We start from the raw sequence: 109,768 nt of genomic DNA, 5'->3' as shown, positions 1-109,768 counted from the left end.
CTGGCTCGGCTTCACGCTGATGCGTACCAAGGCGACGGGCGACGGCAGCCTGCCCCTGACCGAGGCGAAATCGGCACGCCGCGCCTTCTTCGAGAGCATCACTGTCGAAGTACTGAACCCGAAGACCGCGATCTTCTTCGTCGCCTTCCTGCCGCAGTTCACCGATGCGTCTGCAGCCTTCCCGATCTGGGTGCAGTTCCTGCTGCTCGGCGCCCTCGCCAATCTGATGTTCTCCTCGGCCGATATCGTCTGCGTGTTCCTCGCCGGCGCCGTCGTCTCACGGATGCGCCGCTCCGGCAGGGCGCAGCGCCTGATGCAGCGCGCCGGCGGCACAGTGCTGATCGGGCTTGGCGCCCACCTCGCCTGGCAGCGGACCTGATGCCCGTCCGTTGAGCCGGCACAGCGCCAGCCGATTGGCGCTGGCCGACTGGTGCTGCGCCGGGTGGCTCGCCATGCCCCGGTTGCACCGGCGCAAGTTGCCGCTATCATGCCCTTGAGGGCCATCGAGGGATACGCGCATGGGAGAAGGCGGCCAGGGAATTCGCACCACCGGCGCGGATGTGCTTGTCGATACGCTGCTTGCAAACGGCGTCGACGTCTGCTTCGCCAATCCCGGCACCTCGGAAATGCACTTCGTCGCGGCACTCGACCGCAAGCCGGAACTGCGCTGCATCCTCGGCCTCAGCGAAGGCCTCGTGACCGGCGCCGCCGATGGCTATGCGCGCATGGCCGGGCGCCCGGCAGCGACCCTTCTGCACACCGGCCCTGGCCTTTCCAACGGCCTTGCCAACCTGCACAACGCCCGCCGCGCCCGGGCGGCTGTCGTCAACATCGTTGGCGACCACGCCTCCCATCACCTCCCGCTCGACGCACCGCTGACGACCGACATCGAGAGCTTGGCCGCGCCGATGTCGAACTGGGTCCGGCGCGTGAAGGATCCGGCTGACGTCGGCCCCACCGTTGCCGCCGCCGTTCAGGCCGCGCTGACGCCGCCGGGTGTCGCCACCATGATCCTGCCCGCCGACGCCGCCTGGGGAACGCTTGCCCTTGCCACCGCGCCACAAAAGGCGCCCATCGAAGCGCCGCGGCCGGCCAGCGCCGAGACGGTGCGCGAAGTGGCCCGCCTGATACGTTCGAATCCTCAAGGGGTCGCCATGGTCGTCAGCGGCGCTGCGGCGCAGGCCGATGGCCTTGCCGTTGCCGGGCGGATCGCGGCTGCGTGCGGCATCCAGCTTTTCAACGAGGTTCTGGTCGCCCACACCCAGCGCGGCCGCGGACGGGTCGCGCCGGCGCGCATCCCCTACCCGATCGACATGGCGCTCGCCACGCTCAAGGACGTCCGCGTTCTCATCCTTGTCGGCGCGCCCGAGCCGGTCGCCTTCTTCGCCTATCCCGGCATGCCGGGCCGGCTGGTGCCGGAGGGCTGCACGGTCGCAACCCTTGCCCGCCATGGCGAAGACCTGAAGGCGACACTGGAGGCGCTTGGTGACGAACTCGGCGTCAGCCCGACCGGGCCGCTGCCAACGGCAGGCACCCCCACCGACACCGGCGAGCCCTCGGGCCCGCTCACCGAAGACGCGATCGCCGTCATCGTCGCGCACAAGGTGCCGGAGGACGCAATCGTCTGCGACGAAGGGGTCACCTCGGCGCGGCGCTTCTTTGCCCTGTCCGCCTTCTCCGCACCGCACGACCTCATCATGCAAACCGGCGGCGCGATCGGCGACGGTATCCCGCTTGCGACCGGCGCGGCCATCGCCTGCCCCGATCGGAAAGTGATCTGCCTGCAGGCCGACGGCAGCGCAATGTACAACATTCAAGGCTTGTGGACCCAGGCGCGCGAAAACCTCGACATCGTCACCGTCATCTTCTCCAACCGCACCTATGCCATCCTGCATGCCGAGATGCGCAATGTCGGCGTCGGGGAGATCGGCACCAATGCGCGGCAGATGCTGAACCTCGACAACCCCGCGCTCGACTGGGTGTCGCTTGCCCGCGGCCTTGGCGTCGAAGCTGCCGTTGCCACTTCCTGCGAGGCCTTCGCCGCGCTCTTTTCCGCAGCGCTGTCGCGGCGCGGACCGTTCCTGATCGAGGCGCGCCTGGCGTGAGTTTCGGCGCCGTTTTCGCAGTCCTTGGGACGGCGATTGGCGAGCAGCCGCGGTACCCCGGATCGCCTGGAAAAGGACCGTCCAGCACCCAATAATCACAGGGTAAGATATTGATATAAATATGATTTTTACAAAGATTCGGGCGCAAACTTGCGCCTGCGGACTTCTCGCTTATATTAGCGACGCCCTAGGTTCGCACTCATCTGCCTTGAGTCGCATTTCAGTTTTGGGCCCCCTTCAACCGGCAGCGTTCTTTGCCGGTGGACCAACGAAGGAGACACTTCATGTCCTTTAAGAAAGACCTAACCAAGGCTCCAGGCGCATCTCTGTCCCGCGTCAAAATCGGAGCCGCCATCAAGCGTTCGCGTGAAACCGCCGGTTATTCGGTTGACGATCTGTCGGTCACGACAGGCCTGACGGAAATTGAAATATCCAAGATCGAGCTCGGCGCCGATACCGATCCCGCCAAGCTGCAGCGCATCGCCGCCGCACTGCAGGTCTCGCCGCAGACCTTCACCTGAAAAGCGGGGGCGGTGCGCGACAGATACGCGTACCGCCGCCTGACCTCCCCTGCCACCGCTGTCCGGCGTGTTTCCTTTACCCCGTAGCCGATTAAAGGACAAAAGCATGCAGGATTTCAGAGTTCTGCAGCGACCTTCGCCCGTCTGACAAGACGCCCGGCGCTGTCGGCCGCGATGCGGAAGGCCAAGCCAGACTTCTCCTGACAGCAATCACACAAATGCACCGCCTCCAAAGCGGTCGCGCTGTCGGCTGACCCATGCGCCATATTCAGTCTCCATCGGCAGGGACCGAGCGTTCAATAGAAAGAAAAATAGCGGCACGAAAACCCGCATTTTCAGGCCTTTGACAAGGCTTATACAAGGACGGGAAAATAGATAATTTAATATTTTCATTGAGTTTCAAAAAGTATCGTCTATATATCAACTCATCGAATATTGCTTGTGACCTTTGACACAGCGCTTATGCGCGGCCAGATCTCCTCTCAAATATCGATCACCGCCAGAGAAATATTTTCTGGCAAACTCCACGATTGAAAGGAAATCGTCATGGCTTCGGGCACTGTAAAGTGGTTCAACAGCACCAAGGGCTTCGGCTTTATTCAACCGGATGACGGCAGCACCGACGTGTTTGTCCATATCTCCGCAGTAGAACGCGCTGGTCTGCGCTCGCTCGCCGACGGTCAGAAGGTGACCTTCGACGTCGTCGCCGACCGCAAGTCGGGCAAGAGCTCGGCCGACAATCTGCGCGCCGAATAATTTGTCATTCGCCCTTCTCTGACCACGGATGTACTGGCAGGAAAGGCTTGAATGACGGGAAGAGGTCGGGGAACAACCCGGCCTTTTTGCATCTTTGGCCCCTTCACTTCCGATATGGAGCTCGTCATGAGCCGCACGGCCTGCGAGATCGGCGACAGGGTCAAACTGAGGGCATCCGCCACACAGTCGGCCTTGATCAGCCCCTTCGGCGTCATCGTCGGCCTTTTGCCCACGGAAGATCGCGGCGAGCCCCGCTTTCGCGTACGGGTCGACGGTGAGACATTTGAACGCTCGGTCCTTGCGACCGACATCGAACACGCCGAGACCGCCACACCGGACCCCGCTCAGGCGGAAGCTACCGGCCCCTGGCTCAAGAAACTGAGCGCCAAGCGCGGCAGATAGGCGCATGCGCCTCGCCCGCGCTGCAATCGACAACAGGAGAACATGTTTTGCAGGTACTCGTTAGAGACAACAACATCGACCAGGCTTTGCGCATTCTGAAGAAGAAGATGCAGCGCGAAGGGCTTTTCCGCGAGTTCAAGGCCCGCAGCAGCTATGAAAAGCCGTCGGAAAAGCGCGTGCGGGAAAAGGCGGAAGCCGTCCGACGCCAGCGCAAGCTGGCGCGCAAGAAGCTGCAGCGCGAAGGCCTGCTGCCCAGCCCCAAGAAGGCGGCGCGCACGCGCTGACCCCTCTGGGTCGGCAGCACCCGCCCGTTTCAGGAGACAGGTCATGACGCCCAACGCTAACGCAGCATTCAAGCCGGCCAAGACCTCCGCGAGCGACAAGGCGGCCGCAACCGATCATACGGCGAGAGCCATCGTTGCGGCTGAAAAGATCGCCCGCGACAAGAAGACCGAAAAGCTCAAGGCGCAACGCCTTGAGCGCGCCGCCGCCGAACCGGCCGCGGAGGTGTCCGCAAGCAAGCCGACCCGGAAATCGCGCCGGTCCTGACTGACACAGAAACCACACCCTCCTGGCCGCCGGCAACGGGCGTCACCCTGAGGTCACCCCAGCACGGTCCACCCGAGACGGAAAGACGCTCCGGGGGTAGAATTCCTGGAAGAGCGCCTTGCGCGCTCGCACGCATGCGCCACGCAAACGACAGTTCCCATCAACAGGAGGGGCCTATGTCATCCGCAGAGCAGCATCCACTGATTCCCTCGGACCTTGCCATGCTCGACGGCGTGCTGCGGCGCGCGGGCTTTCACCAACATGTCGACCTTGATGACCAGGAAAGCCTCCGTCTTGCCGCCGTCTTTCTGATCGGCAGGTTCCAGGCGGGCGTTATCACCGCCGATGCCCTGCTTTGCGAGCTTCAGGGCCGGAGCGGGCAGCGCACTCCGCGTCAGATTGAAACCGCAAATCTCGAACAGTGGGAGAACGATGGCGGCGCGCCGCAGAGGCGCAGCGCCGTTACCCGCTACACCGGCGCCCGACGCCTCCCCTGGCCGGAGGCCGTGCCGCCCCGGGACCTTGCCTCGTTTGCTTGCAAAGGCCCCAAATCGGGATGAGGCTTGTGTGCTGGAACGCAAAAGGGTGCCGCCAAGGGGATCTTCCTTGTGCCGGACACTTTTGAGGCGCATGGTTTGACGATCGACACGGGCCGACTTGGCTTATCGCGGTGTGAGGGGCTCTCGAGCCGCCATATCCTCCTTTATCGACAGCAGCGCATGCGCGCGTTCGCGCCAAGGCGAGCCGCCGTCTGGCCAATTTCGCGGGCTGGGTAGCCATTGTCGTCACTGCCGAATTGCGGGCACGGCATTTCGCTCGAACGAACGGCGACGAGCCACCGCTTACTCACGATTGGACGAACCCATGTTCCACACGCTGACACACAGACTTCGCCGATACGACTATACCCTGGCGGCAATCAAGGCGTCGCTCGTCCTGTCCCTGCTCTTCGTCGCGTTCGTGACGCTGAGCGGCCTCTTGTGGTGACGGCCGCCGCAAATCCATGATGTTCCGTGAGATGACACGCAGCCATCCGCGGCGGAGTGCTTCCCCATATTGCGCCGACGTGGCGATCGGGGGCAAATTGCCTCACGATTCTCCCTGAGCTCCGTCACACCGGGGCACCCATCGGCATCGCGCCCGCAACGGAACATCTCATGCCACTTCACCTCGAAACTCCGCTGATCGAATCCCTGCCGCTGGGGCTTGCCTCGGGCCGCTCAATCTTTCTGAAGATGGACGCGCTGCAGCCACCGGGTTCGTTCAAGATCCGCGGCGTCGGCGCTGCCTGCGAGCACCACGCGCGCGCCGGCAAGCGGCGCTTCGTCTCCTCCTCCGGCGGCAATGCCGGCATGGCGGTCGCCTATGCCGGGCGCATGCTTTCGATCCCTGTATCCGTCTTCGTTCCCGAAACGACGACCGAGCGCGCGAAGGGCCTGATCCGCCAGCAGGGCGCCGACGTCATCGTGCACGGCGCCGCCTGGGATGAGGCGAATGCCGCCGCCCTCGCCTCCCTCGATGCCGACACCGCCTTCATCCATCCCTTCGACGACCCGCTGCTGTGGACCGGTCACGCGACGATGATCGACGAGGTCGCGCGATCCGGCCTCGCCTTCGATGCCGTGGTGCTGTCGGTCGGCGGCGGCGGACTGTTTGCAGGCGTTGCCGAGGGGCTCGCGCGCAACGGGCTTGACCACGTGCCGATCCTTGCCGTCGAGACCGAAGGCACCGCTTCGCTGGCCGCCTCGATGGACGCGGGCACGCTGACGGAACTCCCCTCCGTCAGCGGCATCGCAACGTCGCTCGCCGCCCGCAAGGTCAGCGAGCGCGCCTTCGAGCTGAGCCAGACGCGCCCGGTCGAGAGCGTCGTCGTCAGCGACACGGACGCCGCGCAAGCCTGCATCCGCTTCCTCGACGACCACCGCGTGCTGGTCGAGCCCGCCTGCGGCGCCGCCCTCGCCGTCGCCTACGCCCACGCCGACCGGCTGGCGCGCTTCGAGCGCATCCTGATGATCGTCTGCGGCGGTGCGACGACGACGGTCGAAAGGCTGCAGGCCTGGCAGGAGTTTTGAACCAAGCGCCCGGCCTCCCGGCCATTGATATCAGGTTGATCTGGAAATCACCTCTGCGCGAACTTATGTCCGGTACGAAACCAAAGCGTGTTCCGGCTCGCGGCAGGGAAGGCAGATGCTTGATACGTTCATTCGCCATGCGACGACCACCCTCCGGGTTCTCTGGTGGATGACGATCGTCGGCACGGCGACCACTTTCGGCACCCTTTACGGCTGGCAGGGTTACGGCTTGGACGGTGGTTGGTTTCACCGCTGGCGCGGCCTTTGCCGCCCTGTTCCCCGAAATCTGTCTTGAGCTGTTCGGAAGGGTCTTTCTGGGCGTCTTTCGGCTTCTCTGGGATTAGTCTGACCCAATTCCAGGAAAAGCGTGAAGCTATCCGGGAGATGTATGCCAAACGAAAAAAGCCGGAGCATGCGCCCCGGCTTTCTCATTCAACCGTTCGATAAGGCTTAGTTCTTCGCCTTGTCGACCAGCTTGTTCTTGCCGATCCAGGGCATCATGCCGCGGAGCTTGGCGCCGACTTCTTCGATCTGGTGGCTGTCGTTGACGCGGCGGATGCCCTTGAAGCGAGCCGCACCCGACTTGTATTCCTGCATCCACTCGGAGGTGAACTTGCCGGTCTGGATGTCCTTGAGGACGCGCTTCATCTCGGCCTTGGTTTCTTCGGTGATGATGCGCGGACCCGTGACGTATTCGCCCCACTCGGCCGTGTTCGAGATCGAGTAGTTCATGTTGGCGATGCCGCCTTCATAGATCAGGTCGACGATCAGCTTCACTTCGTGCAGGCACTCGAAATAGGCCATTTCCGGGGCGTAGCCGCCTTCGACCAGCGTTTCGAAACCGGCGCGGATGAGCTCGACGAGACCGCCGCACAGAACGACCTGTTCGCCGAAGAGGTCGGTTTCGCACTCTTCCTTGAAGTTGGTCTCGATGATGCCCGAACGGCCGCCGCCGACGCCGCAGGCGTAGGAGAGAGCGAGGTCAAGGGCGTTGCCCGAAGCGTCCTGGTGAACGGCAACGAGGCAGGGAACGCCGCCGCCCTTCTGGTATTCGCCGCGAACCGTGTGGCCCGGGCCCTTCGGCGCGATCATGACGACGTCGAGCGAGGCCTTCGGCTCGATCAGGCCGAAGTGAACGTTGAGGCCGTGGGCGAAAGCGATCGCAGCGCCGTCACGGATGTTGCCGGCGATTTCGGCCTTGTAGATTTCGGCCTGGAGTTCGTCCGGGGTCGCCATCATGATGAGGTCGGCCCACTTGGCGGCTTCTGCTACCGAGAGAACCTGGAGACCGTCGGCCTCGACCTTGGCAGCCGTTGCCGAACCCGGCTTCAGAGCGATGCGGATTTCCTTGGCGCCGGAATCCTTGAGGTTCAGCGCATGGGCGCGGCCCTGGCTGCCGTAGCCGACGATGGCGACCTTCTTCGACTTGATCAGGTTGATATCGGCATCACGATCGTAATAGACGCGCATTGTTGTGGTCCTTCCCGTTGTTTGTCAGTTGCTTCCGCTGCATTACCCGGGAGCTCCGGGCCCTGCAGCAATTCCTGGTGTCGCAGCGACCTTTGCGCTTCTTTCAAAGCGCGGCGCTGTGACTTTTCTTTGCCGCAGCGACCTTTACGCTTCTTTCGAAGCGCGGCGCTGCGGGCCGTTACCTTTTCGTGCCGTAAAGCGAAAGGAAGGCGGATACCGCCTGCTCCGCCTTGCGGCCAAAACTTTGTCTCATCTCGCCGGCCTCTTCGCCGAGCAGCATCTTCAGATGCCAGTCGGAGACGATCAGCCCATAAAGCGCGCCATAGGCCTCGTCGGCATCGTCGAACGTCAAGAGGCCTGCCTTGCGGCCGGCTTCGAGCAGCGCTGCGGCCCGGCGGCCGATCTGCCGACGCCCGCGTTCCTGCAGCATGTGGCCGAGCTTGGAGCCGTCGCGGCTCGCCTGGCCGATCGCCAGACGGTTGAGCGCCAGCGACACGTCACCGGCGAGAACCTCAAGCAGATCCTTGGCAAAAACGATCAGATGCCGCTGCAGGCTCTCGGCATCGAGCGCGCGGGCGGCAACGTCCTGCGTGCGCACCTTGCTCGCCTGGAAGCCGATCATCGCCGAAATCAGCCCGTCGCGATCGCCGAACCACTTGTAGAGGCTTTCCTTGGAGCAATTGGCAGCACGCGCGATGCCGGCCGTCGTCAGCGCCTTTTCGCCGCCGTCGACGAGAAGTCGCAATGCCTGCTCGAGAACGGCGCCCTGACGTTCCGTCAGCCCCTCCCCGGCATTCGCCTCTCTCATCGCCACAGTCATCTGCACGCTGCCTCGCCCTCGATCAGTACCGTACGGTACGGTTCGCATTCTTCTAGTGAAGCCTCTCCAGAGCGTCAAGACGATTCTTGCAAAGGGGCGAAATTTCGACGGTGACGGCGCAGAAGCCGCGCCATAGGGTGCGAACCGACGGAATGGAGGTCGACCTGCCCTCGTCAGACGTAGGTGTTTGATCGTGGCGCGGTCGATCACGCGATCGATGGAATGGAGTCCAACGCATGCAGCAGCCGGCCCTCGGGATCCTGATTGGAGGAAGCTCGCATGTCGGGAAGTCGACACTCGCCAGGGCTCTCGCAAGTTCGCTCGGGCGGGAGCTGATCTCGACGGACGATTTGGGCCGCCATCCCGGCAGGCCCTGGCCGTCGGTCCGTCCTCAGGTCGCCGAGTATTATGCAAGCCTGACCGACGAGACCATCCATTGGTTCCTGAAGGTGCACCACGAAAACATGTGGCCGCGCATCCGCCAGATCATCGAAAGCCGCCTGGAACACGCTCAACCCTTCGTGCTTGAAGGTGCCGCGCTCCGGCCGGAATATATGGCTCAACTCGAACAAGAGGACATCCTCCCCTTGTTTCTCTACGCGGATGACACTTTCCTGCGCCGGCGCATGCTGGAAGAATCTCGGCGCGCAGATGCTGACGGGACGAAGGCCGCGATCATCGACAAGTTCATCGAGCGCTCGATCCGCGAAAACAGAGAGATGCTGGCGGCTGCCGGAGCCGCCGACATCCGGTGTATCGATGGCGCGGCGCCCGGGGCCCTCGACGCCTTGGTGAAAGAGTTTTCGGCGGCCTGATCACCGAGGTCGGCCAACCGAACGTTACATGCGCCGCACCGGCTCCATTCCAAGAAGCTCGAGGCATTTCCCGATGACCCGTGCGACCAGCCTGCATGTGGCAAGCCGACCCGACGGATCGTCTGCCTTCAGCACCGGGCAATCCGCGTAGAAGCGGCTGAACGCATCTGCCACCTGGTAGGCCCGGTCGGCGATCTCGAAGGATTCGAGCTGTTGCGCCGCCTGCGAAAGCGCATGCGGATACCAGAGACATTCCATCAGCACGGCCCGCTCGGACGGATGGCTGATCGAGACCATCTCGGCTGGAACCATGCCCGCCTCCTCGGCCTTGTCCAGGATCGATGAGATCCGGGCGTAGGCATATTGAAGATACGGACCCGTCCGCCCCTCGAAAGAGGTCATCCTGTCGATGTCAAAAACATAACCTGTGTTTCGCGGCGTGGAGAGGTCGGTAAACTTCAGGGCGCCGAGACCGACGGCCGTGGCCGCCTCGCCGTCAGTCACCTTTTCCGACGACTTGGCAAGCGCCAGATCGATCATGTCGCCGAGCGATGCGGCCGACCCGTCGCGGGTCTTGAAGGGCTTGCCGTCGCTGCCACGAACGGTGCCGAAGGTCGCGTGCCGCAGTTCGACGCCATCGGCATAACCTGCCGTCCGCGCCGCCGAAAACACGCTGGCAATATGCAGCGCCTGCCGGTCGTCGGTGCAATAGACGATCTGCTCTGCACCGAGATCGCGCACCCGCTGGCGCAGCGTCGCGAGATCCGTCGTGCCGTAAAGCGCAGCGCCGTCGCTCTTCTGAAGAAGCAGAGGTGGTGCATTGTTTGGAAGTCCGTCACCGGCGACATCGATGACAAGAGCACCGTCGCTCTCTCGAGCGAGCTTGCGGGCAACGAGGTCGGCAAGCATGGGCGCGACTTCTGCATGCGCATCGCTTTCCCCTTTGAACAGGTCGAAATGCGCCCCTAGCACTTGTGCTGTAGCCGAGATCGCGACCAGGGAAATGGCCCGCATGCGCCCCCAGGCCGCGGTCAGGAGTGGATCTCCGTCCTGCAGTCTCGTGGTCAGCATCCGCGCCTGCGCAAGCGACGTCTCGTCCTCGCAGGCCGCATTGCCCGACCTGTAGAGAATGCCAAGTTCATCGACGGTCATGGCATCGAATGCGCGGGGATCGATGAAGGGCGCGGGATCGCCGACTTTCCATCCGGCGGCCAGGGCCGCACCCAACAGAAGCTTGCCCATCTGCAGGCCCCAGTCGCCGAGATGGATATCGGACAGCACGTCGTGGCCGATCTCAAGCAGGATGCGCCGCAGGCTTTCGCCGATGACGAAGGAACGCAGGTGCCCGACATGCAACGCCTTGGCGACGTTGGGTCCGCCGAAATCGATGATGGTGCGCAGCGGCTGCACCTTCTCGGCGGCAAGCGACCCATCGGCCAGCATCGCCGTCGCCTCCGCGGCAACCGCCGCATCCGTCAGCCGGACGTTGATGAAACCCGGACCGGCGACGGACACTTCCGCGAATTCTTCGCCGCGCGCCGCCTCGGCAACGTCAGCGGCAAGTTCGCGCGGATTCCGGCCGGCGGATTTTGCCAGCCGCATCATGTCGTTGCATTGGAGATCGCCGAACTCGGGCCGTGTCGACCGGGCGATGGAGGGTTCGGCCTTAAGGCCGTTCAGTTCATAGGCGCGAGCAAGGGCTGCGAGTGCTGCCGATTTGACGGACATGGATCATTTCCTGAAATTGCATGAAAAGGAGCGCAAAAGCGTTGAGAGCTTCAGCGTCGTCGTTCTGCAATTTTCGGAACCATGTTCATGGCAAACCTCGAGATTGAAGCCCTTCAATAGTCCGTTCGGTGACCGCTGGCAATGTTATGATCGGCTGCGCCGTCACTACGTTGGTGTGGCTCAGAAGGCCCCCTCTTCCGCCTGGCGGCACCCACTCGCCCAACAAGGCCCGCCCGATTTCCCGCTAATCGCGGACCCCGTTCGCGGTGCCGGCAGCATGGCACGTCACCTATCCCCGCCTGCGGGGAGAGGGTTATTCCTCGGGTTAAACCCGATGAGCGGGGCAATGCCTCTGAACGCGCGAACACCACGCCTCAACCAACACCTACTTCCACCCCCGAACCGCCTCTTCGATGAAAGCCGCGACCGCCGCCACGCTCGGCACGCGCGCCCGTTCCGGGTGCATCATCAGATAGACTGGGCGCTCGGCGGCCGCCCCCGGTTCGTCCACCGCCTCGAAACGCGGATCGCGTGAGGCCGAAACCTCCGGCAGCATCAGTTCGGCGCCGAGCGAAAGGGCCGCCTCCATCAGGATCTCCAGCTTGTCGGCCGTCAGCGCCACGCGGGCATCCGGTCTGAGCCGGTCAAGCGCCTGCATCTCCGGCACATGGGCGAGTGCCGGGCCGTAGCGCACGACCGGGCATGGGCCTTCTCCCTGCCCCCTCGGCCGGAACAGGCGGAAACGCAGCGTGCCGAGGCTCTTCACCCGCACGCTGTCTTCGCCGGTGCGCGCCATGCGGATGGCGATGTCGGCCTCGCGCCGCTCGATGCTCAGCATCTGGTTGTCGGCAACGAGATCGAGGGTGAGGCCCGGATGGCGCTGTTCGAGGCGGGCAAGCGCCGGCGCCAGGATGGCGCTCAAGACGAAGCCGATGCTGGTCACCCGTACCTGGCCCTGCAGTTCCGCCGTGCGCCGCAGCAGCGTCGCCAGCGACAGCGACGCCTCCTCCGAGATCGTCCGGAGCCGCTCGACGACGGGGGAAAGCACCGGCGTCGGCGTCAGCCGGCCGTCGATGCGGTCGAACAGCGCCGCCCCCACCCGCCGCTCCAGCGCCGCAAGCCGGCGCGACACCGTGGTCTGGTCGACACCAAGCGAGCGCGCCGCCTGGCTGAGCGTCGCACCGCGCACCAGATGATCGAGCAGTTCGAGATCCGCCCATCCCCCTGCATTCATGCAGATAGTCCTCCGAAAAATTCGGATCACTCTGCGCCAACGCAGCCGCTAAGATCAAGCCCATAGACCGACCGGTTCGACGAACCAACGCCAGGGCTACGGCCCCGAAAACCACCGCCCGGCCAGGGCTGCCTTCCACCCAAACACCCTGCACCGTCCGCACAAACAAGGAGCCTTCCCATGTCCGATTCCGCGCCCGCAGCAACCCTTTTCACACTTGCCGGCGTCACGCTCGCCCCGCCGCCGCTTGGCGAAGCGACGCTGGTGCTGATCGACTACCAGAACGAATATCTGGCCGGCCCCGTGCGCCTGGTCGAGCCGGAAGCGGCGATCGAAAAGGCGCGGCAGTTGCTGGTCGCCGCTCGCGCCGCCGGCGCGAAGATCATCCACGTCGCTCATAAGGGGGCCGCCGGCGGCATGTTCGACCGGGGGGCGCGCCGCGGCGCGATCGTCGATGCGCTGACGCCAATCGCCGGCGAAGCGGTGGTCGAGAAGATCCGGCCCAACGGCTTTTCGGACACCAACCTTGCCGAAATCATTGGGCCGGCCGGCACGCCGGTGATCTTCGCCGGCTTCATGACCCACAATTGCGTGTCGTCGACGGCCCGCGCGGCCAAGGATCTCGGCTACGGCATCACCATCGCAGCCGATGCCTGCACCACACGCGACCTGCCATCGGCAAGCGGCACCATCTCCGCCCGTGCCCTGCATGAGGCCGAACTTGCCGGCCTTGCCGACCACCACGGCGCGGTCGTCAATGTCGCCGCGCTGATTGCGGCACGCAGCTGAGAGACCCGTCGTTCCCTTCGAAAACGGGCGTCCGCAGCTGCGGGCGCCTTTCTCTTGCCATGCAGATGGCGAAGATTACGAAAATATAATGATCTCAATGCTTTTCGCCGGGTCCATTCGCTTCTATTTTTGAACCTATCCATTTTGGCATCGGCGATGCCGGTTAGGCGCAAGCGATGAACAAGACAGCCAAGACGGCGCGAGCCGACACCACGCCCCGAGACGATGCGGCGCCCAACGTCACCTTCATTCCCGGTGCGGTGAAGACGGTGAAGCGCAGGCGCCGCTCGCGAGCCTGGCTGTGGCTGCCGGTCATCCTCGCCGTCGCCGGCGCCGGCTATTACGGCTGGACGCGCTATGGAGAGAACCCGGCCTCGACCGCAATGGTGACCGAGGTGGTGACCCGCGGCGACATCGAAAACAGCGTGACCGCCGTCGGTACGCTCGACGCGGTCAATTCCGTCGATGCCGGCGCCCAGGTCTCCGGCCAGTTGAAGGCGCTGCATGTGGCGATCGGCGACACGGTCACGCAAGACCAGCTCGTCGCCGAGATCGATCCGGCCACCATCGAGAACCGCATAGAGATCGACCAGGCGGAGCTTGCCAACCTTCAGGCCCAGCTCATTTCCAAGAGGGCGCAGCTCGTCCTCAAGCAGGCCAATATCGACCGCCAACGCAATCTCGTCGAAACCCGGAGCGTGGCGCAATCGACGCTCGACCAGGCGATTGCCGATCTCGCCGCCGCCGAGGCCGACGTCAACGCCATCGAGGCGCAGATCCGCAAGCAGCAGGCGACCCTTGCCGGCGACAAGGTCGATCTCGGCTACACCAAGATCTACGCGCCGATCTCGGGCACCATCGTCGCCAACCCGGCCAAGGCCGGCCAGACGCTGAACGCCAACCAGACGACGCCGACCATCGTCACCATCGCTGACCTCTCGACCATGACCGTCAAGGCGCAGGTGTCGGAAGCAGACGTCACCCGGCTGAAGGTCGGCATGGATGCCTATTTCACCCTGCTCGGCCAGCCCGGCAAACATTTTGCCGGCAAGCTTCGCCAGATCCAGCCGATGCCGGACACGGCCAACAACGTCGTGCTCTATTACGCACTCTTTGACGTGCCCAATCCCGAAGGCGAACTGATGATGTCGATGAGCGCCCAGGTGTTCTTCGTGCAAGCCGCCGCCAAGGACGTATTGATCGTGCCGAGCGGCGCCTTGAGCCATCCGGCCAAGGGTACGGGAGATGCAACGGGTGAGAGCAACGGCCGACGCGACGGCCAGAGAAACGGAACCGGAAGCGGGCCCCGCAAGGCGCAGGTGACCGTGGTTACGGCTTCCGGCGCGCTCGAAACCCGCGACGTCGAAATCGGCATTCGCAACCGCGTCAGCGCCGAGATCAGAAGCGGCCTCCAGGAGGGCGAGAAGGTGGTCGTCAGCACCGGATCGACAGGGAGCGGCAACGCCCGCGACAACCGAAACCAGCGTGGCATGCGCATGCCGCCGATGTTCTGATCCAAGCTCGATAGTGGCCATGACCCCGCTTCTCTCACTCAGGCACGTCAGCAAGACCTATTTCAACGGCGACCTCGCCGTCGAGGTTCTGCACGGCCTGTCGCTCGATATCGAGGCGGGCGAGTTCGTGGCGATCGTCGGCCAGTCGGGTTCCGGCAAGTCGACGCTGATGAACATACTCGGCTGCCTCGACCAGCCGACCGGCGGCGACTACCTGATCGATGGCGAGAGCGTCGCTACCCTCGACAGTGACGAGCTCGCGGCCCTTCGCCGCCGCACCTTCGGCTTCGTCTTCCAAAGCTACAACCTCATCCCGACAGCAAGCGCCAAGGAAAATGTCGAGGTACCGGCCGTCTACGCCGGCATGTCCGCCCGCGACCGGCACGACCGCGCCGAGGCGCTGCTTGAAGCGCTGAAGCTCGGCGAGCGCCTCGACCACCGGCCGGGCCAGCTGTCGGGCGGCCAGCAGCAACGCGTCTCCATCGCCCGCGCGCTGATGAACGGCGGCCGGGTGATCCTGGCCGACGAGCCGACCGGCGCGCTCGACAGCCAGAGCGGCTCCGACGTGATGGCGCTGTTGCGCGACATGAACGAGCAGGGCCACACGGTCATCGTCATCACCCACTCGCGCGAGGTCGCCGAACAGGCCGACCGGCTGATCGAGATCCATGACGGCCGCATCGTCGCCGACCGCGCCAAGAAAGCCCGCGTCAACGCCGAAGGGGCGGCCGCCCTCGCCCGCCATGTCAGCGAAGGCTCGGCCGCGATCGCCGACGTCACCGAAGCGGTGAAGATGGCGTTCCGGGCGCTGAAGGCCAATCTGTTCCGCACCATCCTGACCCTGCTCGGCATCGTCATCGGCGTCGGCTCGGTGGTCGCGATGCTCGCGATCGGTACCGGCGCGCAGGATTCCGTTTTGAGCCGCATCTCGTCGATGGGCTCGGATCTGCTGGTGGTGCGGCCGAGCATGGCGAATTTCCGCGGCAGCGCGGGCGGCAGCAACGTGACGCTGGTGCCCGCGGACGCGGACGCGATCCTGGAGGTGCCGAATGTCGCCTTCGCCGTGCCGGAGATGACGAGCTCCGTCACGCTTCGCCGCGGCAATGTCGACTATCAGACCACCGCCAACGGCACCGTACCGCAGTTTACGACCGCCAAATCCTGGAAGATGGCCAAGGGCGAGTTCATCAACCAGAACGACATGGACACCTACGCACCTGTGGCCGTACTCGGCCAGACGGTCGTGAAAACGCTCTTTCCAGACGGCGACAACCCGATCGGGCAGTATGTGCTGGTCAACAAGATCCCCTTCCAGGTGATCGGCGTGATGGCGGAAATGGGCGCCACCTCCTTCGGCAACGACCAGGACGACGTGGTGCTGGTGCCGCTTTCGACCGGCAGCATCCGCCTCTTCGGCCAGCGCAACATCCGCACCATCACCGTTCAAGTGAAGGACGGTTCGGCGATCGACATCACGCAGCAGACGGTCCAGGCGCTGCTCGACCAGCGCCACAAGCGCCAGGACACGCAGATCACCAACATGTCCTCCGTGCGCGAGGCCTTCACCGAGACCTCGAACACGCTGAAACTGTTCCTCGCCTCGGTCGCCGCGATCTCGCTGCTCGTTGGCGGCATCGGCGTCATGAACATCATGCTCGTCTCGGTCAGCGAGCGTACCCGCGAAATCGGCGTGCGCATGGCGACCGGCGCCCGCCAGCGCGATATCCTGTTGCAGTTCATCATCGAGGCGCTGGTCGTCTCGGCGATCGGCGGCACGCTCGGTGTGGCGCTCGGGCTTGGCACCGGCGCGCTTGCCGGCCAGTTCGGCATGCCCGTTTCCTTCACCCTCGGCCCGGTGGCGCTCGCCTTTGCCTGCGCCTTCCTGACCGGCCTCGTCTTCGGCTTCCTGCCCGCCCGCAACGCCTCGCGCCTGCAGCCGGCGGTGGCGCTGAGCGCGGATTAGGCAAAAGCCACGCTCCTGCCCGCCAGACGATAGACAAGTGTCGCGACACGACCCAAGATGGCAGGCATTGCATGCTTGGGGGATGATTCGCGATGTGGAAGGCGTTTGCTGTCTTTTACTGCCTGTTGGCGACGTTCGGCGTCCTGCTTGGCGGCTACATCATGGCGGGCCGGTCAGTGCCGATGTCGACTATCGGCCTTGGCCTGGCTTCCGTGGCCTTCGTGATGGCGTTCGCCACCATCACGGCCGGAAGCGACGTGGGCGTCACGAACCTCATCTGGCTGGTGCTCGGCCTGGCTCTCAACTATTTCAGCTGGCTCGGCGTCTGGCGCTATGGACGGCGCATGGCGCAGCAACCGGCGCAAGCGCGGTAGAGGCAAGCGTTGCAGGATCTATTCCAGGCTGGTGCGGATCCTGCGGCAAAACCCCGTTCCTTCTGAGGACGGACGAAGCATTCTGGTTGGGAGATAGGCGTCGCGATGTGGAAGGCGTTTGCAGTTCTCTATGGGCTGCTTTTCATTTTCATGCTGTCATCGGCTTTCGTCACGCTACCCCCTGAAATCGCGGTGCAGCTGTCGTCCGCCGACCGAGCCCTGTTCTATGCGGGCCTGGCCGTGGAATTTGCTGCCATGATAGGCGTCTTTGCCTATGCCTTCGGCCTGAGGGTCCCGCCCTTGCCATTTTGGCGGCCATTCAGCTGGGTTCTCGCCTGCTGGTGTCTCTACACGTTGATGGCCGATGCCTGGGATCTCGTCACGCTCATTTCCAGCCCCCAGCCCGGAGACGAAGGCCTGCTGTCGGCCTCCCTCGGTTTGCTGTTCCTGCTCCTTCTCAGCTATTTCGGCTGGCTCGGCGTCTGGCGCTATGGCCGCCGCATAGAGCAGCAGCCGGCCGCGATGGGCTGACAGCGAAACGTCAGCGCGCCAAGCACTCCGGTGAAAGAATGAGAGAGCGGGCGGCATGCAGGCCGTTTGAGGCGTAAGGCCTTGCGACAACCTCGCCCGCCGAACGATAGACAAGGCGCCCATCACCGCCGAAGCTGCCACCAACGCAGATACAGGATGATTCGCGATGTGGAAGGCATTTGCAATTTTCTACGTGCTCAGCCTTGCTTTCGGCCTGGTCATAGGCGCGACGCTGCTCCTGAGCTTTTGGGACGAGATGGCATACGGGATCAAGATCCTCGGCGGCGTCAGCCTGGTCATGGCGTTGGCAACGGCGATCGGTCTCGTCGCTTACGCCTTTAATCTGCAGGTCCCGCCGTTCGGGTTCTGGCGGCCCTACAGCTGGCTGCTCGGCATCCTTCTCGGCGGCCTGTCGCTGATCAGCGTCGTGCGATTTGCCGGTCAGTTCGAAGGCGGTGACGACCTCACTACTCTGCTCTGGCTTTGCCTGTCGCTTCTCGTCAACTATTTCAGCTGGCTCGGGATCTGGCGTTACGGCCGCCGGGTGAAGGCGATCGCGGGCTAGCCCGAGCGAACCGGCCTATAGCCCTTCGTCACGACAGGAAAGACATGCTCAACCTCGTCCTCTACAGCGACCAGATCGTCCCCGCCTGCTCGGCGATCGACCTCAGGCTTGTGGAGATGATGGCGGCACGCGGCGCTGGAAAACGCATCGCCTATGTCGCCTCCGGTCCGGAACCGGACCGCGGCTTCTTCCTTGCCGGGCAGGGCTATTACGGCAGGCTGGGTCTCGATCTCGCGCTGTTCTTCGATCTCGACGAACCGCATTCGGCAGACGACATTGCAGGGCTCTTCGCCTCAGACGCCATTCACCTTGCAGGCGGTCACACCGGCGGCTTTCTCGAACGGCTGAAGCGAAGCGGCATGCTCGGGCCGCTTCGCGACTGGGCACAGTCCGGCGGCATCCTCATCGGCGTCAGCGCCGGCGCCATTCTCATGGCGCCGACGATCGCGACCGATGCGCTCTTCATCGGTGAACGGCCCGAGGACATCGAGGACGGCGCTGCACTCGATCTCACGCCCTTCGAGTTCTTCCCGCACCTGAGCGACGACAAGAGCTACCTGCCCGCTCTCTTGCGCTACAGCCTGTCGACGCCGCGACCGATCCTTGCCTGCAACGACGGCGACGGCATCGTCGTTGCAGACGGGCGGATCGAGTGTCTTGGAGATCCTCTATGGATCTCGGCGGGAGCCGCGCGAGCACCGGCGGAAAGCATGCTTCAAGGCTTCATGCCGATGCAGATTTGATGACGGACCTGCAGACTATCATCCTGAAGAGCCCGCTCTTGGCTCCGATCCTCGATCGCTGGGACCGGATTGCCCTGCCCGATGGCTGGCTGGCGGCCGGCGCGATAGCGCAGACCGTCTGGAACCATGCCTTCGACCTGCCGCCGACGCACGGCATCAGCGATATCGACATCGTCTATTTCGACGGTGACGACCTCTCGCAAGAGGCGGAGGCCACGCATGCGAAGCGGATCGAAGGCCTGTTTGCGGATCTACCCGTGCGGATCGACGTCAAGAACGAGGCACGCGTTCACCTCTGGTACGAGGACAAGTTCGGCACGCCGATCAGGCCCTATCTATCGACGCGAGACGCGATCGCTACATTTCCGACGACTGCAACCGCCGTCGGACTTCGCCCGTCCCGGGGCGGACTGGAGACCTGCGCCCCTTTCGGCCTTGAGGACCTGCTCGCACCGATCGTGCGCGCCAACAAGAGCCAGATCACCCGCGCCATCTACGAGCGCAAAGTGGAACGGTGGCGCGCCCTTTGGCCGGGCCTTGCGATCGAAAGGTGGGACGTGAGGCCGGCTTGAGACGAGACGCTCCTGTCACTGGCGCCCCACCAGTTGTGGTCGGGAACAGTGCGCGGGCCGAAACCGCTACATCGCGCCCGCCCGTGCGGAGTCCGCATGCGGAACGACGACGGCCCCTTCGCGCGCCGGAACCGGCGCAACCTTGCGCCTTCCAAGCTGAGCTTCCGCCTCCGTCAGGCCGATATCGGCCAGATGCTCAGCATCCAGTTCGCGCAGTTGCTGCAATTGCCAGTACCGCGAGCGCGGCGAAGCAACGAGATAAAACCGAGTTCCCGAATCATGTCGAACATCCATGTTTCTTTTCCAACCATGGAAACAGTCTGCGCCTCGACATCTCCTAAAAGAAGCTTAGCATTCCTATTCCACGCATAAGAGAAACTTTGACAATAAGAGAAACCTGGGCATGAGTGCTCTCAACCTCGATTATCTCAAAACCTTCGCGCTGGTCGCCGAACTCGGCAGCTTCTCGGCCGCCGCCGAGCGCTTGGGCCTGACCCAGCCGGCGGTCAGCCTGCAGGTGCGGGTGCTGGAGAAGCAGCTCGGCGTGCGCCTGGTCGAGCGGGTCGGCCGCAGGGCGCGGCCGAGTGCGGCCGGCGAGGAGCTGCTGGCCCATGCCGGCAGCATCGAGGCTGCCACCAGCCGGGCGATCGAGGCCGTCGCCCGCCACGCCAAAGGCGTTCTCGGGCGCGTCCGGCTCGGCACCGGCGCCACCCCGTGCGCCTTCCTGCTGCCGCCGCTTCTGGCCGATCTCAAGCGCCGCTTTCCCGATCTCGACATCACCGTGACAACCGGCAACAGCGCCGACATCGTCCGCGCGGTCGACGAGAACCTCATCGACATCGGCCTCGTCAGCCTGCCCGTCTCCGGCCGCATCTTCGACATTACGCCGCTTTTCGACGAGCGCTTCGTGGCGATTGCGCCGCTCGGGACCGCCCTGCCCGATACCGTCACGCCCGCGATCCTGGCTGAACGGCCGCTGATCCTCTACGAGCCCGGCGCCAACACGCGAAGGATCACCGACGAATGGCTGGCCACCACAGGCACGACCGTCAAGCCGGTGATGGCGCTCGGCAGCGTCGACGCGATCAAGGAGATGGTCGCCGTCGGCCTCGGCTCAGCCCTCGTTCCGGAAATCGCCCTTCGCCCCGGCGACCGGGAACGGCTGGTGGTGCGGCCCGTCACCCCAACGCTCTTCCGCCGCTTCGCCCTGGTGCTTCGAAGCGACAAGCGGCTGGACCGGGCGCTGCGCGAAACGCTCGCCGCGCTGAAGACAACGGCAACTGGACTAGATACGCCCGAGGGCCGGACGCAGGGCCGCTAAAGACGCCGCAGCGACGACGGGCGGGCTGTCGAAGCATGCCAGAGCCTTTACGATGTAGGTCTTGACCTCATCGCTTAGTTTTGGTTTGGCCATTGATCTGTCAAAGTGCAGTCAAAGGAGCAAGCAGTGACGAAGTACGATCCCGACAGATTGAAACTCCGCATCCAGGGACGCGGCCTGAACACATGGAACTGGCAGCTACTGCTTGATGGCAAGCAGCTCATAAAATCCGGAACCATCTCGGGCTCAAGACGCAATGCCGAAGTCGCGGCTGAGGCAGTGTTGCGCGATATGTCAACTGCGCCGGATAAAGACTAAGCGAATAGAAGCTGGCAGGTGCCGCAGGCATGCGCGATCTGCACTCTGGCGATCTCGGGTTTCTGGTTGGCTGTATCGACCATGGCCCGGACGCCGGCAGCATCTGCACCATTATGTCTGACCACGCCGGCGAACGCCTCGGACGTCGTGTGCACGGACGATGAAGACTGGGCGGCCGGGTTGTGGCCGCGATAGTCGGTCAGTGCCGCCTCCCCGGCGATCAGCCGGAAGGCGTCAGGCTTCGCCACCATCGACCAGAGCCGCCTCTTCATGCAGGCCGTGCAGTTGCATTCTCCGTGCCGGCGCTGATGTCGAGGTCCGCCTCGATCCGCGCCGCGCCGCAATGGCGGCTGCCGCCATAGGTCCTCAGCATCCCTTCTTCCCTGCCCTCGTTGTCGGCCCGGACTATGCCACCGGGGCGATCGAGAATCTGCGCCGTCACAATCACCGATCGGAAATCGGGTGGGCGCTGATGCCCGCCGGCAGTAGTCAGGGCGCATCAATCAAGAGAAGGGAAAAGTCCATGACCATGCTGCAAGACAAGATCGTGATCGTCACCGGCGCCTCCTCCGGCATCGGCCGTGCGGTCGCCAGGCTCTTTGCCGCCGAGGGTGCGAAGATCGTCGCCAACGCCCGCGGCGAAGAGCAGCTTGACGCCGTCGTCGAAGCGATCCGCGAAGACGGCGGCGAAGCGATCGCGGTTGGCGGCGACGTCACCGCGGAAGAAACCCATATCCGGCTGGTGGAAGCGGCGCTCAAGCATTTCGGCGGCCTCGACATCGCCGTCAACAATGCCGGCGCGGTCAACGTCATGAAGCCGGTCGCCGAGATCACGTACAAGGAATGGCAGCAATCGCTTGCCACCAACCTCACCTCCGCCTTCCTCGGCGCCCGCCACCAGATCCCGGCAATGCTCGCGCGTGACGGCGGCTCGCTGGTCTTCACCTCCACCTTCGTCGGCACCAGCGTCGGTATTCCCGGCATGGCCGCCTATGGCGCGGCAAAGGCCGGCCTGATGGGCCTCGTCAAGGGCATCACTGCCGACTATGGCGCAAAGGGCATCCGCGCCAATGCGCTCCTGCCCGGCGGCGTCGACACGCCGGCGGCCGGCAGCAAGGAAAACAAGGAATGGGCGGCCGGCCTGCACGCCATGAAGCGCATCGCCCAGCCGGAAGAAATCGCCCAGGCCGCCCTCTTCCTCTCAGGCCCGATGGCAAGCTTCGTCTCCGGTGCGGCGCTCTTTGCCGATGGAGGGAACGCTGCGGTGAAGTAACGGCAGCTCAAGCGCCGGGGGCAGATTTCCAGTCATGCTCCCGGTCAACCGGCTTTTCCGGTCCAGATAAGACGACGCCTGTCAGAATGGTATAGCCGGAAAACGCCGGGTTGTGTCACACCAGAAACAATCATTGCGAGCGTTGCCAAATTGCAAGATCTTCGGCTTTGCAAAAAATCGGGATTCATCGAAGACGAGAGTTGAGCTTCGCTCAGCAAGCGCAGGGTTTCGCAAATGGCCTTCATCCCCTTCAAGGGCGCAAAAATCGCATTGCTCTTTCAGGGGCTTTTGATTGCCTACCAGCGTGATCAAAAGCCGGAAATCCCCTTCCCCGGCATGTGGGATCTTCCGGGGGGCGGACGGGAGGATGATGAGAGCCCGGTCGAGTGCGCAATCAGGGAGACCCGCGAGGAGTTCGATATTGCGGTCGATCCGGCGTGGATCGTGTGGACGCGGTATTATCCGGCACAGCATACGACCGCCCCCGGAAGTTACTTCCTTGTTGGCAAGCTCGAAGAGGGTTTCGGGCCTGTAAGGTTTGGCGACGAGGGCCAGCAGTGGGCAATGATGTCGATCGCTGACTTCCTGAACCACCCTGAAGTCGTCGACAGTTTGAAGAGCAGATTGCGCGATTATCTCGTCGAAAACACTTGATCGGGATCCCGTCGGGACCGCCGGCCCATCAGCGCCTGTCGTTTCGGGTCGTTCCCCACGGTTCGGCGTCTTCTCACACCGGTATCTCCGTCGTCTCCTTGCCGGTACGGATCACGAAGGCCGTGTAATAGCGCGCGACATTGGTTTCCTCGCGAAACAGCCGTTCGGTCAGCGCGTCGAGCTCGTCCATGTCTTTCAGCCGCAGCATCAAAATGGCGTCGGTCTCGCCGCTGACGCTGTAGGCCTGGATCACTGCCGGCTCCTTTTCCGCCATGTCGAGGAAGCGGCGGATATATTGTTCGCCATGGCGCTCGAGCTCGACTGTGATGATCGCCTTCATGGTGCGACCAGCCTTTGCCGGATTAAGCACCGCGACGATCCGGTCGATGACGCCGGTCTCGTGTAGCCGCCTGATGCGGCGCAGGCAGCTCGATGGCGAAAGGCCGACCTCTTCCGCAAGCTCGGCATTGGTGCGCGAGGCATCCACCTGCAAGAGCCTCAAGAGCTTTCTGTCGATCTTGTCCATCCCCGTCCGTCCCCCTGTTGCGGTCATTTGCAATTTTATTGCACAAAGGTGCATATTTTGACCACAACTGCGAACGGCCTGGCGTTAGTCCTTGGACAACATCCCAAGGAGAGACCGCCATGACCGTCCTGATCATCCTCTACCGCAAGACACTTGCCACCCTCGAAGTCTACTTCGATCTGGTGCGCATCATCGTGCCCGTCACCATCGTCACCCATGTGCTGCAGGAACTCGGCGTGATCCGCGCGGTCGCACCCGCCTTCGAGCCGGTCATGACGGTGATCGGCCTGCCGCCCGAGTTTGCCTTCGCGTGGCTCACCGGCCTGCTCGTCGGCATCTGGGGCGCCGTCGTCGTGGTCTTCGCGCTGGTGCCGGTCTCGGAGCTGACGACTGCCGACATGACGGTGTTTCCAGCGCTGATGCTGGTGGCCCATGCCATCCCGATCGAACAGCGCATCATCCAGAAGGCGGGCCCAAGCTTCCTCGTCACCGCCGCGATAAGGATCGGCGGCGGCCTCATCTTCGCAGCCCTCCTGCATCAGCTCTTCGCCGTCACCGGATGGCTTGCAACCCCGCTCGCCCCCACCTGGATCCCGGCCAACGAGGGCTCCGGCTGGGTCGCCTTCGCCTTCGGCACGCTGAAGACGCTTCTGACCATGCTCGTCGTGCTGCTCGTGCTCAGTTGGACGATCGAGATCCTCAAGCTCGTCGGCATCCTCGCATGGCTGAACCGGGGCATGGCGCCGCTCTTTCGCCTTGCGGGCGTCAAGACCGAGACCGTGCCCTTTGCCGCCGTCGGCGTGCTGCTTGGCATTTCCTATGGTGGCGCGCTTCTGATCCGCGAGGCGCGCGAGGCCAAGGTCGAGCCGCGCCAGGTGTTCCTCGCCTGCGTCTTCATGGGCTTCGGCCATAGCCTCATCGAGGACACGCTGGTGGTCGTGGCGCTGGGGGCGGATTTCACCAGCGTCTTCTTCGGCCGGCTGGTCTTTGCCATCGTCGCCACGGCCATCGTCGCCAGGGCGATCGCCGCAGCACCCGACGCCGTGTTCTTCGGGTCGTTCTTCCGCAAGGACGGCGGCGAGCCTGCCTTGTCGGAGGCGTAGCGGCCAGCGGCTAAGGTCGGCTTGGGGATGTCAGGCGCGAGGTGTCGATTTTCAACGCCTCCACCCATCGGTTCGGCCGCCCCGCCGCATGATCGCGTAGTCGGTCAACGACGTGCCCCGGTTCCCACACCGCGGCACGTTCGAGGCCCTCACATTCGGCAAGGGAGGCCGGGCGCTCAAAACTCTGGTCGGCGAAGGTGGAATGATAGAGAAACAGGCGGCCGTTGATGACGTCCTGCTTGAAGAAGAACGGCTCCCGCGCACTTTCTGGCGTCAACGGTCGCGAAGCGATCACTGGCCAGAGCCCACTGGTCACCGCATGCCTGGACACACCAAGTGTAAACGCGACGGGCAGAGCGGGAATTTCCTCGACTGAGAGGTCTGCTGTGAACACGCCTTCGAAGAAGACGATCAACGGCTCGCTCGCAACCTGCGCATAGGAGTGCCCACCAGAGCCCAGATCGACGCGCAGGATATCACCCACCTTGCGCTTCACTCGCTGTGACTTTGAAGTCGTTGTCACAATCGCCTCGTGCCTACCTATAACGTCCACTCGCCCGCATCACATACCGGATCAACGTTCCGCGAAGGTTACTCCGCAGCCACGTTTGTGGCCGGCCCCGCCATCCGTCCGAAGGCGGCACGGTAGGCGGCGGGTGTCGTCGAAAGCTGCTGGCGGAAGTGATGACGCAGTGTCTGGGTGGAGCCGAAGCCGGAGGCTTCCGCCACCTGCTCCATGCCGAGCGCGGTCTCCTCCAGCAATTGCCGGGCGCGCGACAGCCGCTCGGACAAAAGCCAGCGCGCCGGCGTCGTGCCGGTCGCCGCCTCGAAGCGGCGCAGGAAGGTGCGCTCGCTCATGCCCGCAGCCTTTGCCAGCGCCGCAATCGAAAAGTCCTCACCGAGCCGTTCGCGCATACGGTCAAGCAGCGGCCCGAGCCGGGCGCTCTCATGCACGTCGGGCACCGCCCGCTCGATGAACTGTGCCTGGCCGCCATCGCGATGCGGTGGCACGACGAGACGGCGGGCGACGCGGTTGGCCGCCTCGCTGCCGAAATCGCGGCGGATCAGGTGCAGGCAGAGATCGATGCCGGCCGCACTGCCAGCCGAGGTCAGAACCTCGCCGCCATCGACATAGAGCACATCCGGCACCACCTCGATGTCTGGATAAAGCGCTTTCAGCTTGTCGGTATAGCGCCAGTGGGTCGTCGCCCGCCGGCCCGATAGCAGCCCGGCAGCCGCCAGCACGAAGACGCCGGAGCAGATGGAAAGCACGCGCGCGCCCCGCGCGCAGGCGTCCCTCAGCGCCTGGCACACCGCCTCGGGCACGGGCTGATCGGCGCCGCGCCAGCCGGGCACGATGATCGTGCCGGCGTGGCCCAAAAGCTCGATGCCGCCGTCGGCGACAAAGCGAACGCCGCCGGTCGCCCTAAGCTCACCCGGATCGGCCGAGGCGACGGCAAAGCGGTACCAGCCCTCGCCCATTTCCGGCCGCGGCAGGCCGAACATCTCGACGGCGACGCCGAACTCGAAGGTACAGAGCCCGTCATAGGCGAGCGCCACGACGAGCGGGTTTGTGAGTGGTGCGGCAACGGAAAACGACTTTGGCATGATCTTGAGCATATATGGCAATGTTGCCAACTGCCAGCCCTGATCCAGCGCTGCTACACATATCCTCGTCAACGCGCACCGAGCCAAGGAGAACCCCGATGAGCACCGTCACCGAAATTCCCGCCGCATCGCCTGAGATCGCCATTGCCCATTTTGCCGGGCGGCTCAGCGTCGAGACCGATTGCTCCGACGTCGCCCAGGCGCTGAAGAGCGGCGAGCAGGACTTCGTGCTGCTGCACGTCGTCGGCTCGGATGCGGCCTATGCGCGCCGCCACGTGCCGGGCGCGATCCACCTGCCCCACCGGCAGATCACTGCGGAGCGTTTGGCCGAGTGGCCGGCCGATACCCTCTTCGTCGCCTATTGCGCCGGCCCCCATTGCAACGGCGCCGACCAGGCCGCACTCAAGCTCGCCAGGCTCGGCCGGCCGGTGAAGATCATGATCGGCGGCATCACCGGCTGGGAAGACGAAGGCCTCGCCTTTGCGACCGGCGCTACCCCCGGCGAAGCGCAGGCTCTGCTCGCTGCTTAAGCCGGCGCCAAACGCCCTTTGCAGCGCCGCACGCCTTGCCGGATGCGCGGCACTGCAGCATTTTGGATCGCGATCGATTTCAGCCTGAAATCGATCGCGATTGCGGCAAGTGATGCGGTAAGTTCGGCCTTCCACCGGCCCTCGGTAACCCGCCCCGGACAGCTAACCCCTTTGCACGAGATATCGCGATGCCCGCGTCACCCGTTATCGTCCGCCCATTTAAACGAGATGACGTCGCCTGCGTGCTGCGGCTGATGCGCGGCCTTGCAGTCTTCGAAGCTTATATTGACGCGTTCCGCGTGACCGAGAGCGATCTGATCGAGCATGGGCTTGGCGACAACCCACGCTTTGGCGTGCTGGTCGCGGAGTTTGGCAGCCGTGTCATCGGCATCGCTGTGCATTACGTCATCCCCTGGACCTACGATCTGAAGCCGACGCTGGTGCTGAAGGAACTTTTCGTCGATGAAACAGCACGTTCCCTGGGAGCCGGCGCGGCGCTGATCGACGCCTTGAAACGTCATGCCGCAGCGATCGGCGCACCGCGCATCGAATGGTCGGTGCTTGCGAGCAACGAAAATGCCAAGCGCTTCTACCTGCGCCAGGGCGCGATACACGATGCGATATGGGAGCCCTGGACGCTGCCGATCGGGACCGACGAGACCTAAAAGGGAGTGTGGGGGATTTGTCTTTGTCCATGCGGGCTACCGTCAGGAAAATCCTGACCCGATTGGGTGAAAAAGCTGGGGATTTTCCCGTAACCCAAATTGACTATTAAAATCCCCTTAAAATCCATTGCTTTCAGATCACGCTTTTGCCACACTGTACTTGCGATTGCGCCCCGGAAGTATGCAATCCCCGGAAGAGTATGCATGCTTGTGGTTATATTGCAGTGCAGTTGCTTTATTAATTTTATTGCGCGCTTGAGCCTCCGTCCCCACGGGGGCTCAATCATTTTTGGACACCCCTTTTCCCTCCGTGACGGCCCGGCGCTCTCGGGACCTTTCAGAGATGGAGGCAAGGCATAGACGCAACGGAAGATAGCGCCGCATAGATCGCTCCCGCAAACATTGCGGCCTTTCAGGTGGGAAGCTGTCCGTTGAATTCCACGCCCTTGAAACCATCGATCCCGGCAAGCTCGACGATGCAGCCGAGGCGATCTTGCCGGGCGAAGATGCGCTGTCTCGCATCGCAATTCGACGGCACACGCGACCGCTTCAACCGCGAGGACCCCGCGCGGGCTTTGGCGCTGGAAGATGGGACCCGCCTGCAAGGAGGGCGTTCAACGTTTGCAGGCCGATCGGACGAGGCTGAAGGAAGCGGTGGCCCGCCTGAAGGGGAATATCTGCAGGCGGCAGGCGCCGGCCGGGATCGGAAACCCCGGCCGCGTGTCTTCGTGCTTAATGCCCGCCGAGCACCAGCGTCTGCACCGGCAGCATCAGCGCCTGAATGCGCAGGATCGCCGCATGCACGAGGCCAACGGCATCGACACCGTGCAGATAGGCCCACTGCAGCGTGCTGATCCCCGGCTTGTCCAGTTCGTCGTGGTTGCTGGTGTAGGCATTGGCGATGCAACTGCTGCCGGGCGGAACGTCGTCGAGCACGCCGGGATAAAGCGGCTCCATGACCACGGTCAGCGTGCCGGGTTGCGAGATCTGCGTAACGTCGATCAGCTGGTCGCTGGCGCGCACCTGGCCGGAGGCAATCACGTCCTGCACCTCTGTGACGACGAGCGGAATGATGGTGAACGGCTTGCCGACGCAGGTCGCCTCGCCGATCATGCCGGGCTTCATCACCTGAGCCTCGATCTGCCCGAAGCCGGCCACCAGCCGGGCCCGGCCCGCGTCTTCCGGCACGAGCACGCCCGCTGGCCTCAGCAGCGGGTTGACGATTTCGCCGACCCGAAGCGTGAACTGCTGCAGCGTGCCGGACACGCCGGCGCGCACGGTGGTCTTGGTAATATCGACCTCCGCCTGCTTCAGCGCCGCTTCGGCGCTGGCCTTCTGCGACGGCAGCAGCGATTGCAGCTTCGTCTCCAGCGTCTGCTTGTTGGAAAGCACAGCGGTCAGCGCGCCCTTGCGCCCTTCGAGAAGCACCTGCTTGCGCTCGATTTCGCGGCGGGCAACGACGTTCGGGTTGAGCCGGTTAAGCTCCACCTGTGTGTTGTATTCGTCCTCGGCCTGCTTCACGTCGGCCTGTGCCTGGACGATCGCGCCATCAGCGGCAACAAGCTCGGTGCGACCGACAGCCAATTCGGCGTCAACCTCGGCGATCTGGCGGCGGGCGACTTCGGCGGCCGCTTCCTCCTCCGAACTGTCGAGCTTGAACAGCGGCTGGCCGGCCTTCACCTTCTCAAAGCGCGTGGCATAGATCTCCGTGACGCGCCCGTTGGTCTCCGGCAGCACGGCGACCGTACGGAACGCGGCCGTCACGTTCTTCGTCGACGGATGGAAGTAGAAAATCAGCGTGATCAGCGAGATCGTCAGCACGATGCAGGCGGTGATGCCCCAGCGCAGCTCGAACCAGACCGAATAGATGGTGATCTCGCGCCCGATGCGTTTTCCCTGGCCGTAACGGCGGAAGAGATAGTCGGGCAGGATGGTCAGCATCGAGCAAAGGATAAACTCGAACATGGCTTATGCCTTCCCTTCCGTCGATGGCTGAGCGGGCGATGCGTGGCCGTGGCCGGGCAACGCGTGCGGCTGTGGATGGCTTGCTGCAGGCTCGGCCTCCACGTCCCTCGCCTCCGGCACGGTCGGCTGGTCCACCTTACCGGCAATCCGCTCCAGCGAACCGGCGATCGATGAAAGCGGCGAGGAGAAATCGGGAAGGTCGATCAGGGCGAGAAGCAGAGCTGCGCCCCACAGGAGGTTGTTGTGGGTGAGCAGCGACAGGAGCGCCAGGACCGCCACCAGCTCCAGCTGGATCTTGTTGGTCTTGTGCGCCATGACCTCCGGCAGCGAATGCAGCCTGAGATAGAGTGTACCGAGCGCGAAAATCGCCACGATCAGAAAAACGGCAACCGCATTCAAAAGCCAGTCGGACTGGCCCGGGGCTGTAATAAAGCCCGGCAGGTGATGGATGGCTGCAGGATGGATGGCTTCGGACATTACGCCTCCGCAAATCGGACTGGACCACGAGAATCGAACATTAGCACCCCTCAAAAAAAACGAAATAGAAGCTTGCACTTCAGCCGCAACTTGACCTTGCGGCAACACGCGCCCTATCAATCGACGCGCCGGCACTTCGAAGCGCCGCCGGTTTCGAGCAGGATCGAAAGGCACATGCTGTTCCCGCGGTAACGGCACCGGATGCCCACTCGCCCTAACGCGCGCAGACGCCCGCGCCCCTTTCGCGGCGCGTGCCGGCACAAGTACAGCCAGAAGGAGAGACCGCCATGGCCCAGAACATCTATGATCGTCAGGAGTTTTTCGAGGGCTACAGCCAGCTCGGGCGCTCGGTGCATGGTCTTGCCGGGGCCGCGGAATGGCCGGCGATTCGCGCGCTCCTACCGGATCTTTCCGGAAGCCGCGTCGTCGATCTCGGCTGCGGCTATGGCTGGTTTTCGCGCCACGCCCGCGAGGCCGGTGCCGCCCATGTGCTCGGGCTCGATCTCTCCGAGAAGATGATCGCCCGCGCCAAGGCCGACACATCAGATCCAGTAATCGACTACAAGATTGCCGATCTCGACCAGCTCGACCTGCCCGAAACGAGCTTCGACTTCGCCTACAGCTCGCTGGCCTTCCACTATGTCGAGGATTTCGGCCGGCTGGTCGCGAGCATCCACAAGGCGCTGGTACCCGGCGCCCATTTCGTCTTCACCATCGAGCACCCGATCTACATGGCCTCGCACAATCCCGGCTGGCGCATCACCGATGGCGAGCGCACCTGGCCCGTTGATCACTACTCCGCCGAAGGCCCGCGCACGACGAACTGGCTGGCCAAGGGCGTGATCAAGCACCACCGCACCATCGGCACGACGCTGAACACACTGATTGGCGCAGGCTTCGCCATCCGCCACGTCGAGGAGTGGCGGCCGCCGCAAGAGCAGATCGCCGAGCTCCCGGCACTGGCCGAAGAGATGGACCGGCCGATGATCCTGATCGTGAAGGTGCAGAAGTAAGCGACGACGGCGGCCGTTACATTGGCCGCCTCTCGCCCTTACCCCTTCTCCTTCAGCGTCTCCTTCTGGGTGATCAGCCGGGCACTGTGCTGTCCGCTCAGATAGGTCCAGAACCAGCTCCAGGCGACGGCGAAGCGGCTGCGCGTGCCGATCAGGAAGTAGATGTGGGCGATGCCCCAGATCCACCAGGCAAGCGCGCCCTTGAGCTTGAAGCGGCCGAAATCGATGATCGCCGCGCGCCGACCGATGGTGGCAAGGCTGCCCTGGTGGCGATAGCGGAAGTCTCCGGGTGGCTTGTCGCCTGAAAGCCGCGCGCGGATGACGTCGGCCACATAGGCGCCCTGCTGCTTGGCGGCGGGCGCAATGCCCGGCACCGGCTTGCCGCCGTCATAGGTGACGGCAGCCGTGTCGCCGATGACGAAAACGTCGGGATGGCCGGGAGCCGTGAGGTCAGCGCCGACGATCGCCCGGCCGGCGCGGTCGGCCGGGATATCCAGCCAGCGGGCAGCGGGCGAGGCCTGCACACCGGCGGCCCAGACGAGCGTACGGCTGCCGACGAACTGGTCGCCGATGACAACGCCCTCTTCCGTGCAGGATGTCACGGGCGTACCGGTGCGAACCTCGACGCCGAGCCGCTCCAGTTCCTTGACCGCATAGGCCGAAAGATCCTCGCTGAAGGCGGCGAGAATGCGCGGCCCCGCTTCCACCAGGATCACACGGGCCTGCCGCGTGTCGATGCGGCGAAATTCGTCGGGAAGCGTGCGGTGCGCCATCTCGGCGATGATGCCGGCAAGCTCGACCCCGGTCGGGCCGGCACCGATGACGGTGAAGGTCAGGAGGGCGGCACGGAGATCAGGATCCTCTTCGAGCTCGGCGCGCTCGAAGGCGAGCAGCACCCGCCGCCGGATCGTCGTCGCGTCTTCCAGCGTCTTCAGGCCGGGGGCAAAGGGCTCCCATTCGTCATGGCCGAAATAGGCATGCGTCGCCCCGGTCGCCAGCACCAGCGTGTCGTAGCCGATCCGCTTTCCGTCCCTGAGCACCACGGCCTTTCCGGCCTCGTCGACATCGCTCGCCTCGCCAAGCAGCGTCGTCACCTCCGGCCGGTCGCGCCAGAGGCTGCGGATCGGCCAGGCGATTTCGGAGGTCGCGATCAGCGTTGTTGCCACCTGGTAGAGCAAGGGCTGGAAGAGATGATGGTTGCGCCGGTCGATGAGGGTGATCCTCACCGGCGCGCCGGCAAGCCCCTTGACGAGTTGCAATCCGCCAAACCCGCCGCCGACAACGACCACGTGATGCCTGTCCTGCATGTTCTTTCCAGTCGGCTTTGCGACCGGCCTTCCGTTGGACATGCCACAACATTGGGGTTGTGACCGCCAAGGACAAGCGCAACCACCTCATGTCACCCTTGCAAAAAATCAAGAACAGCCCGCAACCGTCAGCGCTCGTCCGGCGCGAGATGCCGGATCCGCGCCACATGCGCCGCAATATCCTCAGCCGTAAACGGTGAATGGCGACGTACGTCGCTGGCGGGATCAAAGCCGAGACCCAACCGCTTTTCCGGGCGAAAGGACCGCTGGGGCCGGATCGGCCTTGGCGCAAATCCGCCGCCGCAGGTCGGGCAGACATTGTGAAGCACCGTTTCCACGCAGCTTGCGCAATAGGTGCATTCGTAAGAGCAAATGCGCGCGTCCGCGGACGCCGGCGGCAGGTCGCGGTCGCACAGTTCGCAGTTCGGTCTGAGTTCCAGCATGGTCGGCTCCATCGGTTGCGGATGATGTCCCCGCTTGCTCCCATGAAAAGCCTTTGGCATAAATGACAATATGCCCTCGTTTTATGCCAAACCCGAAAAAGACGTGCGAACGGTCGCGATCGTGCTCTTCGACCGCACCAAGCTGATCGATGTGACCGGCCCGTTGCAGGTCTTCAACGACGCCCGCACCGCGTCGGGCTCCCGGGCCTATTCCATCGCGCTGGTCTCCGAGTTCGGCGGCCCGGTCGCAACGGACACAGGCGTTGCGCTCGATACCCGCCCCTTTTCCGATTGCGCCGCGCCCGACACGCTCATCGTCTCGGGCGGGCAAAGCGCGCTCGAAGCGGCGAATTCGGAAGGGCTGCAAGCATTCCTGGCGGCCATGGCCGGCCAATGTCGGCGCCTCGGCTCCATCTGCCTCGGCGCCTTCATTCTCGCGCGCGGCGGCCATCTTGATGGGCGGCGCGCAACGACCCATTGGGAAGATTGCGCCCAGTTGCAGCAGGATTTCCCAGATATCGACGTGCGCGAGGATTCGATCTACGAGCAGGATCGCGGCATCTGGACCTCCGCCGGTGTGACCGCCGGCATCGACATGGCGCTTGCGATGGTCGAAGAGGACCTCGGCCGCAGCGAGGCCCTGCGGCTCGCGCGCTCCCTGGTGCTCTACGTCAAGCGCACGGGCGGCCAGCGCCAGTTCAGCGCCGCCCTGCACCAGCAGATGACGAGCCGAGGCGACCGCTTCGATGCGCTGGTGGCCGAGATCCGCTCCGATCTTGCAGCCGACCTCTCCGTGCCGCGGCTTGCGGACATGGCGCGCATGAGCGAACGGAGTTTCTCCCGCCTGTTCACGCAGGAGGTGGGCGCAAGCCCGGCGCAATTCGTCGAGGAATTGCGGGTCGACGCGGCCTGCGAGGCGCTCCAGCGCGGGGACGTGCCCGTCTCGCAAGCGCCGTTTCTCTTCGGCTTCGGAAACGCCGAGCGCATGCGCCGCGCCTTTCAGCGCCGCAAGGGCATCGCGCCCTCGGACTATGCGGCCCGCTTCGGCCCGCCCTCACGGGCGAAACCCGGAGGGGAAGCTTAAGAGGACGGAGACGCGACGGCGAAGGCGATGTCTTCCACCGCATCCGTGAGCACGATCTCGTCACCGAGCGACCATTCGGCCGCGCGTGCGGCGAGACGCGCAGGCACCATCGGCGAGCGGCCAGGCCCGGGCGGCACGTCATAGGTGGCGTGTGCGTCATTGGCGAGGATCACGGTGAAGTCCTTAGCCATGGCCGTGCGGGCTGTCGCCGCCAGGCACATTTCCGAAAGCATGCCGCAGATCGCGATCGTCTCGACCTTGCGCGCCCGGAGCTGGTCTTCGAGATCGGTGCCGTCGAAGCCGTCGTCGTGCCGTTTGCGCACCACCACCTCGCCTGACTTGGCGGCAAAGAACAACTGCCAGCCATCGGTCTCCGGTTCGTCGACAGCGCCCTCAGGCCCATCGTTCTGCAGGAAGATCACCGGCACGCCGGCCGAACGCGCCTTCTGCAGAAGCAGGCCAACGGCCCGTTGCAGATCGACATGGCCGGGCACGGCTTCAGGCCCGGAAATGAAGGCCCGCTGCACATCGACAATCACCAGCGCATCGGCAACGTCGCCACCGACCGCCTTGCTCACAGCGTCATTCGTCATTTCGCCTCACACCGCATAATCGACCGGCACCGCCGTGCCGCTCTTCAGGATTTCCATCGAGATCGAGGCGGAGACGTCGAAGAGTTCGACCTTGCGCACAATCTGCTTGTAGACCACGTCGTAGTGCTCGACACGCGGCAGCACGACCTTGACGATATAGTCATGATTTCCCGTCAGACGATGGGCCTCGACGATTTCGGGGATATCGCTGATCGCCCGGCGGAAGGTTTCGATCCATTCGTCCGAGTGGTGCGCCGTCTTGATCAAGGCAAACACGGTCGTCGGCACGCCCATGCGCTCGCGGTCGAGCACGACGATGCGCCTGGCGATGTAACCCGCCTCCTCCAGCCGCTGGATGCGGCGCGAACAGGCCGAAAGCGACAGGTTCACCCGCTCCGCCAATTCGCCGACGGCCACACTCGCATCCTGCTGCAGCAGCGCCAGCAGCTTCCTGTCTCTATCGTCGAGCACGCCGATCCCTCCCATGATCAGAAATTCCTACGCTACATAATTGCACATTTACTCCAACATGCGCAAACCATTCGCGCGCATGGCCGCTTTTGCTCCCATCAAAGCGAACCATTGCCGCCGACCCTGCGGCATAGTTCAGCCCATCAAACGACGGTCGCCACGGACGGCGGCAGTAGCGGACAGAGAGGAATGGTTATGCGCAAGATCGGTCTTATCGGCGGCATGAGCTTCGAAAGCTCGGCGGTCTACTATCGCATGGTCAACGAGGCCGTTCGCGACCACCTGGGCGGGCTGCATTCGGCCGAGGTGCTTTTGCATTCCGTCGACTTCCAGTCGATCGTCGACCTGCAGAAGGCCGGCCGCTGGGAAGACGCTGCCAAGCGGCTTGCCGATGTCGCCCAGGGCCTCGAAGCGGCCGGTGCGGACTGCGTGCTGATCTGCACCAACACCATGCACCTGATCGCCGACCAGGTTCAGGCAGCAATCGACATCCCCCTCATCAACATCATCGACGAGACGGCAGCGCGCCTGAAGGCCGCAGGCAGCCGCCGGCCGCTGCTGCTTGCCACCCGCTACACCATGGAGCACGGCTTTTATGCCGAGCGCATGAGAAGCCACGGCATCGACATCCTGGTGCCGGATGCGGACGGCCGCACCCTCGTGCACAATGTCATCTTCGACGAACTTTGCGCCGGCAAGGTGCTGCGCTCGTCCCGCCGGGCGCTGATCGAATTGATCGACAAGGCCGAAGCGCAAGGCGCGGACGCCGTCATCCTCGGCTGCACCGAAATCTGTCTGACCCTCGACCCGAGAGCCTTGCCGCTGCCGGGCTTCGATTCCACCGCGATCCACGCGGAAGCTGCCGTCGAATTCGCACTGGATGGGGTTTGCCTCAAGCGGGCCGCGTAGTTAGCCGAGGGCTAGGCTAGGCTGCCCAATCGCGCCACATCGATCAGCCGCCACAAAGACGGCTATCGGCGGCGCGCAAGCGGCTGCAGGAAGACGCGCTCATAGCTCACGAACGGCGGATCGTCGGCGTAAAGCGCGTTCGCTGCCATCCCATCGGGATCCGCGGCCACATCGCTGCGATAGCGCAGATACGCCGCCTCGTCCGCAAAGGTGAAGAGCGCGACGACGATGTCGCCGGCTCCATCTTCGCCCACCCCCGGAAAACTGGCGCCAACGCCCTCAGGTTTTTCGCGCGGCACGAAATAGCCGTGATGCGTCCCGCCGTGCCGCCCGATCAGCGTCATCCAGGTTTGCGCATAGGCCTCGAATTCCGCCAAGCGGCCCGGTTTCAGCCGGTAGCGGATCTCGCAAGTGACTGTTGCTTGCACCATAGCGGACCGATCTCCTGTCATCCGGTCTTCGCGGTCGACGATCGCGTTGATGAAGCGCGTCTTCTCAGCGGTGTAGCGATCGCCGTCATATCGATAGGTCTCGGCGAGCCGCGCCTTCAGCGCTGCGTAGGCCAAGGCGCTGTCCGCATGGCTGCGCAGATGGTCGCGGAAGACCAGACGCCGTCGATGCGTCTCGTTGTCCGGAGGGCAGAGATAGATGCGCCGCTTCGGCTCGACCTCCTGCAGCATAAAGGCCCAGACATCGTCGTCGTACCGGTTGCCGCGCGCCTGGTAGCCGGTCGCAACGAGCAAGGCGCTGGCAGCCGCAATGTCGGGCAGCCCCCTCAAGGTGACATCGATGTCGATGACGGCCTTTGCGGCCAGGCCGGGAACGGCCGTGCTGCCGATATGATCGACGGCGATTGCCAGCGCACCGAGGATGCGCCTAAGGTCCCCTTCGATCTCCCGGTAGCACTGCGGCCAGCCTGGGTCATAGGCAACGATCTCCACCCGCGTCGCCATTCAGAACTCCGCCTCGTTGCCGATGCCGCCCTCTCCCGGACGCGGCCCGCGAAGGCCGATGCAATTGCCCCAGGGGTCGCGCACCTGGCACATCCACAGCCCCTCCTGGATCGCCATCGGCCCGCGATAGAGAACCGCGCCGAGCGCCTCGAAATGGGCGAGCGCCCGATCGAGGTTCGCGACCGCCCAGTAGACGACGGAACCGGCAGCACCGCTCGCCACCTTCTCGTCGGCCTGGACGATTTCGAGATCGATGGTGCCGATCCGCAGATAGGAAAAATCAAAGGCGGCAAGAAACGGATGTTCAGCGTCAGGAAATGCGCGCTGATACCAGACAAGACCCGCCTGCGTATCGGCCACATGCACCAGAATGGCCGCCACGCCGTCCGCCATCACCCCCTCCATCCGCCATCCGGATCGCCTTGATACAGGATTCGCGGCCGTCTCAGGTGGAAATCGCCGGAGCGGCCGCTTGGCCGCGCTCGTCCGCGCCGCCCCGCACCGCCTGCCAATCGCATTCGGCAAGCCCCACCGGCTTGAACGGGTCGATCAGCGTGCCCGAGACGATCGAGACGAGCAGCCCCTGCATCGGCGGGGTGCGCGCAACTGTGGCTACCAGCCTGTCGCGCAGCCAGGCGAGAGCCGTCGAGTCCGACTGGTAGAAGGGCGTGAAGAGAAGCGACAGCAGCTGGAACAGCGCGACGTGGTTGCGGCGTGCGGCGGCATAGGCGGCAAGTGCGGCATCGAGATCGCCAGCCGTCTCCAGCGCATGCGAAAGTGCTGCGACGTCGAGCAGCGCCATATTCGCCCCCTGCCCGAGCTGCGGGCTCGTCGAATGGGCGCTGTCGCCGACAAAGGCGATGCGGCCGGCGACCGGCCGGCGCATCGTGCGGTGCGCATAGCGCGCCAGCGTCAGTTGCTCCCAGTCACTGATCTGATCCAGCAACGGCGCACAATCCGGCCAGTAATCGAGAATGCGCGCCTTCCAGCGATCGAGCCCGGCCTGCCGTATCACGTCTGCGTCCGCTACCCGGAGGCTCCAGAAGAAGGCGACCCGGTCGCGCTCGCCCATCCGCGCGCGGCCCGCCGGCAGGATGCCGATCATCACCTTCGCCCGGTCGTAGCGCTGCACCAAAGCGTGCGCATCATGATTGAGGCCGTCGCTGTCGAGCGTCGCCCAGAAGGCGCCATAGGCAAGCTCGCGCACCTTGGGCGCGGCGGTCGAACCGGCTGCCAGCGCCGAGCGTGCGCCGCTTGCATCGATCACCAGATCATAGGCGCCCGCCTCATGCCCTTGCGCGTCCAGCATCACCGCCTTGCCGCCAGCCATTCGAACCTCGGTCAGGGTGACGCCGGTCTTGACCGGCAGCCCGGCCGCGGCCACGGCATCGTGAAGCGTATTGAAGAGGGCCGCGCGCTGCACCGCCAGCCCGAAGCGCCCACCGGCGAGCGCATCATAGCGCACGTCGAGCACGGTGCGCCCGGATTTGGCATCGGCGCCATAGAGCCGGTCGATCCGGCTGCCGAGGACCAGCATCGGCTGCAACAGGCCGAGTGTGTTCAGGACCGTCAGCCCCGTCGGCTGCAGCATCAGCCCGGAACCGACAGGTGAAGCTGCGTCGAACCGCTCGAGGATCTCCACCCGATGACCGCGCCGCGACAGCATCAGTGCCGCTGCCAGCCCCGCCGGGCCGGCGCCTGCTATGCCGATATGAAGTGTCTTCATGGTTCCCCAAGGTGACGCGGATGATCGGCGAAACTATAGGGAAAATCAAAGTGCTAGGGCAAGGTCACGCTACCGGGACACGACGTCGCGCGTGGCGCAACGTGGTCCAAGGAACGCGCGGGGACGACCTCCCCTCATCCGGCCTGCCGGCCACCTTCTCCCCGCAGGCGGGGCGAAGGAGACCCGTGGCACCCGCTCGTTTAACCGTTGCGCCCAATCGGTGGCGCCGTTGCATGTAGCGCGCGCACTCACTTCACCCACGCCCTCGGCAGTGGCCGTTACATCAACGTGGCACGCGCCCGTCATCAATATCGCGTGCGTCCACTCCCCTGACGGCTGCCCCAGTCGGCAGCGTTCCGAACGGGCGCGTCCCCTCTCCCCGCCTGCGGGGAGAGGGTTAGGGTGAGGGGCAAACTCCGTAACGATCGCGGGAAACAAAAGAGGAAGACCCGCCACGGCGCGCACGAACCAACCCGGCTCAAGGATGGCACGCTGCCACAATGGAAGCGGCTACCCCTCCGCGTCATACACCTCGCGCGCGGCCCGAATGGCGCCGTGGTTTTCCACAGACCAGTCGACGAAGTGCTTGAGCAGGCCGAGGAGCGAGCGCCCGAGATCGGTCAGCGCATATTCGACGCTCGGCGGCTGTGTGGGGTAGACGGTGCGGTGGATGTAGCCGTCGCGCTGCAGGTCCCGCAGCGTCTGGGTCAACATGCGCTGGGAGATGTCGGGGATCAGCCGGCGGAGCTGCGAGAAGCGCAAGGGGCCGTCGGCGAGCGACAGGATCATCAGCGAGTTCCACTTGCCGCCGATATTGTCCATGACGTCGCGGACCGGGCAGTTTTCCATATCCATCGGCACGCCGCAGACGATCGCCACGCGCTTGCCCTTCATGTCCCCGGTCGGCTTGTTCATCGGCGGTACCCTTTTTGTAACCACAGCAGAAAAAACTGCCTCCTTTACAGCCCTACTGCGATTACGCGATAAGAGCAAGTCTCAAAAAGAGACCATGTGCCGAAGCATCTCCCAGGCAACGGCAGGAAGAGCCGGCGAGGCCTGCGCCGCGGCGTTCTGCGCGCGTTTCCGTCTCGGCCAAAACAGAAAAGGTAAAGACCATGTCCGATACATTGCTCGTCACCGGCGCAACCGGCCAACTCGGCAAGCTCGTGCTCGACCAGTTGCTTGCGTCCGGCATCGCACCGGCCCGGATCATCGCCACCAGCCGCGATACGGCGAAGCTCGCCGATTATATCGCCAGGGGTGTTCAGGCCCGCGTCGCCGATTTCGACGATCCCGCTTCGCTCGACCAAGCCTTTGCCGGCGCCGACCGGATCCTGATCATCTCGACCGACGCGCTGGACCAGCCCGGCAAGCGGCTGAAGCAACATCTGGCCGCCGTTGCGGCTGCGAAGAAGGCCGGCGCCAAGCACATCGTCTACACCTCGATGCCGAGCCCGGAAACCTCGGTCATTCCCTTCGCACCCGATCATCTCGGCACTGAAAACGCCATCAAGGCGACCGGCATTCCCTATACGATCCTGCGCAACGGCTGGTACATGGAGAACCTGTTCATGGCGCTGCCGCATGCCCTTGAGACCGGGCAATGGTATTCTTCTTCGGGCGAAGGCCGCCTCGCCCACATCGCCCGCGGTGATGCCGCCAAGGCCGCAGCCGCAGCCCTTGCCGCCTCCACAAGCGAGAGCCACACCTATACGCTGACGGGCGGCGAGCTGCGCTCGACGGACGAGATCGCAGCCCTCGTCGCCAAGGCGACCGGCAAGTCCCTCAACGTCGTGCACATCTCCGACGAGGCGCTCGCAGGCGGCCTGAAGAGCGCCGGCCTGCCGGACTTCCTGATCCCGATCGTCGTTTCCTTCGACGCCAACACCCGCGGGGGCCACATCGACATGGTGACGGGCGATGTCACCGCGCTGACCGGCGCGACGCCGGTGACGCTCGCCGCCTTTCTCGAAGCGAGCAAGGCGCGACTTGCCAGCTAAGCGGTAAGCCAGGCAGCGGGAGCCCGGCCGTTTGCGTCGGGCTCTCGAAACGACCTTTGCCATGCTGTCGGCACCGGGAGGGCACGAGCTGCCCGCCCTGCCGGCCAGACAATCTTCGCCATGGTCGTCGCTACCATTTGTTCTTTCTTTGTTCACGTTTTCGCTCTATGAATTCTCCTGGCTTCACCGCTTAAAAAAGGGGAAATCATGAGCGTTTATCTGACCGTCGGTGCATTGGATTCCGCCAGGTCCAATGCCTTCTACGATGCCACCCTGGCGACGATCGGCTGGAAGGCGCACACGGACTTTCCGGACTGGCGCGCCTATTCCGAAGGCGGAACCGGCAATGGTCCCGTGCTGTGGGTCTGCAAGCCCTTCAACAATGAACCGGCAAGCGCTGGAAATGGTTCGATGGTCGGCTTCATGGTCCAGTCCCGTCAGGACGTCGATGCCTTCTACCAGGCAGGCATGGCCAATGGCGGAACGGATGAGGGCGCCCCCAATCCGCGGCCGCATTATGGGCCGCACTGGTACGCGGCCTACATGCGCGATCCCTCCGGAAACAAGATTTCCGTCGTCTATAACGGTTAGCCCATCGCTGCCTTGGCCGGGCACGGTAACCGGGCATCCGAAGCACCGGGCTCGCCGGCATGGGAAGGCTGATCCCTGGCACGAGGGCTTGGCAGCTTTTGCCGTCGCCTACCGGAAGGCCTCCACCGGCGAAGCATCGGCCCTCAGCGCAAGCTCGGCCAGAACGAGCGCGCCGACGCCAGCGAGAAAGAAGCCGGCCGAAAGGTTAAGTGTCGTGCCATCGTAGAAGGCGCCCACCGCGATCGAAAACACCGTCGCCACGAGGCTGGAGCCGGAGGCGATCAGCGATGCGCCGAGCCCGGCCACCTGCCCGAGCGAACGCATGGCCATGGCGTTGAGATTGCCGAACAGCACGCCGACCGCAAAGAAGGCGGCAAAGCCGAGCACCAGCAGCACCGCAAGCGGCGGCCGCCCGCCCCAATAGAGCGATGCCGCAAGCATCGCCAGCCCTGCCGCGGCAAGGCCCACAAAACCCCGGCGCGCCATCGCCTCCGCGCCAAAGCGCTGCACGAGCTTGGCATTAAGGAACGAGGCAAGCCCGATGCCCGTCGCCAGCATGGCAAAATAGAGCGGGAAGGTCTCACCGATCCCGTAGGCGTCGAAGAAGAGGTCGGCCGCCGTGCTCAGATAGAGAAGCTGCGCGCCGAAGACGAGCCCGGTCGCGACGATCAGCAACGTCACCCGCCGATGCGACAGGATGCGCCGCCCGTTCGATAAGAGCAGCCCCAGGCGAAAGGGAATGCGTTTGTCGGCCGGCAATGTTTCCGGCTGCCGCATCACCAGCCACAGGCCGAGAACGCCCGCCGCCGCGAGATAGACGGCAAAGATGCTGCGCCAGCCGGCTACAGTGATGATCCCCTGCGCCAGTGTCGGCGCGAGCATCGGCACCAGAATGAACAGCGTGAACATGAACGACATGACGCGGGCCATGGCGTCACCCTCGAACTGGTCGCGGATCATCGCCCTCGTCGCGATCTTCGGCCCGGAGACGCCGACACCCTGAAGAAACCGGCCGAGGATGACCATTTCGAGCGAGTTCGCCACCATGGCGATGACCGTTCCGAGCGCATAGACGCCAAGGCCCAGGACCAGCGCCCTCTTCCGCCCCATCGCATCGGAAAGCGGCCCGAGCAGCAGTTCGCCGAACGCCATGCCGAGAATGAACAGCGAAATCACATGCTGGGTGGAAAGCGGCGGCGCGACGCCGACGTCGGCGCCGATCTGGCGCAGACCCGGCAACAGCGCGTCGATGCTGATCGAGGTCAGCGATGTCAGAAGCGCATAGAGAACGATGCGCTCGCGAAAACTGGTCTGAATGATCATGGGCCGGAGATGGGCGAGAGGACGGGCTTACTCTATAGCAGCCCCCGTTGCAGATTGCATTGCGTTCGCGCCTGCGTTGCCCTGAGTATTTTCAGGATGTTACGGCGTCTCATTTGCCAGATGCGCGGCATCCGCCAGGCGGACGACGGCGCGATTCCTGAAAAAATCATCCTCGCGCAGATGAGTGATGCTTCCGGATTTCGCCGGGAAGCTCAAGAAACCGGCGGCCTCGATTGGAACCTTCATCCAGGCCGCCATCACCAGCGTCAGCGTGAAGCCGTGGGTGACGATGATCTGCGTCGGACATGGCCTGGCGACGATCGCCTCGACGCAAGGGTAGACCCGAAGCGCCACGTCGCGGCGGGTTTCCGCGCCGTCGATACCGCAATCATGATCCAGCCGATTGTCGTCCGGCGCCGCGGTATAGCGCGCGTCGAGCCAGGCCTGCGGCCTGCCGCCGGCCACGCCATAGCTGATTTCGCGAAGAGCGGCGGTTTCCGTCACGGGCGCGGCAAGGCGCGCGGCGATCGCCGCCGCCGTTTCAGCGGTGCGCAAAAGGTCGGAGCTGAAGATCTCGACCTGCCTCCCGCCGACAAGGGTCGCAAGACGCTCGGCCGTGGCCGCCGCATCCTTTCGGCCGCGCTCGGTCAGGCCGGTATCGTACCAGCCGCCCACCCTGCCCTCGACATGGTGGACGGACTGCGTGTGGGTGACGACGAAGAGTTCCTTCATGGCGAAGGCGCCTCAGACCTCCTGCCCGCAGGCGCGACGGAAGCGGCGCACGGTCTCGGCCATGCCGTATTCCAGCGCATCGGCGGTCAGGCCGTGGCCGATCGACACTTCGGCAAGGTTCGGAATGTGCCTGGCAAGCAGCGGCAGGTTGGCGACAGTCAGGTCGTGGCCGGCATTGACGTCGAGACCGAGCTCGGCCGCCATCGCCGCCGTGCGGCCAAGCTCGCCGGCGATCTTCTCGGCCTTTTCCGGATCGTCATAGCAGCCGCCATAGGGGCCGGTGTAGAGTTCGATGCGGTCCGCACCCGTTTCCTTGGCGATGCGCAGCGCCTCCATGTCCTCGCCGCCATCGGCAAACAGCGAAACGCGAAAACCCTTCTTCTTCAGCCGGCCGACCACATGGCCGAGCAGATTGTGGTTCTTGCGGAAATCCCAGCCGTGGTCGGAGGTCGCCTGCGCCGGATCGTCGGGCACCAGCGTCACCTGTTCCGGCCGGTGCGCTTCGACGAGACCGAGGAACTCCTCGTTCGGGTAGCCTTCCATGTTGAATTCCGTCTCCGGGAATGCGCCGTCGATCAGGTCGCGGATCGGCTGCAGGTCGGAAAAGCGGACATGGCGCTGATCCGGCCGGGGATGCACCGTCAGGCCGGCGGCGCCGGCTTCGAGCGCAATGCGCCCGAGTGCGGTGACGGAGGGCCAGGGTAGATCGCGCCGGTTGCGAAGCATTGCGACGGCATTCAGATTCACGGACAGTTTTGCAGGCATGTCTGAACTTTCCAGAGGCGGGGCCGCTCACGGCCCGATGCGGGCAATGTGGATGCAATGTTCTACTGCATATTTAACGAAAGCAGAAACGGTTTGAGGTCGGGATTATGCAGCAATTCCAAGGAGTACCAATGCAATATCCGCGTCAATGGCGCGCAGTGCGTTTGCCCGCCTTGTCTTGATCAAATCTTGACAATCGATCTCTCTAATATGCAGGAAAGCTCAATCACAGGAACGAGACCTTCGGGCCGCCGGCACGCCGGCACCGGGCGAGCGAGCACCGCTACGATCTGTCACAGGGATTGAGGACGCAATTTTTACGTTTATTTCAGAAAAAACTCAAATTTGGCGTCTATCACCCCTGACAACCACTTCTTTTGGCCTTAAATTTCCGAATCAGATCGAATGGCCCTGGCCTACGCCGCGATCGCCTTCATAGATTTTTAGATCACATGACCCTGGAGCAAGCACCGATGACGACGGTCGAAAGACCCTGCGATGAGACGATACGGCGGACGCTCCGTCGCATCCTCGAAAGCAAGGCTTTCGCGCGCTCCGAGCGCTTGCGGGCGTTCCTCGCCTATGTCGTCGAAAAGGAGATGATCGGCGAAGGCCATCAGCTCAAGGGGTACTCGATCGCCATCGACGTCTTCGACCGGCCACAGGCCTTCAACGCCGACAGCGACCCGCTGGTGCGCGTGCATGCCGGCAAGCTGCGCAAGCTGCTCAAGGCCTTCTACGAGGGCGACGGCGCCGACGAGGAATGGCGCATTGCCATTCCCAAGGGAACCTACGTTCCGGAATACCGCCACGCGCGGACGGAAGTGGCCGAAACTGCCGCCCCCGCGCCGCGTCAACCGAAGCCGGCCAAGCGGCGCTTTGCCGGGCATCGCCCCGCCTGGCCGCCGGCCCCGCTCTCCTCGCCGCTCTCCGTTCTGAGCGTCCTGCCGCTGTTGCTCTTTGCCCCGATGCCGTCGCAGGAAATGACGCTGGACCTCGACGCCCAGGCCAAGCTCTTCAACGCCCGCCACGCAACCGAGCGGGTGCTGCCCGCCGTTACCGTGAAGCTCAGCGGCGCCGAAAACAGCGATGCGAAGGCCTTCGCCACGGCGCTGCGGCTTGCCGCCCAGCGCCACAAGACGCTGGCGCGCGCCACCGATGGCGACACCGGCCGACCGGTCTCGCGCAACTCAGCACTTTCCTTCACAGTCCAGGTGACCTGGTACGACGCACCGGCCCAGGGCATTCGCGTCACCCTCTCCCATGACGGCGAGAACGTTCCGATGCGCCAGGACTTCATCACCTGGAAGCGGCTCGAGACCGAGCCTGACCTGCTTTTCGAGAGCATGTCGCTCGCCGCCGAACTGTTTTCGCTCGATGGCGAGATCTATAATCACGCCCGCGAAGAGCAGATCGAAAGCCCGCTGATGGGCTGCATGGCCGCCACCCAGCGCTATCGCAAGCACCTCACCCGCGACACCTTCGAGACCGCCTGGTCCTGCCAGCAGAAACTCTCGCCGCTGCGCGGCGACGAGCCGCTGTTCATCCTCAGCGCCAACAGCCCGCTCAAGGTCATCGGACACTGAGCCTGCCCGGCGGGGCGGGCAAAGGCCGGTCCGCATGAAGCGGCTGCGACCCCCGGCCCGCCACATTCGCCTGCCATACTGGGACTGGTCATATTAGCGATTCGCGTATACGGTACACGCATGCGTTGGGAATGGGTGCCTGGGTGCTCGTCAGGCAAGCATCGATGTCCTGAGTAAACCGTGCCTGGTGCGCGGAGGTGCCCCAACCGAGCAGCAGGTATTGTCGTTGACGATCAACGAGTGCCTCACCGCGCGGATCCGTCCGCACCTTTGAGACCCGGCGATCGCCACCGCTTCCGGACGCGGATTGCGCGCGCCCCTGGGTCGGTCTCGATTCAGGAAATTGCAGAAACAGCGCGTCGAAAGACGCGCAGGCTGTAGACCGGGGACCTTCGACATGCCGCGAGACCACTGGAAATTCGAGGGCGTGCTGGCCGCGCCCGATCGTGTCGGCTTTCTGCCCGACCTGCCGCTTCCCCACCACGACCCCACGACGCCGCTGGCGATCGCCGACATGGCCGACGCTTTCGGCGTCACCCATCGCACGCTGCACTTCTACGAGGAAAAGGGGCTCCTGACCGCCGCCCGCATGGGTCCGATGCGGGTCTACAACGAAGATCACATTCGCCGCATGGCCGTCATCAACGCCTGCCGCGAGATCGACATGCCGATCTCGACGATCCTGGAACTGCTGACCGGACTTGCGGGCACCGAGGAGCAGGCCGAAGCCGACAAGCTGTTTCGCGACGCCCTGCTTGCCCGACGGCGTGAGCTTGCCGCCCAGCAGGCAAACCTGCGCCGGCAGATGCAGCGCATCACCGAGCTGCTCGAAGCCACCGACGGAGGCGAAGCCACCGATGAGGACGGCCATGTCCATCTCTCGCCGATCGAAAGCGAGTGCCTGACCTTCATGGCCGACGGCTATCCGGCGGCGCGCATCGCCGGCCTGATGGACATGGACGTGGCCGCAGCGCTTACGCTTGAAGCCGGCATCATCCGCAAGTTCGGCGCCAACAACCGCTTCCAGGCGATCGCCAAGGCGGTGCTTTCAGGCATGATCTCGGCGGAATAGCGAGAACACGGCAGCCGCCCCCGATGCCTTGCCGTCCGCATCCTCGTGCGTGAAGAGGAAGAGGTCGCGTTGCGCCCCGCCTAGGTCACGACGCTCTGCTGCAGCCCCTGCCCGCAGGCCCGCCACAGTAAGGCGCGCCGAACAGTTTGAACGTCCGTGCGGCACAATTCTCTTGAACTGCAGACATTGCGGTGTCGCCATTATCCCGCGCGTGTTACGAGGGCGCCTGAACAAATACGGACGAGAGACCCCGATGCTTCCCTGGATAGAGCTGGACCGCGCAACCATTCCCGGTGACGGCGACGAGCTGCGCCTGAAGCAGCGCGGACAGGAATTCTCGATCATGCTCGGCTCGAACGAGCTGATGAACAGCCGGTTGAGCGGCTCGGAAGAAGCGCTGGCAACGCTCGCCCATGAACGCATCGCCGGCGGCAAGAACCTGAGCATGCTGATCGGCGGCCTGGGCATGGGCTTTACCTTGCGCGCGGCCCTTGCCGTGCTGCCAGGCGATGCCCGCGTGACCGTCGCCGAACTGGTTCCGGCCGTCGTCGACTGGGCGCGCGGCCCCATGGCCGATCTGCACAAAGGCACGCTCGACGATCCCCGCGTCGATATCCATGTCGGCGATGTCGGCGCACTGATCCGCTCGAAGAGGGCCGCCTACGACGCCATCCTGCTCGATGTCGACAATGGCCCGGATGGCCTGACGCGCCCCTCCAACGACAGCCTCTACAGCCACACCGGCCTTCGCGCCGCTCAAGCCGCCCTTCGGGCTGGCGGCGTGCTTTCCGTCTGGTCGTCAGCACCCGACAGCGCCTTCACCCGCCGCCTGCGCGAAGTCGGCTTTGCCACCGACGAGGTGAACGTGCGCGCCAACGGCAAACGCGGCGGCGCCCGCCATATGATCTGGATGGCAACGAAGCGGTAACAGCTCAAGACGGCTGCACCTCAGATCTTGCGGAAGGCGCGGCTCGATATCGAGATCGGATTGCCTGATGGATCCTTCGCATTGGCGAACTGATAGCCATCGGCCTGATGGATGGCCCCGAATACCAGCCCTTCCTGAGCGCACCCTCGGCTGAAGGCTTCGACATCCCTGACATCGAATACCAGCTTGATGAGGGATTGGCCTTTCCGCTGCCCCTTGGCCGTCGGATGGACCATCAGGCTGGCGCCACCGTCTTGCGGGATCAGCTCGACGATCCGGTCGCCCGCCTCGCGCGATGCCTGAAAGCCGAAGTGTTTTTCGTAGAAGCGAACGGTCGCTTCCACGTCATGGGCGTAGAGAATGATCCTGTTGATCGGCAACGACGTCCCTTCCCTCAGGTCGCGCCCGGCTCAATCACTCAACGAACGATGGTCAGCCGCTCCGCAGCGCGAGTAATCGCGGTATAGAGCCAGCGCTCGCGGGTATCGCGGAAGGCCCAGCTTTCGTCGAACAGCACGACATTGTTCCACTGCGAGCCCTGCGCCTTGTGCACCGTCAGCGCGTAGCCGTAGTCGAACTCGTCGTAGCGCTTGCGCGTCGTCCAGGGGATCTCGCCCTCGACATCCTCGAAGGCCGCCTTCAACAGCTTGATCTTGGCGGCACCCCGATCCATGTCGTCGTCTTCGGGCCGGATCATCAGGTTGATGCCCGGCTTCACCGTCTCCTTCGAAGAACTCATCACCTGCCACAGCGAGCCGTTGAGCAGGCCCTTGGCCGGGTCGTTCCGGAGGCACACGAGCTTGTCGCCCGATTGCGGATACTCGCTGGTAAAGCCTTTCAGTTCGCGCAGGCGCTGGTTGTAGCGCCGGCGGGTCTTGTTGGTGCCGACCAGCACCTGGTCGGCTTCGAGCACCAGTTCCTGGTTCACCTGAGAGCGACCGATCACATGCGTGGTGCCATAGTCGCCATGCATGATTTCCTTGCCTTCGCGCACCTGCATGGCGAGCTGGATGATCGGATTGTCGCGCGCCTGGCGGTGAATGTCCGTCAGCAGGTAGTCCGGCTCCTGATTGGTGAAATAGCCGCCGCCCGTAACCGGCGGCAACTGGCCGGGGTCGCCAAGCACCAGGATCGGCGTGCCGAAGCTCATCAGGTCCTTGCCGAGTGCCTCGTCCACCATCGAGCATTCGTCGACGATGATCAGCGCCGCCTTGGCGACCGGGCTCTGGCGGTTGATCGCAAACATCGGCGCGATCGAGGTCTTGCCGGTTTCCTCGTCGGAAACCTCCTCTTCGCCGCGCGGCCGGTAGATCAGCGAGTGAATGGTCTTGGCGTTGCTCGCGCCCTTGGAGCGCAGCACCTGCGCCGCCTTGCCGGTAAAGGCGGCAAACAGCACGTCGCCATCGACATGCTCGGCAAAATGCCGGGCCAGCGTCGTCTTGCCGGTACCGGCATAGCCGAACAGCCTAAAGAGCGGCGAGCGGCCCTCTTTCAGCCATTGCGAAACGGCCTTCAGGGCCTCGTCCTGTTGCGGTGCGAATTGCATGAGGCTGAGTGTCAGGATTCGGGCCGCACACGCAAGCCCGGAATTGCGGCCCCACCGGAGGACCAGGAGCCGCCAGCTTCGCGAGCGTCACCGCCGCGCACAAAATTACCCCGCAAAATCAAGGCCGCGCCTCGTCACGACTCCTTCCGGCGCGGCTTACGCCCGGTGGAATTTGTTCACGTTTTTTTCTCATTTCGCCTCCTGCACGCACGGTGCTCGCATTGCCCGCTGCCGATCCTGTGGCACTTTCTTGCTCTGCCCCTTGAACGCAACGCCGCATTGTTGCTAACGAGCGTGACGTGATGGCGCCCGCGCTTCTGCTGGCGAAGACCATCGCTCAAAGCCCGTCAAGGCCGGCCCCGGTGGCCGTTCCCGCCTTTCCGGGTCATGCCGGAGAGTGCCCGTGAAAACCGACAAGCCAGCTGCGCCGACCACCCCGGACAAGGTCGGCATCGGACGGTTCGCGCCCTGGCTGCAATGGAGCCTGCTGCTTGCGGTCTCCATCGTCCTTGCCTCGTTTTTCGAATTCATCGGCCTCCCGGCCGGGCTGCTCATGGGCCCGATGCTGGCCGCCGTGCTCGTCGGCATGAATGGTGGCACGATACGCCTGCCGCGCCAGCTGTTCTTCTGCGTGCAGTTCATCCTGGCAATGATGATTGCCGGTGCCATGACGCCGGGCATGCTCGCCACCTTCTCCGGCAACTGGCCGCTGTTTCTCGCCGTCATCCTCTCGGTCATCGCCGTCAGCACGCTCTGCGGCTGGGTCATCACCCGCATGCGCATCCTGCCGGGCACAACCGCGATCTGGGGATCGTCGGCAGGCGCCGCCTCGACCATGCTGCTGATGGCTGACGCCTATGGGGCCGATGCACGCCTCGTCGCCTTCATGCAGTATCTGCGCGTGATCTTCGTCGCCAGCACCGCGACCGTGGTTGCGCATATGTGGGTCACCGGCGCCGAAGCCGAGCAGACCACCCACTGGTTCGCACCGACCGACGGCCTGCTTTTCCTCGAGACAATCGCGGTCGGGCTTGGCGCAGCGCTCGCCGGCCGCTTCCTGCGCGTGCCCGCCGGTGCCTTCCTGCTGCCCTTCCTTCTCGGCGCCGTGCTAAACGTCTCAGGCGTCATGACCACCGCGCTGCCGCAATGGCTGCTGGCGATCTGTTTTGCCATGCTCGGCTGGAACATCGGCCTCGGCTTCACCCGCCAGATCCTCATCCATGCCCGCCGCGCGCTGGTGCCGACGATCATCTCGATCGTCGTGCTGATCTCGTTCTCCGGCCTGCTTGCCCTTCTTTTGATCAAGGTGGTCGGCATCGATCCGCTGACCGCCTATCTCGCCACCAGCCCCGGCGGCCTCGACTCGATCGCCGTCATTGCCGCCTCGAGCAATGTCGACCTCTCCTTCGTCATGGCCCTGCAGACCGCCCGCCTGCTGATCATCACCATGATCGGGCCGGCGCTCGCCCGCTTCGTCGCCGACCGGGCTTGACGATGTTGGCCCGGCACGTTTCCAATGCGCTGCCGGGAGAACACTCGTGAAGACGCTCAGAATCTATGGACCTCCGGAAGCCGCGCTTCCCTTCGACCTGCGCGACATCCTGCAGCGCCTCGCACCCCGCTCGCTGAGAGCGTCGTGGAGAGTTTCCGCCGTCGACGCAGGTTATCAATGGTTCGATGCCACCGGCCCCGGCGGCGACGTTCTGGAGAGTTGGGCCCAGTCCGGGAGCATGATCGAGGGCCGGCACCTGGCCGCCGCTGTGCAAGACGTTCTCCAGATCATCTGGGGAGAGTTTACCGGTTTCCTGCCCGGCACCCCGAACAGCCCCTGGATCGTCATTCGCGCCATCGACAGCACGTTTTACGAAATCACCACGGACGACGAGACGGTTCTGCAACGGGTGGAGACCGGTTTCCAGGGCGCTCGCCGTTCTGATGCCCCGTGGAAACCGGCCGACTAGCACCATCGGCCGCTCCCTCACGAAAGCGTCTGCAATCCTCAGGCGCTTTCCGCCGATCGCGCAGCGAAGCGCGCCATCACGGTGGAGACCGCCTCCTTGGTGAGCCGCACGCGCGGCAGTTCGGCCGATTGTTCATGGACCAGCAACCAGAGATCCGGGGCCAATGGCGGCGCCTCCGGCAGCAGCGGCGTGAAGCCTGCCGCCTCGGCCGCAAAGGCCGGAAGCACGGCAAAGCCGAGCCCGTTTTTCACCGCCGCCATCTGCGCGCCGAGCGAGGAGAAGCGCATCGCCGGCTGCAGGCCGGGGCATAGGGTTTCCAGCCAGGCGACCATAATCAGGTAGCTCAGCTCCTCGCTCCAGCCGACCAGCCGGTGGCGGTAGAGGTCGGCAGGTGCGCTCGGCATGCCGTGACGCGCGATGTAGCCAGGCATCGCATAAAGGCCGAAGGCGAGTTGGCCGAGCCTGCGCTGGCGATAGTTGCCCTGCTGCGGCCGCACCAGGCGCAGAACGATGTCGGCCTCTTCGCCGGCAAGCCGCACCGGGCGCACGCTCGAATGCATCTCCAGGCGGATTTCCGGATGCTCCAGCAGGAAACCGGCGAGGCCCGGCAACAGGACCTCCTGCCCCAACAGTTCAGGCACGTCGATGCGCACCGGGCCGGCAAGGTCGTTGTCCTTCTCCCGCGCCGTCCGCTCGAAGACCCGCATCTGCGCCTCGGCCCGCTCGGCCGGCGCCAAAAGCGCCTCGCCCGCCGGCGTCAGGTCGTAGCCGTCGCGGTGCGGCCGGAAAAGCCTGACCTGCAACGCCGCCTCCAGCACCTCGATCCGGCGTGACACGGTCGATGCGCTGACACCAAGCCTGACGGAGGCCGCAGTCAACGAGCGCGCATTGGCAACGGCCAGAAAGAATTTGAGATCGTTCCAGTCCATGTCGCTTTCCATTTTTGGAAATCAGAATTGCGAAATGGTTTCTCGACCGAAGCCAGGAAATCAAGCAGTTTCTTCTGAAATCCGGCGAGAAACCAGCATGACGTCCAACATCGATACCTTTCGATTTTCCGAATTTGGCGAGCCGTCGGTGCTCGCCTTCAAGGCCGAGACGCTGGGCGAGCCCGGGCGCGGCGAAATCCAGATCCGCCATCTCGCCATCGGCGTGAACTACATCGACATTTATCACCGCCGGGGTTCGGCACCCCTGCCCCTGCCGAGCGGGATCGGCGTCGAAGGCGTCGGCGTGATCACCGCGCTTGGCGAAGGCGTCGAAGGCTTTTCGATTGGCGCACGCGTCGCCTATGTGGGCGGCCCGCCCGGCGCTTATGCCACCCACCGCAACCTGCCCGCCGCCCGGGCGCTGGCGCTGCCGGAGGAACTGGACAGCCGAGAGGTCGCAGCCCTCGTCTTCAAGGGACTGACCGTCGAATACCTGATCCGTCGCTGCATCGAGGTGAAGCCCGGCGATACGGTGCTCTTCCATGCGGCGGCCGGCGGTGTCGGCTCGATTGCCTGCCAGTGGCTGAGCCACATCGGCGCGACTGTCATCGGCACCGTCAGCTCCACAGAGAAAGCCGAAATCGCCCGGGCCAATGGCTGCCATCATGTCATCCTCTACAGCCAGGAGGATTTCCGGGTCCGCGTCGGCGAAATCACCGGCGGCAAGGGTGTCGGCGTCGTCTATGATTCCGTTGGCGCCGACACCTTCGCCAGGTCGCTCGACTGCCTGCGCCCGCGCGGCACGCTGGTTTCCTTCGGCGCCTCCTCCGGTCCGGTTCCCCCGCTCGACGTCGCCTCGCTCTCGGCCAAGGGCTCGCTCTATGTCACTCGTCCCTCGATCGCCCACTACACTGCCGAGCGAGGCGAGTACGAAGCGGCGGCGCGAGAGTTGTTCGGCGCCATGCAGGCAGGTGTCGTTCGTGCCCCAGCCATCACCACCTATCCGCTTCACGACGCCCGCAGGGCTCACGAAGACCTGGAGGCCCGGCGGACGACCGGATCCGTGGTCCTGCTGCCCTGAACGGCGGTCGCCTCCAACTGGTCAGCGCCCTTATTCGCCCCTCTCGTCGGCCGCGCGATGAACGTCGCGTGGCCGGGTCGTCCTGTGGCCGACCTGCAAGAACCGAACCGAAACTTCCGCCAGTTCTCCGGGAATAAATCCTGTGCTTGCCGTGTCTTACGGTTGGATCTGCACCATGCGGCTCCCGCGGAAACGGGACGAGGAGGCTTTTCGCCCGTTTCCGGACAGGAAAACCATCTTGAGGAAGGACAACTGCCATGAGAACGTTTCCACTGACGATCGCCATGCTGCTTGCGGCCAGCGTAACGGCTTTCGCCGCGCCGCCGGTCAAGGAAGTCGAGACCGCCAAGGGCAAGGTGCTGGCCGGAGAAAACGGCATGACGCTCTACACCTACAAGGACGATCATGGCGGCGTGTCCATGTGCTACGATGATTGCGCCAAGAACTGGCCGCCCTTCTTCGCGGAAGCCAGCGCCAAGGCAGATGGTGCCTATACGGTCGTCGAGCGCAAGGACGGCAAGAAGCAATGGGCCAAGGACGGTATGCCGCTCTACTTCTTCATCAAGGACAAGAAGATGGGTGACATGACCGGCGACGGCATGAAGAAGGGCGAATGGAATGTCGCCAAGCCGTAACGGCGGCAACGAGGATGCGGGGGCACCCCCCGCCTCCGACCGGTTCGAAGAGGATGTGCTGGCCCTGGTGCCGGCACTGCGGCGCTATGCCCGCAGCCTGGTGCGCTCGGACCCGGATGGCGAGGACCTGTTGCAGGATTGCGTGGAGAAGGTGCTTTCACGCCGCGCGCAGTGGCGCGGCGTGAACCTGCGCGCCTGGGCCTTCACCATCATGACCAATCTCGGCCGCAACCGGCACCGCTATGTGGCGATGCACCCGCAGGTGGCGCTGGACGAGGACCTGGGCCTTGAGGCCGAGACCCACGAGAGCGACCCGCTGGAGCGCTCGCGGCTCGAACGGGCGCTGAACGGGCTCTCCACGGAGAACCGCTCGGTGCTGATGCTCGTGGTGATCGAAGGATATCGCTACCAGGACGTGGCCGAGATGATGGCCATACCGATCGGCACCGTGATGTCGCGCCTGTCGCGCGCGCGGCGCCAGCTTGCAGAAGCCATGAAGGACGACAATGTGATCAGCATGCGGAGACCGAAATGACGGAAGGCCACAACACCGTCTCCGAAGACGACCTGCACGCCTATGTCGACGGCGCCCTTGGCCCGCGCGAGCGGTTGCGGATCGAGCAATGGCTCGAGCAAAACCCCACGCAGGCCGAAGAGGTCCGGCAATGGCGGGCGCAGGCGGTCGAGTTGCGCGCGCTCTTTGCCGGCTATGCCCGCAGCGACGCCGATGACCGGGCTCTGCTTCTGAGCAACGGCAGCGAACGCCCGCAACCGGATCCCGGCAAGGACACCCGATCGTTTGCCAGCATCGCCCGCGCCGTCGCCGCCGGCCTGGTGCTCTTTGCGGCCGGCGGCCTCACCGGCCTTTACGCGCCCTCCTTGCTCTCACCCGAGCAAAGCCCCCGGCTGACGCAGACAGCCGACAGCCTGCCGCGCCAGGCGCAATCGGCCTTCCTGGTCTATGCCAGCGAAGTGCGCCATGCCGTCGAGGTCGGCGCCGACGACCAGACCCATCTCGCGACCTGGCTTGGCAAGCGGCTCGATCATCCGCTCTCGATCCCTGATCTCTCCTCGCTCGGCTTCTCGCTGGTCGGCGGCCGGCTGCTGCCGGTCAACGGCAAAGCAGGCGCGATGTTCATGTATGAGGATGGCACCGGCCGACGGCTGACGGTGCTGCTCGGCCGCAACGACGACAACCGCGAAACCAGCTTCCGCATCGACGAGAACGACGGCGTCGAGACCTTCTACTGGATCGACGGCCCGCTCGGCTACGCCGTCACCGGCGAGGTGCCGCGCGATCTGCTGCAGCAGGTGGCGGATGAATGCTACCGGCAGTTCGAAAAGAGCGAGGCGACGAAGAGCTGAGGGGTGACCCAGCCAACGCCGATCAGGCTTTGTTGGCAAGGTATTTCAAGGAGTTACAGTCGAGCCCGCACATTCGTCTCACCCTGCGTGACCCGAGACGCCCTGCGCTCAAAATCGCCGGGACGCTCACAATTTTCGGGATGCATCAGGTGCCGGCGCCCTTCGCCACGAGATAGGCCGAGAACATGTCGGCCATCGCATCCGCATAGGCCTCGATCTCCGCATCGCTGCGCGCCGTTCCCGAAAAGTCCTTCCCCACCGTCGTCATCGTCGTCATGATCAGGTCACCGGCAAGTTCCCTGAGGTCGGTGGGTGCGTTCGGAAGAAGCTCGATCATGAACTGGTCGATGAGCGGATCGTTGGCCTCCCTGGCTTCCCGGGCTTCGGGCGCATCGCGATAAAGGGGTGCCGCGTCGCCCAGGGCAACCCGAACGGCCGCTTCCTCGCATTCCGAGCGCAGGAAGGCGTGAACCAGCGACCGCAGCCGATCGAGCGGCGACTGCGACCCGTCACTGAGGATCGTCGCCAGCAGCCCCGACGTCTGCCGCCATTCGTCGCTTTGCAGGCGGAACAGGATCGCGCCCTTGTTGGGAAAATACTGGTACAGCGACCCGACGCTGACGCCCGCCCGTTCCGCGACGCGGGCCGTGGTAAATCGTTGCGCTCCCTCCTCCTCCAAAACCTGAACAGCAGCCTGGAGAATGGCCTTCACCAGCTCGTTCGAACGCGCCTGCTTGGGCGCTTTTCGTGAAGAAATACGGGCACTTGATCTGTTGGACATTGGCACCGTCCGCAATGCGATTAGAGAATGCGACGAATTATTCGTATTTTTCTCGTGAACGCAAGCCCATCGAAAACGAAGGAACATCCGATGACCACGCTCACCAGCCAGCCTCTCAAGGGCCTTCTCGACCGCCTGTTCGACGAGGCCGATGCCGCGACCAGCCCCGCAGTCGCGCAACTGTCCGCAAGCGAACGCGAACGATTGCTGCACAGCAAGACCGAATATCTGCAGCTCTACGGGCTCTTGAAGGATCTGTGGCTTCCGGTTTCGCGTGAGACCGGCAACCTCCTCTACATGCTCGCCTGCGCAAGCCGCGCCCGCCGGATCGTCGAGTTCGGAACGTCCTTCGGCATTTCGACGCTCTTTCTCGCAGCGGCGCTGCGCGACAACGGCGGCGGCGAGCTGATCACCAGCGAATTCGAACCGGCGAAGGTGGCGCGGGCCGGACAGAACCTCACCGCAGCCGGTCTCGAGGATCTCGTCGAGATCCGGCAGGGTGACGCGCTGACGACTTTCACCGACCTTCCCGACGCGATCGATCTGGTGCTGCTCGACGGGGCAAAACCGATCTATCTCGACGTCTTCAAGCTGATCGAGCCTCGCCTGCGTCCAGGCGCCCTGATCATCGCCGACGACGCCGACAGTTGCCCGGAATATCTCGACTACATCCGTTCGGCCGCCGGCACCTACCTGTCGACACCGTTTGCCGAGGACATCGAAGTGACGATGCGCCTCGCCTGATCGGCGCCATCGTTTCGGTTGAGCGCCGGCGTTTACGCCCACGCAAGGGCACCACATCAAGGAGAACTGCAATGCATGTATTCGTAACGGGCGCGACCGGCTGGGTCGGGTCGGCCGTGGTCAAGGACCTGATCGCGGCGGGGCACAGCGTGTCCGGCCTGGCACGCTCCAGGGAAAAGGCCGCAACCCTCGCCGCAACCGGGGCTTCGGTCGTCGAAGGCGGGCTTGAGTCCGCGGCGATCCTGCAGCGGGCCGCAGGGCAAGCCGATGCCGTCATTCACACGGCCTTCAGGCATGACTTCGTCCATGGCCCGCTCGACCAGGGCTTTTCCAGTTTCCTGGAAAGTGCGACCGAGGATCAGCGCGTCATCGCGCTTCTGGGTGAGGGTCTCGCCGGATCGGATCGGCCGCTACTCGTAACCTCGGGTCTCGCCGGGCTGCCGCTCGGTGCCACGGAAACTGATCGGCCCAATGCCGCCGTGCCGCGCAAATCCGAAGCCGCTGCCCGTGCCCTTGCCGAGCGCGGCATTCGGGCGGCAACGGTCCGGCTCGCGCCTTCGGTTCACGGCCTGGGTGATTATGGCTTCGTCCCGATCCTCGTGCGTCTTGCGCGCCAGACGGGTGTTTCGGCGTATCTGGATGATGGCGCCAATTGCTGGTCGGGCGTCTACCGGGATGATGCAGCACGGGTCTATCGGCTTGCGCTTGAAAGCGGCACGAGCGAGAGCGTCTACCACGCTGTGGCGGACGAAAAGATCCCGTTCCGACAGATCGCCGAGATCATCGGCCGAAATCTCGGCCTGCCGGTCGAAGCCCGCCCGCCCGCGCATTTCGGCTGGTTTGCCGGCATGGCCGGCGGCAACATGGCCGCGTCCAGCGCCCGGACGCGAGCCTTGCTCGGGTGGAAACCTGTTGGGCCTGACCTGCTCACCGATCTGGATCAGGCAGCTTACTACGCGTGATGGTCGCTTCACGTAGCGTTAAGCGATGGCCCCTCATCCGGTCTGCCGACCATCTTCTCCCCGCCCCGCGGGGAGAAGGACACGTGTGGCACCCACTCGGACCAGCGTTCGCTTCCATCGCCTCGTTACTCACGGTCAAGAACGGGTGGTGACGCTCGCCGCAGTCCACGTCCCTTCTCCCCGCAAGCGGGGAGAAGGTTAGGATGAGGGGCAGATCTGCAAGCGGCCGTTGAAGGGCCTACCTGAGCGGATCGTTCTCTCTGACGATCGGTTGCCCGTGCGGCGTTGCTTCCGCCGCGCGCTGCCAGCTCAGCGTCAGGTCTTCCAGTTCTCGACCGGAGGCGAGCGAAAGCTCCGTGACGAGGCGCGAGAGTGCGGCCACCCAGCAGTCGTAATAGTCGCTGGCATCGGCCTTGCGGCCGGGTTTGTAAAGTTCGGCCGAAAGCGCTTCTGCCCATTCGGGCCAGGAGAACACACCCTTTTCGTGCAGGCGCACTGTCATGGCGAAGGCGTTCGCCTGCCAGGGCTCGGCAAAGACCGGATCGCCCTCCGATGATTTCGGCAGTTCGGCCGAGGCAATCAGCGGCGATGTCACCTTACACGTGCTCAAGATAGCTCTCCCAGGCATCGATCGAGACGGTCAGCGTCGGGTCGGCGCCCTCGCCCCAGATCTCCGGCCCATCGAAAACGACCGTGTAGACCCATTGTGGATTTTCGCCGCGGCCATGGGCGTTGTCGTCAGGAAAGACGAAAGAGCCCTGCACCGCCTCGACCCGGCCGAGCTTGGCACGGGCATAGCGCGGCAGGCGCGTATGGGTCTCCGGATTGAAGTTTTTCGTGCGCACCCGGTCGCCGGCGGCAAAGCGTGGGCGCCCCTCGACCGGACGATCGCAGGGGCCGCCTTTGGCGAGCACGCCCGCCACCATGTCGGCCTTCAGCACCCGTTTCGGCGCCGCACCCTGTTCCAGCCTGTGGCCGCCGTCGAGTTCGGCCTGGGTTACGAAGCCGTGGCGCTTCAACAGGGTTTCGAGCGCCCGCGTCCAGATCTCGTAATAGCTCGCCGAAAGATAGGTCGCCGGGGCCAAGTTTTCGCGCGCATGCCGGCTTTCGTCGATCGTCCAGGCGCCAAAGGCGCCGCAGGAAAGCGTGACGCCGAGCGCCCGCTTTTCCCACTCCGCATGGAAGTAGGGCTCGTCCTTTTCAGGCGCCACCGGGCCGAGGCCGTGGGCGCCGCCGAGATCGTGTGGACCGTTCATCGAAGCACCTCCGCGGAAAGTGCCAGGCCCGTGCCGATCATCGCGTCGCGGGTGACGAGGGCAGCAAGCTCGTCCTCGCTGAACCCTTCCGTCCCTGCCGGGCGCTCGGGGATCACGAGATAACGCAGTTCCGCCGTCGAATCCCAAACGCGAATGCGCGTCGTCTCGGGAAGCGTCAGGCCGAATTCCTGGAGCACACCGCGCGGATCGATGACGGCGCGCGAACGATAGGGCGGCGCCTTGTACCAGACCGGCGGCAGACCGAGCACCGACCAGGGGTAACAGGAACAGAGCGTGCAGACGACGAGGTTATGCGTTTCGGGCGTGTTGAACACGGCGCGCATATGCTCGCCCTGCCGGCCGGTATAACTCAGGCTGGCGATCGCTTCCGTCGCATCGCGCTTCAGCCACTCGGCAAATTCCGGATCCACCCAGGCCTTGGCGACCACACGCGCGCCGTTGCGCGGACCGATCTTCGTCTCATAGGTCTCGACGATCGCATCGATCGCCGCCGGGTCGATCAACCCCTTCTCTGTCAGCACCGTCTCCAGCGCCTTCACCCGCGCTTCCATGTCGGTGAAATGGTTGTCGTGGTGATGGTCGTGATCGTGGTGATCGTGATGGTGTTCGGACATTGCCTGGCTCCTCGCAACGCCGTGCCATCACAGGCACAAAGATGGCGCTGCCTCCTCATAAAGTCGTAGCGCATAAACCCCGGATTCGAAATCGATTTCAACGCCCGCGGGTACCCGCAATTGTCACCATAACAAGTCTGGCCCGATGCGGTTCGTACCAGGCCACCGAGCAAGCCGACTTCCGCTGCCGGCGATCATTTGCCACGCAGCTCCGAATGTATCATCTGCGCCATCTAGGCATGCTCGCACTGTCGGTCGCCTATCTCGCCTCCGCTACCCTCGTCGAACCCCAACTTTGGGCGGATCCGCTCGGGCCGCTCGTCAAGGTGCTGCCGTCGCTGCTTCTCACGCTGGCGACGCTGGCCATACTGGATGAACGCTGATGCCGCTCGAAGATCTGCTGCGCCTTGCCCATGTGATCGGTGCCGCGGTGCTCTTCGGCACCGGCGCTGGTATCGCCTTCTTCATGCTGATGGCCAGGCGCACGCGCGATGCCCGGCTGATCGCGCACGTCGCCGCAACGGTGGTCGTCGCCGACACGGTCTTCACCGCGACAGCGGTGCTGCTCCAGCCGATCACCGGTTACCTGCTGGCGACGAGTATCGGCTGGTCGCTGACGGAAGGATGGATCGCGCTGTCGCTGATCCTCTATGTCGTCACCGGCCTCTTCTGGCTGCCGGTCGTTTGGATCCAGCTGCGGCTGCGCGATCTCGCCCGGCTTGCAACGGCCAACGGTGCGCCGCTACCACCGGAGTTCGACCGGCTCTATGCCATCTGGTTTGCCTGCGGCTTCCCGGCCTTCTTTGCCGTCACCGGCATCTTCTGGCTGATGCTGATGAAACCACAATTCGCACTATTTTAGCATCGGCCAGAGGCTGATGACGAGAAGCACCGCCATGGTGATGTTGAACCATTTCAGCCGCGACGGTTCCGAGAGCCATTGGCGCAGCGCCGAACCGAAGCCCGCCCAGGTGGAAACGCTCGGCACGTTGACGAGCGCAAAGACGACGCCGACGACGAGCACGCTGAAGAGGTAGCTTTCGCTGCTGGTATAGGTCGCCATCGCTGACACCGCCATGACCCACGCCTTGGGATTGACCCATTGGAAGGCGGCAGCCCCGATGAAGGTCATCGGTTGTGCGCTGGCCTTGCCTTCGGACAGCGAACGCGAGGTGCCGATCTTCCAGGCGATCCAGATGAGATAGGCACCGCCTGCGAACTTCAGCGCCGTGTAAACGACCGGCATGGAATGGAGCAGCGCACCGAGGCCGAAACCGACGGCGATGAGCAGCAGGAAGAAGCCGGCGCCGATGCCCAGCATATGCGGGATGGTGCGCACGAAACCGAAATTCACGCCCGACGCGAACAGCATCATGTTGTTCGGCCCCGGCGTGATCGAAGTGGTGAATGCGAACAAAAACAGCGCCAGCAGCGTATCGGCCTGCATGGTTTCCTCCCGGTCAATTGGGTCAGCATAATTGACCTATTAGCCGGCATCAGCCGCGAACTTGTCATGGTGACAAGTTTCCCCTCGGCGATAAATTGCCAAAAAACCGTTATAATACAGCAATTTGGCTACAACGTTCGTGCGGCTTTGGACCTAGGGCAGCGCTAGGGTATCCGCCTGGGCCCTGCGTCCCTCAGACCCCGTTATGTCGTGCCGGGCCCCGGTGGGATGGGCCTGGCGGAATCTTACTTGAGGCCATCAGGGTCCCTACACGCCTCTCGGGCTCCGGCTCAACGGTAGATGGTCGGAGCAAGGAAGCGACCAGTCGGGTCGATTGAGCGGCCTGCCGAGAGGCCTCGGTGATGGGGTGGCAATGCGATGACAACGCGCCCAAGCCCGTCGTTGTCCAGCCTCAGCCGTGTGTGTACTCTCGCTGTCATGCACGTGGGTAGGAGGCCACAATGAGGAGGACGATTATTGCCGCTCTCGCCACTTTCGTGTTCACGGCCCCAGCCATGGCGCGATCAGAGGAGAGGCAGTCTATGACAACGCCATCCTTCACCGAATGTCAGAAGGTGCAGCAGGAGGTCATGCGTCTCGTCACAGGTGGAAGGGACTGGAAGCTGGTGCCGTGGGACGGTGGCGCAGTCGCTCTATTTCTCCAAATCGACGGCACAATCGCCATCACATGCAGCAGCGACGGCACAGCCGAAATCTACGCGACGGGCGTCGCTACCAATGCGTTTCCGGGATTTGTTCGCGCCTTTGAACTCCTAAAGTAACAGTGTCCTTGGTCTTGGTGCGCACCGTTTTCAGCATCCGTACATTCATGTGACCGGTCGCCGCCTCGCCTGTGCAGGAACGGTGGTCGGCCTCAGCCCCACTTCATCTCGCCCTTGGCGACCTTGGCGCCGAGCTCGAGCGTCGAGACGCCGGGCAGATCCGGATAGCGCTTTGTCATCGCTGCGATCAGCTCGCCGCTGTCCTTGGCGGCGGCCGCCGCCTCGTTGAAGGCTGCGAGATAATCGCGGGTGAAGCGGACGGCCTCGACGCCCTCCGGCCCGCCAGCACTCTTGTGCGCCGGCACGACGATCGCGGGCTTGCGCGTCGCCATGGCATCGAGCGCCTCGATCCATTTCTGCCGCCCTTCCGCCGTCGCCTCGTCGGCCACCCAGACATGCGAGCCGGAATAGACGAGCACGCCACCGAAAATCGCCTGCAGTTCCGGCACGAAGAGATAGCGCCGGTCCATCATCCCCTCGATCGTGACGATCTCGATCGTGCCGCCTTCGAGCGTCAACGCGGTGCGGTCGTCGGGCGTCGGCATCACCACATCGGCGAGCGTCTGCGGGCCATTGTCCTTCAACTGCGCCCCCCAGGTTTCAAGCTTTCCTTCAACATTGGCCTTGATCGCCTCGACGGTCGCTGAAGCGCCGATAACCTTCGCATCCGGAAAGGCTTCGACGATCGGCTTGAGGCTGAAATAGAAATCCGGATCGTTGCAGCTGACATAGATGGTCGTCAGCCGCTTGCCCGTTGCCTTGATTGCCTCGGCCACCGCCCGGCCGTCGGAAAACGTGAAGCCGCCATCGATCAGGATCGCCTCGCTCTTTCCGGTCAGCAGCACCGGTGTACGGTTGAAGCCGGCATCATCCGCCTGGAAATAGCGCCATTCGAGCGCTGCGGCCGCATTGGCAAAGCGGCCACCGACCGGCTGAATGAGGATGGCGGCGCCGGCCGCCGCTGCCGTCTTGAGTGCGGTCCGCCGGGTCAACTGGATCTGCATGGGGTCTCCTTGGGCTTTTGTCGTGCCCGGCAGGATGACGGCACGGGCGCTCTTGAAAAAGCCCGGCAGTCCGAACAGACTGTCTGACAACTTCAGACAATCGCGAAGAGTTTCGAATGACTGTAAACTTAAATCGCCTCTCGCATTTTGTTGCCGTAGTCGAGTGCGGCTCTTTCACCGCGGCTGCCGAACGGCTCGGGCTTGCCAAAGCCGCCGTCAGCCATCAGGTCGCCCAACTCGAAAAGGAGCTGGGCACCACCCTGCTCGTGCGCACCACCCGGCGGCTAAGCCCGACCGCCACCGGCCAGCGCTTCTACGAGCGCTGCGCGCTGATCCTGCGCGATGCCAATGAGGCCGTCGGCGCGGTCTCGGCTGAAACCGAGATCCCGAGCGGCACGCTGACGCTGACGGCACCGCTCGACTATGGCGCCAAGGTCGTAACCAACGCCGTGGCCGCCTATCTCGCGACCTATCCCGCCATGCGGGTGGAGCTGAGCTTCAACGACACGGTTCTCGACATGATCGAGAACCGCCTCGATCTCGCCATTCGCGCCGGCTGGCTGGTGGATTCCAGCGAACGGGCAAAACGCATCGGCACGTTTCAGCAGCACCTCGTCGCAGCGCCCGCCTATGCCGCAAAGCTCGGGGACATCACGCACCCCAATCAATTGATGGAGGCAGACTGGATCGCCAACGGCGCGCTGAAGGCGCCGCTGGAATGGACCTTCACGCATGCTTCCGGCAACGGGGCGGCAATCCACGGCAAGGCGCTGGTGACCGCCGACAGCACCGATTCCGCCCACTGCTGCGCTGTCGCCGGCATCGGCCTTGCCGTGCTGCCGGACTATCAGGTGCGAACCGACATCGCCGAAGGCCGGCTGGTGCGGTTGCTTTCCGACTGGTCGCTGCCCTCGGGCGGTATCCATGTCGTCTATCCACCCTCCCATTTCCGCCCGGCGCGCGTGCGCGCCTTCGTCGAGATCCTGCAGCGCATGGAAAAAGAGCGCGGGCGGCTTGCCGGATGAAGGCTCGAAAGACCGGCGGGATGCGCTAGATTGCCCGCTACCCGCCGATTTCCTGAAAGCGTTTCCGCTTTTACGGATAGCAACAGGGCGCACGTCAAAGTGCTACAGCGTGAGAGGCGCATCTTGAAAGCTGCGGCCGCTGTGGGCAATTTCGGCCGCGAGGAGAACAGCATGCATGATCCGATCCCGACGACGACACTTCCCGACGGCCGCTCGATCCCGGTTCTCGGCCAAGGCACCTGGCGCATGGGCGACAGCGCAGCACGCAAGACCGATGAGGTGAAGAGCCTGCAGCTCGGCCTCGATCTCGGCCTGACGCTGATAGACACGGCCGAAATGTATGGCAACGGCGCCTCGGAGCGCGTGGTCGGCGAAGCGGTGCGCGGGCGCCGCGACGAGGCCTTCATCGTCAGCAAGGTGCTGCCGTCCAACGCCAGCCGCATTGGCACCGAGGCCGCCTGCGCGCGCAGCCTGAAGCATCTCGGCGTCGACCATATCGATCTCTACCTCCTGCACTGGCGCGGCGGCTACCCGCTGGCGGAAACGGTTGCCGCCTTCGAGGCGTTGAAGAAATCAGGCAAGATCGGCGCCTGGGGCGTCTCGAACTTCGATGTCGACGACATGGAGGAGCTGCTGGACGTGCCGGATGGCAAAAACGTCGCCGTCAACCAGGTGCTCTACAACCTGTCACGCCGCGGCATCGAATACGACCTTTTGCCCTGGTGCCAGAGCCAAGGCATCGCCATCATGGCCTATTCTCCGCTCGACGAGGGTCGGCTCTTGCGCCACCCCGATCTCATTCACATCGCCAAGGCGCATCAGGCGACGCCCTCCCAGATCGCCCTTGCCTTCCTCAAGACCCGCCCCGGCGTCATCTCGATCCCCAAGACCGGCTCGGCCGACCGCCTCCGCGAAAACCGCGACGCAATGGACATCCACCTGACCGCCGAAGACCTCGCCGCCCTCGACCACGCCTTCCCGCCGCCGAAGCGCAAGCGGTCGCTGGAGATGATTTGAGAGAAGCCTCGCGATAACGTTGACCGCGCCCTCAGCCGCTCGGCCCGACTGCGCGCCGGACGCGCAGTCGGTGCAACATCGATGACGGTTCAATCAAACGCCCTCGCTGCTGTTCGGCGACATCCGCTATCCGTCAGACAAGCAACATTCCGCCGTCGACGTGGAGTTCGATGCCGTTGACGAAGCGACCGGCATCCGAAGCGAGGAAGAGTGCCGCACTGGCAAGCTCCCCGGACGTGCCCAGCCGGCCAGCCGGGATCGTCTCGGCCATGTGCTCGATAAAGGGGCCGCGTTCAACCTCGGAGATTCCGAGCTTTCCAAGGATTTCCGTGTCCGTCGGCCCCGGGCTGAGAACATTCACGCGAATGCGGCGCGACTTGAACTCGATCGCCCAGTTGCGCGCGAACGCGGCTGCGGCAGCTTTGGAACCGGCATAGACGCTATGGTTCGGGAGAACCTTGGTCGCCGCCAGCGAACTGGTGATGATGATGCTCCCGCCCTCGTTCATGATGGGAGCGATGGCTTGAACGCCGAAGAAGACGCCCTTGGTGTTGATGGAAAAATGCCGGTCATAGGCTTCTTCGGAGATTGCGTCGGTCGGTTTGAGGTCGATCACGCCCGCGTTGGCAAGGTAGATATCGACCGCGCCAAATCGTTCCGCAACTGTGCCCGCGACCGCCCGATGATGGGCGAGATCAGCCACGTCACCCTGGATGCCGATCGCGCCGAAGCCGATTTCCTGAACGGCTTGATCTAGAAGGTCCTGGCGTCGAGCCGTGATGATGACCTGGGCGCCTTCTTCGGCAAAGAGCTTGGCGGTCGCCTTTCCGATGCCGCTGTTGCCGCCAGTAATGACGGCGACCTTTCCTTGAAGTGTCTTCATTTTCGTCTCCATGTTAGGTGTCATGGAGATAGAGATGCCTTGGACGGCGCATTAGCGGGTTCATGAGCACATGACATGTGCCTGCGAGGTGTAGATGCCCAATCTGCTGAACGAGACGCCTGGCTTGATCGCGTTCGTCAGGACCGTGGAGAGCGGTTCGTTCAGCGCTGCGGCCAAGATCCTGAGGACATCGCCGTCTGCCGTCTCGAGGAGCGTCGGAAGGTTGGAGACCTTGGTCAGGGCCCGCCTGTTTCTGAGGTCAACGCGAGCATTGGTTCTAACCTTCGAAGGGCAATCCTTGTTCGACAAGGTTGCTCCTCTCCTGCGCCAGCTTGATACGTCGGACGAGGTCGCCAGCCGTGAGGACACGCTCGCCGGCAGAATTCGGTTCAGCATGCCAAGCGATCTTGCCCGCTACTTCTTGACCCCGATATTTCGAGATTTCGCATCGGCCTTTCCCGCCATCAAGCTGGAGGTGGGGCTCGCAGACCGGCAAGTTGATTTGATCCGGGAGGATTACGACGTGGCCTTCCGCGTGGGCGGCGGTGGCCAAGGCGAACTGCGCGTACGAAAGCTAGCGAATGTCAACATGGTGATCGTCGCGTCTCCAGCTTACCTCGAGAAACACGGCAAGCCGCGTTCAGTAGACGAGGCGTCGGCTCTTCCCTTCGCCCGATACATCGTGCGTGGTCATCCGAGCCCGATGGTCTTTGCGGGCGGCAAGCAGTTTTCACCGCAGGGCCGCGTGGATTGCGATACCGGGCAGGCACTGCGGGCAGCGGCACTCCACGGTCTGGGGGCGGCACTGCTCATGAAGTGTGTGGTTCAGGACGAGTTGAACGACGGCCGGCTGATCGATATCTCCACTGAACTGGACCTGCCGCCGCAGCCTCTCAACGTGGTGCACGCCTTCGGCTCGATGATACCGCTTCGCGTTCGGCGATTTTGCGATTTCATCGCCGACCAAACCAAGAGCATACCAGGTCTGTGACAGCCTAAGACCAGTGGACTTGCGGTGAAATGGAAATACGCATTCACTCGCTCCGATAGGCCGTTGGCAACCTGCCCGTCCCTGAGAGAAAGGGAGTGAGGGACCATCCTCACGAAACGTCTGCCTTCTGCGCGCTGCGGTTTATCGCAAAGAACCGCCACCGCAAGCGTCGATCACGCAGTGACGCCCGCAATCTCCACCACCACCTTGCCCTTGGCGCGACCGGATTCCAGATAGGCGAAGGCTTCGGCGACATCGTTCAGTGCAAACACGCGGTCGATCACCGGCCTGACCGTCCCGGCGTCGATGAGGCCTGCGAGTTCGGCAAGCTCGGCACCATCAGGATGCATGAAGAGGTAGCGGTAGGAGACGCCGTGTTTCCGGGCGACGGCGCGTATCTTATAGGACGCAAGCCAGAACAGCGCCCTGAGGAACAGCCCGCGGCCGAGATCCTTTCGCGCGGTTTCGGGCTCGGGCATGCCGGCGATGGAAACCACCTTGCCGCCGCGCTTGACGACGCCGAAGGATTTTAGGAGCGTCTCGCCGCCCAGCAGATCGAAGGCGCCGTCCATGTCGCGCAAGCGCTCCTCGAAGCGCTCCTTCGTGTAGTCGATCACCACGTCGGCGCCGAGCGCCTCGACCAGCGCGCGGCCGCGGGGCGATGCGGTCGTCGTGACCTCCGCGCCCAGCCATTTCGCCAGCTGAATGGCGAAAGTACCCACACCGCCGGCGCCACCGGGGATGAAGATCCGGCTGCCCCGCCCCACATGAAGCTCGTCGCGCAGCGCCTGCAAGGCGGTAAGGCCGGCAAGCGGCACGCCGGCTGCCGTGTTGAAGTCGATCGATGCAGGCATCTTCGCCAGGAATTGTTCGGGCACGACGGCATACTCAGCAAGGCCCCCCATGGTGTCTTTGGGCATGCGCGCAAAGACCCGGTCGCCCGGCGCAAACGACGCGACGCCTTCTCCCAGTTCCTCGACGACGCCTGAGAGTTCGTTGCCCATGACGACAGGCAAGGGATAGCGCTGGACGACTTTCAGCATGCCGTCGCGCGTCTTGTAGTCGACCGGATTGAGGCCGGCGGCATGCACTCGGACAAGCACCTCGCCGCGCGCTGCGCGTGGGCGCCGCACGTCGCGCAACTCCGCGGCATCGGAACCACGATATCTCGTAAGGACCAAGGCCTTCATCTTGGTAGAATTCATCAGGCACCTGCGATCGTGAGAAATCTTCTGAGGGAATACTCGGCGAGAAATGCCGTGCGAAGTCAACCACGCGCGTGACGTCTGGCGGCTTCGGTCGCATGCACGTGCACCGATCATCCGGCCGGCCGGGAGGTTTCGGCTGCAACTGCGGCGGCCCCTCATCCTGCCTGCCGGCCACCTTCTCCCCCAAGCGGGGAGAAGGAAACGTGCAGCGGGCGCCCGGTTCCCTTGAACCGCGAGCGCTTAGCATCTTCAGCAGAAGCGTGCCTTTGATGGACGGTCACCATGAAGGAGGAAAGAAGCGGCTCGCTGGGTGCGAGCGCCCCCTCTCCCCGCCTGCGGGGAGAGGGCTGGGGTGAGGGGCAGCCTCCGCACAAAGTGCGAGGAGCAATTCCGCTCGGAAAATCTCGCGCGCAAGAATGCACGCGAGCCCCCTCACCTCGGCAAAATCACATGCCCTGCGGGCCGCGGTTCATCGCTGCGATGCCGGTGCGGCAGACCTCGATGAGGCCGAGCGGCTTCATGATGGCGATGAACTGCTCGATCTTCGACGGCTTGCCGGTGATTTCGAAGACGAAGTGATCGATGTTGGCGTCGATGACCGAGGCGCGGAAGGCGTCGGCAAGGCGCAGAGCCTCGACGCGGTGGTCGCCCGAGCCGTGTACCTTGACGAGCGCCAGTTCGCGCTCGATCGGCCGGTCGTGGCCGAGGCTTGCGGCGCGCACGGTCAGGTCGACGACGCGGTGGACCGGAACCAGCCGTTCCAGCTGGTTCTTGATCTGGTCGAGCACGTGCGGCGTGCCGCGCGTCACGATGGTGATGCGCGACAGGTGCGCCTCGTGTTCCGTTTCCGAAACCGTGAGGCTCTCGATGTTGTAGCCGCGGCCGGAGAACAGGCCGATGACGCGGGCAAGGACGCCCGGTTCGTTGTCGACGAGAACCGAAAGCGTGTGGGTTTCGGCGACTTCGGTCTCCTTGGCGATGAAGTAGGCGGAGCCGGTCGGTTGAAGGTGTGCGTTCATGTGAGTGGTTCCTCTACCTATCTCAGACCAGCTGACGGCCCTTGGCGTCGATCGCGTTGGCGACCGCTTCGTCCGTGGCTTCGTCGGGCAACAGCATCTCGTTGTGGGCCTTGCCCGAGGGGATCATCGGGAAGCAGTTGGCGAGGTTGGCGACGCGGCAATCGAAGATAACCGGCGCCGGCGTGTCGATCATCTTGCGGATCGCTGCATCGAGCTCGCTCGGCTTGTCGCAACGGATGCCGACGCCGCCATAGGCTTCCGCCAGCTTGACGAAGTCAGGCATCGCTTCGGTGTAGGAATGCGACAGGCGGTTGCCGTGAAGCAGCTGCTGCCACTGGCGCACCATACCCATGTACTGGTTGTTGAGGATGAAGATCTTGACCGGCAGGCCGTACTGGACCGCGCAGGACATTTCCTGGATGCACATCTGGATCGAGGCGTCACCGGCGATGTCGACGACGAGGCTGTTCGGGTGCGCGACCTGCACGCCGATCGCCGCCGGGAAGCCGTAGCCCATGGTGCCGAGGCCGCCCGAGGTCATCCAGCGGTTCGGCTGCTCGAAGCCGAAGAACTGGGCTGCCCACATCTGATGCTGGCCGACTTCCGTGGTGATGTAGGTGTCGCGGTCCTTGCTCAGCTCATAGAGCCGCTGGATCGCATATTGCGGCATGATGACGTCGTCGTTGGGCGCATAGGCGAGCGAATTGCGGGCGCGCCACTTCGTGATCATCTCCCACCAGTCCGAGAGACGTGCCTTGTCGGTCGACTTGGAAGCGGCGCGCCAGAGGCGAACCATGTCTTCCAGAACCGTGCCGACATCGCCGAGGATCGGCACGTCGACGCGGACGTTCTTGTTGATCGACGACGGGTCGATGTCGATGTGGATCTTCTTGGAGTTCGGCGAAAACGCGTTGAGGCGGCCGGTGATGCGGTCGTCGAAGCGGGCGCCGATGCAGATCATGACATCGCAGTCATGCATCGCCATGTTGGCCTCATAGGTGCCGTGCATGCCGAGCATGCCGAGCCAGGCCTTGCCGGAGGCCGGGTAGGCGCCAAGCCCCATCAGCGTCGAGGTGATCGGGAAACCAGTGAGCTCGACCAATTCGCGCAGCAGATGCGAGGCTTCGGGGCCGGAGTTGATGACGCCGCCGCCCGAATAGATGATCGGCTGGCGCGCATTGCGCATCAGTTCGACCGCTTCCTCGATCTTCTTCAGATCGCCCTGCTTCTTCGGCTGGTAGCTCTTCTGGGTCGGGACGGCAGACGGCGGCGTGTAGGTGCCGGTCGCAAACTGGACGTCCTTCGGGATATCGACAACGACAGGACCCGGACGGCCGGACTGTGCGACGCGGAAGGCCTCATGGATGATGCGGGCGAGATCGTTGACGTCGCGAACCAGCCAGTTGTGCTTGGTGCACGGCCGGGTGATGCCGATCGTGTCGCATTCCTGGAATGCGTCGGAGCCGATCAGCGAGGTCGGAACCTGGCCGGAGATGCAGACGAGCGGGATCGAATCCATCAGCGCGTCCTGCAGCGGCGTCACCGCATTGGTAGCACCTGGGCCGGAGGTGACCAGCATGACGCCGACCTTGCCGGTGGAGCGGGCATAGCCTTCGGCCATGTGGCCGGCGCCCTGCTCGTGGCGAACGAGGATGTGCTGGATATCGTCCTGCTGGTGGATTTCGTCGTAGATCGGAAGCACGGCGCCACCGGGATAGCCGAAGATATGCTCGACGCCATTGTCCTTCAGTGCCTGGAGAACGATCTCCGCGCCTGTCATCTGGTTTTCTGTACCGCTCATTGACTTGCTTCCGTCCCTTTTCCCAGTTGGGTGCTTAGCTTGTTTGAAGGCATAAAAAAAGGCCCCGTCAGGAGCCTCGTTCAGCGCATGGGTGGCTACCGCCGGATGGTTACACCATCCTGCCCATGCGCCGTCCCACCACAAGAATAACCGCAAAATTTTTCATGGGCCGAGTTGATAAACACAAATGCCTGAGGCGTCAACGGCTTTTCGTTACACGATCCGGCGCTTTCTCGGAACATTGTTGCGCAAACCGTCCGAGAAAGCTGCGCGAACAGGCCCATAGCGACTACGGCAAGGCACGCTTGTCTCATGACGCGCAAGGGTCATCTTCCCCCGGCTTGACGGCGATGCGGCTTGGCGCTACCTCCCTTTCCGGGCTTCAGATCCCCGCCGCTCGCAGGCTTCCAGTCTCGGTGAAATCTGACTTCTGACGATATCCTCTCGCCCCGATCGCATTTCGTGTGGCAGGCAATGCGAGCCCCTCCTCTTCCCAATCGAAATGCGAGAACAGGAGTGCGGGATGTCCAAGGACACCTCCAAGCCGAATGCCTACTTGACCGCGCCGCTCGGCGCGATCTTCTTGAAAACGGCGCTGCCGATCATCTTCGTCATGAGCATGAACGGGCTGTTGACGGTGGCGGATGCCATCATGCTCGGCATCTATGTCGGCGCCGAAGCCGTCGGCGCCGTGACCACGGTGTTTCCGATCTTCATTCTCACCGTGGCGCTGGCCACCCTCGTCGTCAGCGGCATGGCGAGCCTGCTTGCCCGCCATCTCGGCGCCGGCCGCTTTGCTGAAGCCCGCGGCGTCTTCGCCGGCGCCCACATGCTGGCGCTGACGATCGCTGTTGCACTGATCGCGCTGTTCGCAGCCTTTGGCGACCGCCTGGTGCTGACGCTCACCAATGGTCCGGGGCCGCTCGCCGGCATGGCCGAGCGCTATATCGCGATCATCATCTTTTGCGCGCCCGTCCAGTTCCTGCTGGCGGTGCAATCGGATGCGCTCCGATGCGAGGGACGCGCCGGGCTGATGGCCGGCTTCAGCCTGCTGGTCTCGCTCGCAAACCTTGCCCTCAACTATGTGCTGATCGCGCTGCTGGACATGGGTGTCGCGGGGTCCGCGACCGGCACCGTGCTGGCGCAGCTCCTCGCGCTCGGCCTCATCGCCCTCTTCCGCCTGTTCGGACGCACGGAAATGCGGCTCTCCGGCCTCCTCCGGCATAATCCGCTGACGGGATGGAGCCGCATGATCGCGCTGGGCAGCCCCCAGAGCCTCGGCTTCATCGGCATGGCGCTGGTGTCGGTGACGATCATGGCGGCGCTGCAGAAGACGGCGGCCGAAAACTACGCCACCACGGTCACCGCCTACGGCATCATCACCCGCATCATGACCTTCGCGCTGCTGCCGCTCTTGGGCCTGAGCCAGGCGATGCAGGCGATCGTCGGCAACAATGTCGGCGCCGGCCTCGCGGACCGGGCAGAAAGGATGCTGTGGCTTGGCATGCTTGTGGCGTTCTTCTACTGCCTCGCCGTCGAGGTGCTGCTCCTCGGCTTTGCCAGGCCGATTGGCGCGACCTTCGTCGACAGCGATGCGGTCATCGCCGACGTCGCGCGCATCATGCCGGTGATGGTCGCGATGTACGTCTTCTCCGGACCGCTGATCATGCTCGGCAGCTATTTCCAGGCGATCGGCGATGCGCGCCGGGCGGCGATCCTTGGGCTTGCCAGGCCCTATCTCTTCACCATGCCGCTGGTCGCACTCTACGCGTCGACCTTTGGCGAACCCGGCATCTGGTTCGCCATGCCGACTGCAGACGCGCTGCTTCTCGCGGTCGCGCTGCTGGTGTTGTGGCAGGCCTCGCGGCAACGACCCGCAATGGCTCCGTCAGGCTGATCTGCGCGCGACGCGCCGGCTCTCCGGCGCGTCGCAGTCCCTATCGCTAGAACCGCGAGAACCCGACAAGCGACGGCATGATGGAACCGCGGCCATCGTTGATGAACGGCGCCAGCCCCGCGGCCACCTCTTTGCTCGGATTGCCATAGACCTCGAGCCGCTCCACCGTGCAGTGGGCGGAGACGTCGTTGATGTGTGCATCCGACATTTGCCAGTGCCGGAGCACGTCCTCAGAATTGCGGTAGAGCTGGATGCTCACCGCCTGCATCTCTTTCTCGTCGATGAACGTCTGCACCATCAACTGCGGCGCATGCTCTTCGACGAAGGCGATCGCGCTGCGCACCGCCTCGCGGAACGGTTCGAGATGGCCGGGAGTAATCCTCATCAGGTTTCGGAAAAGCAGTTGCTCGGTCATGCATCCTCCATGTCGCGTATTGCTGGCTCCTCGGGCCGGATCCGGGCCGGAGATGGCGTTCGGGCCAACGCCGATGGAGAGGCTTTTAGGAGCTCAAGCATGGTTGAGGTCAAGCGGCAGATACCAGAGCAATTTTGGAGGTCGGCCGCGTCCGCATGCACCGGCCATTAACACTTGCCGTGGCAAATTAGCTTGGCTGCATGATGCAGCTTAAAAACAAAGGCAATGAGATGCTTGACCTTTCCGTGCTCACACCTCTCCTCCTCAGTTTCGGCGCGATCTACCTGTTCTTCCGTTGGGTCGTGTTCGATATGAACGCCCCGAAATAGACCCCCGCGCTCCAAGCCTGCCTCCGTGAGAGGCCTGCGATCCCTGCCGGAGCGCACGGAGGCACCCCCTATTCATCGACAAGCCTGGCGACGAGATCACCGAGCAGGCGCTCGATCTCGGCGTCATGCCCCTTGTTCAGCGCTTCCAGCCCCACCACCTGGCGCATGATCTGCACGCCGGCGACGAGCGACATCAGCAGCGCCGCGCGCTGACCTGCATCCGGGCCTGAAAGCGCCTCAGTGACGTTCTTCTGGTGGTGGCTTTCGACCACCTGTCGCGCGATATCGACCGCGCGCTCGTTGGAGATCGAGCGGAGCATGATGAGGAAGCCGTCGAGCGCGGTTGCCTCCGGTTCCGTCACCTTCAAAAGCGCGCTTGCGATGCGCGCTGCCCGGTCCGGTGCGCAGAGCGTCTCCGGCGTGGCGATGATCGGCCGTTGGTTGGCGGTGGACAGCACTTCGGCAAAGAGCCCCTCCTTCGAACCGAAATAGCGGTTGATCAGCATCGCCGTAACCCCGGCCCCTTCGGCGATCTCGCGCACACCGGCGCCTTCATATCCCGAAGCGATGAAGGCGGAGCGTGCGGACTCAAGAATTGCGGCGCGCGTGGCGCTCGCATCGCGGCGGCGCCCTTCCTTTTCGGCAGGCCGCTTTTCTGCGCCCCCTTTTTCAGCACCCCCCTTTTTGGCAGGCATGACTCCTCCTTAGTATACGCCTGTAGACATGATCACGAATCGGAAGTATACAGACGTAGACTTGCCGCTGCAACGCGCCTTGCGAGACAGCCCTCATTCCATCCACGGAGCCTCACGTGACCAGCATTTGCGCCTATGGCGACAGCCTGCATTTCTTCCGCTCCTGGCTCGCAGATCCATTGCGCGTCGCCTCGGTCACGCCGTCCTCCCGGTCGCTTGCCCGGTTGATCACGCGCGAGATCGACCCTCGCTATGGCCCGGTGCTCGAACTCGGTCCCGGCACCGGTGTCTTCACGCGCGCGTTGATCGAGCGGGGCGTGCGCGAGGAAGACATTGTGCTGGTCGAATCCGGCCCTGACTTTGCTGCCGTCCTGAAGGCGCGTTTCCCGGCCTCCACCATTCTTTCGATCGACGCGGCGCGGCTTGCCGATGGTCATTCCGAAATTCCCGCAGGCATCGGCGCTGCGGTCAGCGGCCTGCCGCTGCTCTCCATGCCCACCCGCAAGGTTATGGCAATCCTTTCCGGTATTTTCCTGCACATGCGGCCGGGTGGCCATCTCTACCAGTTCACCTACGGTCCGCGCTGCCCCATCCCGCGGCCGCTGCTCGACCGGCTCGGCCTTCGCGCCCGGCGCATCGGCGGCACCATCAGAAACTTCCCGCCCGCCTCCGTCTACCGGATCAGCCGGCGCAAGCCCTTCGCGGCCATGCGCAGGACCTGCGACTGACGCAACGAAAGAAGATGAAAACCAATGAATGAATGTGTTCTTGTCACCGGCGGCACCGGCTTCGTCGCCCGCTGGTGCATCGTCTCTCTGCTCGAAGGCGGATACCACGTTCGCGCCACCTTGCGCGATCTCGCAAAGGCCGACGCCGTCTGGCGCTCGATCGCCGCCGTCAGCGACGCGACAGACCGACTGTCCTTCGCCAGGGCCGATCTGACCGGAAATGACGGCTGGGCCGAGGCGATGGAGGGCTGCACCTATGTCCTGCACGTCGCTTCACCGCTCGGCGGCGTTTCCGGCGGCGGTCGCGACGCCTATGTTACGCCGGCCCGCGAAGGCACGCTGCGGGTGCTTTCCGCCGCCGTCGATGCCGGCGTCCGGCGTGTGGTGATGACTTCGGCGGCCGCCACGACCCGGCCGCCGCTGGACTCAGGCCTTGCCAGCGACGAGACGCGCTGGGCCGACCCCGACGACCCGCAATTTGACAATTACCGGGTCTCCAAGATCCTCGCCGAGCGTGCCGCCTGGAAGTTCATGGAGGGCAAGGCGACGGAGTTCGCCACGGTGCTGCCCGGCGCCGTCTTCGGTCCGGTGCTTTCGAGCGAAAATCTCGGCTCGGTGAAGATCATCGGCGACCTCGTTGGCGGCCGGCCGCGGTTCCTGCCGCGCCTCGGTTTCTGGGTGGTGGACGTACGCGATCTCGCCGACCTGCACGTCACCGCCATGACCGCGCCTGGGGCCGCAGGCGAACGCTTTCTCGCCGCCGGCGACTTCCAATGGATGGAGGAGATCGCCGCCACGCTGCGCCTGGGCCTCGGCGTCGATGGCCGCAAGGTGCCGACGCGACGGCTGCCGACGGCGCTCGTGCGGCTGCTGGCCCCGCTCAGCGCCGATTTGAAGCCGCTGGCCCCGCTGCTCGGTCGCAAGTTTGCGCTGTCATCCGACAAAGCCCGGCGCCTGCTTGGCTTTGCGCCGAGGCCGGTGAACGCCACCATCCTCGACTGCGCCCGCAGCCTGATTGCGGCCGGCGGGCGCTGATTTCAGCCGACCGCAGGGCTACACCTGCGGCGGCAGCAGGAACAGCGTCATGGCGAAGATCACGTAGACGGTGAGTGCCAGCACGCCCATGTACCAGGCAGACCGCCCGCCGTTGGAAAGCAGCGTCGCGGCCATGGTCGCGACCAGCATCATCACGATCGCCCCCGGCCAGAACTGCAGGTCCATCGGCTGCGGCCCGAGCACGTAGCTCAGAAGCACCAGCAGCGGCGCGACGAAGAGCGCAATCTGCACGGCGCTGCCGAGCGCTATGCCGACGCTCAGGTCCAGCCGATCCTTGCGCGCAGCGGAGAAAGCCGTCGCCATCTCGGCCGCAGCACCGACGAGCGCGACGACGACGAAGCCGACGAAGGCCGGCGTCATGCCAAGCTCTTCGGCCGCGACCTGCACCGAGCCGACGAAAACTTCGCTGACGAGCGCCACAAGAACGGTCACCACCAGCAGCACGATGATGCCCGTCGCCAGCGGCCAGTGCGGTTCATCACCGCCATGCTCGGAAGTGGCCGAGACGAACAGCTCGCGATGGGTCTTCAGCGAAAACAGCATCCAGAGCCCATAGGTGATGATGAGAAGGACGGAGAGGCCGGCGCTCAGCTGTTGGGTGAAAGCCGTCTGCGGCTGGCCGTCGGCAGCACCGATCAGCGAAGGCACGAGTACGGCGATCGTCGCCATGAACAGGAGGCTCGCCAGAAAGCGCGCATTCACCCGGTTGAACTCCTGCAGGTGAAACTTGAGCCCACCGAGCAGAAACGAACCACCCAGCATGAACAGCGTGTTGGTGACGATCGCGCCGGCGATCGAGGCCTTGACCAGCAGATACTGGCCGGCAGCAAGCGCCATCAGGGCGATGACGAGCTCGGTCAGGTTGCCGAGCGTTGCATTCAAGAGCGCGCCGACCGTGTCGCCGGTGCGGGCCGCAACCGCCTCCGTCGCCTGGCTCAGGAGCGCCGCCAGCGGCACGATCGCCGCCACCGACAGCAGGAAGAGCAGCGTATGGGCGTCCGGCCAGATGTGCTCGCCGGCGATCGCGATCGGCACGAAGACGATCAGCCAGAGTATGGGTGTCCGACGAAAATAGGCAATTGCATCGCTCATGGCTTCCCCTCGCCCGCTTCCCGCTCGCCCTTCGAGCGTCCGTGGCCGGCAACGCCCCCGACGGTCACCCGAGCGGACGTGCCTGGCCTATGGTTGAATTATCCCGCGTCCTCTCGCGTTCTGCATTGACTTTCATCAAGTCGGAGCGTGCCCGGCGCTCAGTCTCAGACCCGCTGGATCAGCGCCCGCCCGATCGGCTTTTCCGGCTCGCCGCTCAAGACAAGCGACGTCGTCACGGCGCCATAGCGCGCGATCGTGTCGACGATCGTTTCAAGCTCGCCCGGCGTCGGCACCAGCACCTTGAGAAGGAAACAGTCCTCGCCGGTCAGCCGCAGCACCTCGATCACCTGCGGCATCTCGGAAAACTGCTTGAGGCAGGCACGGATATGTTCGTGCGTCGTCTTCAGGCGGATCACCGCCATCATGCCAAGCCCGAGGCGTGCCGCATCGATGCGTGCGCCATAACCGGAAATGATGCCGCGCTCCTCCAGCCGCTTGACCCGCTCCGAGGTCGCCGGCTGCGACAGACCGATACGCCGCCCGAGCTCCGAGATCGCGATGCGTCCGTCTTCCTGCAATACCTCGATGATCGCGATATCGGTCGGGTCGAGGGCAGAACGGTCAACCGCCATGTTTCACCTTTAAATCCATCGGCAAGCGGCCGCACTTTCCGATGATTGCGCATTCAGATGGTCAAGGGAAGCTGGCAGTCTCCCCAATGTTCAAGATGAGAGGACGACATGAACGATATCATCATCCTGCCCGGCATCGGCGGTTCAGGCGAGGCGCACTGGCAAACCCGATGGGAGTATGCAGACCCTCACATGCGCCGTTTCCAACCCGGCGATTGGGATCGTCCGCAGCTTGCCGACTGGATCCAGGCGCTCGACAGCGCCATTGCCTCAGCAAGCGAGCCACCCCTTCTCGTCGCCCACAGCCTTGCCTGTCTGCTCGTCGCCCATTGGCATGCGGTCCGCACCCGTCCGATCGCCGGCGCTTTTCTCGTGGCGGTTCCCGATCCGACGTCTGCGGCCTTCCCGGCGGAGGCTGCCAGCTTCGCCAAGGTCCCGACGGAACGCTTCCGTTTTCCCTCCCTTATCGTCGCGAGTTCCAACGACCCCTTCGGCACCATCGGCTACGCGCAGATGCGGGCGGCGCAATGGGGCAGCCGGCTCGCCGAAGCCGGCGCCGTCGGCCATATCAACGGCAAGAGCGGGTTGAGCGACTGGCCGGAAGGGCGGGCGCTGTTCCGGTCGTTTGCTCAGTGCATCAAACCATCGGAGGGCTGAGGCGTCACACAGTCCGGCCAACGTCGGCGAGCTTTCCCGACAGTTTGCTCAGGGAGAGCGCACAATCTTGCACGTTATGCGCTAATCATGCCAAGTGGCCCCACAACCGCCCGCCAGGAACCACGCATGACGCCGACCGTGTCGCTGACGCCATATTACCGCTACTTCGCCCTCGTTTGCCTGGCGTTGACAGGAGTCTGCGTGGCCGGGATGTTCGCCTACGAGACCCTTGTTGGCCCGATACCGAAGGGAACTGCATACGGCGTCTGGTTTGCGCAGACATTGTCATCGGCTACCGCCACAGCCAGCCGTTTCGTGCAAAGGCATCGCCGATGCCCGACGGAAGAAGAGAAAGCGAAACTGGCCCGCGTCTCCTTGGGCTTAGCCACGGCAATTAGCATTCTGCCGGGTGTTGCAATTGCTGCTTGGGTCTACGTCATGGCGTTTGTATTTGGCGACCCAGGCTATGAGATCGCCTACTACGTCAACCGGCAGCAGTTCGTCTCCCTGCTGATGTCTCTGGACATGGTTCTCTGTCTCGTGATCGCAGGCGGTATGGCCCTCCTCCTGACCGTCTCGTACTTCATGATGCGCTGGCAGTACGGTAGCTCGGCGAGGAGGATGGCCGGCCGGCTATCGCTCTGACAGGGAACTAATCGGATCGCGCAAGTCGCCGTGCCGCTGCCCGTGCCCCGCGTGCTCGAGCGTGCAACATCTCGAAACCACTTGTTAAATCCCCTTGGCTAACATGAAGCGCCGTATTGCCGGGGTTTCTCGCGTTGCTGAACAATGAACTTCATTCCTCGATCCGTGCCGGAGAGCAGGATCGCCGTGACGGCCTGAAGCCCGGCAACCGGTTCCTCGGACGGGTGGTTGCCTGCAACGGCGCGCGCGCGACGATCGCTGCGATCGCAGAGAGCGGCGAGACGTCGCTGACCGAACTCTGGTCCGTCGGCCGGCTGATTTCCATTTCCGTCGGCAGGAACCGCGTGGTGGCGCTGGTCTATTCGATGCAGACCACCTCCAGCGAATGGGGCGAAGAGACCAACAACACCTTCCGCATCGAAGTCGAACTGATGGGCGAGGTCCATAGGGGGCCCGACGGTCGTGAAGAGTTTTCCGCCGGTATCAGCCAATATCCCTATCTCGGTGCCATCGCCCACCGCATCCGCGCCGCCGACCTTGCGCGCATCTACGATTCCGGCCGCAACGACAGCTGCATCATCGGCAAGCTGACCCAGGACGAGAGCCTCGACGCAACCATTCACGTGCCCTCGATGCTCGCCAAGCATTTCGCCATCGTCGGCACGACCGGCGTCGGCAAGTCGACCGCGGTCACGCTGCTGCTCAACAAGGCGATCATTGCCGATCCGAAGCTGCGCGTGCTGATCCTCGACCCGCACAACGAGTTCGCCGCCGCCTTCCCCGACCTTGCCGTCGTCATCGACACCGATACGCTCGACCTGCCCTTCTGGTTCTTCCGACTGGAGGAGTTCGCAGAGGTGATCTTCCGCGGCCGCCCGGCGCCGCCGGACGAGCTCGACATGCTGCGCGACATCATCCCCGAGGCGAAGAAGGCCTTCCGCGGCGGCGGCGACGCCGGCATCGTGCGGCGCCAGACGGAAAAGAGCTCGATCACCGCCGACACGCCGGTGCCTTACCGCATCGCCGACCTCTTGGCGCTGATCGACGAGCGCATCGGCCGGCTCGAAGGGCGCAACGACAAGCCGCATCTGCGCTCGCTCAAGGTCAAGATCGTCTCGGCGATCAACGATCCGCGCTATCATTTCATGTTCTCGTCGAACACGATCACCGACACGATCCAGGATACGATCGCCCGGGTTTTCCGCATTCCAGGCGACGGCCGGCCGATCGCCACCTTCCAGCTGGCCGGCATCCCCTCGGAAGTCGTTAATTCCGTCGCCTCGGTGCTTTGCCGCATGGCGTTTGAAATCGGGCTCTGGAGCAATGGCGGCATCCATATGCTGGTCGTCTGCGAAGAGGCGCACCGCTACGTGCCGGCCGATCCGTCGCTCGGCTTCCTGCCGACGCGGCAGGCGATCGCCCGCATCGCCAAGGAAGGCCGCAAATACGGCGTATCGCTCGGCATCATCACCCAGCGCCCCGGCGAACTCGATCCGACGATCCTGTCGCAGTGCTCGACGGTCTTTGCCATGCGGCTTGCCAACGACCGCGACCAGGACATCATCCGCTCGGCCATTCCGAACTCGTCGACATCGACGACGAGCTTCATTTCCTCGATCGGCAATGGCGAGGCAATCGCATTCGGCGAGGCGGTGGCCGTGCCGATGCGCATGCGCTTTTCTCGCATCGCCGAGGAGCGCCTGCCGCGCGCCCACGGGATCATCGACCGGATCGACGAGGACCATCCGCCGACCGTTGACCTGCGCGCGATCGTCAGCCGCATGCGCGCCATCAACGGGCCGGATATTTCGAACTTCCAGCAGAGCTACATGGCGGCGCAGACCGTGAGCGAAGAGCAGCGCTGGGAGACCGAACTGGGCGCCACGGCAGAAGCCGAGCCGCAACCGGGCCTCAGCGAGCCGCAGGTCGAGATCGAGCCCTATCGTCCGGACATGCTTCCGCGCGCGCCTGCCCCCGTCAATCCGGAGCTGGAGCGCTTCAATCAGATCCGCCAGCAGCTCTTGAACGAGCCATCCCCGGCCGATCAGGCCCAACGCCGTTCGCAAACGGCTGACCCGGCGTCCGGCGAGCGGCCGCGCCAGGGCTCGCTGCGCGAAAGCCTGTTGAAGCGGCCCCTCGGCAGCATCATCCGCAAGACCTAGGTAGCGAACGCGTGAAACTGCGGGCGCCCCATTTGCCCGATGACAACCAGAGATGTAAAAGCGTTTTGTCCAGACATGCGCTGCGGGCGGCAGTGCGTGAACAACTCTGGAGAGGAATAGCGGCTCGCTGGGTGGTCGCACGCGTCCTTGCGACCGAAGGTCCTCCAGGGGCCGCTCCACGTTAACGCGATTGGCATGCTTCGGCCCGCCCCAATGCGGCCGTGGCTCCGGGCACCCGAACAGAACGGCACAAGCGGCGTTGCCCGATGGCGTCGCAGACCGATAGAATAGAAGTTTCAAGCGCTTCGACATCTGATCGCGCACGCCTTTCGGTGGCAGCGGAGAAAAGACCTTGCCAGAGAACGACTACGATGCCTTTGCGGCAGCCTATGATGCCGACAACGAGAACAACGCCTGGAACGCCTATTACGAGCGGCCGGCGACTTTGGCACTCGGCGGCGACGTCGCCGGGCTTCGGGTGCTCGACGCCGGTTGCGGCGGCGGAGCGCACGCGGCAGCGCTCATCGAGCGCGGCGCCACGGTGACGGGCATTGATCGCAGCGCCGGTCTTCTGGACATCGCCCGTCGACGCCTCGACGGGCGTGCGCAATTGCTGAGGGCCGATCTGGGCGAACCCTTGCCGTTCGACGACGGTGCCTTCGACCTCATCGTGGCATCCCTCGTCATGCACTATCTGGAGGACTGGTCGCTCCCGCTTTCCGAATTCAACCGGGTTCTGCAGAAGGGCGGCCGCCTGGTTTTCTCAACGCACCATCCGTTCATGGATCATTCCCTTTCCGGTCACGACAACTATTTCGAGACCTATCGCTTCGACGATACCTGGGAACGGGGCGGCAGGACCATCCACATGCGCTTCTGGCACCGCCCGCTGCACGCCATGTTCGATGCGCTCAAATCAGCCGGATTTGCCACCGAGACGGTGAGCGAACCGGAGCCCGATCCGCGTGCCAGCACGCTCTTTCCGGACGCCTACAGGAGCCTGACGACCAAACCGCGCTTCCTCTTCTTCTCGGCCGTGAAAGCGTGAGCGCGACAGCCTTCTCGACGTTTTGAAGGGCCGAGCAGGAGGAAGTCATATCCCGAGGATTTGCTCGTGCGCGCCCGTTGCGCCCCAGCGGACGATTTCGGCAAGGATCGGCATCAGCGCCCGCCCATGGTCGGTCAGGCTGTACTCCACCTTGCGCGGCACCACGGGATAGTCCCGGCGACTGATCAGGCCCCGTTCCTCCAGTTCCCGCAGTTCGCGGCTGAGAATACGCGGGGTGATCGGCTTACCGAGCCCGCCACGAAGCAGCGACCGTCCGATTTCGCCATAGCGGTGCGTCCCGCCTTCGAGCACGCAGAGGATGTGCAGCTTGTAGCGCCCGCCGACGATCTGGTTGAAGGCGATGGCGGGGCAGAGCCGGATATGGCTCATGTCGAGACCGGTCAGGCTGGACACTTTCGGCCCGACACCTCGGTCCGATGCCACGGCTTGTTCCGTCATGTCGGCGCCCCCCGTACTATCCTTTTTGTCCGTATTTACGATATCGTACCAGAGAGTTAGCGTGCTTTCAGCAAACAATGCGGGAGGAAAGCACGATGGCTGACATGGCGCAGGCACACGCGACGGCATGGTTCGAGACGGCTTTCGGAGCGCGGCCATGAGCATGGAGATGACCGTGCTGGCGCTCGGCTGCATCTTCGGCATCATCCAGGTTTTTGTCGCGGCGCAACTCCAGACGCGCCAGAACGGACTGGCCTGGTCGCTCTCTTCGCGCGAAGCGGCCGGGCCGCCGCCAACGCCCCCCGTCGGACGGCTGAAACGCGCGCAGGCAAACTTCCTCGAGACTTTTCCCTTCGCCGCGTCCGCGCTGCTTGCAGTCGAAGTCACCGGCGCAAACAACACGACGACGGAACTCGGTGCGATCGTCTGGCTTTCGGCACGGCTCGCCTTTTGGCTCGCCTATGCGATCGGCATTCCCGTGCTGCGCTCGGTCCTGTTTGCGACCAGCATCATCGGGATCGGACTGGTGCTGTGGCCGCTGCTGGCGTGACTGGTGTGAGCCGATCAAGCGTAGGCACAAGCAAGCAAATCACCCCCTGAGGTCAGGGGAATCCCACGATGGCGCCAGACGGCGGCGTGCCGCTTTCACCGCTTCGGCGTAGTCTTCGCGAAAGGGTGCGACCAACTGCTTTTGAAGGTCTGCCAGCACTCCGAGCAGCACCGCGCATTCGGCCGTGCTTTCGAAACAGGAGGCGTCCGGCGTTGGAACTGCGTTCTCCTCGCTCCAACGCGACAGAAGTTCAAAAAGCACCAGGACTTCATCGGGAGACAGACGGATTTCCGCGCTGTCAGGAGACGTTTTCTGCTCGTCTGTCATGATCGGGACATGGCATGCGCCGCCCGAACCTGCAAGCCGCCCCGCTCACAGCAAGGCATCAGCGCCTATCCTGCAAGGAAACTTTGCCGCGGGCCGACCGTTGTCGTGGCGACATCCTGGGGTAGGATCAGTCAGCCGGTTTTGTTGACACCGACGGCAACGGGAGCGCGCCATGGTCACAAGCATCACGCCCTTTCTGATGTTCCAGGATGGCGTCGCCGACGACGCCATGGCCTTCTACGTCTCGCTGTTCCCGAATGCCGAGGTGCTGGAAGTCGAGCGCTATGGACCGGATGAGCAAGGTCCCGAAGGCAGCGTCAAGGTGGCGCTTTTCCGGCTCGGCGCGCAGCGGGTCAAGTGCATCGACAGCCCGGTCCGGCACGCCTTCGATTTCACCCCGTCGTTCTCCTTCTTCGTGGAATGCCAGAGCGAGGATGAGATCATCACGCTTTATGGCATGCTCGCCGAAGGCGGGGCAGTGCTGATGCCACTCGACAATTACGGCTTCAGCCAGCGCTTCAGCTGGGTCACCGACCGCTTCGGCGTGTCCTGGCAGTTGAACCTCTCCGACTGATCCGCAGCAACGGCGCTCGTCAAAGCACCTCCTCGGCGCTCGAAATGCGCTGCCAGCTGTCGTCGAGCTGGTTACGGAACCAGGTCATCTGCCGCTTGGCATATTGTCGCGTTGCCGCAGCACCCATCTCGATCACTTCGGCCTCGTCGAGTTCGCCCTTCAGAAGGGCTGCGATCTGGCTGACGCCGATCGCCTTCATGATGGGCATTTCCGACGGCAGCTCGAGCGCAAGCAGCGCCCGCACTTCGTCGATCGCGCCGCCGGCAAGCATCAACTGGAAGCGACGGTTGATGCGGTCGTGCAGGAGCTTTCGCTCCGGCAGCACGACATATTTTGCCGCCCGGTCCGGGTCGACGATCATGGGGCCGGTCTGCTGTTGGAAGAAGCGGATCGGCTTGCCGGTCGCCTCCACCACTTCGAGCGCCCGCACGATCCGCTGGCCGTCGCCGGGCTTCAGTGTCACCGCCGTTTCCGGATCCCTGGCTTCGAGGTCGCGATGCAGCGCCTCCGCCCCTTCCGCTTTCAGCCGCTCGCGCAGCCTTTCCCGGATTGCCGCCGGGATCTCGGGCATGTCCGAGAGACCACCGGTCAGCGCCTTGAAATAGAGCCCGGTGCCGCCGACAAAAACCGGCAAGCGTCCCTCGCCCTTGAGCTGAGCGACCAATGCCTGCGCTTCACGCGCCCAGGCACCGGTGGAATAGGCGGATGCCGCCGGCACATGGCCGTAAAGACAGTGCCCGATGCCGCCCATGTCGACCTCGTCCGGCCGCGCCGTCAACAGCCGCAGCGTGTCATAGACCTGCATGCTGTCGGCATTGACGACCACGCCGCCGTGTCGGCGCGCCAGTTCGACGGCAAGCGCGGACTTGCCGCTGGCGGTCGGCCCGGTTATCAGGATCGCGTCGCTCTCGGTATCAAGGTTGTTGTCCATGGCTCTCGTTGCCACGCTTATCGCCAATCCGTCAAATCCTGTTCTGACGCCAGCACTGGCGGAAGCAGCCGCTGACGCCGTCAAGGCATCCGGCCTCTACTGGCTCGCCGATGGCATCGCCTGCGATATCGCGCTGACCGACGGCACCGATCCGGATGCCGCCGAAACCCTGCTGCGCGGCGTGATCGGCGATGCACCGGTCGATGTCGCCGTGCAAGACGCCGAGAGCCGCCGCAAGAAGCTGCTCATCGCCGACATGGACTCGACCATGATCGGCCAGGAATGCATCGACGAACTCGCCGCCGAAGTCGGCCTGAAAGACAAGGTGGCGGCGATCACCGCCCGCGCCATGAACGGCGAGATCGCCTTCGAGCCGGCGCTGATCGAACGCGTAGGACTTCTGAAGGGCCTGCCACTTGGCGTCGTCGACGAGGTCATCGCCAAGCGCATCACGCTGACGCCGGGCGGAAAACAACTGATCGCAACGATGAAGAGCAGGGGCCACTATACCGCGCTCGTCTCCGGCGGTTTCACCGTCTTTACCGGCCCGATCGCCGAGATGCTCGGCTTTGACGAGAACCGCGCCAATACGCTGATCGCCGAAGACGGCATCCTCACTGGCGAAGTCGCCAATCCCATCCTCGGCAAGCAGGCCAAGGTCGATTCGCTGATCGAGATCGCCGACCGCCTCGGCATCTCGACGGACGATGCCCTTGCTGTCGGCGACGGCGCCAACGATCTCGGCATGATCCAGCTTGCCGGCACCGGCGTGGCGCTGCACGCCAAGCCCGTCGTTGCCGAGCAGGCGAAGGTCCGCATCGACCACGGCGACCTCACCGCCCTTCTCTATCTGCAGGGCTATCGCAAGACGGATTTCGCCGGATGATCATTGCCGAGACTGAGCGGCTGCGCATCCGCGCCTGGAAGGAAAGCGATCGCGATCTCTTCTTCGCGATCAACAGCGATCCCAAGGTGATGGAATTCTTTCCCTTCCGCCGCAGCCGCGCGGAATCAGACGCGCTGTTCGATCGCGTCGGCAAGGGCATCGCCGAAACCGGCTTCGGCTTCTTCGCCGTGGCGCTCAAGGCCGACGACAAGCCAATCGGCTTCTGCGGCCTCGCGCTCACGGATTTGGAGCCGCACCTGCCCAAAGGAACCGTCGAAATCGGCTGGCGACTGGCTCCGCCCTACTGGGGCAAGGGCTACGTCACCGAAGCGGCCAACGCCCTGCTGCGCTACGGCTTCGAGGAAAAGGGCTTGAGCGAGGTCGTCTCCTTCGCGGTTCCCGCCAACACCCGCTCGACCGCTGTCATGCAACGGATCGGCATGCACCGCGACCCAAGTCGCGACTTCGACCACCCCCGCGTCCCAACCGATCAGCCGACCCTGGTTCGGCATGTGCTCTATGCGATCAGCGCCGAGGAATGGCGCGCGCATCGTTCAAAGGCCGGGAAATAAGCTGCCGCTTCGTGGGTTGCCCTCTCTGTCTGCCGGACATCTCTCTCCGCAGGCGGGAAGAGAGACGCCAGCCGCACTGGCACTACCCAACCACCTCTGAAGAATGGCGAGTGTTCGCCATATCTTTCCTTCTCCCCGCGTGCGGGGAGACGGTGCCGGCAGGCGGATGAGGGGCAAGCGCTCGCCGTGAGGATAAGGGCCGCCTCACCGCTTTCGCCCCGCCCCCGGGTAGCTCCGTTCGATCCAGTCGACAAAGGCTCTGGCCGCCTCCGACAGCGCCTCGAAGCGCCGCGCCACGATGAAGAACGCGCCATAGGGCACTGAGGCGTCGAACGGCTGGATCAGCCGGCCGGCGGCGATGTCGTCGCGGGCATGGTCGCGGTCGATGAGGCCGACGCCGCTGCCGCGCAGCGTCGCCTGCAGCACCATCGAGCCATCGGCGAAGATCGCGCCGCGTGCAAGCTTCACCGGCGCGGTGCCGGCCGCCGCAAACCATTGTTCCCAGAGTTGCCGGTTATCCTCATGCAACAATGGATGCTGCAACAGGTCTTCGGGTCGGTCGAGCGGCGGCCCGGCGCCGGCAAGCGCAGGCGTGATCACCGGGACCATCTCCACCTCGGCAAGGGGCCGCGCCTCCACCCGCGACCAGGCGCGGGCGGTCAAGCTGTGGCGGATGGCGATATCGGCCTCGCCGCTTCGAAACTCGGCGAGCCGCGACTCCGCATCGATCACCAGATCGATCTCCGGATGCGCCTCCTGAAATTCCTGCAAATGCGGCACCAGCCAGCAGCCGGCAAAGGATGGTTCGGCGCTGACCTTCAGCGTCTGCGACAACCGCCGCCCCGAGAGCGCGTCGAGGCTTTCGCCCACCATGTCGAAGGCAGATGTCAGCGTGCCGAGCAGCGCCTGACCATCGGCCGTCAACCGCACACCGCGGTGGAGCCTCTCAAACAGCGGCCGGCCGATCAGCTCTTCGAGCTCGCGCACCTGCCGGCTGATGGCCGCCTGCGAGACGAAAAGCTCCGATGCAGCCAGTGTGAAACTCTCCAGTCGCCCGGCCGCCTCGAAACTCCGCAACGCTGTCAGGGGCAGTCGGCCGCGCTTCATGCATAACCTCAAGTTATCCGAAGGCGACTGTAAACTCGTTTGAGGGGTGCCGGCAAGTGGAGTGAAATGCTTGCAAGAAAGGAGGTGCGGCAATGCATACGATTATCGAAATTCTGTTCGAAGCCCTCAGGCTGATGACCTTCCAGCCGGCGCGCAAGCCGTCCCCGCACCCCAGGCAAGCGAGCGACGACTGCTGAAAGAAGGGCACCTCACCACTTCTCGAATGCCCCTCACCCTAACCCTTTCCCCGCAAGCGGGGAGAAGGTCGCGGCAGCGGGATGAAGGGCCGTGTCTGTGCCCATCATGAGCGCGCTGCGGCCCGTCGGCCGCACCGCAGCGTTGAATCAAAACCTGAGGACGTGGATTCAGCCTCTCAGCCCCAGAGGCGATAGCACTGAAAAGATTCAGACAATCGGCTTCGACCGAAAGCGGCGCTGCGGCATCGATCCGATGCCGCAATCGCAACTGCCGAAAGGCGCGATGCGCCCTACTCCACCCGAACGGTGACGAAGCGCAATTCGCCGGACTTGTTGGAGATCAGAAGGGCGGCGTGGCGACGGCCGCTGGATTTCAGCTCCTCGACCCGGTCGGCCACGTCGGCGGGCGTCTCCATCGCCTCCTGACCGACCTCGACGATGACGTCGCCCGCCTCTACGCGCCGCTCTGCCGCGACCGAATTCGGCGCGACCTCGGTGATGACAACGCCGTCCACGTCTTCGGCAATGCCGTATTTCTTGCGCGCCTCGTCGTTGAGCGTCGCAAGCTTCATGCCGAGCACGACGTCGGTCGCTGGAAGCGGCGCAGCCTCCGGCTTGTCAGCCTTCGACCCCTCGTCGCCGGTTGCCGCGTCGGCGCTTGCAAGCGCGCCATCCTCGAGGCGTCCGAGCGTCACCTTGACTGTCTGTTCCTTGCCATCGCGGATCACCACGACATCGACCGCCTTACCGACGGGGCTTTCGGCGACCACGCGCTTCAGGTCGCGCACCTCGCCAACATCATGGCCGTCGAATTTGACGATGACGTCGCCGGCCTTGATCTCGCCGTGCGTGATCGGCCCGCCCTCGATGATGCCGGAGACGAGCGCGCCGCGCGGCGCGTCCATCTTCAGGCTCTCGGCGATATCGTCGTTCACCGGCTGGACCCGCACGCCGAGCCAGCCGCGCCGGGTCTCCCCGAAGTCCTTGAGCTGCAGCACCACATTGGCGGCAAGTTCGGTCGGCACGGAGAAGCCGATGCCGATCGAGCCGCCCGTTGGCGAGATGATCGCCGTGTTGATGCCGATCACTTCGCCGGCCATATTGAACAGCGGCCCGCCGGAATTGCCGCGGTTGATCGCAGCGTCCGTCTGGATGAAATTGTCATAGGGGCCGGCGTTGATGTTGCGGCCGCGCGCCGAGATGATGCCGACCGAAACGGAACCGCCAAGGCCGAACGGGTTGCCGATCGCCATCACCCAGTCGCCGATGCGCATCTTGCGCGAATCCCCGAAAGGCACGGCCTTCAGCGGCGCCTTCGGCTCGACCTTCAGCAGCGCGAGATCGGTCTGGGTGTCTTTGCCGACGAGCTTCGCCTTCAGCTTGCTGCCATTGGCGAAGTTGATCTCGATGTCGTCGGCACCCTCGATCACGTGGTTGTTGGTGACGATGTAGCCAGAGGGATCGATGACGAAGCCGGAGCCGAGCGATTCGACCGTGCGCTGGCGGTTACCGCCCTGATTGCCCTGGCCCTTGAAGAATTCGTCGAAATAGCGCTGGTAGGGCGAGCCCTCCGGCACCTGCGGCGCCGGCGCATCATCGTCGTTCTTGACCTTCTGCGAAGTCGCGATGTTGACGACGGCATCCAGCAGTCCGGCGGCCAGATCGGCGACGGAGGCCGGGCCATTGCTCGGCGGCCGGATCGCCGTGTTCTGGGCGAGTGCGGTGCTGCTGAAGGCAAGCGCGCCTGCGAGCGCCAGAACGCCGAGGGAGGCGCCAAGCGAGTGTACTCGGGATTTTGATCGCGTGGACAATTCGCTTCAGCTCCTCTGGCTGTGTGCGGTGACACCGGCACACCATAGCACTTTGATTCTTCGCATAATTCCGCCTCGACCGAAACCGCCGGCCGGGCTTATGCGGCAGATTTGACAAACGCAAGCCGCAAGACCGCGACGTCCGACTTTCCTCTGAAGATAAGGCGGAATTCGGAAGGGTCCAAACACGATTTCCTGATCCTTGCGCGCAAGGGTGCGAAAGGACGGGCGTTCCCGGCCGAGCCTTTAGGTCGAGGCCGGGCGTGGCTGATCAGGTGGTGAGCTCGTGGCCGTGGTCTTTCAGCGCCTGGACCGCCTTGTCGAGATCGGAGCCGGCAACGAAAATGTAGTCGGTGCTGAAGGTCGAATTGGCAAAGACGCCGACGCCGGCATCCGAAAGCGGCCGGAGCACCGAGGCGAGCACGCCGGGCACGTCAAAGGCAAAATGCTGCTCGACGCGGAAGCAGCGCCAGCCGAGCGAACTCTGGACGCTGGACGGCACGCGGGCGGCCCGGCAGACTAGCGTCATCTCCTCGCGCGAGCTCGACACGGTCCAGAAGCCCGGCCCCGGCAGCCATTCCGGCATGCTGGAGCCGATATTGAGGCGGGTGATGGCGTATTCGGCATCGACCAGCCGGATCAGCAGTTTATGTGGCATTTCGCATTATCCTCGAAGCAACCATACAAGTCCGACTCCGGCAGCCACGCAAACGAGCCCCGCCAGTCGAAGCTGATGTTCGGGGACATACGGCAAACGCTTCGCCATTTCCACCAAAACCAAAGGGGCCAGTGCGTACACCAGCCCCTCGATGATCAGGAAGAAAGCGAATCCTGTCAGAAAGTCTGACATCGCCCGCCTAGTTTCCGGTCGCTGCTTGAGGTGCCGCGGCCGGCGGAGTGCCTTCCGAGTTATTGAAGTAACGGAAGAATTCCGAATGCGGCGAAAGCACCAGCGTCGTGTCCGGGCTACCGATCGACTGCGTGTAAGCGGTCATGGAGCGATAGAACTCGAAGAACTTCGGATCGCGCGCAAAGGCGTCGGCAAAGGTCCTTGTGCGTTCGGCTTCGCCTTCACCGCGCAGGATTTCCGAATCACGCTGGGCCTCGGCCACGATTTCGACGACCTGACGGTCGGCAATCGCGCGGCGGCGCTGGCCTTCTTCGTTACCGCGGGCGCGGATCAGTTCCGCTTCCGCCAGACGCTCGGCCTTCATGCGGTCGTAGGTCTGTTGCGAGACCTCCTGCGTCAGGTCGGTGCGACGGATACGGACGTCCTCGATGTTGAGGCCGAGCGACTCCGCGTCGGTTTTGAGGTCGGCGCGCACTTCGCGCATCATCGACGCACGCTCGTCCGAAAGGGCAGCCTCGAAGCCACGCAGACCGTAGACACGGCGCAGCGACGCGTCGAGACGGGTCCTGAGACGCGATTCCGCCGAGTCGCGATCGCCGGAGACCGTCTCGCGGAAGCGGCGGGGATCGGAGATCTTGTAGACGACGAAGGCATCAACTTCGTAGAACTTGCCGCCCGAGACCTGGACACGGATGTTGTCGAGGTCGAAGCGCAGTGCCTGGTCTTCAACGTACTGGACGCGGTCGGCATCCATGAAGGCGAAGGGCAGCTTGAAGTAAAGGCCCGGCTGGCTCTTGACGTCCTTGATCTGACCGAAGCGAACGACGATCGCCTGCTGGCGCTCGTTGACGACGAAGACCGAGGAATAGATGCCGACGAAGACGACGGCGAGCAGGATCAGGATAACGGAGGTACGATTGTTGATCACTGGCCTGCTCCCGAAACTGCTGCGGCACCCGACGTCGTCGGACGACCGATTTCATTCAGCGGCAGATATGGCAGTACGCCCTGCCCGTTCTTCTCGTCGATGATGACCTTCTTCGACTTGCCGAGAACGCCCTGCATGGTTTCGAGATAGAGACGCTTGCGGGTAACGTCAGGCGCCTTGGAGTACTCGTCATAGACGGAGATGAAGCGCTGCGCCTCACCCTGTGCTTCCTTGACGACACGGTCCTTGTAGGCGGCCGCTTCTTCGCGGATCTGCGCACCCTGACCGCGTGCCTTACCGAGCACCTGGTTGGCATACTGGTTGGCTTCTTCGACGAAGCGGTCCTCGTCCTGCTCGGCGCGCTGCACTTCGTCGAACGCATCGGCCACTTCGCGCGGCGGTGCGGCGTCCTCGATGGCGACCGTGTTGACGGAAACGCCGGTGCCGTAGGTGTCCATCGTTGCCTGGATCGTGCTCTTCACGTCCGCGGCGATCGCCTGACGGTTGTCACGGAAGATGTCCTGCGCCGGACGACGACCGACGACTTCGCGCATCGCGCTTTCGGCCACCTGCTGCAGCGTGTCGGACGGGTTCTCGACGTTGAAGAGGTAAGCCTTCGGATCAGTGACCGAATAAAGAACCGAGAACTGGACGTTGACGATGTTCTGGTCGCCGGTGAGCATCAGGCCGGAATTCGACTGGCCGCTAGAGCGCCCGCCGATGTTCTGCTGCTGCTCGGTGATCTTGACGAATTCGACGGTCTCGAATGGCCAGAAATGATAGTGCAGGCCAGGCATCGAGATCTCGTCCTTCGGCTTGCCGAAGCGCATCTCGACGCCGCGCTCGTCCGGCTGCACCGTGTAGATCGAATTGATCAGGACAAAACCGACGATCAGCAGGCCGATAATGGCGAAGACGCCACCATTGAAGCCGCCGGGAACGACGTTCTTGAGCTGGTCCTGGCCACGGCGAATGATCTCTTCCAGATCCGGCGGGCCGCCCTTGCCGCCACGCGGCCGGTTTGGCCCCTGGCCCCAGGGACCCCCCTGATTGCCGCCGCCACCGCCGCCGCCCCATGGGCCACCGCCGCCGCCATTCTGATTGCTCCAGGGCATCAAAACCTCTCTTTTGAATACTTCCCACGCTGAACGGCCGCGCCACCGCACGGTCGTTCATGATGTGAAACCGTTATAGGTATCACCCGCACCGCTTTCAACGCGATAGACCCGAGTTCACCGTAAATGGTTCAAAATAGTTGACGATCCGCCGCGTCAGGCTGTCGCACGCCGCTTAAAGGTGACGAAATGCATGGCGTGGCTGTCCTTTTCACCCTGCGGCAGGTCCTCTTCGAAGACCTTCTCGAAAATGCCGGGATCGATATCGGGGAAGCGCGTATCGCCATCCACGGTCGCCTGCACCTCGGTCACATGCAAGATATCGGCACGCGCGATCGACTGGCGGTAGATCTCGCCGCCACCGATCACGCAGATCTCGTCCACGCCCGCGGCCTCCGCCTCTCGGCCGGCAAGCGCTACCGCCGCATCGAGCGACGGGACGACGCTTGCCCCTTCCGCCACAAAATCCGCGTTGCGGGTGATGACGATGTTGGCGCGGCCGGGAAGCGGACGCCCGAGCGACGCCCAGGTCTTGCGCCCCATGATCACGGGCTTGCCGATCGTCAGCGCCTTGAAGCGCTTGAGATCGGTCGAAAGCCGCCAGGGCAGATCGCCGTCGCGGCCGATGACGCCGTTTGCGGCAACGGCGACGACGATCGATATCTTCGGGTGGGTGGTCTTCGTTTCAGTCATGGAACCCGTTCGGTTTGCTGTCGATTTCTCTGGCGCGGTCATAGGCTGCCCGGTCCGTTACCACGCGGATGTAGCGATCGACGACCGTGCTTTCCGGCAGGATCTTGCGCATCCACTGCAGCGCGCTTGCCAAAAGCAGATCGGCGGCACTCATCGTTTCGCCGAGCAGATAGGTCCGTCGGGTGAGCACGTCGATCACATGGGCGCACATTTCGCTGTAGAGCCGCGCCTGCGCCGGGTTGTTGATGGTGGCGCCGGAGATATGGGCAAGCGCCGTCGGCTCGATCACCCCCGCGTAATAGGCAAGCCAGGAGAGATAGGCGCCACGCTCCTTGTGGCCGGGCGGCCGGCCGAGGCTGCAATCGGGATAGAGGTCGGTGAGATACTGCACGACGGCGGCCGACTCCCAGATCACCGCGCCATTATGGATGAGCGCCGGCACCTGCTTGTGCGGATGCGGGTTGTTGTCGTCGGGCTCACCCGAGCCGTCCCAGCGGCGGATCGAGACGTAGCGGATCTCGTATTCCGCGCCCAGCTCCTCAAGCAGCCAGACGATGCGCGAGGATCGCGACAGCGGCGCATGAACGAGTGTGAGCATCGATACCTCCCTTGGACGACAGCCCTCCCCGGCCGCCCCTCACCTTGGATTGCCGGCCCCTGCGCGTGCGGGCGACGGAAGCTCCTGCCCCGCCCGAAGGGTGGCGCGGCATCGGCATCGAGAAGAATTCAGAAATGCGGACCGGCCACCCGCAGCATCAGGATATGTCAGACGGCGATCGGCGCCTTGATGGATGAATCGGCTTCGTAGCCGACAAGCGTAAAGTCTTCGAAACGGAAGGAAAAGAGATCTTTCACGTCTGGATTGATTTCCATCCTCGGCAGCGCCTTCGGCGTGCGGGTGAGCTGCAGCCGGGCCTGCTCGAAATGGTTGTGGTAAATGTGCGCGTCGCCAAGCGTGTGCACGAAATCACCCGGCTTCAGGCCCGTCACCTGCGCCACCATCATCGTCAAGAGCGCATAGGAAGCGATGTTGAAGGGCACGCCGAGGAAGATGTCGGCCGAGCGCTGGTAGAGCTGGCAGGAGAGCTTGCCGTCGGAGACGTAGAACTGGAAAAGGCAATGGCAGGGCGGCAGCGCCATCTCGTCGACGAGCGCCGGGTTCCACGCCGAGACGATATGGCGGCGGGAATTCGGGTTGGTCTTCAGGCTTTCGACGAGGCCGGCAATCTGGTCGATATGGCGCCCGTCCGGCGCCGGCCAGGAGCGCCACTGGTAGCCATAGACCGGGCCGAGGTCGCCGTTCTCGTCTGCCCATTCGTCCCAGATGGTGACGCCGTTTTCCTTGAGATAGCGGATATTGGTGTCGCCCTTCAAAAACCACAGCAGTTCATGGATGATGGAGCGCAGGTGCAGCTTCTTGGTCGTCAGCACCGGGAAGCCCTCGGAGAGGTCGAAGCGCATCTGGTGGCCGAAGACTGAGCGCGTGCCCGTTCCCGTCCGGTCGCCGCGGTCGGATCCGTTGGTCATCACATGGTCGAGAAGGTCGAGATATTGCTGCATGGTCTGGCGCCGCCGATTCGTACTTTCGCTAAATTTAGGACGAAGCCGGCGGCGAACCAATGACCACGGGACGATTATCCCGGATAATTCGGCGGGGAGCTACAAGGTCTGTAGCTTGCCGAGGTTCTTGGCCACCAGATAATAGAAGGTGACGCGCGATTTCGACCGGTCCGCCGACATCGCCTTGACGGTGGCGTCGATCGCGCTGTCCGCATCGGCGCCGCTGATGCCGAGCTTCTTCTCGCACCATTTCTCCTTGACCCGCTCGAGCTCCTTCGGATCCGACGCCGAAACGAGCGAGGAATCCCGGTTGCGAAGCGCAATGCCAAGGTGACGCACGATCTTGTTCACGATCGCTTCGTCGGCGCCGCTGTCGTATTTCTGCACATCTGCGAGGTAGTCCGTCATGAGGCCTCCAGCTTGCTTTGCTTTTCGAAACTGCGGCCGGAGATTGCCGGCCGCGTGGCAGCAGCGGGAGTTTTTCATGGATGCCGGTCAAGTCAAGGCGGTTCGGCACCGGGCAGTCCGGGAGAAAGTCATATATCCGACACATCCCCCTTTTCTTGGGGCCCGGAAAGACCTATATGAACTCTGCCGTCTTCGGGCGGCTATGGCAATAAACGGGCGATGAAATAAACCCATTGGACCCGGGGGCGGTACCCGGCGCCTCCACCAAAAACCGATCAGAATCGATCGGCTTTTGCTGGGGGCGAAATAGGATCGACAAGGGCGTAAAGATCGACTTTTTGCTCGGCATTGTACCACCGTTATCGGGCTAAACTTATAGTTGCAAACGACAACTATGCTGAAGCACGTCTCGCTGCTTAATCGCGGTGCGACACTTCAAATCAAGTCCTTCCGGGTAGCACCGTAAGGCGGGGTCCGAAGGCACCTGGCAACAGAAGCCTTCACCTTCTCCCCCGCTTCGAAATGGTCTATAGATGCTTGAATAATTGACTCGTCTGCTTCAGACGGGCAATGAAAAGCCGACGGCTTGACCTCCAAGCCGGCAGCAGACAGTAGATTGAGTTCGAGGAAAGACGGGACGCTCATGGGCCAGGACCACATCCGCTACGACATTCTGGCACAGGACGCACTGCGCAGCGTCATCCGAAAGGTCCTGACGGAGGTTGCCACCACCGGTCACTTGCCGGGAGAGCACCACTTCTTCATCACCTTTCTGACCGGCGCGCCGGGCGTGCGCATCTCGCAGCACCTGAAAGCCAAGTATCCCGAACAGATGACCATCGTGGTCCAGCACCAGTTCTGGGAGCTGAAAGTCACCGAAATCGGCTTCGAAATCGGCCTCTCCTTCTCCGACACGCCCGAACGGCTGGTGATCCCGTTCAACGCCATCCGTGGCTTCTACGACCCGTCGGTCAATTTCGAACTGGAGTTCGACGTGGCGGCCGGCGAGGAAGAAGAACAGGAATCGGCGGAGATCACCGCCTATCCCGTTCCGGAAGAAAATGCCGAGACCTCGGCCAAGGACGACAAGCCCACCGAGCCGAAGAATGGCGGCGGCTCCGTCGTCTCGCTCGATTCCTTCCGCAAGAAGAACTGATCCGAGGAGCCGCGGCTCATGACCGGAGACGTCGTCAATCTGCGCCAGTTCCGCAAGCGTCGCGAGCGCACGGAAAAGGACAAGCAGGCCGAGCAGAATCGCATCTCCTTCGGCCGCACCAAGGCCGAGAAATCCCTGACGAAAGCGCTGAACGACAAGGCGGAGACCCGCCTTGACCAGGGCCGCATCGAGCGCCCTGCCGAAGGCGACGTCGACAAGGACTGAGCCCGCAAAAGCGATTCCGGAGCAAGGACTTGCGGCAGCTTCCGGACTCGAAATGCCAATTCCTTGAATCAGTCTCTAAGGCCGGGCGATGATCCGAAAGCATTCCGCAACGCTCCACGGCCACCGCACCAGCTTCTCGCTCGAAGACGCCTTCTGGCAGGAACTGAAGACGATCGCCGAAACGCGGGCGGTGCCGCTTGCCCAGCTGATCGCCGAAATCGACGACCAGCGCACGCCCGACAGCAACCTCTCCTCGGCACTGCGCGTCCACGTGCTCGAATGGCTGAAATCGCAACGCTCGACGCTCTTGCCCGACGAGACCTGAGCTCCCGCCGTCGATGGCTAGCACGGCCAGAATTCGCCCAAGGCCTGTCACATCAAAGGGCTAGTCGCGAGACCTTGAGCCCTTGTTCTCACGCGCCGTTGCCGCACGAGCGCTGTACAGTGTCGGGCGACAGGCATTGGCGGATCCAAGGCAACTGTGTGGCCGATGCAACAGCGCGCGGCATTTGGCATGCCCCGCTTCGCCGTTTCGGGCCAAAACAGTTGTATTCGAATAAACTTATATAACAATACCCACATAGGGAGGCGGCGACTTTCCGCTGCCCTTGTGTTCGAGAGTCTGTAGTGCGCAATTCCAGACGGGCCCGTCTCTCGTTTCAGGGATTGTCTCAAGCGGGAGGCGTTTCATGAGTATCCCTACACGACTGGGCCTCACGGCCTGCCTTGGCCTTTTTTTCGCCCTACCGACCTACGCGGCCGACATCACGCCGCTGATGGCGCCCGCGGCCCCCGTGGAAGAAACCGAGAGCGGCTGGCAATTCACCTTCGCGCCCTATTTCTGGATGGCGGGCCTCTCCGGCGACACGGCGCAATTCGGGCTCCCGACCGTTCACATCGACTCCAGCTTCAGCGACATCTGGAGCAATCTCGACTTCGCCGCCATGGCCACCGTCGAAGCGCGCAAGGACCGCTTCAGCGTCTTTGGTGACTTGATCTATACGAAGCTCTCCGGCGACGGCAAAGCGCGCGGCGTCTTCACCGATACGGTCGATGTGGAATCGGAGACCTTCGCCGGCCTCATCGGCGTCGGTTACACGGTCTTTGAGGATCAGAACTCGCATCTCGACGTGGTCGGCGGCGCCAGGATCTGGTCGGTCAACACCACCATATCCTTTCAGGGCGGCCCGCTCGACGGTATCAGCCGCGATGACCGCAAGACTTGGGTCGACGGCATGGTGGGCGTGCGCGGCAACTACTTCTTCACCCCGGAGATCTACCTGACCGGCTGGGGCCTAGTCGGCGCCGGCGGCGCCGACATCGACTGGGACGTCGGCCTTGGCCTCGGCTACCGTTTCAACGACACGATCTCGGCGATTGCCGGTTATCGAGCGCTGGGCGTCAACTACGACAATGACGGCTTCATCTTCGACGTGGTCCAGCAAGGTCCAATCCTCGGACTGTCCATCCGCTTCTGAAGGCAACGCGCGCCTGGACATCGGCAAGCCATCACGCCGCCAGCCCAACGGCCGGAGGCAAGACGCGTCCGTCGTTATCGCACCAGCCGGATCGCACCTGGATTGTTGATGGTGGTGTTGGCCAACACCGCCTTGCAATCCAGCTTGAAGCTGCTGTTGCCGATCATGGTGATCTCCTGGGCGACGATGCGCACGCATTCACCGCCGGTCGATCCGTTGCCGGCATACTGGATCTCGCGCGACGCCGGCATGTAGATGATGCCGGCGAGCGACGAGGCGCTGTTGCCGTTGATGGTGGCGCTGGCCGTGTTGTTGCGCCCGGCGACGATCGAGAAGCCGGCCCAGTCGCCGGTCGTCGGCGCGCTGACCTGGAAGGTCGCCCCACCGTGAATGTCGAGCTGGGCGCCGTTCAGGAGGAAGAAGGTGACCCCTTCGGCGCTCAGCACCGACTGGCTGGTAAACTTCAGACTACCGCCGTCGATGATGTAGTTGCCGGGTCTCAGAAGAACCTTGCCCTTGATTTCGAGATCGCCATAGGTGCCAGGCTTCAGCTCGACGCGGTAGGTGTCGGGCGCGTTGTTCGGCGTCTTGCCGGTGCCGTTGCAGTCGCCGTTGCCGCCACCGCCGCCGACGAAATTCTGCCCGCAGCCAGCAAGGCTCACCCAGCCTGCCGTGGTCGGCATCTTCTTCGACCGGAAGGGGTCGGCAATTGGCGTCACCTCCTCTACCGCCTTGCCGCAGGCAAGCTGCAGGTTGGCGAGCGTCGCGGACACCTTGCCGGCGGCGTAGAGACACTCGGCCTTGAGCGTGGCCGAGCCGCTGAGGTAGATCGACTGCGCGTCGGTCGAGTTCGACGTGATCGTACAGCCGGATGTGTCGACGCTCGCCCCGCCGCTGACCTCGAAGGCCCGGCTCGCCGTCGGGTGCAGCGCCAGAATGCAGGCCTCTCTCCCGGGCATGCGCGCGGCAACACTTTCCCGGTCGATCGTATAGGGCTGCAGCCCGAAGAAGAGCGGATTGTATTTCAACGCGTAGGCCGCGGTCGCCGTGGTCTCGACGCCGGCGGCGCCGAAGGCGATCTGCACCGGCGTGGCCGCCACCGCCACACCGCTCTCCGGGCCGAGCTGATCGACGATCTCCGGCTGGCCGAAATTCGCAAAGAAGACGTTGTTGGCGAGATCCCTGGCACTGGCCTCGGTCTCGCCCTCGCCGTAGGATTTGACCGCCGAGAAGGCAGCGGCATCGAGCGCCGTCTGCATCTTCGCGGCCTCGAGATTGATCCGCGCCAGGTTGATGGCGATCGACGCGGCACTCAACAACGGCACCGCTATCAGCGCGGTCAGAACGGTAAAGTTGCCGCGTTCGTCCGCAAAGATACGGGCGGCTCTCTTCCTCAAATTGTAGCGCATCTCTGATCGTTGCCCCCTCAGCAGACGGCGACGCGCCGCTCGGGTCAATCCGGAGCGATCGACGTCGTCCTTCCCATGCGCCGATTAAAGACGCGGCCCGCAAGCCGCACCCCCTGCCCCATCCAACGCAAATTGCTAATTTAGTGATCAATAGTGGAGGATGTGCTTCAGAATTCGTTAAAACTCTGCCGATCCCGTTCGCGCGCCACGATGCGCCGGAAACCAAGAGAATGCCCACCCGATAAAGGCATGTTCAAAATCTGAAGCCAGAGCATGTCGCGCAAAAGCGCGCAGCGGTCTTGGGATAACGACATGCGAAAAATCAAAAGCGCAGAGAGCGAAGCTGAAAGATCGCGACGCGCTTCAGGGCGCACAAGCCAAGGATGGGATCATGGCCGGATGCGAAGCACATCTCCGGCCCAGAAAGCCAGGGAGCGTCGTGCTCCGGCATAGTCACCGGCTACTGTACGGTAACGTCGGGCAGGACGTCGAAGTTGAGCCTCTGTCCGGGAGGGGTGCCGGTGGCACCGTCCGGTACGGTCTGGGGGGTCGGTCCCGTCTGCGGGATCGGCTGGCCCTGTCCGGCGCTGCGCGCTGCCTCTGCCGCCCGACGCGCGGCTTCCGCCTGTCGTTCCGCTTCGGCCTTGCGTTCGGCCTCTGCTCGCGCATCTGCTTCCGCCTTGAGGCGGGCGGCCTCGGCAGCGCCGGCTGCGCGCCGGCGTTCCTCGGCAACGGCGCGTTTGCGCTCCAGTTCTCTTGCCTCCGCCCGCGCCTTGTAAAGCGCAAGTTCGCGGCGCAGACGCTGCTTCTCCAGCACGTTCGCCTGCAGGATCTCGACCCGCCGGCGCTCGCGCTCGAAGGCGCGAAGCGACAGGAAGTTCGCGAGATCGGCAACGTTGAGATCGACGCCCGGTGCTTCCAGCAGGCCGGCATAGCCGATGCGCACACGCGGCTCGGCACCGGCAAGCGCCTCGTCACCCGGCCGGAAGGTCAGATCGATGCCGGCGTCGATCCGGCCCGCCGCAAGGTCCAGCGAAGCCTCGCCGGTCATCGCGGCATTGCCGTCGCCAGCCGTCACGTTCTGCGCCCGGAGCACCCCGCCGGCGATGCTGAAGGGTGCCTTGACGACGCCGACCAGCGATTGACCCGAGAAGATTGTCGCCTCCGCCGCACTTCTGATCGCGTCCGCCGAGATCTGCGTCTTCAGCGCATCGGCTGCCGCGATCAGCTGCGGCAGAGCTGCGCTGTTGATGCCGGCGAGCGTCATGCCGTTGAAGGTTGTGGTACCCGAACCGCTTGCCGAATGCGCCATCGCCTCGGGCGTCGCACCCGATGCCTCAAGTGCTACCGAAAGATCGAAAGTCCCGGTCGCGACCGGCGTGCCCGCATGGGCCCAGCCCGCCTGGGCCAGGTCGCCGCCCTTGACGTCCAGGCGCGAGCGCAGGAAGCCCGAGCCGTTGGCATTGCCGATCTGCACCCGCCCGGCGAGCTTGCCGCCCAGCCAGTCGCCGGCCGCATCGGTCAGCGCGACCTCGTCGCCCTTCCATTCCATCTTGCCGGCAAAGCTCGTGACCGCGCCATAGACGCCCGGCCAGAATTTCTGCGCCTGCACGTCCAGCGCCACGTTGAGCCCGGTCCAGGCAGGCTGCGCCAGAGCCCCCTTCGAGAAGGCCCCGTTCGTATCCTCGATCGGTCCGAGGACGCCCTCGCCGAGCCAGGCGAGATCGAGCGTGTCGAGCGTCAGCTGTCCGCTGGCCGCCCCCGGTGCCTTGCGGTCGATCGTCAGATTGCCGGTAAAGCCGTTGTGGTCGGCCTTGCCCTCGACAGTGGTCAGCGCAATTGTTTCGGGCGTTGTCGCGATATCGGCAGAGACGGTCAGCGGCAGGCCGCTGCCCATCTGCGGCAAGGCCACGCCCTGGAGCAGAAGATAGGGCTCCAGGTCCTGGGTCTGCAGCGTCACCTTCGCCTGACCTTCGAGGAAATGATCGCGGGAAAGATCGACGCTGCCCTTGGCGGCGAGCGACGTCTTCTCGGTCGTAAAGGTCACCGTGCCGTTCGCCGTCGGTCCGTCGGTGCTTTGCAGCTTGACGGAGAGAATGCCGTTGGCATCCGCATCGAAGGGCAAGGGATCGAAACCCGTCTGGCCGAGCAGAAGCCGCGTCTCCGGATTTTCGAGCGTCGCTTCCAAAAGCATGGCCTTGCCGGTCAGCGCCTGCGCCATGTCGGGCGCCTGGTAGCTGGCGGCGATCTTGGTACCGTTCGCGGTCCCGAAGATGCCGAAGGTCGCGGGCGCGTTGCCTTCCTTGTTGCCGGCCGTCAGCGTCACGTCGAAGGCCGTGTCGCTGTAATAGGGACCGGCCTTGATCAACTGCCGGAGCGCTGGATGATTGACCGCGTGGCGGCCGATCATTTCCAGAAACGGCGTCAGGTTCTTGGCGGCAAGCTTCATCTTGGCCGAGACGACGGGCTTTTCGAGGTCGCCGCTGGCCCGGCCGGAAAAGGCGAGCTGTGCGCCGGCGAGCGAGCCGATCGCCACGCGTTCGGCCTGGAGCTGGCCGTTCTTCAGCGTCAGCACCGCCTGCACGTCCTGCGCTTGCTCGCCGAAGGCGGAAAACTCGTCAGCCGAAAGATCGGCGGCAATCGCATGCTGCAGCAAGGTATCGGTGGAAGCGTCGCCCGCCACGAGCCCGGTCAGCGCCTGCAAGGCTTCGAAGTCGATGCGGTTACCCTTCAGCTGCAGCGAGAGGTTCGGTTGCTGGTCGGCGAAGGACTGTCGCTCCAGCCGCCCCTTGAGGCTCGCCTCGTCGGCCGCCACTTCGAGGTTCTCGAACTGCTGCAATGTATCGGTGAGGTTCACCTTGGCGGAAAAGCCGGCGGTCCTCAGCTTGCGGATCGCCGGATCGACCGAGCCCGCCAGCCAGTTGGCAAGGCCGGAAGGCTGGTTGGAGGCCAGCAGAAGGTCGCCGCGGAAAGTGCGCTGTCCCTTGAGGTTCAGCCGCCCCTTGGCTTCGAGCTGCGTGCGCCCCGGCAGCAGCGCCACGACATTGTCGATCACCCAGCCGGCGCCATCGGGCTGTACGTCGATCCGCACGTCGCGGACCGTCGTATCGCCGACGACGATCGCCGGCAGCTTCAGGCTGGCGCGGCCGGGCACCTGCGGGATGGGAATTTCGGCGGCGATCGCCAGCATGGCTTCGAGCCGCTGGCGCATCGAGATCGCCGGATCGCGGCCGGTCTTGTTGTTGCGGCTCGGGCCGATGCGGCTGACGTCGATCTGCTGGCCGTCGGCGATCAGCAGGAACTTCTGGTCCTTGCCGGTATCGAGCGTTGCCTCGCCGGTGACCACATAGGGATCGTCCGACGGGCCGATTTCGAAGCGATATTCCGGGACGCGGATGCTCTCGTTGGTCAGCTGGAAGTTGCCGTTTATGCGCAGCGGCGCCCGCCCATCCGCATCCTTCGTCTCGGCCTGCGGGCGGTTCTCCGTCAGCGTGAAGCGGCCGCTATAGACCGGCCTGAAATCGACGATGCGCAGCGAACCGTCGGTCTCGACGCCGAAGGGACGCTTGTCGGGCGTTACCCGCGCCTTCAGGCTGAGCGTACCCGCCTCGTCCACTTCGTTGCTGGTAAAGGAGAAACTGCCGGCTTCGCCATCAAGCGCGGCGCGCCCCTCAACCTTCCAGGGCCCGGCGAGCGTGCGGGCCGAAATGTCTGCGGCAAGTCCGCTCACGCGGCGGGTGCGGCCGGTCTGCTCGTCGACGAATTCGACCTGGCCATTGGTGATCTCGACGTTTTCAAGCACGACGGTCTTGGCCGGGATCGAGGCCCGGCGGCCCCTCGCCCAGTCGAGCGTACCGTCGGGCAACAGGCGCACCTTGGCCCGCGGACGATCGAGCTTCATGTCGAAGATCAATGCCTCGCCGCTCAGGAACGGCGCAAGCTCGGCGCTCATCGAGAACTGCGCCACCTGGATCAGCGGGTCGCCGTCCTCGGCGGCGCCGACGCGCACGTCGTTGAGCGTCACGGTTGGGAATGGGATCAGCCGCGCATCGACGCTGCCATGCACGACGACGGGCTTGCCCATGATGCGGCTTGCCTCGCGCTCGAACTCCTTGCGGAAACCCGTCCAGTCGATGAACCACGGGGCGATCAGCGCCGCAAAGAGCGCAACGACCACAAGTCCACCGACGGCAAGAAGAATTCGCGAAAGCACCGTGCCTATATTCCCATTCCGTTCATCGGCGCATCCGCGCCGCAAATCGATTTAAGCGCCAGAAACCGGCGCCCGGCTGCAGCGCCGCTGATGGCGCCGTAGCATCCTTGATTTGCCGCATAATTCCCGAGGGGTCGATTCCGACTTTGAGAATTATGCAGTATCACACTTTGTCGCCGGCGCATTGTCCCAAAAAACGGCCCGCCGCGCGCATCTCTCCTCAAGCGAAGATCTTGCCCGGGTTGAAGATATTGTCCGGATCGAGCGAGCGCTTGATCTGGCGCATCAGATCGAGCGCGTCGCCGAGTTCGGCCTCAAGGAACGGCATCTTGCCCTGGCCGATGCCGTGCTCGCCGGTGCAGGTGCCGTCCATGGCGAGCGCCCGCGCGTTCAGCCGCTCGACAAAGGCCTCGGCCCGCGCCACGTCCGCCGGATCCTTGTCGTCAAACAGCAAGCCGACATGAAAGTTTCCGTCGCCGGCATGGCCGACGATCGGCGCCGTCAGCCCGTGGGCGGCGCTATCTTCCTGCGTTGCCGCCACGCATTCCGCCAGCCGCGAGATCGGCACGCAGACATCGGTCGACAGGATCGCCGCGCCCGGGATCAGGCTTTTTTGCGCCCAATAGGCATTGTGCCGCGCCTTCCAGAGCCGCGCCCGCTCCTCCGGATTGGTGGTCCAGAGGAAGTCGCTGGCGCCGAACTCCGAAGCGATCTCGCCAAACTGGCGCGCCTGTAATTCGACACTCTCGGGGCTGCCATGGAATTCGACGAAGAGCGTCGGCGTCTCCTGATAGGAAAGGCCGGAATAGCCGTTGCAGGCCTTCATCTGCAGCGCATCGAGCAGTTCGATGCGCGCGACCGGAATGCCCGACTGGATGGTGAGGATCACCGCGTTGCAGGCGTCCTCGATCGTCGGGAACGGGCAGACGCCGCCGGAAATGACCTCCGGAATACCCTGCAGCCTGAGCGTAATCGAGGTGATGATGCCGAGCGTGCCTTCGGCCCCGACGAAAAGCCGCGTCAGGTCGTAGCCGGCAGAGGACTTGCGCGCCCGATGCGCCGTGCGGATCTGGCGCCCGTCAGCGGTCACCACCGTCAGCGCCAGCACATTGTCTTTCATCGTGCCGTAGCGCACCGCATTGGTGCCCGACGCCCGCGTCGAGGCCATGCCGCCGATCGAGGCGTTGGCGCCGGGATCGATCGGGAAGAACAGGCCGGTGTCGCGCAGGTAGGTGTTGAGCTCCTCGCGGGTGATGCCCGGCTCGACGCGGCAGTCGAGGTCCTCGGCATTGACCTCGAGCACCTTGTTCATACGCGAGAGATCGACCGAGATGCCGCCATGGGGGGCGTTGATATGCCCTTCGAGCGAGGAGCCGGTGCCGAACGGGATCAGCGGCACCTTGTGTCGCGCGGCGATCTGGACGATCGCGCGCACGTCCCCGGCGCTTTCGGCAAACAGCACGCCGTCGGGAAGCTGTGCCGGAATATAGGTGGTGGTGTGAGCATGCTGGGCGCGGATCGCCTCGCCCGTCTGGAACCGGTCGCCGAAGCGGGCGGAAAGGTCCGCCTTCGCCGCCGCAATCCCCGCCTCGTTTCTCGCGCCAGCCCTGATCGCCTTCAATGCCACGGAAAACGCCCTTCCTCTTGCATTCGCCACGCTGCCTTTTCGATGTTCGGGAAGCGCAGTCATTTCAAGGCGCTACTGTGCAAATCGGAATCACTTTGTCCAGACGCTCGCGCACTTCCCGGTCACAGTAGCGCAGGAAAACGCCTGACGTGAGACCGGAGTGTCACAAGACTGTATGACAGCGTGGAAAACACCAACGCTGAAAAGCCGACACGATATGTCCCCGTTTGCCGAAATGTCATCTCCACACCGCGCCGCGCGGTGATCCGTTCGGGAAGTCCTTGCGTATAAAGGCCGAGCGGAAGGACGTGTGACGTGCTTGGAGAGATCGGCAGAAAGCGACTGATGATGCGGTTGCCGCACCTGAGAGGCAGCATCGCGTCGGCATCGTCAGATTGCATGATTGAGCTGTTCTGCAGTTATGAACTCGCGGTCAACATGCGGGACGCACTCGTGTTGAGCGGCGGCCGCCCGGATCTCGCTGACGAGTACCGGCAGATCTGCCTCGAACTCGAAGAAGAGGTGGAGGTCGTGCTCTGCGCGACGGCGCTGGCCGTGCGGCGTGACGGCACATAGGGCGGGCGGGCCGGTAGACAGAGGGCCTTGCAAACGGGCAAGCCGCGTCGCACCACATTTGCTGCTGGCAAAAGTCACGCCTCAGACCGACCGAACTCCGGTACTGCTACGTATGAGAGCGAAACGGCAGAAAACACCTGCCGTTTCGTGAGCCTTGGATTATGATGGAGGCGTGAAGGAAGGAGAGGCAAATGCTGGGTCTAACCGCTTTGCTCACCGCGTCGGTTTTCTTCGGCGCCGCCATCTACATCACCTGGGCAGAACAGCCCGCACGGCTGCATCTCGACGATCGCGCCGCACTCGTGCAGTGGGTGCCGTCCTATCGGCGCGGCTTCGAGATGCAGGCGACGCTCGCGCTCGTCTCGGGCCTGTTCGGCGCCGGTGCCTGGGGACAGACCGGCCATGTGCTGTGGGGGCTGGGGGCCGCGATCATCATCCTGAACTGGCCCTATACGCTGCTCTTCGTGATGCCGGTCAACCGCCAGCTGGAGGCAGTCCGGCCGGACGACGCCGGTCCGGAAAGCCGAGATCTCCTTGGTCTCTGGGGCAGGCTTCACGCCGGGCGCAGCGCGCTCGGCGGGCTGGCGGCAGCGATCTTTCTCGTTGCCGCCGGGCTCGAATAATAAGCCGTCGCGCGACGGCCGTTCCGGCTAGCGCACCTCCAGCGCTGCCGCCGCGTCCATTTCCTCGTGCAGCTTGCGCTCCTCGTCCGCATGCGGCTTGGTGAAGCGCGCGATCACCAGATAGGCGACCGGCGTCAGGTAGAGGGTGACGATCACCGCAAGACCGAGACCGCCGACGAGCACCCAGCCCAGCGCGATGCGCGCCTCGGCGCCCGCGCCGCTGGCAAGCACCAGCGGCACCGCGCCGACGATGGTGGCGATCATCGTCATCATCACGGGGCGCAGGCGGATGTTGGCGGCATTCTCAATCGCCGAGCGCACGTCCTGGCCGCGGTCGCGCAGCTGGTTGGCGAATTCGACGATCAGGATGCCGTTCTTCGCCATGATGCCGACAAGCATCACGAGGCCGATCTGGCTGTAGATGTTGAGCGTGTTGCCGGTCATGATCATCGCAAAGACCGCGCAGGCAAGCCCCAGCGGCACCGTCGACATGATGATCAGGCCGCTGACGAAGCTTTCGAACTGGGCCGCCAGCACCAGGAAGATGATGACGAGCGCAAAGCCGAAGGTGACGAAGAGGCCGTTGGCGTTTTCGTTGAGCGTTGCGGCTTCGGCAAGCGGCATGATGCGCGAGCCCGGCGGCAGAAGCGGCTCTGCCATCTGCTCGACCATGGTCAGTGCCTCGCCGAGCGCCAGATCGGACTTGAGGCCGGCCGAAAGCGAAACGGCGCGAAGCTGCGATTCCCGCGACAGCTGCGGCGCCACCGCCATCTCCTCGACGCTGGCGATCGTCGACATCGGCACGATCTTGCCGTCACCGGCTTTGAGGAAAATGTTCTGCAGATCGGTCGGGTCGTTGACCGGGTTGGTCGAGGACAGAAGCTTCACCGGATAGGATTCGCCGTCGACATAGACGTCGACGACGCTGTTGCCGTCGAGCATGGCCTGCAGCGCCCAGGCAAGGCCGCCGATATCGACGCCCATGTCGGAGGCGCGCTCGCGGTCGATGGTGATCGAAAGCTGCGCCTGGTTGGCCTCGTAGTTGAGGCGGACGTTTTCGAAGCGGCCGGTGTCTTCCATCTGGCGCACCAGCTTTGCCGCGGCATCACCGAGCTTGTTGTAGTCGTTGCCGACGAGCGCCACCTGCAGGCCGCTGCCGGCGCCGCGAATGCCGAGACTGTTCGGCTGCATCGCAAAGACGCGAACCGAGGGGATGCGCCCGGTCACCTTGTTGATGTCGGTGACGATCTCCTGCTGGGTGCGGTCACGCTTGTCCCAGGGAGCGAGCGTCAGCACCATGAAGCCGCTGTTGACCGAACCGCCCTGCCCGGAGATCGAGAAGATGTTGTCGATCTCGCCGGATTTCACCAACGGCTGCAAACCGTCCTCGATGCGGCGCATCTGGGCCTGGGCGTATTCGAGCGAAACGCCCTGCGGCGCGTTGATGCGCATCATGATCTGCGAGCGGTCTTCCGTCGGTGTCAGCTCCGATTTCAGCGTCAGGAAGCCGGCAGCCCCCATGGCGGTGAAGAAGCCCGCGACGACGAAGACGATCAGCGGCGAGTTGAGGCAGGCACGCAGCGTCACCCGGTAGAACCCGGCCGCCCGCGCACCGAACCGCGCCATCGGCCCCGGCACCGTATGCGTATCCTTCGTCAGCATGCGCGAGGCGAGCATCGGGCAAAGCGTCAGCGACACGAAGGAGGACAGGAGGATCGCGAAGGCAAGCACGAAGCCGAACTCGCGGAAGAGACCGCCGGTCTGGCCCGGAAGGAACGAGAGCGGCACGAAGACGGCGGCAAGCGTCGCGGTCGTCGCCAACACCGCGAAGAACACTTCGAGCGTGCCGTGAACGGCCGCCGCCCGTGGGCCGAGCCCCTCGGCGCGCCTTCGCACGATGTTTTCGAGCACCACGATGGCGTCGTCGACGACAAGCCCGGTCGCAAGCACGATCGCGAGCAGCGTCAGGATGTTGATCGAGAAGCCCGCGAGATAGATCGCCGCCACCGTGCCGATCAGCGCGATCGGCATCGAGATCGTCGGGATCAGCGTCGCCCGCCAGTCGAGCAGGAACATGTAGATGACCAGCGTCACAATGAAGACCGCGACGATCAGCGCGATTTCCACCTCGTGGATAGCGCCGTTGATGAAGACGGCGTCATCGCTGGTAATGCGGAGCTGCGTACCCTCGGGCAGGATCTGCGTCTGGATCGTCTCGACGACCTTGCGCACGCCCTCGGAGATATCGACGGTGTTGGACTGCGCCTGGCGCACGATGCCAAGGCCGATGCCCTGGCGGCCGTTGGAGCGCAGCGCCGTCGTGCCGGTGTCGGGACCGAGCGTGACGGTCGCCACATCGCGCAGGCGCACATTGTTGACGAGGATCAGGTTTTCGAACTGCTCCGGCGTCTGCAGGTCGGCGGTGGCGCGTACCGAGATGTCCTGGCTGGCGCTCGTCAGCTTGCCGGCCGGCACGTCATAGGAGGCATTGGCAAGCGCGGTCCTGAGGTTGGCGACCGTTACCCCGCGCCCGGCGAGTTTCGCCTGGTCGAGGTCGATGCGGAAGATCTTCTCCTGGTCGCCATAGACGGCAACGTCGGCCACGCCTTCAACGGCGGCGAGCCGGTCGCTGATCTCGTTTTCGACGAGCAGCGTCATGTCTTCCATCGACATCGTATCGGAGGTCAGCGCCAGCCGCATGATCGGCTGGCTGTCGGCATCGGCTTTCACGATGCTCGGCTCGTCGACATTGTCGGGAAGCTGGTTGCGCACCCGGCCGAGCGCATCGCGAATGTCGTTGGAAGCCTGGCCGATATCGGTCGTGTCGGAGAACTGCAGCGTCACGCGGCTGCGGCCGAAGGACGAGGTCGAGGAAATGTCGCGGATGCCCTGCACGCGCGACACGGCCCCTTCGACCACCGAGGTCACCTCGCGGTCCATGGTCTCGGGTGCGGCGCCATCGAGCGTTGTCGTCACCGAGATGACCGGCTGGTCGACCTGCGGCAGCTCGCGGATCTCGATGCCGTTCCAGGCCGCAAGGCCGGCAACGACGATCAGCGTATTGACCACCAGCGCGAAGATCGGCCGGCGGATGAAGAGTGCGGTAAAGCCGGTCTTGCCGCGTTCGCGGGCCGACATCTGGCCGCCGGCGCTGCCTTGGCCGGCACCATCGCCGCTTGCCTGACTGTCGCCGCCGCTCACTTGGTCTCCTCCGCAACCTTCTGCGGTTCCTGCTTGTTCTCGCGGCCGGCGATGCGCACGGCGCCGCCGTCGCGCAGGCGCTGCACGCCTTCGGTGACGATCTCGTCGCCTTCCGACAGTGCGGCGTCCACCAGCACCTTGTCCGGGTTGCGCTGAATGATCTTCACCGGCACCTTCTCGCTCTTGTCGCTGGAGACGCGCCAGATATAGGAGCCTTCCGAACTCCACTGGATCGCCAGCGGATCGACCGTCGGATAGGTGTCGCCGTCAAAGGCCACGGTGACCGAGAAGGACATGCCCGCCCTCAGCTTGTCGTCGGGGTTTTCAAGCCGTGCGCGCACGCGCAGCGTCCGGCTCGCCTGATCGAGGCGGTTGTCGATCGCGTGGATCGCACCGTCGAGCTGG

The 109,768-nt window shown here is 64.0% G+C and carries 122 protein-coding genes, 1 other RNA gene and 2 pseudogenes (2 of these 125 cut by a window edge); 67 read left to right on the top strand and 58 right to left on the bottom strand.

Translation table 11 applies throughout. The features are described from left to right. The 11 genes from IB262_RS01690 to IB262_RS01645 form a co-directional block, all read left to right on the top strand. On the top strand, window positions 1–379 hold the 3' portion of the coding sequence (locus tag IB262_RS01690) for a LysE family translocator (RefSeq protein WP_192357109.1). It extends 254 nt beyond the left edge of the window; 379 of the gene's 633 nt are visible here — the last part of the coding sequence; its start codon lies off the left edge, out of view; its stop codon occupies window positions 377–379. 139 nt (window positions 380–518) lie between these two features. Then, window positions 519–2,105: an acetolactate synthase large subunit gene (locus tag IB262_RS01685; RefSeq protein WP_112974877.1), complete on the top strand. Its 1,587-nt coding sequence runs from the start codon at window positions 519–521 to the stop codon at window positions 2,103–2,105. 284 nt (window positions 2,106–2,389) lie between these two features. Then, a complete protein-coding gene (locus tag IB262_RS01680) occupies window positions 2,390–2,626 on the top strand; it encodes a helix-turn-helix transcriptional regulator (protein ID WP_034792964.1) in 237 nt (78 codons plus the stop codon). Window positions 2,627–3,172: 546 nt separating this feature from the next. Then, window positions 3,173–3,382 (top strand): cold-shock protein, encoded by a 210-nt coding sequence (locus IB262_RS01675; RefSeq protein WP_034792962.1) that lies wholly within the window; start codon window positions 3,173–3,175, stop codon window positions 3,380–3,382. A gap of 126 nt (window positions 3,383–3,508) precedes the next feature. After that, window positions 3,509–3,784, top strand: a complete 276-nt coding sequence (locus tag IB262_RS01670) for a hypothetical protein (protein WP_060605329.1) — start codon at window positions 3,509–3,511, stop codon at window positions 3,782–3,784. A gap of 47 nt (window positions 3,785–3,831) precedes the next feature. Next, window positions 3,832–4,068 (top strand): 30S ribosomal protein S21, encoded by a 237-nt coding sequence (gene rpsU, locus IB262_RS01665; RefSeq protein WP_034792958.1) that lies wholly within the window; start codon window positions 3,832–3,834, stop codon window positions 4,066–4,068. Window positions 4,069–4,111: 43 nt separating this feature from the next. Further along, entirely contained in the window at window positions 4,112–4,333 is a 222-nt protein-coding gene (locus IB262_RS01660; RefSeq protein ID WP_060516031.1) for a hypothetical protein, read from the top strand. A gap of 176 nt (window positions 4,334–4,509) precedes the next feature. Beyond that, window positions 4,510–4,893, top strand: coding sequence for a hypothetical protein (locus tag IB262_RS01655; protein WP_162728665.1), 384 nt, complete (start codon window positions 4,510–4,512; stop codon window positions 4,891–4,893). Between the two features lie 304 nt (window positions 4,894–5,197). Next, window positions 5,198–5,320: a hypothetical protein gene (locus IB262_RS36405; RefSeq protein ID WP_255380515.1), complete on the top strand. Its 123-nt coding sequence runs from the start codon at window positions 5,198–5,200 to the stop codon at window positions 5,318–5,320. 170 nt (window positions 5,321–5,490) lie between these two features. Beyond that, the gene (locus IB262_RS01650; protein WP_060516029.1) at window positions 5,491–6,405 is read left to right on the top strand and encodes a pyridoxal-phosphate dependent enzyme; all 915 of its coding nucleotides are present in this window, start codon (window positions 5,491–5,493) and stop codon (window positions 6,403–6,405) included. A 115-nt stretch (window positions 6,406–6,520) separates the two neighbouring features. Continuing rightward, complete coding sequence (locus IB262_RS01645) at window positions 6,521–6,700, top strand: hypothetical protein (RefSeq protein WP_192493364.1); 180 nt, start codon at window positions 6,521–6,523, stop codon at window positions 6,698–6,700. Window positions 6,701–6,855: 155 nt separating this feature from the next. On the opposite strand, the gene ilvC is transcribed toward IB262_RS01645, so the two are convergent. Together ilvC and IB262_RS01635 are read right to left on the bottom strand one after the other, a co-directional pair. Further along, window positions 6,856–7,875 carry a ketol-acid reductoisomerase gene (gene ilvC, locus IB262_RS01640; protein ID WP_034792899.1) on the bottom strand — a complete coding sequence of 340 codons (1,020 nt, stop codon included), beginning with the start codon at window positions 7,873–7,875 and terminating at the stop codon, window positions 6,856–6,858. 178 nt (window positions 7,876–8,053) lie between these two features. Next, complete coding sequence (locus IB262_RS01635) at window positions 8,054–8,701, bottom strand: TetR/AcrR family transcriptional regulator C-terminal domain-containing protein (RefSeq protein WP_034792897.1); 648 nt, start codon at window positions 8,699–8,701, stop codon at window positions 8,054–8,056. 230 nt (window positions 8,702–8,931) lie between these two features. On the opposite strand from IB262_RS01635, the gene IB262_RS01630 reads away from it, so the two are divergent. Continuing rightward, window positions 8,932–9,510, top strand: coding sequence for an AAA family ATPase (locus tag IB262_RS01630; protein WP_192493363.1), 579 nt, complete (start codon window positions 8,932–8,934; stop codon window positions 9,508–9,510). Window positions 9,511–9,534: 24 nt separating this feature from the next. Here the strand turns inward: IB262_RS01630 and argS are convergent, their stop codons facing one another. Further along, window positions 9,535–11,238: an arginine--tRNA ligase gene (gene argS, locus IB262_RS01625; RefSeq protein ID WP_112974882.1), complete on the bottom strand. Its 1,704-nt coding sequence runs from the start codon at window positions 11,236–11,238 to the stop codon at window positions 9,535–9,537. Between the two features lie 385 nt (window positions 11,239–11,623). Then, window positions 11,624–12,472, bottom strand: coding sequence for a LysR family transcriptional regulator (locus IB262_RS01620; RefSeq protein WP_034792878.1), 849 nt, complete (start codon window positions 12,470–12,472; stop codon window positions 11,624–11,626). A gap of 180 nt (window positions 12,473–12,652) precedes the next feature. Here IB262_RS01620 and IB262_RS01615 point away from each other — a divergent pair, with 180 nt between their 5' ends. The 8 genes from IB262_RS01615 to IB262_RS01580 all read left to right on the top strand — a co-directional run bounded on the left by IB262_RS01615 (window position 12,653) and on the right by IB262_RS01580 (window position 19,523). After that, complete coding sequence (locus IB262_RS01615) at window positions 12,653–13,261, top strand: cysteine hydrolase family protein (protein ID WP_112974883.1); 609 nt, start codon at window positions 12,653–12,655, stop codon at window positions 13,259–13,261. A 176-nt stretch (window positions 13,262–13,437) separates the two neighbouring features. Further along, a complete protein-coding gene (locus tag IB262_RS01610) occupies window positions 13,438–14,775 on the top strand; it encodes an efflux RND transporter periplasmic adaptor subunit (protein WP_034792871.1) in 1,338 nt (445 codons plus the stop codon). A gap of 19 nt (window positions 14,776–14,794) precedes the next feature. Next, window positions 14,795–16,738: a MacB family efflux pump subunit gene (locus tag IB262_RS01605; protein WP_112974884.1), complete on the top strand. Its 1,944-nt coding sequence runs from the start codon at window positions 14,795–14,797 to the stop codon at window positions 16,736–16,738. Window positions 16,739–16,830: 92 nt separating this feature from the next. Next, on the top strand, window positions 16,831–17,112 hold the full coding sequence (locus IB262_RS01600; protein WP_112974885.1) for a hypothetical protein: 282 nt from the start codon (window positions 16,831–16,833) through the stop codon (window positions 17,110–17,112). A gap of 105 nt (window positions 17,113–17,217) precedes the next feature. Then, window positions 17,218–17,643 carry a hypothetical protein gene (locus tag IB262_RS01595; protein WP_112974886.1) on the top strand — a complete coding sequence of 142 codons (426 nt, stop codon included), beginning with the start codon at window positions 17,218–17,220 and terminating at the stop codon, window positions 17,641–17,643. A gap of 166 nt (window positions 17,644–17,809) precedes the next feature. Beyond that, the gene (locus IB262_RS01590; RefSeq protein WP_034792862.1) at window positions 17,810–18,208 is read left to right on the top strand and encodes a hypothetical protein; all 399 of its coding nucleotides are present in this window, start codon (window positions 17,810–17,812) and stop codon (window positions 18,206–18,208) included. 44 nt (window positions 18,209–18,252) lie between these two features. Next, entirely contained in the window at window positions 18,253–18,951 is a 699-nt protein-coding gene (locus IB262_RS01585) for a Type 1 glutamine amidotransferase-like domain-containing protein (protein ID WP_112974887.1), read from the top strand. Continuing rightward, a complete protein-coding gene (locus IB262_RS01580; RefSeq protein ID WP_060516017.1) occupies window positions 18,951–19,523 on the top strand; it encodes a nucleotidyltransferase family protein in 573 nt (190 codons plus the stop codon). The genes IB262_RS01585 and IB262_RS01580 overlap by 1 nt, the downstream gene beginning before the upstream one ends. A 66-nt stretch (window positions 19,524–19,589) precedes the next feature. On the opposite strand, the gene IB262_RS01575 is transcribed toward IB262_RS01580, so the two are convergent. Then, a complete protein-coding gene (locus IB262_RS01575) occupies window positions 19,590–19,817 on the bottom strand; it encodes a DUF1127 domain-containing protein (RefSeq protein ID WP_112974888.1) in 228 nt (75 codons plus the stop codon). A gap of 109 nt (window positions 19,818–19,926) precedes the next feature. Here IB262_RS01575 and IB262_RS01570 point away from each other — a divergent pair, with 109 nt between their 5' ends. Next, the gene (locus IB262_RS01570) at window positions 19,927–20,844 is read left to right on the top strand and encodes a LysR family transcriptional regulator (RefSeq protein ID WP_089043506.1); all 918 of its coding nucleotides are present in this window, start codon (window positions 19,927–19,929) and stop codon (window positions 20,842–20,844) included. A gap of 9 nt (window positions 20,845–20,853) precedes the next feature. Here IB262_RS01570 and IB262_RS01565 read toward each other — a convergent pair. Further along, a pseudogene (locus tag IB262_RS01565) lies at window positions 20,854–20,937 on the bottom strand (DUF2280 domain-containing protein); the annotation flags it as partial. A 33-nt stretch (window positions 20,938–20,970) separates the two neighbouring features. Here IB262_RS01565 and IB262_RS01560 point away from each other — a divergent pair. After that, complete coding sequence (locus IB262_RS01560) at window positions 20,971–21,162, top strand: hypothetical protein (RefSeq protein ID WP_060582751.1); 192 nt, start codon at window positions 20,971–20,973, stop codon at window positions 21,160–21,162. Here IB262_RS01560 and IB262_RS01555 read toward each other — a convergent pair. Then, window positions 21,159–21,434 carry a hypothetical protein gene (locus IB262_RS01555; RefSeq protein WP_246802555.1) on the bottom strand — a complete coding sequence of 92 codons (276 nt, stop codon included), beginning with the start codon at window positions 21,432–21,434 and terminating at the stop codon, window positions 21,159–21,161. The genes IB262_RS01560 and IB262_RS01555 overlap by 4 nt on opposite strands. A gap of 251 nt (window positions 21,435–21,685) precedes the next feature. On the opposite strand from IB262_RS01555, the gene IB262_RS01550 reads away from it, so the two are divergent. Continuing rightward, window positions 21,686–22,435 (top strand): SDR family oxidoreductase, encoded by a 750-nt coding sequence (locus tag IB262_RS01550; protein WP_089043505.1) that lies wholly within the window; start codon window positions 21,686–21,688, stop codon window positions 22,433–22,435. 234 nt (window positions 22,436–22,669) lie between these two features. After that, on the top strand, window positions 22,670–23,089 hold the full coding sequence (locus IB262_RS01545; protein ID WP_112974889.1) for an NUDIX hydrolase: 420 nt from the start codon (window positions 22,670–22,672) through the stop codon (window positions 23,087–23,089). Window positions 23,090–23,162: 73 nt separating this feature from the next. Here the strand turns inward: IB262_RS01545 and IB262_RS01540 are convergent, their stop codons facing one another. Continuing rightward, window positions 23,163–23,615, bottom strand: coding sequence for an Lrp/AsnC family transcriptional regulator (locus IB262_RS01540; RefSeq protein WP_089043503.1), 453 nt, complete (start codon window positions 23,613–23,615; stop codon window positions 23,163–23,165). Between the two features lie 119 nt (window positions 23,616–23,734). On the opposite strand from IB262_RS01540, the gene IB262_RS01535 reads away from it, so the two are divergent. Next, window positions 23,735–24,718, top strand: a complete 984-nt coding sequence (locus IB262_RS01535) for a nucleoside recognition domain-containing protein (protein WP_112974890.1) — start codon at window positions 23,735–23,737, stop codon at window positions 24,716–24,718. Between the two features lie 10 nt (window positions 24,719–24,728). Here IB262_RS01535 and IB262_RS01530 read toward each other — a convergent pair whose 3' ends face one another. Beyond that, window positions 24,729–25,241, bottom strand: coding sequence for an Imm26 family immunity protein (locus IB262_RS01530; protein ID WP_210337603.1), 513 nt, complete (start codon window positions 25,239–25,241; stop codon window positions 24,729–24,731). Between the two features lie 68 nt (window positions 25,242–25,309). Continuing rightward, window positions 25,310–26,338: a transcriptional regulator FtrA gene (gene ftrA / locus IB262_RS01525; RefSeq protein WP_112974891.1), complete on the bottom strand. Its 1,029-nt coding sequence runs from the start codon at window positions 26,336–26,338 to the stop codon at window positions 25,310–25,312. Window positions 26,339–26,424: 86 nt separating this feature from the next. Between ftrA and IB262_RS01520 the strand changes: the two genes are divergently transcribed. Then, complete coding sequence (locus IB262_RS01520; protein WP_060582746.1) at window positions 26,425–26,856, top strand: rhodanese-like domain-containing protein; 432 nt, start codon at window positions 26,425–26,427, stop codon at window positions 26,854–26,856. A gap of 242 nt (window positions 26,857–27,098) precedes the next feature. Continuing rightward, the gene (locus IB262_RS01515) at window positions 27,099–27,521 is read left to right on the top strand and encodes a GNAT family N-acetyltransferase (protein WP_051659259.1); all 423 of its coding nucleotides are present in this window, start codon (window positions 27,099–27,101) and stop codon (window positions 27,519–27,521) included. Window positions 27,522–28,253: 732 nt separating this feature from the next. On the opposite strand, the gene IB262_RS01510 is transcribed toward IB262_RS01515, so the two are convergent. Beyond that, on the bottom strand, window positions 28,254–29,486 hold the full coding sequence (locus IB262_RS01510) for an HlyD family secretion protein (RefSeq protein WP_034792791.1): 1,233 nt from the start codon (window positions 29,484–29,486) through the stop codon (window positions 28,254–28,256). 3 nt (window positions 29,487–29,489) lie between these two features. Further along, the gene (locus tag IB262_RS01505) at window positions 29,490–29,963 is read right to left on the bottom strand and encodes a hypothetical protein (RefSeq protein WP_051659258.1); all 474 of its coding nucleotides are present in this window, start codon (window positions 29,961–29,963) and stop codon (window positions 29,490–29,492) included. A gap of 287 nt (window positions 29,964–30,250) precedes the next feature. Here IB262_RS01505 and IB262_RS01500 point away from each other — a divergent pair, with 287 nt between their 5' ends. Then, window positions 30,251–30,976 (top strand): class I SAM-dependent methyltransferase, encoded by a 726-nt coding sequence (locus tag IB262_RS01500; protein WP_112974892.1) that lies wholly within the window; start codon window positions 30,251–30,253, stop codon window positions 30,974–30,976. A gap of 38 nt (window positions 30,977–31,014) precedes the next feature. Here the strand turns inward: IB262_RS01500 and IB262_RS01495 are convergent, their stop codons facing one another. Both IB262_RS01495 and IB262_RS01490 read right to left on the bottom strand, forming a co-directional pair. Then, the gene (locus IB262_RS01495) at window positions 31,015–32,283 is read right to left on the bottom strand and encodes an NAD(P)/FAD-dependent oxidoreductase (protein WP_112974977.1); all 1,269 of its coding nucleotides are present in this window, start codon (window positions 32,281–32,283) and stop codon (window positions 31,015–31,017) included. A gap of 128 nt (window positions 32,284–32,411) precedes the next feature. Further along, window positions 32,412–32,726: a DUF1272 domain-containing protein gene (locus tag IB262_RS01490; protein WP_034793634.1), complete on the bottom strand. Its 315-nt coding sequence runs from the start codon at window positions 32,724–32,726 to the stop codon at window positions 32,412–32,414. A 103-nt stretch (window positions 32,727–32,829) separates the two neighbouring features. Between IB262_RS01490 and IB262_RS01485 the strand changes: the two genes are divergently transcribed. Then, complete coding sequence (locus IB262_RS01485; RefSeq protein WP_218685282.1) at window positions 32,830–33,810, top strand: helix-turn-helix domain-containing protein; 981 nt, start codon at window positions 32,830–32,832, stop codon at window positions 33,808–33,810. On the opposite strand, the gene IB262_RS01480 is transcribed toward IB262_RS01485, so the two are convergent. After that, the gene (locus IB262_RS01480; RefSeq protein WP_089043496.1) at window positions 33,807–34,403 is read right to left on the bottom strand and encodes an isochorismatase family protein; all 597 of its coding nucleotides are present in this window, start codon (window positions 34,401–34,403) and stop codon (window positions 33,807–33,809) included. The two genes, IB262_RS01485 and IB262_RS01480, sit on opposite strands and share 4 nt — an antisense overlap. A gap of 6 nt (window positions 34,404–34,409) precedes the next feature. Further along, on the bottom strand, window positions 34,410–34,874 hold the full coding sequence (locus IB262_RS01475; protein WP_043622517.1) for an Lrp/AsnC family transcriptional regulator: 465 nt from the start codon (window positions 34,872–34,874) through the stop codon (window positions 34,410–34,412). Between the two features lie 189 nt (window positions 34,875–35,063). Here IB262_RS01475 and IB262_RS01470 point away from each other — a divergent pair, with 189 nt between their 5' ends. Continuing rightward, window positions 35,064–35,783, top strand: coding sequence for an aspartate/glutamate racemase family protein (locus IB262_RS01470; protein WP_113506259.1), 720 nt, complete (start codon window positions 35,064–35,066; stop codon window positions 35,781–35,783). Window positions 35,784–35,845: 62 nt separating this feature from the next. Here the strand turns inward: IB262_RS01470 and IB262_RS36635 are convergent, their stop codons facing one another. From IB262_RS36635 to IB262_RS01450, 4 genes are all read right to left on the bottom strand, one after another. Then, window positions 35,846–36,736 (bottom strand): GrpB family protein, encoded by an 891-nt coding sequence (locus IB262_RS36635; RefSeq protein WP_112974895.1) that lies wholly within the window; start codon window positions 36,734–36,736, stop codon window positions 35,846–35,848. After that, on the bottom strand, window positions 36,737–37,129 hold the full coding sequence (locus tag IB262_RS01460) for a glyoxalase/bleomycin resistance/dioxygenase family protein (protein ID WP_192493362.1): 393 nt from the start codon (window positions 37,127–37,129) through the stop codon (window positions 36,737–36,739). Window positions 37,130–37,181: 52 nt separating this feature from the next. Next, window positions 37,182–38,462: an NAD(P)/FAD-dependent oxidoreductase gene (locus tag IB262_RS01455; RefSeq protein ID WP_192357107.1), complete on the bottom strand. Its 1,281-nt coding sequence runs from the start codon at window positions 38,460–38,462 to the stop codon at window positions 37,182–37,184. Between the two features lie 510 nt (window positions 38,463–38,972). Further along, a complete protein-coding gene (locus IB262_RS01450) occupies window positions 38,973–39,377 on the bottom strand; it encodes a helix-turn-helix domain-containing protein (RefSeq protein ID WP_060605391.1) in 405 nt (134 codons plus the stop codon). 200 nt (window positions 39,378–39,577) lie between these two features. On the opposite strand from IB262_RS01450, the gene IB262_RS01445 reads away from it, so the two are divergent. Next, window positions 39,578–40,462: an SDR family oxidoreductase gene (locus IB262_RS01445; protein WP_060516005.1), complete on the top strand. Its 885-nt coding sequence runs from the start codon at window positions 39,578–39,580 to the stop codon at window positions 40,460–40,462. A gap of 207 nt (window positions 40,463–40,669) precedes the next feature. Continuing rightward, window positions 40,670–41,053 (top strand): VOC family protein, encoded by a 384-nt coding sequence (locus tag IB262_RS01440; RefSeq protein WP_034792755.1) that lies wholly within the window; start codon window positions 40,670–40,672, stop codon window positions 41,051–41,053. 108 nt (window positions 41,054–41,161) lie between these two features. On the opposite strand, the gene IB262_RS01435 is transcribed toward IB262_RS01440, so the two are convergent. The 3 genes from IB262_RS01435 to IB262_RS01425 all read right to left on the bottom strand — a co-directional run bounded on the left by IB262_RS01435 (window position 41,162) and on the right by IB262_RS01425 (window position 43,873). Next, the gene (locus IB262_RS01435) at window positions 41,162–42,376 is read right to left on the bottom strand and encodes a multidrug effflux MFS transporter (RefSeq protein ID WP_112974898.1); all 1,215 of its coding nucleotides are present in this window, start codon (window positions 42,374–42,376) and stop codon (window positions 41,162–41,164) included. Window positions 42,377–42,475: 99 nt separating this feature from the next. Then, complete coding sequence (locus tag IB262_RS01430) at window positions 42,476–43,108, bottom strand: histidine phosphatase family protein (RefSeq protein ID WP_112974899.1); 633 nt, start codon at window positions 43,106–43,108, stop codon at window positions 42,476–42,478. Between the two features lie 12 nt (window positions 43,109–43,120). Beyond that, window positions 43,121–43,873, bottom strand: a complete 753-nt coding sequence (locus tag IB262_RS01425; protein ID WP_112974900.1) for a pyridoxine 5'-phosphate synthase — start codon at window positions 43,871–43,873, stop codon at window positions 43,121–43,123. 473 nt (window positions 43,874–44,346) lie between these two features. Here IB262_RS01425 and IB262_RS01420 point away from each other — a divergent pair, with 473 nt between their 5' ends. The 3 genes from IB262_RS01420 (at window position 44,347) to IB262_RS01410 (ending at window position 47,459) form a co-directional block, all read left to right on the top strand. Next, a complete protein-coding gene (locus tag IB262_RS01420; RefSeq protein WP_060516001.1) occupies window positions 44,347–45,459 on the top strand; it encodes a hypothetical protein in 1,113 nt (370 codons plus the stop codon). A gap of 397 nt (window positions 45,460–45,856) precedes the next feature. Continuing rightward, the gene (locus IB262_RS01415) at window positions 45,857–46,531 is read left to right on the top strand and encodes a MerR family transcriptional regulator (protein WP_089043488.1); all 675 of its coding nucleotides are present in this window, start codon (window positions 45,857–45,859) and stop codon (window positions 46,529–46,531) included. A 253-nt stretch (window positions 46,532–46,784) separates the two neighbouring features. Continuing rightward, a complete protein-coding gene (locus IB262_RS01410) occupies window positions 46,785–47,459 on the top strand; it encodes a hypothetical protein (RefSeq protein WP_112974901.1) in 675 nt (224 codons plus the stop codon). 20 nt (window positions 47,460–47,479) lie between these two features. Here IB262_RS01410 and IB262_RS01405 read toward each other — a convergent pair whose 3' ends face one another. Beyond that, entirely contained in the window at window positions 47,480–47,839 is a 360-nt protein-coding gene (locus tag IB262_RS01405) for a VOC family protein (protein WP_112974902.1), read from the bottom strand. A gap of 38 nt (window positions 47,840–47,877) precedes the next feature. Further along, complete coding sequence (locus tag IB262_RS01400) at window positions 47,878–49,005, bottom strand: ATP-dependent RecD-like DNA helicase (RefSeq protein ID WP_034792744.1); 1,128 nt, start codon at window positions 49,003–49,005, stop codon at window positions 47,878–47,880. A gap of 403 nt (window positions 49,006–49,408) precedes the next feature. Between IB262_RS01400 and IB262_RS01395 the strand changes: the two genes are divergently transcribed. Together IB262_RS01395 and IB262_RS01390 are read left to right on the top strand one after the other, a co-directional pair. Next, the gene (locus IB262_RS01395; RefSeq protein ID WP_112974903.1) at window positions 49,409–50,497 is read left to right on the top strand and encodes an AbrB family transcriptional regulator; all 1,089 of its coding nucleotides are present in this window, start codon (window positions 49,409–49,411) and stop codon (window positions 50,495–50,497) included. 46 nt (window positions 50,498–50,543) lie between these two features. Further along, window positions 50,544–50,966: a hypothetical protein gene (locus IB262_RS01390; RefSeq protein ID WP_051659255.1), complete on the top strand. Its 423-nt coding sequence runs from the start codon at window positions 50,544–50,546 to the stop codon at window positions 50,964–50,966. A gap of 38 nt (window positions 50,967–51,004) precedes the next feature. Here the strand turns inward: IB262_RS01390 and IB262_RS01385 are convergent, their stop codons facing one another. Continuing rightward, window positions 51,005–51,895, bottom strand: coding sequence for a LysR family transcriptional regulator (locus IB262_RS01385; protein ID WP_112974979.1), 891 nt, complete (start codon window positions 51,893–51,895; stop codon window positions 51,005–51,007). A gap of 97 nt (window positions 51,896–51,992) precedes the next feature. Between IB262_RS01385 and IB262_RS01380 the strand changes: the two genes are divergently transcribed. From IB262_RS01380 to IB262_RS01365, 4 genes are all read left to right on the top strand, one after another. Continuing rightward, window positions 51,993–52,976, top strand: coding sequence for a quinone oxidoreductase (locus IB262_RS01380; protein ID WP_060515995.1), 984 nt, complete (start codon window positions 51,993–51,995; stop codon window positions 52,974–52,976). A gap of 257 nt (window positions 52,977–53,233) precedes the next feature. Beyond that, on the top strand, window positions 53,234–53,611 hold the full coding sequence (locus IB262_RS01375) for a lipoprotein (RefSeq protein ID WP_034792736.1): 378 nt from the start codon (window positions 53,234–53,236) through the stop codon (window positions 53,609–53,611). Next, entirely contained in the window at window positions 53,595–54,146 is a 552-nt protein-coding gene (locus IB262_RS01370; RefSeq protein WP_034792734.1) for an RNA polymerase sigma factor, read from the top strand. Before IB262_RS01375 ends, IB262_RS01370 begins: the two co-directional genes overlap by 17 nt. Then, the gene (locus IB262_RS01365) at window positions 54,143–54,976 is read left to right on the top strand and encodes an anti-sigma factor (protein WP_112974904.1); all 834 of its coding nucleotides are present in this window, start codon (window positions 54,143–54,145) and stop codon (window positions 54,974–54,976) included. Before IB262_RS01370 ends, IB262_RS01365 begins: the two co-directional genes overlap by 4 nt. A gap of 145 nt (window positions 54,977–55,121) precedes the next feature. Here IB262_RS01365 and IB262_RS01360 read toward each other — a convergent pair whose 3' ends face one another. After that, a complete protein-coding gene (locus IB262_RS01360; protein ID WP_112974905.1) occupies window positions 55,122–55,757 on the bottom strand; it encodes a TetR family transcriptional regulator in 636 nt (211 codons plus the stop codon). Between the two features lie 90 nt (window positions 55,758–55,847). On the opposite strand from IB262_RS01360, the gene IB262_RS01355 reads away from it, so the two are divergent. Both IB262_RS01355 and IB262_RS01350 read left to right on the top strand, forming a co-directional pair. Further along, window positions 55,848–56,501, top strand: coding sequence for a class I SAM-dependent methyltransferase (locus IB262_RS01355; protein WP_112974980.1), 654 nt, complete (start codon window positions 55,848–55,850; stop codon window positions 56,499–56,501). A 71-nt stretch (window positions 56,502–56,572) separates the two neighbouring features. Then, window positions 56,573–57,463 carry an SDR family oxidoreductase gene (locus tag IB262_RS01350; protein WP_112974906.1) on the top strand — a complete coding sequence of 297 codons (891 nt, stop codon included), beginning with the start codon at window positions 56,573–56,575 and terminating at the stop codon, window positions 57,461–57,463. Window positions 57,464–57,701: 238 nt separating this feature from the next. On the opposite strand, the gene IB262_RS01345 is transcribed toward IB262_RS01350, so the two are convergent. Genes IB262_RS01345 through nthA form a run of 3 tightly spaced genes read right to left on the bottom strand, consistent with a single transcriptional unit; the run spans window position 57,702 to window position 59,354 of the window. Next, window positions 57,702–58,091 (bottom strand): nitrile hydratase accessory protein, encoded by a 390-nt coding sequence (locus IB262_RS01345; protein WP_112974907.1) that lies wholly within the window; start codon window positions 58,089–58,091, stop codon window positions 57,702–57,704. Next, a complete protein-coding gene (nthB, locus tag IB262_RS01340) occupies window positions 58,060–58,719 on the bottom strand; it encodes a nitrile hydratase subunit beta (RefSeq protein ID WP_034792719.1) in 660 nt (219 codons plus the stop codon). Before nthB ends, IB262_RS01345 begins: the two co-directional genes overlap by 32 nt. After that, on the bottom strand, window positions 58,716–59,354 hold the full coding sequence (nthA, locus tag IB262_RS01335) for a nitrile hydratase subunit alpha (protein WP_060582730.1): 639 nt from the start codon (window positions 59,352–59,354) through the stop codon (window positions 58,716–58,718). The genes nthB and nthA overlap by 4 nt, the downstream gene beginning before the upstream one ends. Window positions 59,355–59,581: 227 nt before the next feature. Here nthA and IB262_RS35840 point away from each other — a divergent pair. Then, window positions 59,582–59,737: pseudogene (locus IB262_RS35840) on the top strand (DoxX-like family protein); the annotation flags it as partial. Then, complete coding sequence (locus IB262_RS01325) at window positions 59,737–60,216, top strand: DUF2269 domain-containing protein (RefSeq protein ID WP_112974909.1); 480 nt, start codon at window positions 59,737–59,739, stop codon at window positions 60,214–60,216. The pseudogene IB262_RS35840 and the gene IB262_RS01325, both read left to right, overlap by 1 nt. On the opposite strand, the gene IB262_RS01320 is transcribed toward IB262_RS01325, so the two are convergent. Next, window positions 60,208–60,801: a LysE family translocator gene (locus IB262_RS01320; RefSeq protein ID WP_112974910.1), complete on the bottom strand. Its 594-nt coding sequence runs from the start codon at window positions 60,799–60,801 to the stop codon at window positions 60,208–60,210. The two genes, IB262_RS01325 and IB262_RS01320, sit on opposite strands and share 9 nt — an antisense overlap. Before the next feature lie 542 nt (window positions 60,802–61,343). Here IB262_RS01320 and IB262_RS01315 point away from each other — a divergent pair. Beyond that, window positions 61,344–61,583 (top strand): hypothetical protein, encoded by a 240-nt coding sequence (locus IB262_RS01315; RefSeq protein WP_127889203.1) that lies wholly within the window; start codon window positions 61,344–61,346, stop codon window positions 61,581–61,583. Between the two features lie 92 nt (window positions 61,584–61,675). On the opposite strand, the gene IB262_RS01310 is transcribed toward IB262_RS01315, so the two are convergent. Next, the gene (locus tag IB262_RS01310; RefSeq protein WP_112974981.1) at window positions 61,676–62,587 is read right to left on the bottom strand and encodes an MBL fold metallo-hydrolase; all 912 of its coding nucleotides are present in this window, start codon (window positions 62,585–62,587) and stop codon (window positions 61,676–61,678) included. 116 nt (window positions 62,588–62,703) lie between these two features. Here IB262_RS01310 and IB262_RS01305 point away from each other — a divergent pair, with 116 nt between their 5' ends. Together IB262_RS01305 and IB262_RS01300 are read left to right on the top strand one after the other, a co-directional pair. Continuing rightward, window positions 62,704–63,612, top strand: coding sequence for a LysR family transcriptional regulator (locus IB262_RS01305; protein ID WP_112974911.1), 909 nt, complete (start codon window positions 62,704–62,706; stop codon window positions 63,610–63,612). Window positions 63,613–63,783: 171 nt separating this feature from the next. Continuing rightward, the gene (locus IB262_RS01300; RefSeq protein ID WP_090294459.1) at window positions 63,784–64,629 is read left to right on the top strand and encodes an aldo/keto reductase; all 846 of its coding nucleotides are present in this window, start codon (window positions 63,784–63,786) and stop codon (window positions 64,627–64,629) included. 133 nt (window positions 64,630–64,762) lie between these two features. Here IB262_RS01300 and IB262_RS01295 read toward each other — a convergent pair whose 3' ends face one another. Next, the gene (locus IB262_RS01295) at window positions 64,763–65,512 is read right to left on the bottom strand and encodes a glucose 1-dehydrogenase (RefSeq protein ID WP_112974982.1); all 750 of its coding nucleotides are present in this window, start codon (window positions 65,510–65,512) and stop codon (window positions 64,763–64,765) included. A 94-nt stretch (window positions 65,513–65,606) separates the two neighbouring features. Here IB262_RS01295 and IB262_RS01290 point away from each other — a divergent pair, with 94 nt between their 5' ends. Beyond that, window positions 65,607–66,503: a LysR family transcriptional regulator gene (locus tag IB262_RS01290; protein WP_034792690.1), complete on the top strand. Its 897-nt coding sequence runs from the start codon at window positions 65,607–65,609 to the stop codon at window positions 66,501–66,503. A gap of 173 nt (window positions 66,504–66,676) precedes the next feature. Here IB262_RS01290 and IB262_RS01285 read toward each other — a convergent pair whose 3' ends face one another. The 3 genes from IB262_RS01285 to IB262_RS01275 form a co-directional block, all read right to left on the bottom strand. After that, entirely contained in the window at window positions 66,677–67,708 is a 1,032-nt protein-coding gene (locus IB262_RS01285) for an NADP-dependent oxidoreductase (RefSeq protein WP_234798700.1), read from the bottom strand. Between the two features lie 449 nt (window positions 67,709–68,157). Beyond that, window positions 68,158–68,730, bottom strand: coding sequence for an acetolactate synthase small subunit (gene ilvN / locus IB262_RS01280; RefSeq protein ID WP_034792687.1), 573 nt, complete (start codon window positions 68,728–68,730; stop codon window positions 68,158–68,160). A 22-nt stretch (window positions 68,731–68,752) separates the two neighbouring features. Next, a complete protein-coding gene (locus tag IB262_RS01275) occupies window positions 68,753–70,531 on the bottom strand; it encodes an acetolactate synthase 3 large subunit (RefSeq protein ID WP_034792684.1) in 1,779 nt (592 codons plus the stop codon). A gap of 523 nt (window positions 70,532–71,054) precedes the next feature. Between IB262_RS01275 and IB262_RS01270 the strand changes: the two genes are divergently transcribed. Beyond that, the gene (locus tag IB262_RS01270) at window positions 71,055–72,428 is read left to right on the top strand and encodes an MATE family efflux transporter (protein WP_210333211.1); all 1,374 of its coding nucleotides are present in this window, start codon (window positions 71,055–71,057) and stop codon (window positions 72,426–72,428) included. 46 nt (window positions 72,429–72,474) lie between these two features. On the opposite strand, the gene IB262_RS01265 is transcribed toward IB262_RS01270, so the two are convergent. Continuing rightward, window positions 72,475–72,843, bottom strand: a complete 369-nt coding sequence (locus IB262_RS01265; RefSeq protein WP_060515977.1) for a hypothetical protein — start codon at window positions 72,841–72,843, stop codon at window positions 72,475–72,477. A gap of 397 nt (window positions 72,844–73,240) precedes the next feature. Beyond that, on the bottom strand, window positions 73,241–73,867 hold the full coding sequence (locus IB262_RS36400) for a TetR/AcrR family transcriptional regulator (RefSeq protein WP_112974913.1): 627 nt from the start codon (window positions 73,865–73,867) through the stop codon (window positions 73,241–73,243). Window positions 73,868–73,983: 116 nt separating this feature from the next. Between IB262_RS36400 and IB262_RS01255 the strand changes: the two genes are divergently transcribed. Both IB262_RS01255 and IB262_RS01250 read left to right on the top strand, forming a co-directional pair. Further along, on the top strand, window positions 73,984–74,595 hold the full coding sequence (locus IB262_RS01255) for an rRNA adenine N-6-methyltransferase family protein (protein ID WP_112974914.1): 612 nt from the start codon (window positions 73,984–73,986) through the stop codon (window positions 74,593–74,595). Between the two features lie 24 nt (window positions 74,596–74,619). Continuing rightward, window positions 74,620–75,630, top strand: coding sequence for an NAD-dependent epimerase/dehydratase family protein (locus tag IB262_RS01250; RefSeq protein WP_112974915.1), 1,011 nt, complete (start codon window positions 74,620–74,622; stop codon window positions 75,628–75,630). Window positions 75,631–75,648: 18 nt separating this feature from the next. Here IB262_RS01250 and cax read toward each other — a convergent pair whose 3' ends face one another. Further along, window positions 75,649–76,743, bottom strand: coding sequence for a calcium/proton exchanger (cax, locus tag IB262_RS01245; protein WP_034792668.1), 1,095 nt, complete (start codon window positions 76,741–76,743; stop codon window positions 75,649–75,651). A gap of 164 nt (window positions 76,744–76,907) precedes the next feature. Continuing rightward, on the bottom strand, window positions 76,908–77,375 hold the full coding sequence (locus IB262_RS01240; protein ID WP_034792656.1) for an Lrp/AsnC family transcriptional regulator: 468 nt from the start codon (window positions 77,373–77,375) through the stop codon (window positions 76,908–76,910). 108 nt (window positions 77,376–77,483) lie between these two features. Between IB262_RS01240 and IB262_RS01235 the strand changes: the two genes are divergently transcribed. From IB262_RS01235 to IB262_RS01220, 4 genes are all read left to right on the top strand, one after another. Then, window positions 77,484–78,032 (top strand): alpha/beta fold hydrolase, encoded by a 549-nt coding sequence (locus IB262_RS01235; RefSeq protein WP_112974916.1) that lies wholly within the window; start codon window positions 77,484–77,486, stop codon window positions 78,030–78,032. Between the two features lie 126 nt (window positions 78,033–78,158). Next, window positions 78,159–78,677, top strand: coding sequence for an ABZJ_00895 family protein (locus IB262_RS01230; protein ID WP_034792648.1), 519 nt, complete (start codon window positions 78,159–78,161; stop codon window positions 78,675–78,677). A 134-nt stretch (window positions 78,678–78,811) separates the two neighbouring features. Then, the gene (locus tag IB262_RS01225) at window positions 78,812–80,839 is read left to right on the top strand and encodes an ATP-binding protein (RefSeq protein WP_034793613.1); all 2,028 of its coding nucleotides are present in this window, start codon (window positions 78,812–78,814) and stop codon (window positions 80,837–80,839) included. A 352-nt stretch (window positions 80,840–81,191) separates the two neighbouring features. Continuing rightward, the gene (locus tag IB262_RS01220; protein WP_192493361.1) at window positions 81,192–81,887 is read left to right on the top strand and encodes a class I SAM-dependent methyltransferase; all 696 of its coding nucleotides are present in this window, start codon (window positions 81,192–81,194) and stop codon (window positions 81,885–81,887) included. A gap of 45 nt (window positions 81,888–81,932) precedes the next feature. Here the strand turns inward: IB262_RS01220 and IB262_RS01215 are convergent, their stop codons facing one another. Further along, entirely contained in the window at window positions 81,933–82,346 is a 414-nt protein-coding gene (locus IB262_RS01215) for a helix-turn-helix domain-containing protein (protein ID WP_244546700.1), read from the bottom strand. Window positions 82,347–82,503: 157 nt separating this feature from the next. Between IB262_RS01215 and IB262_RS01210 the strand changes: the two genes are divergently transcribed. Next, complete coding sequence (locus IB262_RS01210; protein WP_162728668.1) at window positions 82,504–82,896, top strand: MAPEG family protein; 393 nt, start codon at window positions 82,504–82,506, stop codon at window positions 82,894–82,896. Window positions 82,897–82,935: 39 nt separating this feature from the next. Here IB262_RS01210 and IB262_RS01205 read toward each other — a convergent pair whose 3' ends face one another. Next, window positions 82,936–83,157 (bottom strand): hypothetical protein, encoded by a 222-nt coding sequence (locus IB262_RS01205; RefSeq protein WP_348646879.1) that lies wholly within the window; start codon window positions 83,155–83,157, stop codon window positions 82,936–82,938. Window positions 83,158–83,395: 238 nt separating this feature from the next. On the opposite strand from IB262_RS01205, the gene IB262_RS01200 reads away from it, so the two are divergent. Beyond that, a complete protein-coding gene (locus tag IB262_RS01200) occupies window positions 83,396–83,797 on the top strand; it encodes a VOC family protein (protein WP_112771080.1) in 402 nt (133 codons plus the stop codon). A gap of 19 nt (window positions 83,798–83,816) precedes the next feature. Here the strand turns inward: IB262_RS01200 and miaA are convergent, their stop codons facing one another. Then, complete coding sequence (miaA, locus tag IB262_RS01195; RefSeq protein WP_112974919.1) at window positions 83,817–84,728, bottom strand: tRNA (adenosine(37)-N6)-dimethylallyltransferase MiaA; 912 nt, start codon at window positions 84,726–84,728, stop codon at window positions 83,817–83,819. On the opposite strand from miaA, the gene serB reads away from it, so the two are divergent. Both serB and IB262_RS01185 read left to right on the top strand, forming a co-directional pair. Further along, on the top strand, window positions 84,727–85,614 hold the full coding sequence (serB, locus tag IB262_RS01190) for a phosphoserine phosphatase SerB (RefSeq protein WP_060605449.1): 888 nt from the start codon (window positions 84,727–84,729) through the stop codon (window positions 85,612–85,614). The two genes, miaA and serB, sit on opposite strands and share 2 nt — an antisense overlap. Further along, on the top strand, window positions 85,611–86,186 hold the full coding sequence (locus IB262_RS01185) for a GNAT family N-acetyltransferase (RefSeq protein WP_060515966.1): 576 nt from the start codon (window positions 85,611–85,613) through the stop codon (window positions 86,184–86,186). Before serB ends, IB262_RS01185 begins: the two co-directional genes overlap by 4 nt. A 204-nt stretch (window positions 86,187–86,390) precedes the next feature. Here IB262_RS01185 and IB262_RS01180 read toward each other — a convergent pair whose 3' ends face one another. The 10 genes from IB262_RS01180 to IB262_RS01135 form a co-directional block, all read right to left on the bottom strand. After that, window positions 86,391–87,293: a LysR substrate-binding domain-containing protein gene (locus tag IB262_RS01180; RefSeq protein ID WP_034792628.1), complete on the bottom strand. Its 903-nt coding sequence runs from the start codon at window positions 87,291–87,293 to the stop codon at window positions 86,391–86,393. Between the two features lie 487 nt (window positions 87,294–87,780). Beyond that, window positions 87,781–89,301, bottom strand: coding sequence for a DegQ family serine endoprotease (locus tag IB262_RS01175; protein ID WP_112974920.1), 1,521 nt, complete (start codon window positions 89,299–89,301; stop codon window positions 87,781–87,783). 271 nt (window positions 89,302–89,572) lie between these two features. Then, window positions 89,573–89,959, bottom strand: coding sequence for an ACT domain-containing protein (locus IB262_RS01170; protein ID WP_034792627.1), 387 nt, complete (start codon window positions 89,957–89,959; stop codon window positions 89,573–89,575). 6 nt (window positions 89,960–89,965) lie between these two features. After that, window positions 89,966–90,151, bottom strand: coding sequence for a DUF2065 domain-containing protein (locus IB262_RS01165; protein WP_034792618.1), 186 nt, complete (start codon window positions 90,149–90,151; stop codon window positions 89,966–89,968). 7 nt (window positions 90,152–90,158) lie between these two features. After that, window positions 90,159–91,079, bottom strand: coding sequence for a protease modulator HflC (locus tag IB262_RS01160; protein ID WP_060515963.1), 921 nt, complete (start codon window positions 91,077–91,079; stop codon window positions 90,159–90,161). Then, a complete protein-coding gene (hflK, locus tag IB262_RS01155; protein WP_034792611.1) occupies window positions 91,076–92,194 on the bottom strand; it encodes an FtsH protease activity modulator HflK in 1,119 nt (372 codons plus the stop codon). The genes IB262_RS01160 and hflK overlap by 4 nt, the downstream gene beginning before the upstream one ends. A 156-nt stretch (window positions 92,195–92,350) precedes the next feature. Beyond that, on the bottom strand, window positions 92,351–92,887 hold the full coding sequence (locus tag IB262_RS01150; RefSeq protein WP_034792608.1) for a dihydrofolate reductase: 537 nt from the start codon (window positions 92,885–92,887) through the stop codon (window positions 92,351–92,353). Further along, window positions 92,880–93,485, bottom strand: coding sequence for a glutathione S-transferase (locus IB262_RS01145; RefSeq protein WP_060515961.1), 606 nt, complete (start codon window positions 93,483–93,485; stop codon window positions 92,880–92,882). Before IB262_RS01145 ends, IB262_RS01150 begins: the two co-directional genes overlap by 8 nt. A 167-nt stretch (window positions 93,486–93,652) precedes the next feature. Further along, complete coding sequence (locus IB262_RS01140) at window positions 93,653–94,447, bottom strand: thymidylate synthase (protein WP_060515960.1); 795 nt, start codon at window positions 94,445–94,447, stop codon at window positions 93,653–93,655. 99 nt (window positions 94,448–94,546) lie between these two features. Further along, complete coding sequence (locus tag IB262_RS01135; protein ID WP_034792600.1) at window positions 94,547–94,855, bottom strand: DUF2853 family protein; 309 nt, start codon at window positions 94,853–94,855, stop codon at window positions 94,547–94,549. 146 nt (window positions 94,856–95,001) lie between these two features. On the opposite strand from IB262_RS01135, the gene ssrA reads away from it, so the two are divergent. The 5 genes from ssrA to IB262_RS01110 all read left to right on the top strand — a co-directional run bounded on the left by ssrA (window position 95,002) and on the right by IB262_RS01110 (window position 97,714). Then, window positions 95,002–95,360: a transfer-messenger RNA gene (gene ssrA / locus IB262_RS01130) on the top strand. A gap of 138 nt (window positions 95,361–95,498) precedes the next feature. After that, entirely contained in the window at window positions 95,499–96,011 is a 513-nt protein-coding gene (locus IB262_RS01125; protein WP_034792598.1) for an SspB family protein, read from the top strand. Between the two features lie 18 nt (window positions 96,012–96,029). Further along, window positions 96,030–96,236, top strand: coding sequence for a DUF4169 family protein (locus IB262_RS01120; RefSeq protein ID WP_034792596.1), 207 nt, complete (start codon window positions 96,030–96,032; stop codon window positions 96,234–96,236). A gap of 88 nt (window positions 96,237–96,324) precedes the next feature. Further along, window positions 96,325–96,561: a ribbon-helix-helix domain-containing protein gene (locus IB262_RS01115; RefSeq protein ID WP_034792594.1), complete on the top strand. Its 237-nt coding sequence runs from the start codon at window positions 96,325–96,327 to the stop codon at window positions 96,559–96,561. Between the two features lie 364 nt (window positions 96,562–96,925). Further along, window positions 96,926–97,714 (top strand): hypothetical protein, encoded by a 789-nt coding sequence (locus IB262_RS01110; protein ID WP_112974922.1) that lies wholly within the window; start codon window positions 96,926–96,928, stop codon window positions 97,712–97,714. A gap of 74 nt (window positions 97,715–97,788) precedes the next feature. Here the strand turns inward: IB262_RS01110 and IB262_RS01105 are convergent, their stop codons facing one another. The 3 genes from IB262_RS01105 to IB262_RS01095 form a co-directional block, all read right to left on the bottom strand. Next, window positions 97,789–99,123 carry a TadE/TadG family type IV pilus assembly protein gene (locus tag IB262_RS01105; protein WP_112974923.1) on the bottom strand — a complete coding sequence of 445 codons (1,335 nt, stop codon included), beginning with the start codon at window positions 99,121–99,123 and terminating at the stop codon, window positions 97,789–97,791. 460 nt (window positions 99,124–99,583) lie between these two features. After that, window positions 99,584–103,336: an AsmA-like C-terminal region-containing protein gene (locus IB262_RS01100; protein ID WP_192357105.1), complete on the bottom strand. Its 3,753-nt coding sequence runs from the start codon at window positions 103,334–103,336 to the stop codon at window positions 99,584–99,586. Window positions 103,337–103,556: 220 nt separating this feature from the next. Then, window positions 103,557–104,963 (bottom strand): FAD-linked oxidase C-terminal domain-containing protein, encoded by a 1,407-nt coding sequence (locus IB262_RS01095; RefSeq protein WP_162728669.1) that lies wholly within the window; start codon window positions 104,961–104,963, stop codon window positions 103,557–103,559. A 399-nt stretch (window positions 104,964–105,362) separates the two neighbouring features. Between IB262_RS01095 and IB262_RS01090 the strand changes: the two genes are divergently transcribed. Then, window positions 105,363–105,539: a hypothetical protein gene (locus tag IB262_RS01090; RefSeq protein WP_162728670.1), complete on the top strand. Its 177-nt coding sequence runs from the start codon at window positions 105,363–105,365 to the stop codon at window positions 105,537–105,539. 191 nt (window positions 105,540–105,730) lie between these two features. After that, window positions 105,731–106,162, top strand: coding sequence for a DUF1772 domain-containing protein (locus tag IB262_RS01085; protein WP_034792578.1), 432 nt, complete (start codon window positions 105,731–105,733; stop codon window positions 106,160–106,162). 27 nt (window positions 106,163–106,189) lie between these two features. On the opposite strand, the gene IB262_RS01080 is transcribed toward IB262_RS01085, so the two are convergent. Further along, window positions 106,190–109,300, bottom strand: a complete 3,111-nt coding sequence (locus IB262_RS01080) for an efflux RND transporter permease subunit (protein ID WP_060516170.1) — start codon at window positions 109,298–109,300, stop codon at window positions 106,190–106,192. A gap of 59 nt (window positions 109,301–109,359) precedes the next feature. After that, window positions 109,360–109,768, bottom strand: partial view of an efflux RND transporter periplasmic adaptor subunit gene (locus tag IB262_RS01075; RefSeq protein ID WP_060582713.1) — the end only. Its footprint extends 773 nt past the window's final position; the window shows 409 of its 1,182 coding nt (coding positions 774–1,182); its start codon lies beyond the right edge, outside the window; the stop codon is at window positions 109,360–109,362.

Source organism: Ensifer sp. ENS02 (assembly GCF_014851885.1).
Lineage (GTDB): Bacteria > Pseudomonadota > Alphaproteobacteria > Rhizobiales > Rhizobiaceae > Ensifer > Ensifer adhaerens.
This window is presented reverse-complemented; position numbering and strand designations above follow the sequence as displayed.

Bases quoted from the DNA above. Each gene is read 5' to 3' on its own strand.
- IB262_RS01685 (WP_112974877.1), top strand. From the start codon at position 519: ATGGGAGAAGGCGGCCAGGGAATTCGCACCACCGGCGCGGATGTGCTT.
- IB262_RS01680 (WP_034792964.1), top strand. From the start codon at position 2,390: ATGTCCTTTAAGAAAGACCTAACCAAGGCTCCAGGCGCATCTCTGTCC.
- IB262_RS01675 (WP_034792962.1), top strand. From the start codon at position 3,173: ATGGCTTCGGGCACTGTAAAGTGGTTCAACAGCACCAAGGGCTTCGGC.
- IB262_RS01670 (WP_060605329.1), top strand. From the start codon at position 3,509: ATGAGCCGCACGGCCTGCGAGATCGGCGACAGGGTCAAACTGAGGGCA.
- IB262_RS01660 (WP_060516031.1), top strand. From the start codon at position 4,112: ATGACGCCCAACGCTAACGCAGCATTCAAGCCGGCCAAGACCTCCGCG.
- IB262_RS01655 (WP_162728665.1), top strand. From the start codon at position 4,510: ATGTCATCCGCAGAGCAGCATCCACTGATTCCCTCGGACCTTGCCATG.
- IB262_RS36405 (WP_255380515.1), top strand. From the start codon at position 5,198: ATGTTCCACACGCTGACACACAGACTTCGCCGATACGACTATACCCTG.
- IB262_RS01650 (WP_060516029.1), top strand. From the start codon at position 5,491: ATGCCACTTCACCTCGAAACTCCGCTGATCGAATCCCTGCCGCTGGGG.
- IB262_RS01645 (WP_192493364.1), top strand. From the start codon at position 6,521: ATGCTTGATACGTTCATTCGCCATGCGACGACCACCCTCCGGGTTCTC.
- ilvC (WP_034792899.1), bottom strand. From the start codon at position 7,875: ATGCGCGTCTATTACGATCGTGATGCCGATATCAACCTGATCAAGTCG.
- IB262_RS01630 (WP_192493363.1), top strand. From the start codon at position 8,932: ATGCAGCAGCCGGCCCTCGGGATCCTGATTGGAGGAAGCTCGCATGTC.
- argS (WP_112974882.1), bottom strand. From the start codon at position 11,238: ATGTCCGTCAAATCGGCAGCACTCGCAGCCCTTGCTCGCGCCTATGAA.
- IB262_RS01620 (WP_034792878.1), bottom strand. From the start codon at position 12,472: ATGAATGCAGGGGGATGGGCGGATCTCGAACTGCTCGATCATCTGGTG.
- IB262_RS01615 (WP_112974883.1), top strand. From the start codon at position 12,653: ATGTCCGATTCCGCGCCCGCAGCAACCCTTTTCACACTTGCCGGCGTC.
- IB262_RS01610 (WP_034792871.1), top strand. From the start codon at position 13,438: ATGAACAAGACAGCCAAGACGGCGCGAGCCGACACCACGCCCCGAGAC.
- IB262_RS01605 (WP_112974884.1), top strand. From the start codon at position 14,795: ATGACCCCGCTTCTCTCACTCAGGCACGTCAGCAAGACCTATTTCAAC.
- IB262_RS01600 (WP_112974885.1), top strand. From the start codon at position 16,831: ATGTGGAAGGCGTTTGCTGTCTTTTACTGCCTGTTGGCGACGTTCGGC.
- IB262_RS01595 (WP_112974886.1), top strand. From the start codon at position 17,218: ATGTGGAAGGCGTTTGCAGTTCTCTATGGGCTGCTTTTCATTTTCATG.
- IB262_RS01590 (WP_034792862.1), top strand. From the start codon at position 17,810: ATGTGGAAGGCATTTGCAATTTTCTACGTGCTCAGCCTTGCTTTCGGC.
- IB262_RS01585 (WP_112974887.1), top strand. From the start codon at position 18,253: ATGCTCAACCTCGTCCTCTACAGCGACCAGATCGTCCCCGCCTGCTCG.
- IB262_RS01580 (WP_060516017.1), top strand. From the start codon at position 18,951: ATGACGGACCTGCAGACTATCATCCTGAAGAGCCCGCTCTTGGCTCCG.
- IB262_RS01575 (WP_112974888.1), bottom strand. From the start codon at position 19,817: ATGGATGTTCGACATGATTCGGGAACTCGGTTTTATCTCGTTGCTTCG.
- IB262_RS01570 (WP_089043506.1), top strand. From the start codon at position 19,927: ATGAGTGCTCTCAACCTCGATTATCTCAAAACCTTCGCGCTGGTCGCC.
- IB262_RS01555 (WP_246802555.1), bottom strand. From the start codon at position 21,434: ATGAAGAGGCGGCTCTGGTCGATGGTGGCGAAGCCTGACGCCTTCCGG.
- IB262_RS01550 (WP_089043505.1), top strand. From the start codon at position 21,686: ATGACCATGCTGCAAGACAAGATCGTGATCGTCACCGGCGCCTCCTCC.
- IB262_RS01545 (WP_112974889.1), top strand. From the start codon at position 22,670: ATGGCCTTCATCCCCTTCAAGGGCGCAAAAATCGCATTGCTCTTTCAG.
- IB262_RS01540 (WP_089043503.1), bottom strand. From the start codon at position 23,615: ATGGACAAGATCGACAGAAAGCTCTTGAGGCTCTTGCAGGTGGATGCC.
- IB262_RS01535 (WP_112974890.1), top strand. From the start codon at position 23,735: ATGACCGTCCTGATCATCCTCTACCGCAAGACACTTGCCACCCTCGAA.
- ftrA (WP_112974891.1), bottom strand. From the start codon at position 26,338: ATGCTCAAGATCATGCCAAAGTCGTTTTCCGTTGCCGCACCACTCACA.
- IB262_RS01520 (WP_060582746.1), top strand. From the start codon at position 26,425: ATGAGCACCGTCACCGAAATTCCCGCCGCATCGCCTGAGATCGCCATT.
- IB262_RS01510 (WP_034792791.1), bottom strand. From the start codon at position 29,486: ATGTTCGAGTTTATCCTTTGCTCGATGCTGACCATCCTGCCCGACTAT.
- IB262_RS01505 (WP_051659258.1), bottom strand. From the start codon at position 29,963: ATGTCCGAAGCCATCCATCCTGCAGCCATCCATCACCTGCCGGGCTTT.
- IB262_RS01500 (WP_112974892.1), top strand. From the start codon at position 30,251: ATGGCCCAGAACATCTATGATCGTCAGGAGTTTTTCGAGGGCTACAGC.
- IB262_RS01495 (WP_112974977.1), bottom strand. From the start codon at position 32,283: ATGCAGGACAGGCATCACGTGGTCGTTGTCGGCGGCGGGTTTGGCGGA.
- IB262_RS01490 (WP_034793634.1), bottom strand. From the start codon at position 32,726: ATGCTGGAACTCAGACCGAACTGCGAACTGTGCGACCGCGACCTGCCG.
- IB262_RS01480 (WP_089043496.1), bottom strand. From the start codon at position 34,403: ATGACGAATGACGCTGTGAGCAAGGCGGTCGGTGGCGACGTTGCCGAT.
- IB262_RS01470 (WP_113506259.1), top strand. From the start codon at position 35,064: ATGGTTATGCGCAAGATCGGTCTTATCGGCGGCATGAGCTTCGAAAGC.
- IB262_RS36635 (WP_112974895.1), bottom strand. From the start codon at position 36,736: ATGGCGACGCGGGTGGAGATCGTTGCCTATGACCCAGGCTGGCCGCAG.
- IB262_RS01460 (WP_192493362.1), bottom strand. From the start codon at position 37,129: ATGGCGGACGGCGTGGCGGCCATTCTGGTGCATGTGGCCGATACGCAG.
- IB262_RS01455 (WP_192357107.1), bottom strand. From the start codon at position 38,462: ATGAAGACACTTCATATCGGCATAGCAGGCGCCGGCCCGGCGGGGCTG.
- IB262_RS01450 (WP_060605391.1), bottom strand. From the start codon at position 39,377: ATGAACAAGCCGACCGGGGACATGAAGGGCAAGCGCGTGGCGATCGTC.
- IB262_RS01445 (WP_060516005.1), top strand. From the start codon at position 39,578: ATGTCCGATACATTGCTCGTCACCGGCGCAACCGGCCAACTCGGCAAG.
- IB262_RS01440 (WP_034792755.1), top strand. From the start codon at position 40,670: ATGAGCGTTTATCTGACCGTCGGTGCATTGGATTCCGCCAGGTCCAAT.
- IB262_RS01435 (WP_112974898.1), bottom strand. From the start codon at position 42,376: ATGATCATTCAGACCAGTTTTCGCGAGCGCATCGTTCTCTATGCGCTT.
- IB262_RS01430 (WP_112974899.1), bottom strand. From the start codon at position 43,108: ATGAAGGAACTCTTCGTCGTCACCCACACGCAGTCCGTCCACCATGTC.
- IB262_RS01425 (WP_112974900.1), bottom strand. From the start codon at position 43,873: ATGCCTGCAAAACTGTCCGTGAATCTGAATGCCGTCGCAATGCTTCGC.
- IB262_RS01420 (WP_060516001.1), top strand. From the start codon at position 44,347: ATGACGACGGTCGAAAGACCCTGCGATGAGACGATACGGCGGACGCTC.
- IB262_RS01415 (WP_089043488.1), top strand. From the start codon at position 45,857: ATGCCGCGAGACCACTGGAAATTCGAGGGCGTGCTGGCCGCGCCCGAT.
- IB262_RS01410 (WP_112974901.1), top strand. From the start codon at position 46,785: ATGCTTCCCTGGATAGAGCTGGACCGCGCAACCATTCCCGGTGACGGC.
- IB262_RS01400 (WP_034792744.1), bottom strand. From the start codon at position 49,005: ATGCAATTCGCACCGCAACAGGACGAGGCCCTGAAGGCCGTTTCGCAA.
- IB262_RS01385 (WP_112974979.1), bottom strand. From the start codon at position 51,895: ATGGACTGGAACGATCTCAAATTCTTTCTGGCCGTTGCCAATGCGCGC.
- IB262_RS01380 (WP_060515995.1), top strand. From the start codon at position 51,993: ATGACGTCCAACATCGATACCTTTCGATTTTCCGAATTTGGCGAGCCG.
- IB262_RS01375 (WP_034792736.1), top strand. From the start codon at position 53,234: ATGAGAACGTTTCCACTGACGATCGCCATGCTGCTTGCGGCCAGCGTA.
- IB262_RS01370 (WP_034792734.1), top strand. From the start codon at position 53,595: ATGTCGCCAAGCCGTAACGGCGGCAACGAGGATGCGGGGGCACCCCCC.
- IB262_RS01365 (WP_112974904.1), top strand. From the start codon at position 54,143: ATGACGGAAGGCCACAACACCGTCTCCGAAGACGACCTGCACGCCTAT.
- IB262_RS01360 (WP_112974905.1), bottom strand. From the start codon at position 55,757: ATGTCCAACAGATCAAGTGCCCGTATTTCTTCACGAAAAGCGCCCAAG.
- IB262_RS01355 (WP_112974980.1), top strand. From the start codon at position 55,848: ATGACCACGCTCACCAGCCAGCCTCTCAAGGGCCTTCTCGACCGCCTG.
- IB262_RS01350 (WP_112974906.1), top strand. From the start codon at position 56,573: ATGCATGTATTCGTAACGGGCGCGACCGGCTGGGTCGGGTCGGCCGTG.
- IB262_RS01345 (WP_112974907.1), bottom strand. From the start codon at position 58,091: ATGCCTGGGAGAGCTATCTTGAGCACGTGTAAGGTGACATCGCCGCTG.
- nthB (WP_034792719.1), bottom strand. From the start codon at position 58,719: ATGAACGGTCCACACGATCTCGGCGGCGCCCACGGCCTCGGCCCGGTG.
- nthA (WP_060582730.1), bottom strand. From the start codon at position 59,354: ATGTCCGAACACCATCACGATCACCACGATCACGACCATCACCACGAC.
- IB262_RS01325 (WP_112974909.1), top strand. From the start codon at position 59,737: ATGCCGCTCGAAGATCTGCTGCGCCTTGCCCATGTGATCGGTGCCGCG.
- IB262_RS01320 (WP_112974910.1), bottom strand. From the start codon at position 60,801: ATGCAGGCCGATACGCTGCTGGCGCTGTTTTTGTTCGCATTCACCACT.
- IB262_RS01315 (WP_127889203.1), top strand. From the start codon at position 61,344: ATGACAACGCCATCCTTCACCGAATGTCAGAAGGTGCAGCAGGAGGTC.
- IB262_RS01310 (WP_112974981.1), bottom strand. From the start codon at position 62,587: ATGCAGATCCAGTTGACCCGGCGGACCGCACTCAAGACGGCAGCGGCG.
- IB262_RS01305 (WP_112974911.1), top strand. From the start codon at position 62,704: ATGACTGTAAACTTAAATCGCCTCTCGCATTTTGTTGCCGTAGTCGAG.
- IB262_RS01300 (WP_090294459.1), top strand. From the start codon at position 63,784: ATGCATGATCCGATCCCGACGACGACACTTCCCGACGGCCGCTCGATC.
- IB262_RS01295 (WP_112974982.1), bottom strand. From the start codon at position 65,512: ATGAAGACACTTCAAGGAAAGGTCGCCGTCATTACTGGCGGCAACAGC.
- IB262_RS01290 (WP_034792690.1), top strand. From the start codon at position 65,607: ATGCCCAATCTGCTGAACGAGACGCCTGGCTTGATCGCGTTCGTCAGG.
- IB262_RS01285 (WP_234798700.1), bottom strand. From the start codon at position 67,708: ATGAATTCTACCAAGATGAAGGCCTTGGTCCTTACGAGATATCGTGGT.
- ilvN (WP_034792687.1), bottom strand. From the start codon at position 68,730: ATGAACGCACACCTTCAACCGACCGGCTCCGCCTACTTCATCGCCAAG.
- IB262_RS01275 (WP_034792684.1), bottom strand. From the start codon at position 70,531: ATGAGCGGTACAGAAAACCAGATGACAGGCGCGGAGATCGTTCTCCAG.
- IB262_RS01270 (WP_210333211.1), top strand. From the start codon at position 71,055: ATGTCCAAGGACACCTCCAAGCCGAATGCCTACTTGACCGCGCCGCTC.
- IB262_RS01265 (WP_060515977.1), bottom strand. From the start codon at position 72,843: ATGACCGAGCAACTGCTTTTCCGAAACCTGATGAGGATTACTCCCGGC.
- IB262_RS36400 (WP_112974913.1), bottom strand. From the start codon at position 73,867: ATGCCTGCCAAAAAGGGGGGTGCTGAAAAAGGGGGCGCAGAAAAGCGG.
- IB262_RS01250 (WP_112974915.1), top strand. From the start codon at position 74,620: ATGAATGAATGTGTTCTTGTCACCGGCGGCACCGGCTTCGTCGCCCGC.
- cax (WP_034792668.1), bottom strand. From the start codon at position 76,743: ATGAGCGATGCAATTGCCTATTTTCGTCGGACACCCATACTCTGGCTG.
- IB262_RS01240 (WP_034792656.1), bottom strand. From the start codon at position 77,375: ATGGCGGTTGACCGTTCTGCCCTCGACCCGACCGATATCGCGATCATC.
- IB262_RS01235 (WP_112974916.1), top strand. From the start codon at position 77,484: ATGAACGATATCATCATCCTGCCCGGCATCGGCGGTTCAGGCGAGGCG.
- IB262_RS01230 (WP_034792648.1), top strand. From the start codon at position 78,159: ATGACGCCGACCGTGTCGCTGACGCCATATTACCGCTACTTCGCCCTC.
- IB262_RS01215 (WP_244546700.1), bottom strand. From the start codon at position 82,346: ATGACGGAACAAGCCGTGGCATCGGACCGAGGTGTCGGGCCGAAAGTG.
- IB262_RS01210 (WP_162728668.1), top strand. From the start codon at position 82,504: ATGAGCATGGAGATGACCGTGCTGGCGCTCGGCTGCATCTTCGGCATC.
- IB262_RS01200 (WP_112771080.1), top strand. From the start codon at position 83,396: ATGGTCACAAGCATCACGCCCTTTCTGATGTTCCAGGATGGCGTCGCC.
- serB (WP_060605449.1), top strand. From the start codon at position 84,727: ATGGCTCTCGTTGCCACGCTTATCGCCAATCCGTCAAATCCTGTTCTG.
- miaA (WP_112974919.1), bottom strand. From the start codon at position 84,728: ATGGACAACAACCTTGATACCGAGAGCGACGCGATCCTGATAACCGGG.
- IB262_RS01185 (WP_060515966.1), top strand. From the start codon at position 85,611: ATGATCATTGCCGAGACTGAGCGGCTGCGCATCCGCGCCTGGAAGGAA.
- IB262_RS01180 (WP_034792628.1), bottom strand. From the start codon at position 87,293: ATGAAGCGCGGCCGACTGCCCCTGACAGCGTTGCGGAGTTTCGAGGCG.
- IB262_RS01170 (WP_034792627.1), bottom strand. From the start codon at position 89,959: ATGCCACATAAACTGCTGATCCGGCTGGTCGATGCCGAATACGCCATC.
- IB262_RS01165 (WP_034792618.1), bottom strand. From the start codon at position 90,151: ATGTCAGACTTTCTGACAGGATTCGCTTTCTTCCTGATCATCGAGGGG.
- hflK (WP_034792611.1), bottom strand. From the start codon at position 92,194: ATGCCCTGGAGCAATCAGAATGGCGGCGGCGGTGGCCCATGGGGCGGC.
- IB262_RS01150 (WP_034792608.1), bottom strand. From the start codon at position 92,887: ATGACTGAAACGAAGACCACCCACCCGAAGATATCGATCGTCGTCGCC.
- IB262_RS01145 (WP_060515961.1), bottom strand. From the start codon at position 93,485: ATGCTCACACTCGTTCATGCGCCGCTGTCGCGATCCTCGCGCATCGTC.
- IB262_RS01140 (WP_060515960.1), bottom strand. From the start codon at position 94,447: ATGCAGCAATATCTCGACCTTCTCGACCATGTGATGACCAACGGATCC.
- IB262_RS01135 (WP_034792600.1), bottom strand. From the start codon at position 94,855: ATGACGGACTACCTCGCAGATGTGCAGAAATACGACAGCGGCGCCGAC.
- IB262_RS01125 (WP_034792598.1), top strand. From the start codon at position 95,499: ATGGGCCAGGACCACATCCGCTACGACATTCTGGCACAGGACGCACTG.
- IB262_RS01120 (WP_034792596.1), top strand. From the start codon at position 96,030: ATGACCGGAGACGTCGTCAATCTGCGCCAGTTCCGCAAGCGTCGCGAG.
- IB262_RS01115 (WP_034792594.1), top strand. From the start codon at position 96,325: ATGATCCGAAAGCATTCCGCAACGCTCCACGGCCACCGCACCAGCTTC.
- IB262_RS01110 (WP_112974922.1), top strand. From the start codon at position 96,926: ATGAGTATCCCTACACGACTGGGCCTCACGGCCTGCCTTGGCCTTTTT.
- IB262_RS01105 (WP_112974923.1), bottom strand. From the start codon at position 99,123: ATGCGCTACAATTTGAGGAAGAGAGCCGCCCGTATCTTTGCGGACGAA.
- IB262_RS01090 (WP_162728670.1), top strand. From the start codon at position 105,363: ATGATTGAGCTGTTCTGCAGTTATGAACTCGCGGTCAACATGCGGGAC.
- IB262_RS01085 (WP_034792578.1), top strand. From the start codon at position 105,731: ATGCTGGGTCTAACCGCTTTGCTCACCGCGTCGGTTTTCTTCGGCGCC.
- IB262_RS01080 (WP_060516170.1), bottom strand. From the start codon at position 109,300: ATGTCGGCCCGCGAACGCGGCAAGACCGGCTTTACCGCACTCTTCATC.